Here is an 83,341-nt window from a genome sequence, read left to right on the forward strand (position 1 = left end):
TGGATGCTGATCGACATGTCCTTCGGGGTGTTCGGGGTGATCCCGCTGGCGATCCTGCGCCGCCGGATCAAGCGGCTGGAGGCCCTGACCGCGGCCGCCGGTCCGGCCGGCCGGGACGGTGCGGGCCGCCCGGAGGGTGCGGGCCGCCCGGACGGCGCGGACGGCCCGGACGGCACGGTCAGGCCGGTCCCGGTCAGCGGTTGAAGGCCGGGAAGGCGAAGCGCTGCGCGATGGCGAGGCCGTCACCCCGCGCGTCGGTGGAGTTGACCGAGTAGACCACCGTGCGGGACAGGTTCCGGGTGGCCGCCACCACCGTGTGGTAGCCGGGGCGGGAACCGGTCTTGCCCCAGACCTCCAGCCCGTTGATCGCGAAGCGCTCCAGGCCCAGGCCGATGGTCGCGGCCCCGCCGTTCTCGTCGTCCACATCCGGGACCTGGAACATCTGGTCGAGGTACGGCTGCGGGACCACCTCGCCGCGGAAGAGCGAGACCATCAGGGTCTCCAGGTCGGCGGTGGAGGAGATCAGGTCGCCGGCCGCGAAACGGTCCGTCATGTTCCACTCGGTGACGTCCGTGAGCCGGCCGTCGATCCGCTCGTACCCGCGGTTGTGCGGCCCCTGGATCCGGGGGTCGCCGTTCACCGGGAAGTAGCTGTCCCGCATGCCGAGCGGGCGGAAGATCCGGACCTCGGCCTGGTGGGCGAAGGTATCCCCGGTGACCTCCTCGACCAGCAGGCCGAGGACGACGTAGTGGATGTTGGCGTACCGCTGCACCTCGCCGGGCGTGGTGCCCGGCCCCGCGGCGATCGACCCGGCGACCACCTCCTGCGGCGTCAGCGTGTCGAAGCGGTGCTCCCACATGTCCTCGGTGGTGTCGCCGAAGGACGCGCCCGGCCGCAGGCCGCTGGTGTGGTTCAGCAGCTGGCGCACCGTCATCGGAGCGAATTCCGCCGGGAAGAGCCCCGGCAGGTAGCGCTGCACGGGCCGGTCCAGGCCGATCCGGCCCTCGGCGGCGAGCTGGAGCACCATCGAGGCGGTGACGACCTTGGAGGTGGAGCCGGCGCGGAAGCGGGCGTGCCGCACGGCGGGGGCGCCGGTCGACAGGTCACGGACGCCGGCCGTCCCCAGCCACGCGCCGTTGCCGCCGACGCGGACCTGGGCGGCGGTGGCCTCGTCGTCCGGGAGCCCGGAGATCGCGTCGCACAGGGACGCGGCGTCGGGGCCGGGCGCGAGCGTCACGCAGGACAGGGCCGGCCGCGGGGCGGCTGCCGCGACGCCGGCCGGTGCGAGGAGGGCGCCGATCCCCAGGGTCAGGGCGGCGGCGACGGCGGTGGCACGGGCGGTGGGGACGGTGCGGGCGGTACCGGGCATGCGGGTCTCCTCGGGACGACGGGTGCTTGCAACACGGGTCATCCTGCTGGCGGCGACCGCCGGGACGGATCATCGCCGAGAAGGGCACGGACCCGGTAACACCCCCCAGCACGAGGTGAGTTGTGGCCCGGGGAGAGGGTGGGGACGCCCCTTAGGGGGCGCCCTCCGGCACCGGCCGCGGGACGTCCCGCACGGCGTCCCGCACCGCGTCCCGCACGGCGGCCAGGACGTCGATCCGGTTGGTGGTGACCGAGTCCACGCCCGCCGCGGCCAGCCGGCGCATGGACCGGCGGGTGTCCGCGGTCCACGCCGAGACCAGGTAGCCCTCGGCGTGCAGCCGCCGCACCAGTTCCCCGGTGACGAGGCCGAAGCGGTAGTTGAGCCACCGGGGCCGGACCGCCGCCAGCAGGCCGGCGCGCGGCGGCACGGAAGTGGTCCAGGTCAGCGCGAGTTCGGCCGACGGGGCGGCGGCCCGCAGCGCCAGCAGGGTGGACGCCGACCCCGACCAGTACACACGGTCCTCCGCCCCGGTCTCCCGCACCGTCCCCAGGACGCGCCGCAGCGCCCCCGGTGTGCCGACCGCGCCGGGCAGGTCGAGCAGCACCCGGTGCCCCGCGGTGACCTCCAGGGCCCGCGCCAGCAGGGGCACGCCGCCGCCGGTGAGGTCCCGCAGCCCGGCGGCGGTGAGCGAGGACACCGGACGGTCGTGGCCCCACAGCCGCTCCAGGGTGTGGTCGTGCAGCAGCACCGGCACCCCGTCGCGGGTGAGGCGGACGTCCACCTCCACCGCGTCCGCGCCGCGTTCCAGTGCCGAGCGCAGCGAGGGCAGCGTGTTCTCGCGGTGGCGGTACGGGTCGCCGCGGTGGGCGACCGCGGTCAGGGGGCGAGCCACGCGGCGGTGTACGCGTCGATCTCGGCCGCGATCCGGGCCTTGCCGGCCGGGTCGAGGAAGGAGGCCTCCACGGCGTTCTTCGCCAGCTCGGCGAGACCGCGCTCGTCCAGGTCCAGCAGACGGGCGGCGACCGCGTACTCGTTGTTCAGGTCGGTGCCGAACATCGGCGGATCGTCGGAGTTGACCGTCACCAGCACCCCGGCCTTCACGAACTCCTTGATCGGGTGCTCGTCCAGGGTGCGCACCGCGCGGGTGGCGATGTTGGAGGTCGGGCACACCTCCAGGGCGATCCGGTGCTCGGCGAGGTGCTCGAGCAGGCGCGGATCGCGGGCCGAGCTGGTGCCGTGACCGATCCGCTCGGCGCCCAGCTCGCGCAGCGCGTCCCACACCGTCTCCGGGCCGGTGGTCTCGCCGGCGTGCGGGACGGAGCGCAGCCCGGCCGCGCGGGCGCGGTCGAAGTACGGCTTGAACTGCGGCCGGGGGACGCCTATCTCCGGGCCTCCGAGACCGAAGGAGATCAGGCCCTCGGGGCGGACCGCGTCGTCGGTGGCCAGCCGGACGGTCTCCTCGGCGGACTCCAGACCGGCCTCGCCGGGAATGTCGAAGCACCAGCGCAGGACCGTGCCGAAGTCGCTCTCGGCGGACCTCCGGGCGTCCTCTATGGCCTCCATGAACGCCTTCTCGTCCATGCCGCGCCGGACCGAGGAGTACGGGGTGACGGTCAGCTCGGCGTAGCGCACCTGCTGGCGGGCCATGTCGCGGGCGACCTCGTAGGTCAGCAGCCGGACGTCCTCAGGGGTGCGGACCAGGTCGACCACCGACAGGTACACCTGGATGAAGTGGGCGAAGTCCGTGAAGGTGAAGTAGTCGGCCAGCGCCTCCGGATCGGTGGGGACGCGCGAGTCCGGGTGGCGGGCGGCCAGTTCCGCGACGATCCGCGGGGAGGCCGAGCCGACGTGGTGGACGTGCAGTTCGGCCTTGGGAAGACCCGCGACGAAGGCGTGCAGGTCGCGGGGGACGCCGGCGTCGAGGGTGTGTCCGGCTGCGGGCTGGTCGGTCATGGAGGTCCTCCCTGGGTCCGCATCATCGTAGGGCCGACCGCCACGCGCACCGCCGTGGGCCATAGGATGGCGCGTCCGCGTACGGATGGCGTGCGCGGCGCAGCAGGAGGGGACAGCCACCGCATGGCCGACAACACCGCCGACAACCCGTACGCCGGGGGCACGCCCGACCCGTGGGCGAAGCCCGCGGAGAGCGCGCCGCAGCAGCCGGGGGCGGTGCCGCCGCCTCCCGCGTCCGCGCCCAGCCCGTTCGGCCCGCCGCCGCAGGCCCCGCAGGGCTTCGGCCCCGTGGTGCCGCCGCAGGTCACCCCGCAGTGGGCCGGCATGCCGCCGCAGCCGTCCAACGGCATGGGCGTCACCTCGATGGTGCTCGGCATCGTCGGCGTGGTCTTCCTGTGCTTCTGGCCGCTGGCGATCCTGCTGGGCGTGCTCGCCATCATCTTCGGCGCCGTCGGCATCCAGAAGGCGAAGCGCGGCGAGGCCACCAACCGGGGGATGGCCATGGCCGGCCTGATCTGCGGCATCTGCGCCATCGTGCTGCCGATCGTGCTGGTCGTCATCATCGGGGCCTCGCTCGGCCCCATGGCCGCGCTGTAGGACCGGCCGCCGCCTCCGGCACGGCCGGCTTCCGCATCGCCCACGAGGACTCCCCGCGCGCCGGGCGCACGGCACAGCCGCCCGCACCCGGCGCCGCGGGACCCGGCCGGCCTCAGCGGGCCAGCCGGTCCCGGGCCTCCATCAGGGCGAAGCCCAGCAGGTTGAGCCCACGCCACCGCCCGGGGTCCGGGGCGCGCTCGTCCGTGGCGGCCAGGCCTATGCCCCAGATCCGGTCGAGCGGGCTGGCCTCCACCAGGACGCGGTCGCCGGTGCCCCGCAGGAAGGCCCACAGGTCCTCGTGGGCGGCGAACTTGTGCACGCTGCCCTCGACGACGATGCCGAAGCGCTCGCGCTCCCACACCGCCTCGTCGAAACCGCGGACCAGCCGCCCCGCGTTCTTGGCCTGCGCCGGGCTGCCGGCCTCGAGTATCCGGCGTTCGGCCTCGGCGTCGCCGAAGAGGCGGGCCTTGCCGGCCATCATCCAGTGCTCCGCCGTCGCGTAGACCTCGCCGTCGACCGTGAACGGGGCCGGCCACCACTGGCTGAGGCAGCCCGCGCCGGCACTGCCGTCCTTCTGCGGGCGGTGACCCCAGAAGTACAGGAACTTGGCCCGGGCGCCGGAGCGCAGCAGGCCGGTCAGGTCCTCGACGGACCGCACCTGAGACGTTCGCATGCCCCTCACCATCGCACGAGCCACTGACACCGAGCCCTTGATTTTCATGTCCCACAGACGCCTCGTCGACAGATTCCGTCGATTAACCAAAAGGCAACAACGGAATCCCTTGTTGAGGTGCCATCGCTCTGTCAGGATCGGCACCCAGTCCCGGCCATGCCGGTAACCAGGCACCACGCCGCAACGTCCCCGACCGCCGCTCCGTACGGCCGGACGGACGTTCCAGGGCCGCCGCACCGGTGGCGGACCGCCTCCTGTCGGCATCTCCCGAAAGGGCCCACCCGAAAGGGCGCCACGCGCATGGAGCAGTACGAGCCCGACCGACCCTCCCCGGCTCCCTCCCAGGCCCGTCCCTCCCCGGCCCGGAGGGCCGCTCTCACCCGCCGCTCGCTGCTGCGCGCCTCGGCGGGCGGCGTGCTCGCGGCCGGGGGCGTCGGCGCGCTGAGCGCGTGCGGCATCCCGCCGGCCGGCAACGCCGGGGGCGCGGTCGCCGCCGACGACCACTCGGCGAAGGAGAAGACGGTCAGCTTCTCCAACTGGACCGAGTACATGGACGTCGACGAGGGCGAGACACGGCACCCCACCCTGGAGGAGTTCACCCGGCAGACCGGTGTCCGCGTGAAGTACAGCGAGGACATCAACGACAACAACGAGTTCTTCGCCAAGATCAAGCCGCAGCTGGCCGCCGGACAGGACACCGGCCGTGACCTGATCTGCGTCACCGACTGGCTGGCCGCCCGCATGATCCGCCTCGGCTGGGCGCAGAAGCTGGACCCCGCCAACCTGCCGACCGCGTACGCCAACCTCTCCGCCCAGTTCCGCTCGCCGGACTGGGATCCGGGCCGCGCCTACTCGTACCCGTGGACCGGCATCTCCACCGTCATCGCGTACAACAGGAAGGCCCTCGACGGCGTCGAGGTGAGGTCCGTGTCCGACCTGCTGGACAACCCGAAGCTCAAGGGCCGGGTCGGCATGCTGACCGAGATGCGCGACACCATGGGCATGACCCTGCTCGACATGGGCAAGGACCCCGGCGACTTCACCGACGACGACTACGACGCGGCGACCGCCCGCCTCCAGAAGGCCGTCGACAAGGGCCAGATCCGCCGCTTCACCGGCAACGACTACACCGCCGACCTCACCAGCGGCGACTTCGCCGCCTGCCTCGCCTGGGCCGGGGACGTCGTCCAGCTCAAGGCCGACAGCCCCGAGATCGACTTCGTCGTCCCGGACAGCGGCTACCTGACGTCCACGGACAACCTGCTCGTCCCGGCCGGCGCACGGCACAAGACCAACGCCGAGCGGCTGATCGACCACTACTACCAGCCGGCGATGGCGGCGCGGCTCGCCGCGTACATCAACTACGTCTGCCCGGTCGACGGCGTCAAGGAGGCGCTGGCCGAGATCGACCCGGACGCCGCCGAGAACCCGCTGATCCTCCCCGACCGGGCCATGGCCGAGAAGTCCCGGGCCTTCCGCTCCCTGAGCGACAAGGAAGAGACGGCCTACGAAGCCAAGTTCGCCAAGCTGACAGGGGCGTGAGTGACGTGACAGAGACCACCGGGAGCACCGCCTCCGCCTCCGGCGACGGCGGGGACGTCCGCCTCCGCGGCATCGGCAAGACGTACGGGGACTTCACCGCCGTCCACCCGCTCGACCTGACCGTCCCCGAGGGCTCCTTCTTCGCCCTGCTCGGCGCCTCCGGCTGCGGCAAGACCACCACCCTCCGGATGATCGCCGGCCTGGAGGAGCCCAGCACCGGCTCCGTCCACCTCGGCGAACAGGACGTCACCCGGCTGCCCCCCTACAAGCGGCCGGTGAACACCGTGTTCCAGTCCTACGCGCTCTTCCCCCACCTCGACGTCTTCGAGAACGTCGCCTTCGGCCTGCGCCGCCGCGGCGTCAGGTCGGTGAAGAACCAGGTCCGCGACATGCTCGACCTGGTCCAGCTCGGCGAGCACGCACGCCGGAAGCCGCACCAGCTCTCCGGCGGCCAGCAGCAGCGGGTCGCGGTGGCCCGCGCGCTGATCAACCACCCCAAGGTGCTTCTGCTCGACGAACCGCTCGGCGCCCTCGACCTCAAGCTGCGCCGGCGGATGCAGCTCGAACTCAAGCGGATCCAGACCGAGGTCGGCATCACCTTCATCCACGTCACGCACGACCAGGAGGAGGCCATGACCATGGCCGACACGGTCGCCGTGATGAACGCCGGCCGCGTCGAACAGCTCGGCGCACCCGCCGACCTCTACGAGAACCCGGCCACCACCTTCGTCGCCAACTTCCTGGGCACCTCCAACCTGATCGAGGCCGAGGTCGCCTCCACGGCCGGCGGCGAGATCCTGGTCGACACCCGCGGCGGCAGGCTGGGCGTCCCCGCCGGACGGTGCTCCGCCCCCAGCGGGACGGGCGCCAGGCTGCTGGTCGGCGTGCGGCCGGAGAAGACGGTGCTGGCCCTGGCGGACGAGGCCGGGCGAATACCCGACGGCCGCAACCGGGTCACCGGGGTGATCGCCGAGGCGAGCTTCCTCGGTGTCTCCACCCAGTACCTGGTCGACGGCCCCGCCGGACGGGGTCTCGCGGTGTACGCGCAGAACGTCGACCGCGATCCCCGTCTGGTGCCCGGCGCGGAGGTGGTCGTGCACTGGGACCGCGCCCACACCTTCGCCCTGGACGCCGCGCAGGACATCGAGGCCGGGGTCGAGCGGGTCGAGCCGGCCACCGCCGGGAAGGACGGGAGAGCCGAGCGGGCCGAGAGGGCCGAGCGGGCCGAGAGGGCCGAGAGGGAAGAGAAGGCCGGGAAGGACGGGCAGACCGAGAGGGCCGAGCAGGCCGGGAAGGCCGAGGACGCCTGGACCGCGGACGGCGCCGCGAAGGAGGCGGCCGGATGAGCTCCGCCACCCTCACCGGGACGCCCCCGCCACCCCCGCCGGCCACCCCCGCCGCCGCACGGCGGACGACGCCCCGGCGCCGACGGGGCCGGCTCACGCCCTACCTGCTGCTCCTGCCCGGCCTGCTCTGGCTGCTGGTGTTCTTCGCGCTGCCGGTGATCTACCAGGCGTCGACTTCCGTCCAGACCGGATCGCTGGAAGCCGGGTACGAGGTGACCTGGCGGTTCGCCACCTACACGGAAGCGCTCGCCGACTACTGGCCCCACTTCCTGCGCTCCGTCGTCTACGCGGGCACCGCCACCGTGCTCTGCCTCCTGCTCGGCTACCCGCTGGCCTACCTGATCGCCTTCCGGGCCGGGCGCTGGCGGAACCTGATCATGATCCTGGTGATCGCGCCGTTCTTCACCAGCTTCCTGATCCGCACCCTGGCCTGGAAGACGATCCTGGCCGACGGGGGCGTCGTGGTCGAGACGCTGAACACCCTGCACGTCCTCGACGTGACCGCCGGACTCGGCCTCACCGACGGGGAGCGCCTGCTCGCCACGCCGCTGGCCGTGGTCTGCGGCCTGACCTACAACTTCCTGCCGTTCATGATCCTCCCGCTCTACACCTCGCTGGAGCGGATCGACCCCCGGCTGCACGAGGCGGCCGCCGACCTCTACGCCCGCCCCGCCACCGTCTTCCGCAGGGTCACCCTGCCGCTGTCGATGCCCGGCGTGGTCGCCGGAACACTGCTCACCTTCATCCCGGCGGGCGGCGACTACGTCAACGCCGACCTGCTGGGCTCCACCGACACCCGCATGATCGGCAACGTCATCCAGGTCCAGTTCCTGCGCGTCCTGGACTACCCGACCGCCGCGGCGCTCTCCTTCATCCTGATGGCCGTGATCCTGGTGGTCGTCAGCGTCCACATCCGCCGCTCCGGGACGGAGGACCTCGTCTGATGGCCCCGCTCACCTGGTTCCGGCGCCACCTGGTCGTGATCTTCGGCCTGTTGACGCTCGGCTACCTGCTCCTGCCCAACGTCGTCGTCACGGTCTTCTCCTTCAACGACCCCGCGGGCCGCTTCAACTACGCCTGGAACGAGTTCTCCACCGACGCCTGGAGCCGGCCGTGCGGCGTCGACGGGCTCTGCGCGTCACTGGCGCTCAGCCTCCAGCTCGCCCTCTGGTCGACCCTCGCCGCCACCGTCCTCGGCACCATGACCGCCTTCGCCCTGGCCCGGTACCGGTTCCGGGCGCGCGGCGCGGTCAACTCGCTGATCTTCCTCCCGATGGCGATGCCCGAGGTCGTGATGGCCGCCTCGCTGCTCACCCTGTTCCTCAACATGGGCGCGCGGCTGGGCTTCTGGACGGTGCTGATCGCCCACATCATGTTCTGCCTCAGCTTCGTCGTCACCGCCGTCAAGGCGCGCGTGATGTCGATGGACCCGCGCCTGGAGCAGGCCGCGCAGGACCTCTACGCCGGACCGGCGCAGACCTTCCTCCGCGTCACCCTGCCCATCGCCTGGCCCGGTATCGCGGCCGGCGCGCTCCTCGCCTTCGCGCTCTCCTTCGACGACTTCATCATCACCAACTTCACCGCGGGTTCCACGGTCACCTTCCCCATGTACGTCTGGGGATCGGCGCAGCGCGGGACCCCGGTGCAGATCAACGTCGTCGGCACGGCCATGTTCCTGGTCGCCGTGCTGGTCGTCGTGGTCTCCATGGCCGTGGGCAACGGCCGAAAACGCATGAAAGCGTAAACACAACACATCCTGTGGGGAGTTGAGATTCATGGCCCCTGGAGCCATGAACCGTTGGACCAAGTCTCTCGCCGAGGCCCGGCCGGTCGCCTACTGGCTGGAGGACCCGGGGAGGCCCCGCCCCGAGCCCGCCCTCACCGCCGCCACCACCTGCGACCTGCTGGTGGTCGGCGGTGGATACAGCGGACTGTGGACCGCGCTGCTCGCCAAGGAGCGCGACCCCGGCCGCGACGTGCTGCTGCTGGAGGGCAAGGAGGTCGGCTGGGCCGCCTCGGGACGCAACGGCGGGTTCTGCGCCGCCTCCCTCACCCACGGCCTCGCCAACGGGCTCTCCCGGTGGCCGGGCGAGATCCGCCGGCTCGAGGAACTGGGCGCGCGCAACCTCGACGCCATCGAGGACACCGTCGCCCGGTACGGCCTGGACTGCGAGTTCGAGCGCACCGGGGAGATCGACCTCGCCACCGAACCGCACCAGGTCGGCGAACTGCGCGCACTGCACGGCCTGATGGAGGACCACGGACTCGCCGACGGCATCGAGCTCCTCGACGCAGAGGGCGTGCGCGCCCACGTGAACTCCCCGACCTTCCTCGCCGGCCTGTACGACCGGCGAGGCGTCGCCCTGGTCCACCCCGCCAAGCTGGCCTGGGAGCTGAAGAGGGCCTGCCGGGAACTGGGCGTACGGATCCACGAGCACAGCCCGGCGCTCTCCCTGCGGCAGCAGGGCGGCGGCGTCACCGTGACCACGCCCTACGGCTCGGTGCGGGCCGGGAAGGTGGCCCTGGCCACCAACGTCTTCCCCAGCCTGCTGCGCCGGGTACGGCCGTACACCGTGCCGGTCTACGACTACGCCCTGCTCACCGAGCCCCTGAGCGAGGAGCGTTCGGCCTCGCTCGGGTGGCGGGGCCGCCAGGGACTGGCCGACCTCGCCAACCAGTTCCACTACTTCCGGCTCACCGCCGACAACCGGATCCTGTGGGGCGGCTACGACGCCGTCTACCGTTACGGCGGGCGGGTGCGCGCCGAGTACGACAACCGCCCCGAGACCTTCGCCGCGCTCGCGGGGCAGTTCTTCACCTGCTTCCCGCAGCTGGAAGGGCTGCGTTTCACCCACGCCTGGGGCGGCGCCATCGACACCTGCTCGCGGTTCGCGCCGTTCTTCGGCACGGCGCACCGGGGGCGGGTCGGCTACTCCGTCGGCTACACGGGGCTGGGCGTGGGCGCCACCCGGTTCGGCGCGCAGGTGGTGCTGGACCTGCTGGACGGGGAGGTCACCGAGCGGACGTCGCTGGAGATGGTGCGGTCCAAGCCGCTGCCGTTCCCGCCCGAGCCGTTCGCCTGGACCGGGATCGCGCTCACCCGGTGGTCGCTGGCCCGGGCCGACGTCAACGGCGGCAGACGCAACGTCTGGCTGCGGGCGCTGGACCGGGTGGGGCTCGGGTTCGACAGCTGACCGCGCCGCCCCGCGGAACCGCCCGCCGGACAGCGGCCCTCCGCGCGCTCACCCTCACTCGAAGGGGTGAGTGCGCGGAAGTCGCGTAATGACCGGCGCGGAACCTCCTCTCTCCCTCAGGACAGTGCCGTCCGGCCGGTCGGCGGCACACCGGGAGCGAGGAGGTTCCGCGGATGAACGGGACGGCTGCGGTGAGGCGGGCGGTCGAGTGGCTGGCGTCGGTCGCGCCCGATCCGGTGGCCTGCCGGCGGGAATGGGAACAGCGCGCCGACGGCGTGGTCCTGCTGCCGGCCGGGAAGGGCTGGGACGTGCTGATACTGCCGGGCGGACTGGGGCACGCCACCCTGGCGGTGCTGCTGCGGTGCCTCGACCGGCCGGGCCCGGTGCTGGCCGGGTTCGAGGAGGGGCGGGTGGGGTTCCTGGTCCCGCCCGGGACCGCCGGGCGGTGGCTCGGCACGGGGGTGCGGGCGGTGGGGCGCGGTGCCTGGGTGGTCGTCCCGCGTCCTGGCCGGGAGCACGGGGGGAGAATGCGGTGGCTGGTCCCGCCCGACGGGACGGGGCTGCTGACGGATCCCGTGCTGCTGGAGATCGCCATGCACGAGGCGGTGGCGGGACTGACCGAGGGCTGACGACCGCGTCACGAGCCGGAGTGTTTGCCCGTGCGGAGGGCGGTGGGGGCCGTGAGGGCGGCGGCGCCGGCGGTGAGGCTGCCCACGACGTCCAGCGGCCAGTGGTACCCGTGCCGGACGAGCCCGACCCCCGTGGCCGCCACCAGCACCACGCCCGCCCCGACGGCGGCGAGCCGCGCCACCCGCCGCCGCAGCCAGGGCAGCACGAGCAGAACGGCCGCACCGTAGAAGACCACCGCCGTGGCGGTGTGCCCCGACGGGTAGAAGCCGGTGTCCGGAGCCATCGGCGGCGGACCCGGGCGGTCGATCAGTGCCTGGAGCGGGGCGACCACCAGCGGCACGGCCACCGCCGCCCCCGCGGCCGCCACGAGCGCCGCCCACCACCGCCGCAGTCCCGCCGCCCGCGCCCTGAGCGCCGCGTAGCCGGCGGCCGCCGCCAGCACCGGCAGGGCAACCTCGACGTTGCCCAGGTCGGCGAGGAAGGCCGAGACCCCGTCCCGTGCGAGCAGCGCCCGTCCCAGCCGCTCGTCGGCCCGGGCCAGCGGACCCTCCGCGGCGACCTGCCAGGTCACCACCGCGAACAGCAGGCCCAGCAGGCACAGCGCAGGGCGGAGGAACGGCGGGCGGGGTCGCGGGGGAGTGATCGGCACGCCTCCCAGGGTGCCGGACATGCCGAAGGGCCGGCACAAGGGGGGGTGTGTGCCGGCCCTTCGGAGGACCACCGGCAAGGGCGGTCCGGACCGGGCCGCCGTGCGCCCCGGGGGGTTTGGGGCGGACGGCCGTCCGGTCGGTGAGGAGAACCCCGGAGCGTCAGGTCTCCGGGTGTGCGCGATGCACGGCCGGACCGGAGGTGGGGAATCCTCGGCCCGTGGTACCCGCGGCGGACCGTGGGTACGAGGTGTCTCTCATCTGCGTCGAACCTACGGCAGACCCGGAGGGCGGGACAGGCGCCACGGCGACCCGCCATCCACCCCGCACACCTTCTTCACAGGCTCTCCCGGGGCGGAGGCACCCGCCCCGCACCCGGGGTCCCGGCGGGGTCCTGACGGCCGGGTGCGCGCTGCTCAGGCTGCGCCGAACGCCTGCTCGAGGACGTCGAGACCCTCGTTCAGCAGGTCGTCCCCGATCACCAGCGGCGGCAGGAAGCGCAGCACGTTGCCGTAGGTGCCGCAGGTGAGGACGAGCACGCCCTCCTGGTGGCAGGCCTTCGCCACGGCGGCAGCGAGCTGGGCGTCGGGCTCCTTGGTGACGCGGTCCTTGACCAGCTCGATGGCGATCATGCCGCCACGGCCGCGGACGTCGCCGATCGCGTCGAACTTCTCCGCCATCGCGTGGAGGCGGCCCTTCATGACCTCCTCGATGTGCCGGGCGCGGGCGTTGAGGTCCAGCTCCTTCATGGTCTCGATGGCGCCCAGCGCGGCGGCGCAGGCCACCGGGTTGCCGCCGTAGGTGCCGCCGAGGCCGCCGGCGTGCGCGGCGTCCATGATCTCGGCGCGGCCGGTGACCGCGGCCAGCGGCAGGCCGCCGGCGATGCCCTTGGCGGTGGTGATCAGGTCCGGGACGACGCCCTCGTCCTCGCAGGCGAACCACTGGCCGGTGCGGCAGAAGCCGGACTGGATCTCGTCCGCGACGAACACGATGCCGTGCTCGGTGGCGAACTCGCGGATCGCGGGCAGGAAGCCCTTGGCCGGCTCGATGAAGCCGCCCTCGCCGAGGACCGGCTCGATGATGATCGCGGCCACGTTCTCGGCGCCGACCTGCTTGACGATCTGGTCGACGGCCTGGGCGGCGGCCTCCGGACCGGCGTTGTCGGCGCCCGTCGGCCAGCGGTAGCCGTAGGCCACCGGCACCCGGTACACCTCGGGGGCGAACGGGCCGAAGCCGTGCTTGTACGGCATGTTCTTCGCCGTCAGCGCCATGGTGAGGTTGGTGCGGCCGTGGTAGCCGTGGTCGAAGACCACGACCGCCTGGCGCTTGGTGTACGCGCGGGCGATCTTGACCGCGTTCTCCACCGCCTCGGCGCCGGAGTTGAACAGGGCGGACTTCTTGGCGTGGTCGCCCGGGGTCAGCTCGGACAGCGCCTCGGCGACGGCGACGTAGCCCTCGTACGGGGTGACCATGAAGCAGGTGTGGGTGAAGTCGGCGAGCTGGGCGGAGGCCCGGCGGACCACGGCCTCCGCCGAGGCGCCGACCGTGGTGACGGCGATGCCGGAGCCGAAGTCGATGAACCGGTTGCCGTCGACGTCCTCGATGACGCCGCCGTCCGCGCGGGAGGCGAAGACCGGCAGGGTGGAGCCCACGCCCTGGGCCACCGCGGCGGCCCGGCGGGCCTGCAGCTCGATCGACTTCGGGCCGGGGACGGCGGTGACGACGCGGCGCTCCTGCGGCAGCGCGGATGCGGTCATGGGGGACTCCCTGAGGGTCGTGCGGACGGTCGGGGGTGTGTCGCCCGGCGGTCCCTGCCGCCGTGTCGCTGCCGGCCATGGGCCGCAGGACGGACGCTTCCCTCCTTGTTCGCAGGCTAGGGCCGGGGGAGCGGGGTGAGCATGCTCCACGGGGGAGCGTTCGGCGTGTCGCCTTGTCCGCGAAGGCGCAGTGCGGTGGAGGGCGGGCCGCTCAGGCGCCGCCGCGGGGCGCCCTGCCCCGGCCGGTGCCGCCGCCGTGCGCGGTCCCGCCCGGGTGCCGGTCCCCGCCGCCGTGCCCGGTCCGGCCGCCACCGCCACCTCCACCGCCGCCGCCATGGGCGTTGCCGTTGCCGTTGCCCGTGGCCTTGAGGGCGAGCCAGAGTTCCATCCGGACGTCCGGGTCGTCCAGCGAGCGGCCCAGGATCTCCTCCACCCGGCGCATCCGGTACCGCAGGGTGTGCCGGTGCACGCCGAGGTCGGCCGCGGCCGCGTCCCACTGGCCGTGCCGCGACAGCCAGGCGCGCAGTGAGGCGACCAGGTCGCCCCGGCCGGTGGCGTCGTGGTCGCGCAGCGCGCGGAGCTGGCCCTCGGCGAAGGCGCGCACCGCGTCGTCGGCGAGCAGCGGCAGCACCGAGCCGGCCGCCAGGTGTTCGTGCTCGACCAGCACCCGGCCCCGGCGGCGGGCCACCGCCAGCGCCTGCACCGCCTGTTTGTAGGCCGCGCCCACGCTGGTCGGCCCGGCCGGGGCCGAGACGCCGATGGCCGGGCCGACGCCCCGTTCGGCGGCGGCCTCGTGGGCGGCCGCCTGTTCGGCGCAGGCGGCCAGGGCCGCTCCACCGTCCGCGGCCAGCACCACCACGCGGTCCTGCTCGGCCTCCGGCACCACCAGGACCGGCTCGCCCGCCCAGGCGGCGGCCGCCTCCAGCGCGGTGGCCAGCTCCGCGCCCCGGCACTCGGCCACCACCACCCGGAACGGGGCGTCCAGCAGGCCGCCGTACAGGTCGCCGGCGACCGTCCGGGCGTGCTCCGCCTCCCCGGAGAGCAGCATGTGCAGCACGGCGGCGCCTATCCGCTGCTCCGCCTCGTGCAGCGAACCGGACCGCTCGGTGGTGAGGGTGAGCAGCGCGATCGCGGAGTGCACGGCGTAACGCTCGGCCGTGCCGAGAGGGGCCGCGGTGCCGACGGCCAGGGCGGAGCGGGGGAGGCGGCCGGTACCGAGGGTGTGCAGCTCGACCCGGTCCTCGCCGTGGGCGGCGGCACCGCGGCCGTCGGCCCGGTCGTCCTCCTCGGCCCTGCCGGCGATCACCGCGGTGGCGGGTGTCCGGCGGTCACGCAGCCGCTGCACGTCGGGGGTGAGGCGGGCGGCGCGGCGCTCCGCCCAGTCGGGGGCCGTCGCCACCACGGCGCCGGACGCGTCGTAGAGCGCCGCCCAGCCGTCGACCTGGGCGGCCAGGGCGGCCAGCAGACCCTCGGGGCCGTCACCGAGCGCCCGGCGGGTCAGTTCGCGCTGGGCGGCGAAGCCGGCGGTCACCGCGCGGTACTGCTCCGTGGCGATGGCCGCGGAGACCGCCTTGCTGATGGCCAGGAACGGCGTCGCGCGCGGCACCTCCAGCAGGGGCAGGCCGTGCGTGGCCGCGGCGTCCACGAGGGCCTGGGGCACCTTCTCGTAGTTCACGCCCACCCCGAAGCCGAGTCCGACGACGCCTGCGGCGGCGAGGCGGCGCACGTAGCGGTCGGCCTCCCCGGGGTCCTCGGCGTCCAGCTTCAGGGCGGTGGTGAGCAGGAGTTCACCGCCCTCCATGTAGGGGACGGGGTCCGGCAGCTCGCTCACGTGAGCCCACCGCACGGGCACGTCCAGGCGGGTGTCCTCCCCCGCGCCGAGGGTGAGGCGCAGCGCGGAGTGGTGCAGCAGCGAGGCGAGGGTGGGCGGCATCGGTGTTCCTGACGGTGACGTTTTTGGCCGGACCGGAGCGGGCCCCACGCCAATTCTGCCGCACCGTACCCCCGCGGGGTGGCCCGTCACCGCCCCGGGCCACGTCACCGCGCGCCATCGGTGCGGTCGGACGGCGGTCGCGCCGCCGCGCGCGCCGTGTCCGCGCGCGACCGGTCAGCGGGGCAGGCCGGGACCGGGTGTCCGGCGCCGGCCGAGGTAGGAGGCGACGATGCGACGCAGCTCGGCGCGCTCGGTGGCCGTGTCGAAGCCGGGGTCGTCGCTGATGAGGTGGCCGGCGTCGGTGATGGCCACGATCCAGCGTGCCGCGCGGTCGGGGTCGGTGTCGGGGGCGAAGGCGCCCGTGGCCTGCCCGTCGACCACCAGCGCGGCGACGGCCCTCCTGGCGCTCTCGTCCTTGGCGATCACGGTCGCTGCGAACTCCGGGTCGCGTCGGGCGAGCTGGATCATGGCCGCGGCCAGGCCCGGCGCGACCGGGTCGCCGAGGTCCGCGGTCAGGAGGCCGAGCACCTCGTCCAGCGCGCGTACGGGGTCGGTGCGGTCGATCCGTTCCAGACCGGCGGTGACCGTCGTGAGGTCGTCGGCGACGATCGCCAGGAACATGGTGCGCTTGTCGGCGAAGTAGTGGAACAGGGTGCCCGATCCCACGCCGGCCCGCTTGCAGATCGCGGCCGTGGTGGCGCCGTCGTAGCCGCGCTCGGCGAACACCTCGGCCGCCGCGGAGAGGATCGCGGCCCGGCGTACCGCGTGCTTCTCAGGATTGACCGTCCGCATCGGTGGTGCCTCTCTCCGCACCGGCTCGCGCCGCGTCGGCGGCCCGCTTCTTCCGGCGCTTGTACTCCTCGGCGGCGACGCCGCAGGCGATCAGGAACCCCACCACGTACTTGGCCCACGGGAACGACAGGTCCGGGAGCCGGCTCCCGATCCACTCGATGACCGGCTCGAGGTACCGCAGCGGGTTGATCCACCGCAGCCAGTGGGGCGCGGACCAGTCGGGCAGGTCGATCCACCGGTCCAGCCGGGGGAGCAGCGCGCCCAACAGCGCCCGCAGCAACGCACTCACGCCGAGGATCGCCAGAAGCGTACCGCCGGCGTTGAGGGCCACGTGCCGCGCGGCGTACAGGCCGGGCCGACGCTGCTGGAACGCGTACAGGCGTGCCGCGCGCGTCCCCGGGGGCGGTTCGAACGGGGTGAGCACCGGCTTGAGTGCTCCCTTCTCGACCAGGGCCACCCGCCACACGCGGCCCTTCCACCAGAACTGCACCCGGACCCGGGGCCCGCCCTCGCAGGTCAGGTCGATACGGCCCGCTTCGTCGGTGTGGCCTGCGGCGGCTTCCGCACCGTCGACGAGCAGGCGGGCGTGGTTGTGCTTGCCTTCGAGCCAGACCTTCACCCGGAGGTCGGAGCCGTCGTGGCGGAGGCGGTAGCGGGAGCCGGTCACCTCATTAATGTAGCGCGCACTCCATTATTGGGCCATGGTGGGGTGGGGCCATGGTGGGGTGGGGCCAAGGCGCGGAGGACGGTCAGCAGGGGCGGGGCGTGGGAAGAGCGGGCGGTCCTGCCGTACCGCCACGCTCGCCGAGAACCGGGCGAGCACCAGCCGCGCCAGGATCCGCGCGGCCTCCGCGCGGCCTCCGCGCGGCCTCCGCGTGCCCGTGGCGCGGCAGTTCGCAGACGTACCCCGGACGGGCCGCACCGGTCGCCCGGGCAGGGGGCCGGCCGTACCGTCGACCCCATGGAGAGCCCGTCTTCGCCTCTGACGACAAGGCCGCCGACCTGCGCGAACCGGCTTTCGGCCAGCGCCACCGGTGCGGGGGGCTGACGGTGTCGCCGAGTGTGCGAGGGCACGGGCCGGGCACCGGCGGGGCGGCCCCGGGAAGCGGCAGCAAGCTCGTCTCGCTCCTGGTGATCGCCTCGCTTCAGCTGATGGTCGTACTGGACATCACCATCGTCAACATCGCCCTGCCGCACATCCAGTCGGCACTCGACTTCACCACGGCGAACCTCTCCTGGGTGATCAACGCCTACACCCTCACCTTCGGTGGGCTGCTCCTGCTGGGCGGCCGATCGGGTGACATCCTCGGCCGACGGGTGATGTTCGCGTTCGGCGTGTCGCTCTTCACCCTCGCCTCGCTGCTGTGCGGCCTCGCGCAGGAGCCCTGGCAGCTTCTGGCCGCCCGCGCCCTGCAGGGCCTGGGCGGCGCCGTCGCCTCACCGACGGCGCTGGCACTCATCGCGACCATCTTCGACGAGGGACGGGAGCGCAACCGGGCGTTCGCCGTGTTCGCCGGGGTGTCCGCGGGGGGCGGCGCGATCGGACTGCTGGCGGGAGGCGTGCTCGTCGAATGGCTGACCTGGCGCTGGATCTTCTTCGTCAACGTCCCGATCGGCCTGCTCATCGTCCTCGCCACCACGCGCTACATCCGGGAGTCGGAGCGCCGGCCGGGACGGTTCGACGTGCTCGGGGCCGTCACCTCGACACTCGGCATGGTCGCGCTGGTGTACGGGTTCATCCGGGCCGGGGAGAAGAGCTGGTCCGACCCCCTCACCGTCACCGCCTTCGCCGTCGCGGTCGTACTCCTCGGGGCCTTCGTCCTTGTCGAGCGCACGTCACGGCAGCCGATCACGCCGCTGCGGCTGTTCCGCGACCGCAACCGGTCCGGCACCTTCGCGATCATGCTCTGTCTCGCGGCGGCGATGTTCGGCATGTTCTTCTTCCTCACCCTCTTCGTGCAGGACGTCATGGGCTTCAGCCCGCTCGAGGCGGGCCTGGCGTTCCTGCCGGTGAGCGCCGTCATCGCGGTCAGCGCCGCGTTGGCTTCCCAGCTGCTGCCGAGAACCGGGCCCAAGATCGTGATGGTGTCCGGGGCCGTCCTTGCCGCGGCCGGCCTGGCCTGGCTGTCCCGCCTCGAGGTCACCAGCAGCTACGCCGGCGGCGTCCTCGGACCGATGCTCGTGTTCGGCTTCGGCATGGGGTTCGAGTTCGTCTCCCTCACGCTGATGGCCGTCTCCAACGTGGCCGAGAAGGAGTCCGGCGCCGCGTCCGGGGTGCTCAACGTGACCCAACAGGTCGGAGGCTCCCTCGGCCTGTCCATCCTGGTGACCATCTTCAGCACCAGCAGTCGCCACAAGGCCGAGGACCTCGTCCGCACGTTCCTGGCCCGTGCCACGCCGGAAGAACGGCAACGGTTCCGGCAGACCGGCGCGTTGCCGCCCCAGCTGCGGGAACAGACACTGGCCGCCGGCATCACCTCGGCGTTCATCGCCGCCGCCCTGATGGCGGCGCTGGCAGCCCTGGTCGCCGTGCTCATGATCCAGACACGCGCCGCGGACCTGCAGAGGTTCCAGGGCGGGACGCCGTCCTCCTGAGGAGAAGGCGGCGCGGCCCCGGCCGTCAGGCGCGCAGGTCGGTCAGCAGGGGCGGCGCGTGCTCGCCCGCGGCGGTCGTCAGGGAGAGGACCGCGTGACCCGGCGGGACGCCGTGGGCCAGGTCGGACGCGGACCACCGTTCCCGCTCGACCTGCCGCACCGTCACCGCCCGCGCCGTCGGCGCGTGCCCCGTGATCACCCGCCGCAGCGCGTGCAGCGCCTTGCCCGCCGGAGTCTCGGCGACGATCTGCCGGTCGGTGACGTCCCGCGCCTCGGTCCACTCCTTGCCCCAGACCTCGGCGAAGTCCTGGCCGTCCCACGGGGTGAGCCCGGCCAGCGCCACCCTGCACCCCACCGACCCGAGCAGCGGCCCCCGCAGCGCCCGCGGCACGTCGTCCAGGGTGCGCAGCGTCAGCACCACGCCCGCGTTCACCGACCGCAGCCGCTGCACGGCCCGCACCGCCTCGGGAGTGACCACGCCCGCCGCCTCGTCGAGCACCAGGCAGGCGAAGAGCGACCGGTCCTGCCGTACCGCCACGCTCGCCGAGAACTGGGCGAGCACCAGCCGCGCCAGGATCCGCGCGGCCTCCACGTGCCCGTGGCGCGGCAGGTCGAGGCGGACCCGCACGGGGTGGTCGAGGGCGCGCAGGGAGAACGGCCGGGTCCGCCCCGTGGTGTCGAAGAAGCCGGAGAACGCCGGCCGGTCCAGCAGCGCGATCCGGTCGGCGAGCAGCGGCGCCGCGTCCCCGTGCCGACCCGCCTGCCGCTCCCGGGCGTCGAGCTCGCGCACCAGCGAACCGTGTGCCGGGTCCCGTGCCAGTGCCTGGCGCAACGCGGCCAGCGGCGCGGGATCGCCGTCGAGCAGCGCCCGCAGCTCCGGCACCGAGGGGAAGCGGCCGTGGACGGCGTGGAACGGACCGAGGAGCTGGGCCAGCACGGTGGCCGGCCGCCGCCCGCCCTCCGCGGGGGCCTGCGGGTCGGCGACGTCCCCGGCGAGCGCCTCGGCGAGCACCGCGGCCGCCTCGTCGGGGTCGGTGGTCCCGCCGTACAGGTCCAGGTCGTGCGGGGAGCCGGGGTCGCCGATCCGGATCACCACGTCGTAGGCGTCGGCGGGGCCCAGCCCGGCGCCGTCCGTGCCGACCACCACCACCGCGGCGCGGCCCGCTAGGGCGTGCAGGGTGAGCGACTCGGCCAGCGGGCGGACCAGCGCGGAGGTCTTGCCCGAGCCGGCCGGGCCCACCGCCACCAGCGAGGTGGCCAGCAGGTCGGGGGCGAGCGCCACCCCGGCGTCCCGGTAGGCGTAGGGGTTGCGCGGGTCGTCGGCGGCGGCGCCCACCCGCACCTGGCCGGTCAGCAGGTCGTGCCGGGCGGTGCGGACCGGCAGGTCACGGGCGCCGGACGGGTGGGGGCAGGCCGCGGCGCCGTCCCGCAGCACCGCCTCGGCGAAGGCCGCCGGCGGCAACTGCCCGGCCCGCACGCTCTGCCAGGCGCGGGTGAGACGGGCGTGGTCGATGTCCCGCATCAGTCCGGTCCGCGCGTCCGCCGCGAGCCGGTCCGCGGCGGCGACGGCCTCCGGCGACCCGGAGGCCCGCAGCTCGGGCCAGTGCGCGGGGTCCTCGTCGGCCGACCGCACCGTGGTCGCCGCGGCCGGCTCGCGGGCCGTCCAGGCCGGCGGCCCGAACCGCCGCCACAGCTCGGCCCAGCGCCCCAGCCGGGCGACCGCGAGCAGGATGATCCCGCCGACCACCGCGTAGTAGGCGTACACGGCGATCACCGCGCCGACGGAGTGCGGCTCGGCCCAGGAGTCGGGGACCATCGCCCACAGCGGCAGCAGCCACCAGCCGCCCAGGTAGCCGTTCCACAGCAGCGACCAGACCAGCCAGCCCACCAGGAACGAGATCACCGCCCCGGTCACCAGCTGCCGGGCCGGGGTCACCTCCGGCTCCTCGTCGGGCCGGGGGCGGTGCGCGAACCGCCAGATGCCCGGGGCCGCCTCGGGGCGCGACGTGCGCAGCCAGGACAGGAACGCGTTGCCGGCCGGCGCGGCCTCCACGGCGGGGGCGTGGCGCGGGCGTGGCGGATGAACGGGATGGGTCTCCGGCTTGCCGTCGATGTCCATCGGGCCCCCAGGTGCGCTGCGTGACGTCACGTGTACCGTGCCTCAATCTAGTGGGCGGGGGCCCGCCGCAGGGGCCCCGCGCGCGCAGCGCCCGCGGCGGGCGGGGGCGGGCGGCCGCGCGCCCCTGCGGAGCAGAGGCGTGCGCCTCTCTGGAGCAAAGGCACACCATGCCGCTCCACGGTGGCCAGGTCGGCCCCGTCCCCGTCCGGCCTAACGTGGACGCATGACCACCCACGCCTTCTGGGTCGCCGGCCGCGAGGCCACCGGCGACGAGACGTTCGACGTCACGAATCCCTACCGAGTCGGGGACGGCCGGACCGTCGGCACCGTCAGCGTCCCCACCGAGGCCCAGGTGGAGGAGGCCGTCGCCGCCGCCCACGCCGTGCGGGACGAGTTCGCCGCCACCCCGGCGCACGTCCGCGCCGCAGCCCTCGACCACGTGGCCCGCCGCCTCACCGAGCGCACCGAGGAGATCGCGCGGCTGATCTCCGCCGAGAACGGCAAGCCGGTCAAGTGGGCCCGCGGTGAGGTCGGCCGGGCGATCTCCGTCTTCCGGCTCGCCGCCGAGGAGGCCCGCCGCTGGAACGCGGGCGAGGCGCAGCGGCTCGACACCGACCAGGGCGGCACCGGCCGTCTCGCCCTCACCCGCCGTGTCCCGCGCGGCCCCGTGCTGGGCATCGCGCCGTTCAACTTCCCGCTCAACCTGAGCGCCCACAAGGTGGCCCCGGCCATCGCCGTCGGCGCGCCGATCATTCTCAAGCCCGCGCCGGCCACCCCGATCTCCTCCCTGGTCCTCGGCGAGATCCTCGCCGAGACCGACCTGCCGGCCGGCTCCTGGTCCGTGCTGACCGTGCCCAACGACCGGATGCCCGCGCTGGTGCAGGACGAGCGCCTGCCGGTCATCTCCTTCACCGGTTCCGGCCCCGTGGGCTGGTCCATCCGCGACAGCGTGCCCCGCAAGCACTGCACGCTGGAGCTCGGCGGCAACGCCGCCGCCGTGGTCCTCCCGGACTGGGCGGGCGACGAGGACCTCGAGTGGGCCGCCACCCGGATCGCCACCTTCTCCAACTACCAGGGCGGCCAGTCCTGCATCTCGGTGCAGCGGGTGATCGCCGACGCGGCCGTCTACGACCGCCTGGTCCCCCTGATCGTCGAGAAGGTCCGGGCCCAGGTCACCGGCGACCCGGCCGACGACGCCACCGACGTGGGCCCGCTGGTCAGCGAGGACGCGGCCCGGCGCGTCGAGGCCTGGGTCGACGAGGCCGTGAAGGCCGGCGCCGAGCTGCTCACCGGCGGCGCCCGCGACGGGGCCACTTACGCGCCGACCGTGCTGGCCGACGTGCCCGAGGGCGTCACGCTCTCCTGCGAGGAGGTCTTCGGCCCGGTGCTGACCGTGCAGCGGACCGAGGGCGAGGAGGCGGCCTTCGCCGCAGTCAACGACTCGCCCTACGGCCTCCAGGCCGGCGTCTTCACGCACGACCTCCGGACGGCGTTCCGCGCCCACCGCGCGCTCGAGGTCGGCGGCGTGATCATCGGCGACGTGCCGTCCTACCGCGCCGACCAGATGCCGTACGGCGGCGCCAAGCAGTCCGGCGTCGGCCGCGAGGGCGTCCGTTACGCGATGGACGACTACACCTACGAGCGCGTCATGGTCCTGACCGGACTGGCGCTCTAGCGGCCCGGCCGTCCACGGAGCCCGCCCCGTTTCACACGAGGGCGGGCTCCGGCGCGTGGTGCCGGGGGCCACAATGGGGGGATGACTGACAGCCCAGCTCCGCTCGCCGACCCGCATCTCGTCTTCGACCCGTCCGACGGGCCGAGGGACGTGGTGATCCTCGGCTCCACCGGGTCGATCGGCACCCAGGCCATCGACCTCGTGCTCCGCAACCCGGACCGCTTCCGGGTGACCGCGCTGTCCGCCGCCGGCGGGCGGGTCGACCTGCTCGCCGAGCAGGCGCACCGGCTGCGGGTGCGGACCGTGGCGGTGGCGCGGGCGGACAAGGCCGCGGAGCTGCGCGAGGCGCTGGCCGCGCGGTACGGCGACGAGCCGCTGCCGGAGATCCTGTCGGGCCCGGACGCCGCCACCGAGGTCGCGGCGTCCCCGTGCCACACGGTGCTCAACGGCATCACCGGCTCGATCGGCCTGGCCCCCACGCTGGCCGCCCTGGAGGCGGGGCGGACGCTGGCCCTGGCCAACAAGGAGTCCCTGATCGTGGGCGGCCCGCTGGTCAAGGCGGTCGCCAAGCCGGGGCAGATCATCCCGGTCGACTCCGAGCACGCCGCGCTCTTCCAGGCACTGGCCGCGGGCACCCGCGCCGACGTCCGCAAGCTGGTGGTGACCGCCTCCGGCGGCCCGTTCCGCGGGCGGACCAAGGCGGAGCTGGCGCACGTCACCGTCGAGGACGCGCTGGCGCACCCCACCTGGGCCATGGGCCCGGTGATCACCGTCAACTCCGCGACCCTGGTCAACAAGGGCCTGGAGGTGATCGAGGCGCACCTGCTCTACGACATCCCCTTCGACCGCATCGAGGTCGTGGTCCACCCGCAGTCGTACGTGCACTCCATGGTCGAGTTCACCGACGGGTCCACGCTGGCCCAGGCCACCCCGCCGGACATGCGGGGGCCGATCGCCATCGGCGTCGGCTGGCCCGAGCGGATCCCGGACGCGGCCCCCGCCTTCGACTGGTCGAAGGCCTCCACCTGGGAGTTCTTCCCGCTCGACGACGAGGCCTTCCCGGCCGTGAACCTCGCCCGGCACGTCGGCGAGCTCGCGGGGACGGCCCCGGCCGTGTTCAATGCCGCCAACGAGGAGTGCGTCGAGGCGTTCCTGGCGGGCCGGCTGCCGTTCACCGCCATCATGGACACCGTCGTCCGGGTGGTCGAGGAGCACGGCACGCCGAGGACGGGAACTTCCCTGACCCTGCCCGACGTCCTCGAGGCGGAGACCTGGGCGCGGGCCCGGGCGAGGGAACTGACGAGCGCGGAGGCGCGAGGGTGACGACCATCTTGTTGACCGTGCTCGGCATGGTCATCTTCTTCGTGGGACTGCTGGTCTCGATCGCGTGGCACGAGCTGGGCCACCTGTCGACCGCCAAGCTCTTCGGCGTGCGCGTCCCGCAGTACATGGTCGGCTTCGGGCCGACGATCTGGTCGCGGAAGAAGGGCGAGACCGAGTACGGGATCAAGGCCATCCCGCTCGGCGGCTACATCCGCATGATCGGCATGTTCCCGCCCGGCAAGGACGGCCGCGTCGAGGCCCGCTCCACCTCGCCCTGGCGGGGCATGATCGAGGACGCCCGCTCGGCGGCCTACGAGGAGATCCGCCCCGGCGACGAGACCCGGATGTTCTACACGCGCACGCCGTGGAAGCGCGTGATCGTGATGTTCGCCGGGCCGTTCATGAACCTGATCCTGGCGATCGCGCTGTTCTTCGTCTACCTCATGGGCTTCGGCATCCGTGAGGAGACCAACGTGGTCAGCTCCGTGCAGAAGTGCGTGATCGCCGCCAGCGAGCAGCGCGACGACTGCAAGGCCGGCGACCCCGCCGCGCCCGCGGCCGCCGCCGGGCTGCGGGCCGGCGACCGGATCCTCTCCGTGGGCGGCGTGAACACCACGGAGTGGAACGACCTCTCCGACGCCATCCGCGTCCGCGCCGGTCAGCAGGACGTCCCGATCGTCGTCGACCGCAAGGGCGAGCGGCTCACCCTGCAGGCCGACATCACCACCAACAAGGTGATCAAGAAGGACGACCGCGGCATGCCGGTCCGCGGCGAGTACGTCAACGCCGGCTTCCTCGGCTTCGCCCCCGCGAGCGGCGTGTTCCGCCAGGACTTCGGCGATTCGATCGTCTGGATGGGCGACCGGGTCGAGGACGCCTTCGACGGGCTGATCGCCCTCCCCTCCAAGATCCCCGCCCTGTGGGACGCCGCCTTCGGCGACGGACCGCGCGAGGACGACTCCCCGATGGGCGTGATCGGCGCGGCCCGGGTGGGCGGCGAGATCGTCACCCTCGACATCCCGGCCAGCCAGCAGGTCGCGGGCTTCGTCTTCGTGGTGGCCGGCTTCAACCTGTCGCTGTTCCTCTTCAACATGCTCCCGCTGCTCCCGCTGGACGGCGGGCACATCGCGGGAGCGCTCTGGGAGTCCGTACGGCGGAACGTCGCACGGGTCTTCCGGCGGCCGGACCCCGGCCCGTTCGACGTGGCCAAGCTCATGCCGGCCGCGTACGTGGTGGCCGCGGTGTTCGTCTGCTTCACGTTGCTGGTGGGCATCGCGGACGTGGTGAACCCGGTCCGTATCTCCTGACCGTCCCTCCGGCCCGGCCGTCCGGTTTTCTCAGGTCCGTCCTCCATCGTGTGGATTTGATCGGAGCGGGCGTGCCGGGCCGCCGGGCGGTGCCGTAATCTCGGATCCCGGAGCCCACCGGGGTTTCGAGCTTGTTGATACGCCTCGATCTTGACCACACCATGGGGTTGCACAGCAGATGACTGCGATTTCACTCGGCATGCCGTCCGTTCCGACCAAGGTCGCCGAACGCCGGAAGAGCCGGCAGATCCAGGTCGGAACGGTGGCGGTGGGCGGTGACGCTCCGGTCTCGGTGCAGTCCATGACGACCACCCGGACCTCCGACATCGGCGCCACCCTCCAGCAGATCGCCGAGCTGACGGCCTCCGGCTGCCAGATCGTGCGGGTGGCCTGTCCCACGCAGGACGACGCCGACGCGCTGTCGGTGATCGCGCGCAAGTCGCAGATCCCCGTCATCGCCGACATCCATTTCCAGCCGAAGTACGTCTTCGCCGCCATTGAGGCGGGCTGCGCCGCGGTGCGCGTCAACCCCGGCAACATCAAGCAGTTCGACGACAAGGTCAAGGAGATCGCCCAGGTCGCCAAGGAGCACGGCACGCCGATCCGCATCGGCGTCAACGCCGGTTCCCTCGACCAGCGGCTGCTGAAGAAGTACGGCAAGGCGACGCCCGAGGCCCTGGTCGAGTCCGCCCTGTGGGAGGCGTCCCTCTTCGAGGAGCACGACTTCCGCGACATCAAGATCTCGGTCAAGCACAACGACCCGGTCGTGATGATCGAGGCCTACCGTCAGCTCGCCGAGCAGTGCGACTACCCGCTGCACCTCGGTGTCACCGAGGCCGGCCCCGCCTTCCAGGGCACCATCAAGTCCGCCGTCGCCTTCGGCGCGCTCCTCTCGCAGGGCATCGGCGACACCATCCGCGTCTCGCTCTCCGCGCCCCCGGTCGAGGAGATCAAGGTCGGCATCAAGATCCTCGAGTCGCTCAACCTCCGCCAGCGGACCCTGGAGATCGTCTCCTGCCCGTCCTGCGGCCGCGCCCAGGTGGACGTCTACAAGCTGGCCGAGGAGGTCACCGCCGGCCTGACCGGTATGGAGGTCCCGCTCCGGGTCGCCGTCATGGGCTGTGTGGTGAACGGTCCGGGCGAGGCCCGCGAGGCCGACCTCGGCGTCGCCTCCGGCAACGGCAAGGGCCAGATCTTCGTCAAGGGCGAGGTCATCAAGACCGTGCCCGAGTCCAAGATCGTGGAGACCCTGATCGAGGAGGCCATGAAGCTGGCCGCGCAGATGGAGGCCGACGGCGTCATCTCCGGCGAGCCCTCCGTCTCGGTCGCCGGCTGACCGGATTCCCCCGCCCCGCCACGGGGCACCGGGGAGGGATCCGCGACCCTGTGGGGACCCGGCGGCAGGTCCGCCGGGAGGCCGATACAGTGGCGGAAACCAGCAGATCATATGGCGAGGCCCTCCCCGTGTTGACCCAGACGACCACCAGGGTTCTGGAACCCGACGACCTGCACGCGGCGCTCGCGGTCCTCGACCGCGAGCCGGTCGCGAACGCCTTCGTGGCCGCGCGCGTCCGGGTCGCCGGGCTGGACCCGTGGCGCCTGGGCGGCGAGATGTGGGGCTGGTACGAGGACGGCGTCCTCACCTCGCTCTGCTACGCGGGCGCCAACCTGGTCCCCATCTGCGCCACCCCCCGCGCCGTGCGGGCCTTCGCCGACCGCGCGCGCCGGGCCGGGCGGCGCTGCTCCTCCATCGTGGGCCCCGCCGAGTCGACCGCCGCGCTCTGGCGGCTCCTGGAACCGCACTGGGGCCCCGCCCGCGAGGTGCGCGCCCGCCAGCCGCTGATGGTCACCGACCGGATGCCGGACGATGTGGCGCCGGACCCGCGGGTGCGGCGCATCCGCAAGGACGAGATGGAGACCATCCTCCCGGCCTGCGTCGCCATGTTCACCGAGGAGGTCGGGGTCTCCCCGCTGGCCGGTGACGGCGGGCTCCTCTACCAGGCCCGGGTCGCCGAACTCGTCGCCACCGGGCGCTCCTTCGCCCACGTCGACGACGAGGGCAAGGTCGTCTTCAAGGCCGAGATCGGCGCCGCCACCCCGCAGGCCTGCCAGATCCAGGGCGTCTGGGTGGCCCCCGAGTACCGAGGGAAGGGCCGCGCGGCGCCCGGCATGGCCGCGGTCCTGCGGTACGCGCTGAGCGACGTGGCGCCGGTGGCCAGCCTCTACGTCAACGACTTCAACGCCCCGGCGCGCGCCACCTACCGGCGCGTCGGCTTCCGCGAGACCGGCACGTTCATGAGCGTCCTCTTCTGACGCGGGCCGCCGCCCTTTCGGCTGGGGGCCGCCGTTGGTCGGGGCCGCCGTTGGTCGGGTGCCGGGCGTCCTCGGCTGGGGCCGCCTTCGGCGGGGGCCGGGTGCCTTCGGCTTGGTGCTGCCTGGGCCAGGTGCCCGTGTCCTCGGCTGGGCGCTGCCCTCGGTCCGGTGCCCGGTGCCCTGGGTTTCGTGCCGCCTCGGCCGGTGCCGGGTGACTTGGCCTCAGTGCTGTCTTTGGTCGGGTGCCGGGTGCCGGGTGCCGGGTGCCGGGTGCGGGGTGCGGGGTGCCGGCTGCCCGGGGTTCTGGGCTTGGTGCTGCCTTCGGCCGGGTGCCCGGGGCCTTGGGGTTCGCGTCGCCTTCCGGTTTGGGTTCGGCGCCTTCGGCTTGGTGCTGCCTGGGCCAGGTGCCCGTGTCCTCGGCTGGGCGCTGCCCTCGGTCCGGTGCCCGGGGTTCTGGGCTTGTGCCCTCGGCCGGGTGCCCGGGGCCTTGGGGTTCGCGTCGCCTTCCGGTTTGGGTTCGGCGCCTTCGGCTTCGCGCCGCCTGGGCCAGGTGCCCGTGTCCTCGGCTGGGCGCTGCCCGGTGCCCGGTGACTAGGCCTCAGTGCTGTCTTCGGTCGGGTGCCGGGTGACCTGGGCTCGGTGCTGCTGCCGGCCGGGTGCTTGGTGCCGTGGGCTTGGCGCTGCCTCCGGCCGGGCGTTGGGTTCCTTGTGCTCGGTGCTGCCGTCGGGCGGGTGCTGGATCTCCTGCGGCTTCGCGCGCCCCCTCGGCCGGGTGCAGGGTGACTTGGCCTCGGTGCTGCCTTCGGCCGGGTGCCCGGGGCCTTGGGGTTCGCGTCGCCTTCCGGCTTGGGTTCCGCGCCTTCGGCTTCGCGGCGCCTCGGCCGGGGGGCGCGGCGCCTCGGGTCGGGGTGCCGGCTTCCGCCTCGGGGCATCGGACGGTTCGCTTCACCGCGTGCCGGGCGCCGGATCCCACCGCCCGGCACGGGCCCGTTACGTGCGGTCCGGATCCGGCGGATCCCTACCGGCGGTCAGCGGGTACTCTCCCGACATGCCGCACACGCCCTCCGGCCCCGTCGTCATCGCCCCCCTCGACCTGTCGGCACGGGTCGACGAGGCGCTCGCCGTGCAGGCCGAGGCGTTCGGACTCGGCGACGACGAGATCGCGGTACGCAGGCAGATCGTCCAGCGCCACATGACCCTCCCCGGTGCCCGCGCCCTCGGCGCGACCACCCCCGGCGGACGGCTCGCCGGGTTCGTCTACGGGATGCCCAACCACCGCTCCCACTGGTGGTCCACCGTGGTCGAGCCCTACCTCCGGGCGCTGGGCAACGACGCCTGGCTGGACGACTCCTTCGTGATCACCGAGCTGCACGTCCACCCCCTCCACCAGAAGCAGGGCATCGGACGCGCGCTGATCACCGCCATCACCGACGGCGCGGAGCAGCCCCGGTCGATCCTCTCCGCCATCGACCACGAGAGCCCCGCGCGCCGCCTCTACCGCACCCTGGGCTACACCGACCTGGCCCGCCGCGTGCACTTCCCCAGCGCCACCGTCCCCTACGCCGTGATGGGCGCGCCGCTGCCCCTGCGCCGCGGATAGCCGGCCCGAACACCCGTCGGGGGGCAAACCGATTTCCGCCGCCGCGCGCCGCCCGGCTAACCTCGGGGCCATCACCCTTACGCAGCAGGAGTAATAAACATGGCCCAGGTCCAGCGCATGTCCCGGTTGATGGCGAAGACCCTGCGCGACGACCCGGCCGACGCCGAGGTCCTCAGCCACAAGCTGCTCGTCCGCGCCGGTTACGTCCGCCGCACCGCCGCCGGTGTCTGGTCCTGGCTGCCGCTCGGCAAGAAGGTCCTCTCCAACGTCGAGCGGATCGTCCGCGAGGAGATGGACGCCATCGGCGCCCAGGAGGTGCTGCTGCCCGCCCTCCTGCCGCGTGAGCCCTACGACGCCACCGGCCGCTGGGACGAGTACGGCCAGGAGCTGTTCCGTCTCCAGGACCGCAAGGGCGGCGACTACCTCCTCGGCCCCACCCACGAGGAGATCTTCACGCTGCTGGTGAAGGACCAGGCGTCCTCCTACAAGGACCTGCCGGTCATCCTCTACCAGATCCAGAACAAGTTCCGCGACGAGGCCCGCCCGCGGGCCGGCGTGCTGCGCGGGCGCGAGTTCATGATGAAGGACTCGTACTCCTTCGACACCGAGGACGAGGGACTGGCCCAGTCGTACGCCCTGCACCGCGAGGCCTACCAGCGGATCTTCGCCCGTCTCGGCCTCGACTACCGCATCTGCGCCGCCACGGCCGGCGCCATGGGCGGCTCCAAGTCGGAGGAGTTCCTGGCCCCCGCCGAGGCCGGCGAGGACACCTTCGCCGACTGCCCGAACTGCGACTTCGCGGCCAACACCGAGGCGGTCTCCTACGCGCTGAAGCCGGTCGACGGCTCCGCCGTGCCCGCCCTGGAGGAGATCCCCACCCCGGACACCCCCACCATCGAGACGCTGGCCGCCTCGCTGGGCGTGCCGGCCTCCGCCACCCTGAAGAACCTGCTGGTCAAGGTCGACGGGGAGATCGTCGCGGTGGGCGTGCCGGGCGACCGCGAGGTCGACCTCGGCAAGGTCGAGGCGCACTTCGCCCCGGCCGCGGTGGAGCTGGTCACCGCCGAGGACTTCACCGGCCGGGAGGACCTGGTCCGCGGCTACGTCGGCCCCCAGGGCCTGGAGAAGGTCACGTACATCGCCGACCCGCGGGTCGCCCCCGGCACCGCGTGGATCACCGGCGCCAACAAGGCGCACACCCACGCGAAGAACGTCGTCGCCGGCCGTGACTTCGAGGTCGACGCGTACGTGGACGTCGTGGTGGTCCAGGAGGGCGACCCCTGCCCCAACTGCGGCACCGGCCTCAAGCTGGACCGTGCCATCGAGATCGGCCACATCTTCCAGCTGGGCCGCAAGTACACCGACGCGATGAAGCTGGACGTGCTGGGCCAGAACGGCAAGCCGGTCCGGGTCACCATGGGGTCCTACGGCGTCGGCGTCACCCGCGCGGTGGCGGCACTGGCCGAGCAGACCGCCGACGACAAGGGCCTGTGCTGGCCGGCCGAGGTCGCCCCCGCGGACGTCCACGTGGTCGCCGCGGGCAAGGCCGCGCAGACGGAGCTGGCGCTGGAGGTGTCCGAGCAACTCGCCGCCAAGGGGGTGCGCGTGCTGGTGGACGACCGCGCCGGTGTCTCCCCGGGCGTGAAGTTCACCGACGCGGAGCTGATCGGGGTCCCCAAGATCCTGGTCGCGGGACGCCGCACCGCGGAGGGCGTCGTCGAGCTGAAGGACCGCCGCACGGGCGAGCGCGAGGAACTCCCCGTCGCCGAGGCGATCGCCCGCCTCACGGCGTAACCCGCGGCGTGGTCCGCACCTGAAGGGCGCGGCACGGGGCCTTCTGCCGCCCGTGCCGTGCCCTTCGCCGTTGCCGCGCCCGGCCCCCGGTGACCGCCCCGGCGCCAAGGCGCCGCCGGGGCGGTCACCGCGGCTGTCACAGCCAGGTGGCGAACTCCAGCAGCCAGTCCGCGTCGCGGTCACGACCGACCCGCCGCGCCCGCAGCCCCGACTCGACCGCGCGGAACACCGTCCACCCCCGCAACCGCTCGCGGTCCACCTCCAGCGACTCCGCGAGCCGCTTCACCCGCCGTCGGGTCGTCGCCGCGCCCGAGGGCATCGCGATCAGGTCCTCGACCCGGTCCCGCACCAGCCGTGCCAGGTCGAACGCGCACTCGCCGACCACAGGGTCCGGACCGACCGCCAGCCACGGCATCCGCTCGCCGCCCAGGACCTTGCTCTGGCGGAACGTCCCGTGCAGCAGCAGCCGCTCCGGCGGATCCGCCAGAAGGTCCGCCCGCAGCCCCAGCGCGGTGTCCACCAGGCCGGCCGCCTCGTCGTCAGGGCCCGCGACGCTCGCCCGCATCGCCTCGGCCTGCCGCCCCGTGCGCTCCTCGACCGTCTCGAAGACGTGACCGGCCGGCGGCTCGACCCACAGCCGCCGCAGCGTCGCCGCGCCCTCCAGCAGCGCCTTCGCCTCCGGCAGGGTCCGCACCGAGACGTCCGGGTTCAGCCGCTCCAGGAGCAGCACGCCCTCACCCGCCGACGGCTCGGATTCCAGCAACTGCGCCGCGCCCAGCCCGTGCCAGTGCGCCAGCGCCACCCGCTCGCTGGCCGGCCGCGACCGCGGCGGAATCAGCTTGAGCACGGCCGGGGAGCCGTCCGCGCGCCGCACCAGCACCACCAGCGAGCTCCGCCCGCCCGGTACCTGCACCCGCTCCACGTCCAGGCCCAGCCGGCCCACCGCCCCGTCCACGGCGTCGGGCAGCCCGCGCAGCCAGTCGTCGGCGCCGTTCGTCTCCGCCAGTGCCCGGACCAGACGTGGCGGCGGTTCGAAAGCCATGCGCGAGTCGTTCCCCTTCTTCGCGACGGGCCCACGTGCCGGGGCCCCGGGTCACGTCATTTCCGCGAGCCCAGGGAAGGCTACGCCGCCGTCCCGCCAGCGGGCCGCCCGGACCGCCGCGTCCCGCAGCGCGTCGGCCGCCGCCCGGCGCCGTTCGCCCTCGCCGGCCCGCACCAGGTCGGCGTAGACGCCGGCCAGCCGGTCCTCCAGTTCGGCCGCCAGCCGCACCGCCGCCGCCCCGTCCGGCACCTCGAACGGCAGCGCGTACGCCGCCTCCGCGGCCGCCGGCTCCGCCCCCAGGTCGCGCACGGCCCGGAACAGGTCGTCCCGGCGGGCCCGGTGCGCCTCGAACGCCTCACGGGCCTCCGACCGCCGGTCGTCGCCGACCCGGCCGCCGACCACGCCGTAGCCGTAGACCGCCGCGTGCTCCGCCCGCAGGGCTGCCTGCGTGGCCTCCAGACTCATCCCGACCTCCTGTATCTCCTGCATCTCCCGGACCACCCGGACCTCTCGAGCTTCCCGGGCCTCCCGAGCCTCCCGGACCTCCCGGGCCACTCGGGCCTCGTCGGTCTCCCGGACCACCCGAGCTTCGCGGTCCTCGCGGTCCTCGCGGTCCTTCCGGACCGCCCTGGCCTTGTGGTCCTCCCGGGCCAGGCGGGCCTTCCGGACCACCCCGGCCCCGCGGATCTCCCGGACCGTCCGGGTCTCGCGGGTTTCCTGACCGCCTCGGTGCCTTCCGGCCCCGTCATCGCGTCAGCCGTTCCTCAGCAGGTACACGTGGACCGCCCCGGCCGCGGCGACCGAGGCCAGCAGCCGGGCCGCCTCGCCGCCGAGCCTGGCCAGGTCGCGGGTGCGGCGCGTGGACAGCTCCTGCTCGGCGTCCGCCAGCGAACCCAGCGCGCCCTTCTCGTCGGCCGGCACCGCCGGTACCGACGGCGTTGGCGACGACGGCGGGCCGGATGCCGCCCCCGAGGGCTTCCCGGCCGCCGATCGAGGCGGAGACGGAGACGGAGACGGCGAGGGTGAGGCTGCCGTCCCGGCGCGCTCCCCGCAGGCGTCCGCGTGCCGCAGCACCGCGTCCCGCAGCGGCGTCAGCCGGGCCGCCAACCCGGGATGGGCGGCCAGCACCGCGTCGTAGACGGACGCGAGTTCGGCGCTGTCCGTCACGGCGCGGGTCAGCGCCCGCTCGTCGGCCGTCGGGGTCCGCACGGCGGCGGCGCGGCCGGGGGAGGAGTCGGCGGAACAGGCGGCGAGCAGCGCGGAGGCCGCTCCCGCCGCCGAGGCGAGCAGGGTTCTGCGGCGCGGCCCGGTGCGCGGGCGCGGAGGGGTCGATGACACGGCGGGCGTCCTCGGCTGAAGGGCAGGGGCCTGGGGCGTGACGGTTCGGCGGGGGCTGCGGGCGGATGCCGCGACCGTCGGCCGCGATGCCCGACGAGCCGTCACGCCGTCAACTCCCGGTGACGAATGTGTGATCACCGTACCTGCGCCCTGGCCCCGCACGTACGACCGGTGCCGCGCCACGACGGACGGGACACCCGGTGGACGGCAACACCCCCCGCGACCGGATACCCTTTGACCTGACACACGCCCTACCCACAACAGCACACGCGGCCGAGGAGTCACCCGGATGAGCACCACCCAGAGCGAGCGGCTGCGAGAGCTGCTGGAGCCGCTCGTCACCTCGCAGGGGCTCGACCTCGAGGAGATCGAGGTGGAGGCCGTCGGCCGCAAGCGGGTGCTGCGGGTCGTGGTCGATTCCGACACCGGCGCCGACCTCGACCAGGTCGCCGATGTGAGCCGCGCGCTCTCGGCGACGCTCGACGAGACGGACGCGATGGGCGAGGCCGAGTACACGCTCGAGGTCGGCACCCCGGGTGCTGAGCGGGCCCTCACCGAGCACCGCCACTACGTGCGCGCCACCGGCCGCCTGGTCCGGTTCCAGCTCGCCGAGGGCGGTGAACTGGTCGCGCGGATCCTGGAGGTCGACGACGAGGGCCTCGACCTGGAGGTCCCGGGTGTCAAGGGCCGCAAGGCCACCACACGCAGGCTCGCCTTCCCGGACGTCGCCAAGGCGCGGGTCCAGGTGGAGTTCGGCCGCAAGAACAAGAACGAGGAGGAGGCGTAGCCGTGGACATCGACATGAGCGCCCTGCGGGGCTTGGTGCGGGAGAAGGAGATCTCCTTCGACCTGCTGGTCGAGGCGATCGAGTCGGCTCTCCTCATCGCCTACCACCGGACCGAGGGAAGCCGCCGCCGCGCGCGCGTCGTGCTCGACCGGGAGACCGGTCACGTGACCGTGTGGGCCAAGGAGGACCCGGACGAGCTCGAGGAGGGGCAGGAGCCCCGCGACTTCGACCACACCCCGTCCGACTTCGGGCGGATCGCCGCGACCACCGCCAAGCAGGTCATCCTGCAGCGGCTGCGCGACGCCGAGGACGACGCGACGCTCGGCGAGTACGCCGGGCGGGAGGGCGACATCGTCACCGGCGTCGTCCAGCAGGGCCGCGACCCCAAGAACGTCCTGGTCGACATCGGCAAGCTGGAGGCCATCCTGCCGGTGCAGGAGCAGGTCCCCGGCGAGGACTACAAGCACGGCACGCGGCTGCGGTCGTACGTCGTCCGGGTGGCCCGCGGTGTCCGCGGCCCCTCGGTGACGCTGTCGCGCACCCACCCGAACCTGGTGAAGAAGCTGTTCGCCCTGGAGGTCCCGGAGATCGCCGACGGCAGCGTCGAGATCTCCGCGATCGCCCGTGAGGCCGGCCACCGCACCAAGATCGCCGTGCGCTCCACGCGCAGCGGCCTGAACGCCAAGGGCGCCTGCATCGGCCCGATGGGCGCCCGGGTCCGCAACGTGATGAACGAACTCAACGGCGAGAAGATCGACATCGTCGACTGGTCGGACGACCCGGCCGATATGGTGGCGAACGCGCTGTCCCCCGCCCGGGTGAACAAGGTGGAGGTCGTCGACCTCGCCGCCCGGTCCGCCCGGGTCATCGTGCCGGACTACCAGCTGTCGCTGGCGATCGGCAAGGAAGGACAGAACGCCCGCCTCGCCGCCCGTCTGACCGGCTGGCGGATCGACATCCGTCCGGACACCGAGCAGGACGGCCAGGAGGCCTGACCAGGCCCGACCGGAGGCCTGACCAGGCACGACCGGAGGCCCGACCCCCGGGCCGCGGGGCGACCGGAAAACCGGTGCGACCCGCGGCACGGAATGTTTGAGCCGTGTCAACGGTTGACATCAGGACAGAGACGACCGTGCGACGTCCGCCCACTCGGGCCGGTGTCGGCGCGGGGAGGTAGACTTAGCTGTGTCTGGCCGGACGCGTACCCGAGCACGCCCCGAGTACGGCCCTGAACGCACGTGCGTGGGGTGCAGGGAGCGGGCGGCCAAGAACGAGCTGCTGCGCATCGTGGCGGTCGAGGGCGAGTGCGTCCCCGATCATCGCGGTACGCTGCCGGGCCGGGGTGCTTATCTGCACCCCGCCGTGGTCTGTCTCGACCAGGCGGTGCGCCGTAGGGCGTTCCCCCGGGCGTTCCGCGTCCAGGGAGCGTTCGACACCTCGGCGCTGCGCCGGCAGGTCGAACGGATGACCGTCGCCGATTCGGCGGCAACGTAAGAAGCGTCGCGCGGAGCAGCCGCGCGGCCCAGGTACCTCGCGAGTCTGAAAGCAGGTCGAGATTGCGATGAGCACTCGATGAGTACGCGATGAGTACGCCCATGAAGTAGCGACGGTCCGGCTTCCAACCCGGACCTCAAAGGAGCGAAGTGGCTAAGGTCCGGGTATACGAACTCGCAAAGGAGTTCGGAGTAGAGAGCAAGGTCGTCGTGGCCAAGCTCCAGGAACTCGGTGAATTCGTCCGATCGGCGTCCTCGACGATCGAGGCGCCCGTTGTGCGCAAACTGACTGACGCCTTCCAGCAGGGCGGCGGCGGCAAGTCCGCCCCGAAGCCCGGTGCGAAGAAGGCCGCCCCCAAGCCCGCCCCCGCGCCGTCCCCGGCGCAGGCGGCGCGTCCGGCTGCCCCGAAGCCGCCGGCCGCACCCAAGCCCGCCGCGGAGAAGCCCGCGGGCGGCGCGCCGACCCCTGGTCCGCGCCCGACGCCGGGTCCGCGGCCCGGCCCGAAGCCGCCGGCCGCGCCGGCTGCTCCCGCCCAGCCGGAGTTCACCGCTCCGCCTGCCGCCCCGGCCGCCCCGGCGCCGCGCCCCTCCGGCGCGCGTCCCGGCCAGGGTGCCCCGAAGCCCGGCGGCCGTCCGGCCGGCCAGGGCCAGGGTCAGGGTGGCGGCCGTCCCGGCCAGGCCCCCCGTCCGGGTGGTCAGGCTCCGCGTCCGGGCGCCCGTCCGGCCGGTCCCCGTCCGGGCAACAACCCCTTCACCTCCGGTGGCAACGCCGGCATGGCGCGTCCGCAGGCTCCCCGCCCGCAGGGCGCCCGCCCGCAGGGTCCCGGCGCTCCCGGCGCCGGCCCGCGTCCGCAGGCTCCCGGCCAGGGCGGCGGTCCCCGCCCCCAGGCTCCCGGTGGCGCCCGTCCGACCCCGGGCGGCATGCCCCGTCCGCAGGGCGGTCCCCGTCCCGGTGGCGGCCCCGGCGGCCCCGGCGGCCCGCGTCCCAACCCCGGCATGATGCCGCAGCGTCCCGCTGCGGGTCCCCGTCCCGGCGGCGGCCCCGGCGGCCGCGGTCCGGCGGGTGCCGGTCGTCCCGGCGGCGGCGGTCGTCCGGGCGGCGGCGGCTTCGCCGGCCGTCCGGCCGGTCCCGGCGGCGGCGGTCGTCCCGGTGGCGGCGGCGGCTTCGCCGGTCGTCCCGGTGGCGGCGGTCCCGGCGGCGGTGGCGGTGGCTTCGGCGGTCGTCCCGGCTTCGGCGGTCGTCCCGGCGGCCCCGGTGGCCGTGGTGGCACGCAGGGTGCGTTCGGCCGTCCCGGCGGTCCGGCGCGTCGTGGCCGCAAGTCGAAGCGGCAGCGCCGTCAGGAGTACGAGGCCATGCAGGCCCCGTCGGTCGGCGGCGTGATGCTGCCTCGCGGCAAGGGCGAGACCGTTCGCCTGTCGCGTGGTGCGTCGCTCACCGACTTCGCGGAGAAGATCAACGCCAACCCGGCGTCGCTCGTCGCGGTCATGCTGAACCTCGGCGAGATGGTCACCGCGACGCAGTCCGTCTCCGACGAGACGCTGCAGCTCCTGGCCGACGAGATGAACTACAACCTCCAGGTCGTCAGCCCCGAGGAGGAGGACCGCGAGCTGCTCGAGTCCTTCGACCTCGAGTGGGGCGAGGACGAGGGCGACGAGGAGGACCTGGTGGTCCGCCCGCCGGTCGTCACCGTCATGGGTCACGTCGACCACGGAAAGACCCGACTGCTCGACGCGATCCGCAAGACCAACGTCATCGCGGGCGAGGCCGGCGGCATCACCCAGCACATCGGTGCCTACCAGGTCGCGACCGAGGTCAACGACGAAGAGCGTCGGATCACCTTCATCGACACCCCGGGTCACGAGGCGTTCACCGCCATGCGTGCCCGTGGTGCCCGGTCGACCGACATCGCGATCCTGGTCGTCGCGGCCAACGACGGCGTCATGCCGCAGACGGTCGAGGCGCTGAACCACGCCAAGGCGGCCGACGTGCCGATCGTGGTCGCGGTCAACAAGATCGACGTCGAGGGCGCGGACCCGACCAAGGTGCGCGGCCAGCTGACCGAGTACGGTCTGGTGGCCGAGGAGTACGGCGGCGACACCATGTTCGTCGACATCTCCGCCAAGCAGGGCCTGCACATCGACAGCCTGCTCGAGGCGGTCGTCCTGACCGCCGACGCCTCGCTCGACCTGCGTGCCAACCCGCACCAGGACGCGCAGGGCATCGCGATCGAGTCCCGTCTGGACCGCGGCCGCGGTGCCGTGGCCACCGTCCTCGTCCAGCGCGGTACCCTCCGCGTCGGCGACACGATGGTCGTGGGCGACGCCTACGGCCGCGTGCGGGCGATGCTCGACGACAGCGGCGCCAACGTGGCCGAGGCGGGTCCGTCCACGCCGGTCCAGGTGCTGGGTCTGACCAACGTCCCGGGCGCCGGCGACAACTTCATCGTGGTGGACGAGGACCGTACGGCCCGTCAGATCGCGGAGAAGCGCGCCGCCCGCGAGCGGAACGCGGCGTTCGCCAAGCGCACGCGCCGTGTCTCCCTCGAGGACCTGGACAAGGTGCTCAAGGCCGGTGAGGTCCAGCAGCTCAACCTCATCATCAAGGGTGACGCGTCCGGTTCGGTCGAGGCCCTGGAGTCCTCGCTGCTCCAGCTGGACGTCGGCGAAGAGGTCGACATCCGCGTCCTGCACCGCGGCGTCGGTGCGGTCACGGAGTCCGACATCGACCTGGCGATGGGCTCCGACGCCATCGTGATCGGCTTCAACGTGCGCGCCGCGGGGCGTGCCGCGCAGATGGCCGAGCGCGAGGGTGTGGACGTCCGGTACTACTCGGTCATCTACCAGGCGATCGAGGAGATCGAGGCGGCCCTCAAGGGCATGCTCAAGCCGGAGTACGAGGAGGTCGAGCTCGGCACCGCGGAGATCCGCGAGGTCTTCCGCTCGTCCAAGCTCGGCAACATCGCCGGTGTGCTCATCCGCTCCGGCGAGGTCAAGCGGAACACCAAGGCCCGCCTGCTGCGCGACGGCAAGGTCGTCGCGGAGAACCTCAACATCGAGGGTCTGCGTCGCTTCAAGGACGACGTCACCGAGATCCGCGAAGGCTACGAGGGTGGTATCAACCTCGGAAACTTCAACGACATCAAGGTCGACGACGTCATCGCGACGTACGAGATGCGCGAGAAGCCGCGCTCGTAAGGGAACGGCTCACGGTGGCCGGCGGTACCTCGGTACCGCCGGCCACCGGCGTGTGGGCGCGGCCCGGCCACGACGGCCGGCGCCGCGCCGGCGGCTGCCCGCGGGACGTCCCGAGGGCTCCCCGGGGCAGCCGTCCGCGGTGCCCTGCGGGGCGCCGTAAATAGTCGTCGGCGGTGCCGCGAACCGGGGTACGGTTCAAGGAGCCACCGATCCCGGACCGGCGGGTCATCCGGAAACACCATGTACGTAGGGACTCTGTCCTTCGACATCCTCCTCGGCGACGTACGCTCGCTGAAGGAGAAGCGCTCCGTCGTCCGCCCCATCGTCGCCGACCTGCAACGCAAGTTCGCGGTCAGCGCCGCCGAGGTGGACCACCTGGACCTCTACCGCAGGGCCGGCATCGGCCTGGCGGTGGTCTCCGGGGACGCTTCGCACGTGGCCGACATACTGGACCGCTGCGAGCGGATGGTCGCCGGGCGCCCGGAGGTGGAACTGCTGTCCGCGAGACGGCGGTTCCACGGCGACGACGACTGATCTACACAGATACGAACAGGAACAGGAACGGGAGACGGACCAGTGGCCGACAACGCGCGGGCGAAGAGGCTGGCGGACCTCATCCGAGAGGTGGTGGCCCAGAAGCTGCAGCGTGGGATCAAGGACCCGCGGCTCGGCACGCACGTCACCATCACGGACACCCGGGTGACCGGGGACCTTCGGGAGGCGACCGTCTTCTACACGGTGTACGGCGACGACGAGGAGCGCAAGGCCGCCGCGGCCGGACTGGAGAGCGCCAAGGGCATCCTGCGCTCCGAGGTCGGCCGCGCCGCCGGGGTGAAGTTCACCCCCACCCTCACCTTCGTCGCCGACGCCCTGCCGGACACCGCCCGGACCATCGAGGACCTCCTCGACAAGGCCCGGCAGTCCGACGCCAAGGTGCGTGAGGCGTCCGCCGGAGCCGCGTACGCCGGCGAGGCGGACCCGTACCGCAAGCCGGGCGAGGACGACGACGAGACCGCGGCCGGGACGGACGAAACCGCCGAATGACGCAGCACACCACCACGCCCGACGGCCTTGTCATCGTCGACAAGCCGTCGGGCTTCACCTCGCACGACGTGGTCGCCAAGATGCGCGGGATCGCGAAGACCCGCCGCGTCGGCCACGCCGGCACCCTCGACCCGATGGCGACCGGCGTGCTGGTCCTCGGCGTCGAGCGGGCCACCAAGCTTCTCGGGCACCTGGCGCTCACCGAGAAGGAGTACCTCGGCACGATCCGGCTCGGCCAGACCACGGTCACCGACGACGCCGAGGGCGAGATCACGGCCTCCACCGACGCCTCGAAGGTCACCCGCGAGGGCATCGACGCGGGCGTCGCCGAGCTGACCGGCCGCATCATGCAGGTCCCGTCCAAGGTCAGCGCCATCAAGATCAACGGCGTGCGGTCCTACAAGCGCGCCCGCGAGGGCGAGGAGTTCGACATCCCGGCCCGCCCGGTGACGGTCTCCTCGTTCCTGGTCCACGACGTCCGCGAGGCGGTCGCCGAGGACGGCACCCCGGTGACCGACCTGGTCGTCTCCGTGGTGTGCTCCTCCGGCACCTACATCCGGGCGCTCGCCCGCGACCTGGGCGCCGGTCTGGGCGTCGGCGGCCACCTGACCGCGCTGCGGCGCACCCGGGTCGGTCCCTACCGGATCGACACGGCGCGCACGCTGGACCAGCTCCAGAAGGAACTGACCGTGATGCCGGTGGCCGACGCCGCCACCGCCGCGTTCCCGCGCTGGGACGTCGACGCGCGGCGCGCCCGGCTGCTGCTCAACGGCGTACGCCTGGAGATGCCCGACGCGTACGCCGACCGCGGCCCGGTCGCCGTCTTCGGGCCCGACGGTACCTTCCTGGCCCTGGCCGAGTCACTGAAGGGCAAGGCCAAGAGCCTGGCCGTCTTCGGCTGAGCACCGCCGGGCGCCGGCACCGCCGCACGCGGCGCCACCGTTCGCGGCATCAGTCCTGGCCACAGCACACGCGAGCCGCGTCACCGCGAGCCGCGCCGCCGCGCGTTTCACGGCCCGTCCCGGCACCGCCGGGCGGGACCGTGGAGCGGCGGCGGCACGGGGACGTTCCGTCGCCGCTCCACGGGTTTCCCCCCTCTGTTCCCCCGGGAGAACCTCTTTCCATCCGCACCCCCGTATTCACCCGTCCGGACGGGCGCTCGGAGTGAACGGAGGGAGTGGAAGGGGGCGCGTTTCCCCGCACACCCGCCCAGCTGATCATCTTCGGCCTACCGTCGGAGCGGAACGGCACGGCAGCGGGGAGGACGGGCATGGCGGGAGCGCACGCGGGGACGGAGGACGTCCGGCCGCCGGACGGCGCACGCGCCGTCCCCGAAGCGGCACTGGTCACCCTCTGCGACCTCGCCGGACGCCCGCGCGGCACCGGTTTCGCAGCCGACCACCACGGCACGGTGATCACCGCGCACGAGGTGGTGGACGGCCTGTCCCGCCTCCTGGTCCGATCGGGCGACCGCACCCTCGCCACCCCGGACGGGGCGATCACCCCGCTGCCCGCCCTGGGTCTCGCCCTGGTGCACGCCGAGGGCCTGGAGGCCGCCCCGCTTCCGGTGTCCCAGCGCGCCGCCGTCGGTCCCGGCGCCTACGTGCGGATCGTCTCCGCCGGGCTGCGCGAGGCGCGGGTGCTCGGCGTCGTCGACGCCGCCCACCGCTCCCACCTCCTGCGGGGCGTCCTGGAACTCGCCATGGGCACGGCCGGCCGGGAGGCGCTCCGCCCCGGCGGCGGTGCGGCCGGGGGACCGGTGCTGGACGCGGTCACCGGCGCGGTGCTCGGCGTCGTCGGCACCGACCTGCGGTCCTGCCCGACCGAGGACGCCCCGGACACCGGCCGGGACCCGGACCTGCTCGGCGGGCACCGCGCCGCCGGATACGTGCTGCCGCTGCGGGAGACCGCCGTCCGGCGGACCGGCGGGCCCCTCGCCGAACTGCTGGCCCGCAACGCGGCCACCGTCCCCGCCTACGGACCCGACCTCAACCTTGCCGCCGTCGTCGAACTCACCGCCACGTCGGTGGCCTCCGACGGACCGGCGCGCGGACCGGTCGACCCCGTGCCGCGGACAGCGGTGGAGCGGGAGTTCACCGCCTTCGCACAGGGCGGGGCCACCGTGCTGGGGCTCGTCGGCCCGCCCGGGGGCGGCCGGACCACGGCCCTGGCCGAGCTGGCCGCCCACCGGCACCGCGCCACCGCCGCCGCCCCCACCCTGTGGCTCCGCGGCGCCGATCTCCGGGACGGCGACACCTCGGTGGCCGACGCCGCCCGCCGCGCCCTGGACCGTGCCGGACGGATCGCCGCCGCCGCGAGATTCCCGCCGTCACGCCCCGGCGCCCCGGGCGGGCCAGGCACCCCGGGCGGAACGGGCGGGCCGGGCACCCCGGGCCCCGACGCGGCCGGGCTCGGGGACCTCTCACCGGAACGGCTGGCCCGGATCGCCCGCCAGGCCGGGCGACCCCTGCTGATCGTGCTGGACGGGCCGGAGGAGATGTCGCCGCTCCTCGCCCACCGGATGCCCGCGTGGACCGAGGGCACCGCCGACTGGCTCCTTGCCCACGGCGCCCGGATGGCCGTGGGATGCCGCTCCGAGTACTGGGAGCGGGCCGGCGCCGAGTTCCCGCCCGAACTGCTCCACGTCCCCGCCGACGACGCCGGGCGCACCGGTACCCTCCCGGCCTGCGTGCGCCTCGGCGACCTCACCGCCGAGGAGGCCCGCCACGCCCGCGAGCGGTTCGGCATCCCCGACGGCGTGCTCGGCGGCGCCGACGCCCGCCACCCGCTCACCCTGCGGCTGCTCGCCGGGGTGCGCACTGCGCTGCCCGACGCCGAGGACAGCCGCCTCACCCGGCACGAGGTGTTCTCCGCCCACCTCGACCTGGCCTGCCTGCGCGTCGCCGTCCGGCTCGCCGCCGCCGGCGGACAGCGCGGCGCCGCCATCCGGCGGCTCGCCGCCAAGGTGGCCGGGCAGGTCCACGAGGCGGCCCGCCGCAGCCTCGGCCCCGGCCAGGGCGAACTCGACCGGGAGGCGTTCGAGGCGGTCTTTCCCTGGGGCCCGGCCCCGGCCAGCCTCGGCGGCGGCACCGGCTGGGCCCGGGCCGTGCTCACCGAAGGCCTACTGGTCCCGGCGGGCGCCGGATACCGGTTCGCCGACGAGGAGTTCGCCGACTGGCTGCAAGGCCTCCACCTCGACGTCGACGAGGCACTGCGCGCACTGGTGCTGCGCCGCCGCACCGGCGAGGCGGCCGGACACCCGCTGCCGGTGCCCCGGCATCGGATCGGGCCCGTGGTGCAGGCGCTCCTGCACCTCGGCCGCGACCGCGGCTCGGCCGGGCTGGCCCGCCGCCTGGGCGCGCTGGCCGCCGCCGCGGAGACCTCCGCCGACACCTGGTGGGCCACCCGGCTGCTGTCCGGCACCCTGCTGGGCCTGCCCGACGCCGCCCCGTACACGACCCTGCTGCGGCACCTCGCCGACCGGATCGCCGCCCGTCAGCGCGACGGACGGCCCGCCCCGGAGGAGTTCGGACCGGACTTCTGGACGTCGGTGCCGCTGGACACGCGGGAGCGGTTCGGGCTGCTGCACCGCATGGTGGTCACCGCTCCCGCCGGCACCGGCAGCCGCTGGCTGGACGCGGCGGCCCGCCTGCTCGCCGAGGACCCCGCACCCGCCCAGCGGCAGCTCACCCACTGGTTCGACGACGCCCGCCCGCTGCCCGCCGCCCCGCACGCCACGGTGGCCGCCGCCGCCCAGGCACTGCTCTACGCCCACCGGCACCGCGGCCTGGACGACCTCACCGAGGCGCTGGCCGACTGCGCCCACCCCAAGTCCGCCGAACTGCTCGCGGTGCTCAGCGAGGAGGAGCCCTCCGCCCTCTGCCGCGCCGTCGACCGCTGGGCCCGCGACCCGCGCACCGCCCGCCGCGTCGCCGCCGTCACCCACGGCCGCCTCGCCGCCCGCCACGTCCGTTCCGACGCCGACCGTGACCTGCTCCGGTACGCCGCTCTCGCCCTGCTCGCCCGTCCCGAGGACGCGGCGCTGCACGGCGGGGCGCTCGCGGTGCTGGTCCGCGATCCCCGCACCCGGGGCCGTCACCTCCCGGACGCCCTGCGGCGCTTCGTGGCCGGCGACCCGCAGCTGCCCGCCGAGGCGCTGGTGCCCGCGCTGGCCACCCACCCCGAGCCGGTGCTCGACGCCTTCCGGGACCGGCTGCGGCAGCCCGGAGGCGGCGAGGCGCTGGACGCCCTCGCCGAGGTGACGGCGCCCGCCCTGGCCCGGCGGATCGCCGCCCTGATCCGGGAGGCCGTGCAAGGCTGCGGCCCGGTGCGCGGAGTGACGTCCGTCGCCGCGGCGGTCGCGGGGTACGTCGACCGGCGGCTCGACCACGGGCCCACGGTGCGCGCCGTGCTGCTGCCGCTGGTCACCGGGCTGATCGCGGACGGCCCGCCGCCCGTCAGGGCCGCCCTGGCCGCGGTGCTCGCCCGGCCCGGCACCCCCGCCTCCCGGCCGCTGCGGCAGGAACTGCTGGCCCGGCTGCCGGCGAACGAGGGCGAGCCGGTGCGGGCGGCGGTCGTGCCGGCCGCGGTCGCTCCGGCCGCCGTCGTGCCTCCCGTCACGGTGGCGGCCGCCTCCCGGGGGGCGGTCACCCGGGAAGCGGGCGGCCGCCCGGCGGAAGGGGCCGCGGCGGGCGCGCCGGCGGGCTGAAGGAAGGGCTGGAGGACGGGCTGGAGCTGGCCGCAGCAGGCCCCAGCGGGCCGCAGCAGGTTTCCGGCGGGTCGACGCAAGGGCTGAAGCGACGTTCCGGCGGGCTGACGCAAGGGCTGAGGCGGGGTTTCCGGCAAGCCCGAGCAGCGGTTTCCGGTGGGCTGGGACACCAGCTCGGGCGGACCGGAGCGAGGGCCGCGGCGGGCCGGCCCCGGACGTCCGGCGACCGCCGAAGATCACGGGCCCATGCCGATCACCCATGCCGATGCCGGTGCGCGGACCACGGCATGGCACTCTTGGAGCTGCATCACAGGCACACACGGACACGGGTTCGACGAGGAGCGGTCACAGTGCAGCGCTGGCGTGGCTTGGAGGACATCCCCCAGGACTGGGGGCGCAGCGTCGTCACCATCGGCTCCTACGACGGAGTGCACCGCGGACATCAGCTGATCATCCGGCACGCGGTGGAGCGCGCCCAGGCACTCGGCGTCCCGTCCGTGCTGGTCACCTTCGACCCGCACCCCAGCGAGGTGGTCCGCCCCGGCAGCCACCCGCCGGTGCTCGCCCCGCACGTCCGGCGCGCCGAACTGGCGGCCGACCTGGGCGTCGACGCGGTGCTGGTGCTGCCGTTCACCAAGGAGTTCTCCAAGCTCTCGCCCGCCGAGTTCGTGGTGAAGGTCCTGGTCGACAAGTTGCACGCCCGCGCCGTCGTCGAGGGCCCCAACTTCCGGTTCGGCCACAAGGCCGCCGGTGACGTCGCGTTCCTCACCGACCAGGGGCGGACCTACGACTTCGAGGTCGACGTGATCGACCTGCACGTCAGCGGGGAGGCGGGCGGCGGGGAGCCGTTCTCCTCCACCCTCACCCGGCGTCTGGTCGCCGCCGGCGACATGGCGGGCGCCCGCGAGATCCTGGGCCGCCCGCACCGCGTCGAGGGCGTCGTGGTCCGCGGCGCCCAGCGCGGTCGCGAACTCGGCTTCCCCACGGCGAACATCGACACCCTGCCGTTCAGCGCGATCCCGGCGGACGGGGTGTACGCGGGCTGGCTGAACGTCGCTGGGGAGTCCATGCCGGCCGCGATCTCCGTCGGCACCAACCCCCAGTTCGACGGCACGGAGCGCACGGTCGAGGCGTACGCGATCGACCGCGAGGGCCTCGACCTCTACGGCATGCACGCGTCCGTGGACTTCCTCGCCTTCGTCCGCGGGCAGGCCAAGTTCGCCACCCTCGACGACCTCCTCGAGGCGATGGCCCGCGACGTCGGGCGCTGCCGCGAACTCGTCGCCGCGGCGGGCTGACCCGGCCGGCCGGCCGGCCAGCCGCCCGGCCGGCCGTGACCGGCCCCGGCTCCGCGCGGGTGTGCGAAGGGCCTCACGTCGTCGTGACGTGAGGCACTTCGCACACGAGCTCCACGCCCTGTCGCGCGGACCCACTTCCGGCCGATACCCCCGCGAGGGCGTCACGTCCTGTGGCGACGCCTCCCCGCGCGGGGCACGGTACCGCGGCTCACTGCGTCGGCGGCGCGGGCGGCTGCTGCGGGTAACCCGGGTACGGCGGCTGCTGGGGCGGCACCTGACCGTACGGCTGCTGTGGCTGCTGCTGCGGGACCTGGCCGTATGGCCCGGCCGGCTGAGCCGGGTACCCGTAGTGGCCCGGCGCCCCCTGCCCCGGCATCGGCGGCGCGGCCACCGGCGGGGGGTTCCCGTCCGACGTCCACAGCCCGTGCGCCTGCTGATGCCGCACGAAGTCCTCGGCCACCAGCGCCGCCAGGTTGAAGTACGACTCCCGCACCTTCGGCCGCATCATGTCGAGGTCGACCTCCGCGCCCGCCGCCAGGTGCTCGTCGAACGGCACCACCACGACGGCACGGCAGCGGGTCTCGAAGTGGCTGACGATGTCCTCCACCTTGATCATCTTGCCGGTCTCACGGACGCCGGAGATCACCGTCAGGGAACGCTGCACCAGGTCCGCGTAGCCGTGCGCGGAGAGCCAGTCCAGCGTGGTGCTGGCACTGCTCGCCCCGTCCACCGACGGCGTGGAGATGATGATCAGCTGGTCGGCCAGGTCCAGCACACCCCGCATGGCGCTGTAGAGCAGACCCGTGCCGGAGTCGGTGAGGATGATCGGGTACTGGCGGCCCAGCACGTCGATGGCCCGCCGGTAGTCCTCGTCGTTGAAGGTGGTGGAGACCGCGGGGTCCACGTCGTTGGCAATGATCTCCAGGCCGGAGGGTGCCTGCGAGGTGAAGCGGCGGATGTCCATGTAGGAGTTGAGGTACGGGATCGCCTGCACCAGGTCGCGGATGGTCGCCCCGGTCTCACGGCGCACCCGGCGGCCGAGCGTGCCGGCGTCCGGGTTGGCGTCGATCGCGAGGATCTTGTCCTGCCGCTCGGTGGCCAGCGTGGAGCCCAGCGCGGTGGTGGTCGTCGTCTTGCCGACGCCGCCCTTGAGGCTGATCACCGCGATCCGGTAGCAGGAGAGCACCGGGGTACGGATGAGATCGAGCTTGCGCTGCCGCTCCGCCTCCTCCTTCTTGCCGCCGATCCGGAAACGCGAGGGGGCGGCCGTCGGACGGGTGCTCTTGGTGCGCTGCCTCTTGTTGTTGAGCAGCCGGTCGGACGACAGCTCCACCGCGGCCTGGTAACCCAGCGGCGCGGCACCGGGATTGACCGGCTGGCGCTGGTCGTGCTGCACCGCCTGCGGCCACGCGGCCGCGGGCATGCGGGGATCCACCGGCGGCGCAGCGGGCGGCTGGGCCGCGGCGCCCTCCTGCGGGAAGCCGTACCCGCCCTGCTGCGCCGCGGCGTCCGGGCCGCCCTGCGGCGGCACTTGACCGGGCACGGGCTGCGCCGGGGGCTGCGGGAAGCCGTACCCCTGGGCCTGCGGCTGCGGCTGCGGCTGCGGCTGCGACTGCGGCTGATGCTGCGGGTACTGCGGCTGCGGCGGCTGGGGCGCGGGCGGTGCGGCCGGGAAGCCGTAGCCCTGCGGCGGCTGCTGGCCCGGCAGGGGCTGCGCCGGGGGCTGCTGCGGGAAGCCGTAGCCCTGCGGCGCCTGCCCGCCCGGCTGCGGCGGCGGGGCGCCGAAGCCCTGCGCGGGCTGGGCGTGCGGTACGGGCTGCGCCTGCGGCGGCACGCCGGGGGCCTGCGGCACGCCCGGAGCGGCCTGCGGCTGCGGCGGCACCTGGGGGTGCGCCGGGGCCTGCGCCGCGTCCTGCGGCTGCTGGGCCGCCCACGGGCTCGGGGCCTGCGGGGCCTGCGGCTGGAACGGCGCCTGCGGCGGCGCGGGAGGCTGCGCGGGCGCCTGCGGCGGTTGCGCGGGCCACTGCCCCGCGGCCTGCGGCGCGGCCGGCTGGTACTGGGGCGGCAGCGGCGGAAGCGTGCCCGGCTGCTGTGGCGGGACCTGCGGCACCCACCCCTGCGGGGCGCCCGGCTGCCCGGAGTCCGCCCCAGTGATGTCGCCGGCCGCACCGGCCGTGGCCGCCTGTCCGGGGTACTGCGGGGGAGCCGCCGGAGCGTCAGCGCCGGTGCTCCCCTGCGCCTGGTCGGGGTAGGCCCCCGCCTGCGGCCCGTGCGGCCGCGCCGCCTCCCGTGCCTCCGGCGCGGCCGCGGGGCCGTCCGCGGTGTCCCCGGGGAGATCCGCCTCCGCCTCGGCGGGGGGAGCGGCCGGAGCCGTGGTGGCGCCCGACCCTTCCGACTCGACGTCCGCGGCACCGCTTCGGCCGCCCTCGGCACCCGATGCCTCTCCGGCCCCCTGTGCCTCTACCGCGTCACCCGGCCCGACGGCCGGCTCGGCGACGACGAAGTCACCGCCGATGTCACCGCCGAAGGCCCCACCGATGTCGCCGCCGGACGCCCCACCGACGTCACCGCCGGAGGGACCTGCGCCACCGTCGACGCCGCTCTCCGCGCCGGCGGCCGCCACGTCCCGCGCCCCCGGCACCTCACCGGCCGCGTGCACCGGTCCGGCGCCATGCTCCGCCGCCGCGCCCGCCTGCGCGCCGGACGCGGGACCCGCCCCGTCGCCGGCCTCGTCCCCGGTCAGGGCCCCGGCTCCGTGGCCTGTCGCGGACGCCCCGTCACCGGGTGCCGGGTAGCCCTCGGCGGGCTGCGTGCCCCGCTCGCCGGCGTGCTCGCCGGACACCGCCTCCACCGCCGCGGCGGCGCGCTCCTCGATCTCCTGCCGCAGCGCGGCCGCCGAGATCCGCATCGTCGCGCCGCTCTCCAACTGACCGCCGCCGAACGGCAGGTCGCCACCCGGCGCCCCGGGAACCGCGGTCGAAGGCAAGGAAGGGGCCACAGGAGCGGGAGGGACGGGAGGGACGGAAGGAGCGGGCGAGACGGCAGGGACGGCAGGAGGCGGCGGCGGGTCGGCGGGGGCCACCGGCCCCACAGGCCCTACCGGCTCCGACGGCTCCCAGGGCGCGGGCTCCTCCGCGGAGTCGGCGGCACCGCCGGCGTTCTCCCGGTACCAGGCAGGCGTGTCGTAGTCGATGGTGAACTCGCCCGTCGTCTCGACGGCGGACTCCGCGTCGGACTGGTCATCGCCCGGTGTGGTCCAACCCCCGTGGATACCATCCCGATCGCTGTTCACAATTCCTCCTGGTTGGTCGAGCGCAGGCACCCCACCCTAATCACCCCGGTCGCCGGAACGGCAGGCCCGTCGGCCGGTGGAAAACGGGGAGGGCCCGCGAAGGACCGGACGGCCCCCCGGTCGCCTCAGTCCATGCGCCGGGGCGAACCCAGCAACCCGACCTCGGCGTCCGTGGGTTGCGTCATCACGTACTGACGGTCCCGGTCCGCACACCACAGGGTGACACCGTCGGCCAGCGTCGGCAGCGAGTCCACGTCACCACGCGGAAGCGCCAACGCCCGTCCGGTTTCGGTGGCTTCGTCCGGAGACAGCCGCTGCACGCCCACCAGCCGGGCCTGACGCATCAGCCGCGGCGCCACCGGGGACAGGTACGGCAGCAGGGTCAGCACGGCCTGCCAGGGGCCCGCCACCACCCGCCCCCGCGGCGGCCGCATGCCGCAGTCCCGCACCACCAGCACCGGGCTGCCCGCCGACGCGCCCTGGGGCGGCACCCGGCCCACGTCGTACACCGACAGCCCGTTCTGCCCGCCGCCCATGGCGTGCACCATCTGCATCCACGCCTGCGGACGACCGGTCTCCACGGCCACCCGCGCACCGGTCGCGGCGGCACGCAGCGCCAGCACCTGGGTCGTCCACAGGCTGCCGATCAGCACGATGTCGTACGGGGTGGGACGGTTGAGCCCCAGGACGGCAGGCTGCCCCTCCGCGTCCACCCCGATCACCACGCCGTCGTCGCCGATCGGCAGCGTCAGCGACTCCAACTGCTCCAGGGGCACGCTGTGCCGACCGTGCCGGGGGCCCAGCAGTCCCGAACCGCGGCTGATCATCGGGTGCCTCCCAGCGGCAGAGTGGCGAGCACGCCGGGCAGCTGCTCCCGGTCCAGCCTGGCCAGACCGACGCCCGCGCGACGCGCCGCGTCCTGCAACGCCCGCCGTGCGGAGGTGAGTTCCTCGGCGCTGCGGCCGGTCACCCGCAGGTGCCCGGTCAGCGCCACCGCCTGCCCGTCACCGCGGGCCAGGGTGAGACTGAAGGTGGTGGCCAGCGCGGAAACGGCCGTCAGCTGGGCCACCAGTTGCGGCAGAGTGACGCCCCGCCCGCCCAAGGAGGGCCAGCGGCGCACCCAGTAGGCGGTGTGGCGGCGGTTGTCGCACCGCCAGTTGCGGGCCGACTCCTCGGTACGGCGCTCCCGCACCTCCGTGCGGCCCGCCTCCGCGGTCACCAGGGGATTGGCGCAGGCCGAGGTCGCCATCGCAGCGACCACTTCCTCCTCGTCCAGCACGTTCACCCGGAACCCGGCACCGGTCAGCCGGCTGGCCAGATGATCCGCGGCCCGCACGACGCACTTCTGCGCACCGGCCACCCCGCCGCCGCGCGCGGCCACCGCATCCGCGCACAGTTCCGGGTCCAGCTTGAGCGCGATCCAGGTGATCCGCACCGCAGGAGCGCCGGTACTCGCCTGGAGCGGCGCGTAGTTGGTGACGGCCACCGACTGCTGCGGCAGGTGCAGCGCCGGGGCGGGCTGGGTGTGCAGCAGGATCTGGGCGGACTCCAGCCGGATGTCGTCCACCTCGAGGGCGTCACCGACCAGCGCCAGCGGCAGCGGACGACGGCTCCGCTCGGCGCGCAGCGCGGTGGCGTCCGCCTCCACCTGGAGCACCGCCGTGAGGAAGGTGCCGTCGCCGACCAGGCCCACCGGCCGCCGGTCCCGGCCGCCGTAGGCGTAGGTCCGCAGCGCCGGCTCGCACTCGACCGCCGGGGCCAGCCCCGGCTCGGTGCCGGGCGGCACCTCCAGACCGGCCGCGCGCTTCTGCCGTGCGCGCAACTCCCGCGCCGTGGACAGCCATTCGGGCAGGGAGCGGCCACGACGGCGGACCACCGCCAGACCCAGCAGCAGCACCGCGACCACCGCGGCCACCACCAGGGCCACCGTCCCGATCACCCAGCCGACCACCAGCACGGCGGCCGCCAGCTCCACCAGCACCGCCCGGCGCAGCCCCGTCGGACCGCCGCGTCCCGCACGTGACCTGAGCTGCACCGCGCCCGGTGCGGCGTGCGTGCGGGCCGCGACCGGGGGAGGCGTCGCCACGGAACCCCGTGCCGTCCGTGACCGGTCACGGGACCGCGTTCGCGTCCCGGAAGCCATCACCCACACCCCCGCAGTGCTCGCCGTCGTGCGCCCGGCCGGACCGGTCGGACCGGCCGGCTCCGCAAATCCATTGCCCCATAGGTACCTTGAAGGCTTCGGTACCCTACCCGCTCCACCAGGCCCCTCGAGTACCAGGCCTCACGCGTACCAGGCATAGTAGGGGGCCGTCCGACACCGCGGCGGAACACGGGGAGAAGCAGGGCACCGATGGCATCCCGGAGAGACCAGCTCAACGCCTACACGTTCGCCAAGCGCCGCATGCTGGCGTCCTTCACGCATTCCGCGTCCGGAGGCTCGGAGGAGAGCGCACCGCGACCCCTGCGGGGCATCCTGCCCGGCATGATCACCGGCGTCGTCGTCATGGCCGTCTTCGGGGCCTGGGGCATGTTCAAGCCGACCGCGCCCAAGGACTGGGACCGGCCGTACGAGAAGGTGATCGTCGCCGACAAGTCGACCACCCGGTACGTCGTCCTCCGGACCGGCGGCAAGACCCAGCTGCACCCCGTGCTCAACATGGCCTCCGCCAAGCTGCTGCTCAAGGACGGCAAGGGCGATGTCATCACGGTCGACGAGAAGATCCTCGACACCCAGATCCAGCACGGTGTCACCGTGGGCATCCCCTACGCCCCCGACCGGCTCCCCGACGCCGAGGAGGCCGCGGCGGACAAGCGCTGGGTGGTCTGCGAGCGAGCGGGCGAGGGCGGTGCCGTGCAGAAGGCCGCGTTCGTCTTCGCCGCACGGGAGATGAAGCGCGTCGAGGGTTCCCAGAGGCTGAGCGGCGGCCAGCTCCTCTACGTCCAGGGCCCCGACGACGCCCGCTACGTCGTCGACGCCACGGGCACCGGGTACCGGATCGACGCGGTGGAGAAGAAGGAGCCCGAACTCTCCGCCATGCTGCGCGCCGTGGTCGGCTCGGACCGCGAGCCGCAGCGCGTCTCCCGCGAGTGGCTGGAGACCCTCCACAAGGGCGACCCGCTGGCCTTCCCCGAGATCGAGGGCCCACCGGGCCGGCCGGCCGACGCGCCCGGACAGCTGGACCAGGAGGCCAACCGGGTGGGGATGGTGCTCAAGGCGCGCGACGGTGACCGCGACCGGTACTACGTGGTGCTCCCCGGACGCGTCGCACCGGTCTCCGACTTCGTCGCCAACCTCCTCCTCGCCGACAGCGCGCTCGTGTCGGTCGGGCAGGACGGCAACGCCCTCGAGGTCAGCCCCGGCGCGCTGCAGCCGGGCGAGCCGTTCGCCGCCGACCAGAAGTGGCCCACCGCCGATCCCTCCACCGTCAACGACCCCTCGGGCGCCGGCAAGGCCCGGGACACCGTCTGCAACGTGCTGATGGGCGTCGACCGCGGCTCCGGGCGGACCACCCTGCGGACCTGGGCGGGCGACACCTTCCCCGCCGTCCTCGCCACCGGATCCACCAGCGCGTACGTCACCCCGGGCTCCGGGCAGGTGTACCAGCAGTTCCAGGGCAGTGCCACCGACGTCGGCCCCGTCTTCCTGGTCACCGACACCGGCCTGCGCTACGTCCTGCAGTCCAACGGAGACCGCACCGGCGAGGACAGCGAGATCGGCCGGTCCAAGGAGGACCGGGAGAAGCAGCAGCAGGCGGAGCAGGAGGCACAGAAGCTGCTCGGCTACGCGGACGTCGCACCGACGCCGGTGCCGGCCCCGTGGTCCGCCTACCTGCCCACCGGGCCCCGCCTGTCGACCGCCGACGCCAGGCAGCCGCAGGGCTCCTAGCGTGACCGGCACGCACGGCAGACACGGGGCGCACGGCAGGCACGGCACACACGGCAGACACGGCGCGCACGGCGCGTTCTGCACGCCCGGCACGCACGGCACGTGCCGACACACATGAGGGAAGGAACGCAGTGACCCCCAGGCCCGGGCCCACGCCCAAGGCGGCCGCGGCGCTGGCCGCGGTGGCCGTCACGCTCCCGCTCTGCCTGACCGGGGCGGCCCCGGCAGCCGCGGAACCGGTCACCGGCCAGTGCACGTTCCCGGCCGAGAACTATCCCGGGCGCCCCTGGGCGCTTCAGCGGGTGCTGCTCGACGAGCTGTGGGAGCAGTCCGAGGGCAAGGGCGTCAAGGTCGCGGTGATCGACACCGGCGTCGACATCAAGCACCCCCAGCTGCGCGACGCCGTGGACGCGAGCAGCGGGGGCAACTTCCTGCCCGCCGAGGTCGACGGCGAACCGCTCGAGCGGGGCAGCGCCAAGGGCACCGACGACCAGGTCGGCCACGGCACCAAGGTCGCCGGGATCATCGCCGCCCGGCGCTCCGACGAGACGGGGTTCGCGGGTCTCGCCCCCGAGGCGACCGTCATCCCGATCAAGCACAACGACGCCGAGGGCCACGGCAAGGTCGACGAGATGGTCAAGGCCATCGACCACGCTCGCCAGGCCGGGGCCCAGGTCATCAACATCTCCCAGGACACCGGCTCGCCCGTCGACTCGACCCCGCAGCTCAAGGGCGCCGTCGACCGCGCGCTGGCCGCGGACATCGTGGTCGTCGCCTCGGCCGGCAACGAGGGGCTGGGCGGCGAGAGCAAGAACTCCTACCCCGCCGCCTACGAGGGCGTGCTGGCGGTGGCCGCCTCCGACCGCAACGGGGAGCGCGCGCCGTTCTCCCAGTCCGGGGACTTCGTCGACGTCGCCGCACCGGGGGTCGACATGGTCTCCACGGTGCCCGGCGGCGGCCACTGCGCCGACAACGGCACGAGTTTCTCCGCGCCGTACGTCGCCGGGGTGGCGGCGCTGCTGCGGGCCAAGCACCCGGACTGGAAGCAGGAGCAGGTCGTCGCGCAGATCGAGTCGACCGCGGAGCGGACGGTCGCCGACCGTGACCGCCTGGTCGGCTGGGGCGTGGTCGACCCCGTCCGCGCCCTCACGGAGGACGACCGCCCGACGAGTTCCCCCGCCCCCGGCGGCGGCCTCGCCGGCGCGGAACCCCCGGAACCGGCGCCGCTCACCCTGGGCGAGACCCCCGACGAACGCGACGCCCGCCTCGGCTCCTACGTCGCCCTCGCCGCCGCCGCCACGGTGGCCGCCCTCACCGGCACCGCCATCGCCCTCCGCGACGCCCGCCGACGGCGGCGGGCGGTCACTCGGCCAGGCAGTTCAGCGACTTGACGGTGGCGGGCATGTAGGCGCGCATGAAGCGCTCCACGTCCCGTTCACGGTGGGGCTCCATGGGGCCTTCCGCCATCTTCAGGGCGAGGGTGAAGTTGTCCGCGCCGGCCGAGTCACGGCAACTGGTGCTGGCGATGGCACCGTCGTTCGCGACGACTGCCTGGTCTCCGATGCCTTGAACCGGATGCGGATCGAAGAGCCCGATCGTCGGGCCGCTCCGGGCGAGATTCATGAGGTTGGGCTTACCGCCACCGGCGGAGAACCACAGCTGGAATCGCTCCTTCTTGTCGACGTAGACAACGCACCACGAGGCGGATCCGGGCTCACGAAAGCTCGCACTGGTCCATTCACGAACGGCACCGGCGCCGAGAAGTGGTGCCGAGAGGTTCGGGCTGATCTTTGTGCGACAGAGAGAGTGCGGTACCTGTGCCTTCTTCGCGATGCCACAGGCCCCGAGGGTTGCCATGACCGCGATACCGCAGGTAGAGGCCATCATTCGCCTGAGCACGATTTACCGCAGAGCTCCCGTGATGCCACGGCCGTGGTTCATGCCGCCGTTTGCCGTCATGTTGACTTGGTTCCTCAACTCGTCAGGGGGGAAGCTGTCTGTCTCTCCGTGGACTCGCCACCAGACGTCGGTCAGTGCCCGGAGCTGCATTTCCCGCGACCGGTAATCGTTCTCGCGCCCCTCACGAAGCCCTTCCTCGTACCGCGTCCGCTCGTCCCTCAACCAGCTTTCCGTCGCAGCTGTCACCCCCAGCTGAACCTCCGAGCCGACGATCGGAATGTGCCCGGCCACGTCGTTGGTGATCTCCGCCCACCTCGGCGGCTCGGGCGGCGTCGAGCTCATCTGCACCGACTGCGCACGGACCTCCTCCATGAAGCCGACCGTCCGCGCCGCCTGGATCAGTGAATCCTTCGGGTGCTGCTGCTCCGGCCGGTGGATGGCCTCCACCATCGGCGTGTTCAGCCCCACGTTCAGCGTCGCGTAGCCCTGCGGGTCCCTGGACACCTGCTTCGCCACCTCGAACAGGTCGGCCTGCGTGACCGGCGCCGTGCCGTCGTCGAACGCACTCGCCACCTGGTGCACCGTGTCCCCGTGGTTGGCCAGGATCCGGCCCATGCCCTCCCGCAGCGTCGGCGGGAACCGGTCCTCCCACGTGGCCAGGTGCTGCACCGCGTGCTGGAAGACCTCCCGGTTCGCCGCCGTGTGCTCCACGTGGCCCGCCGCGCCGGTGGCGTGCGGACCGACGCCGGTCGTGGCCGCCTCCAACGCCGCGCCGAAGCCCACACACATGTCCGCGTCGGCGCGTTCCTGGTCATGGTCCGGGCGGGGCCCGTCCAGGGCCTCCGGCACGACCGTGAACCAGTCCCGCTCAGCGGCCAGGTACTTCATCCGCCCCTCGTCCCGCAGGTACTCCGCCGCCCCCTCCGGATCGCGGCTCATCAGCCCCAGGACGCCGTCCAGCGGGTCGTTGGCGAACCAGCCGTCCTCGCCGGCCACCGGGCCCACCATGTCCCAGACCTCCGGATCTCTCCGCTCCGCGGCGATCAGGTCGTCGCCCAGGTCCGAGAGGTACCCCGACCCGAACTGTCCGCCCTGCCCCATCAGGCTGACCAGCGACTGGTACCCCCGCTCGTTGGTCATCCGGTCCGCGGCGAACCGTGAGGCGTGCGACTCGAGGCCCGCCTCCCGCATGTCGGACCGCCACCGCTCGTACCAGTGCGAGTCCGTCTCCCGCGTCGCCGTCGCCAGGGTCCGCGACAGCCCGGAGGCGACGTCCGTCATACCGCGGGCCTGGGGGTCGCCCGCCGTGTGGGCCAGGTCGTTGGCCCGGCTGCCCACGGCGAGGAGGCCGTCCGCGCCCAGCCCGCTGAGGAACGTGCGGCTGAAGTGCTCGTCGTGCTGGTTGTCCCGGAAGAGCCGGCGGAGTTCGTCGAGCTCCGCCGCGCTCAGCCTCTCGCCCGTGGCCATCCGCGCCGCGAGCGCACTGCCGGCGCGGGCCTCGTACTCCTCCACGTCGTTCAGCGCGCCCGCGTTGAAGCCGCCCGCCGTGCCGTCGCCGTTGTGCTCGTCACGCGTCACCGCCCGCAGTGCGATCACGACGCCCTGGTCCGCGTCGTCCACCGCCCGCACCGCGTTGTCGATCCGCTGCTGCCACCCCTCGGCCGACCCGCACGTCTCCCCGGGCCGCGGCGGACGTTGCGCGACATCCACCGTGACGACCCCGCGCCCGGAGACCCGCAGGCCCGCCGCCTCCGCCTCCTTCCGGACGGCGGCCAGCCGACTGCGGAGATCCGAGAACTGGGTGTAGGCGTCCCGCAGCAGCGCGGCGACGGCCATGGCCTCCTTCCGCGCCGCCCGGTACTCCGCGAGCGTGACGTCGAAGACCGACCCCGCCGTCCGCGCCGCGACCCCGGTCCACCCGCCGGACGGTCCTGCCGCCGCCAGGCCGTGCACCTCCGTCAGGTAGTCACCCTCCTGCACGGCGAACTCCCGAGCCATGTCCTCCCACCGGTCGGCGGCGGCGACCAGGCTGGACAGCTCGGCGGTCATGATCTCGTGATACGTCGGCACTGCGCGCCGCTCCCTTCAGAAAGCGTCGAGCGGCGAGATCAGGCGGAGCCCCTTCTCGACCGCGACGTCCGTGCCGGCGTAGAGGCGGGCCGAACCGCGCAGGGCGGCCTTCTCCGCGCCGAGGCGGTGCATCAGCGCGGTGACCTGGTCGCTCCACGCATCGTGGGCGTCGTGCAGCGCCTTGCCGGACGCCCACCCGTCCCCGTCCGCCGCGGCCAGCGCCCTGACCGCCGCGCGCGTGTCCGCCTCCGCCGTCCGGCCGGCCCTGCGGGTGCCCGGCTCGAGCCGGGTCTCCAGCGCGCGGGCCGCCGCCTCCTTGCGGACCGGGTGCGACACCAGGTCCGGCCGTACCCCGAGCGCGGGCGCGACCCCGCCGCCCACCGGCACCGGTCCGGTTCCGAACGACTCATCCGCCGACACCGATGTGTCCCTCCGTCAACTTCCGTGCACCTTGCGTGATCGATCCGTGACGGAAGGTAGCAGCCGGCCCGGGGTGGCGGGGCCCGCGTTGCGGCCCCCGCCCGCGGCGCGGCAGGCCTCGCACCCGTGAAGCCGGGGCCTTTGTCGATCAACGTTCTGAACTGCGACTTCACCCGCAGGTGTTGCGCGTCACGGATCCGTGCGCACCGGAACCCTGGGGCGGCGGTGCGCCCTTGAGCCGGGTGGTGTAGACGTAGAGTCCCGCTGCCGCCGGGCCGTCGGCCGTGTCCTTGACGACCGCGACCTGTATCAGGGCCGTTGCACAAGGCAGTTGGGCGTGTCATGCGAAGTGACTACAGTGGTGCTGTTGCGACATGAACGCTTCACGGATCGGTCCAGAGGTCTTGAGGCGGGCGACAACAACGGGGAGATGACGCTGGTGATTCCGCTGGAGCCGGGTGCGGGTGCCGCAGACCTCAGGCGAGGTGTGGAGGCGCTCAGTTCGTTCAAGAAGCGCGTCGACGCGGTGCTCGACGAACTGAACGGATCGCCTGCCAACCCCAACCAGGTGGCGAGCCTGACGCTCACCCGTGAGTCGCTGGCGGCCGGAAGCGCCTTCGGTGAGGCGGTCGGCCTCTATTCCCAGTACGCCCGGGCGCACGAGCGGGTCAGCTCCCTGTCGCGGACCCTCGGCCTGCAGATAGAGGCACTTCAGATCGCCGTCCACGGTGCGGACATCGGCTTCGACAACCTCGAGGAAGAGTCGCGGCGCCGGTTCCACGAGATCCAGGTCGACCTCAAGCGTGAGGCGGACCGCGAGCAGGACCTCGCGCGCAATGCCAAGCGCCAGTACGGGGGTGGGTTCTGATGCCAGGACACGACGACAAGAAGTACGACGAGCTGATCAAGGACGAACTCCAGCAGGTCAAGGAGAACGCCGAGGTCATCGACCTCGTCAATGCCTTCGAGCAGGCGTTCGGTGCGGTCTTCGCCGGGGACGGGCCCCGGTTCTTCGGCCGGACGAGCTTCGAGGGTCACCGCCTCAACGACATGATCGACGTGGTGGAGCCGACCAACCCGGAGCAGATCGAGGAGGTCGGGACCTCCCTGCTGAAGGCCGGTGAGGCGATCACGGCGGCCGCCACTCTGCTCGGCAAGAACATCGAGGGCGTCGACTGGGAGGGCACGTCGGGCGAGGCCTTCCGGACGTGGAGCAACAACCTCGTCGAGAAGGCCAAGGCGCTGGCGGGCTACTCGAAGGCGGTCGGCGAGCAGATCTCGCTGGCCGGCTCCGGACTCGCCTCCGTCCGCAAGTCCATGCCGCCGCGCGACCTGCGCGAGGAGCCGAAGACGGTCTCGCAGATCCCCGCGGCCAAGCGGGTGGACAGCAACGAGGAGTACGTCGCCGCGGTCAAGGCGGAGCAGAACCGGCAGGAGGCGATCAACCAGATGATCCGCCTGTCCTCGTTCTACGCGGTGTCGGAGGAGACGCTGGCGGGTAAGGAGCCGCCGACGTTCGACCCGATGCCGAACGTCGGGGTGCCGGCGCCGTTGCCGGTCCGCGGAGTGGGGGACACTCCGGCGGCAGGACAGGGCGGTTACGGAGGCGACACGACTGTCGCGGGGGCTCGCGGCTCGGCCACCGAGGTGGCGGCGACCGCGGGACGGGTTGACGGAACGGCTGCGGGATCGGCCCCCCAGATCCGTCCGGGCGCAGATGCCTCCATGCAGATCGACAGCGTGGCCCCGGTGGTTCAGCAGGACACGACTCGACCCGTGACAGTGGTGCCTGCGCCCACCACCGGACCGTCCGTGACGAACACGGCTCCGCCGCCGTTCACCGTGGGCACGAACCCTGTGACCGTGACCGGAGGCGGTGGGCAAGGGAAGACGCCGCCCGGCGGTGCGAACTGGCGCCAGACGCCGATCTCGGCACAGGGCCAGGTCCCGCGCGCCACCACCGGAGGCACGACCGGCGGACAGACTGCCGGTCGCAACCCCATGCACCCGCTGGGCCCGACCGGTCAGCAGACGACGGCCACGGGCCGTACCGGTGGTGGCGGTATCCGCGGGGGAACGGGACCCGTGGGGCCGACCGGCCAGCAGAACGCGGGGCGTACGGGCGGCGCGGGCGCTCGTCGGGGCATGGGCCCCACGGGCCAGCCGGCAGCGACGGGCCGTGCCGTCCCCGGGGGTGGCCGGAGCCCGTTCGCGCCGATGGGCCAGACCCAGCCCGTGACCGGTCGGCAGGCCGGCGGCCGAGGCACTGGCCCGGTGGCCGGTGGTCCTCCCGCGCCCCATGGTGTCTCCGGCGGCGCCCAGCGGGCCAACCCGTCCGGCGCCCGAGCCGTACGCCCGGTGCAGAGCGGTGCCACAACGAGCGGTGGCGTGGTCGGCGGACGGGCCGCCACGCCCAACGGCCCCGGCGGGACCCGTGTGCCGCGCGGCACAGTGATCGGCGGAGACGTCGGCGTGCCCCGTGGCGCGGGCGAGCAGCCCGGCCGCCGTGGCGTCGTAGGCGCGCCTTCCACGCCTCGCACCGGAACCCCGGGGGCACGGGCGGGGCAGGGCACCGGCCGCCCTCAGGCCGCGCCCGGCGGTGTGACCGCCACCCCCAGCGGAACGGACACCCGGGGGAAGAGCCGTTTCCCCGGTGACGACCGGCGTGAGACGCCGCCCGCGGCGGGCTGACGACAAGAGCGACGCAGACAGGAGCCATGGTGCGCATCAGCAGACCCGGTAGGCCGACCGCCCGAAGCCGGTCACTCGGCAGGCGGTGGTCCGCCGCGACGGCGACGCTCGGCGCGCTGGCCGCCCTCTCAGCCGGTCCGACCCCTCAGGCGGCAGCGGCCGACTGGCAGTCGAAGCAGTGGTATCTGGACGCCATGCGCGCCGAGGAGATGTGGAAGACCAGCACCGGCGAGGGGGTGAAGGTCGCGGTCATCGACAGCGGTGTCAATCCCGCGACGGCCTCCCTCAAAGGACAGGTCCTGACCGACGAGATCCCCGCTCCGCAGAACTACGGTGCCACGGAAGACTACGACAGCCATGGCACCAGCATGGCCGAGATCATCGCCGGCACGGGGGCCGGGGGAGGACTGAAGGGCCTGGCTCCCGACGCCGAAATCATCCCGATCCGCATCGGTCTCTCCACATTGAAGGACAAGGCGGAAGCGGCCAAGGCACCCAGTGTCCTCGAGGCGATCAGGGCGGCGGCGGACAGCGACGCCAAGATCATCAGCATGTCCTTCGGCTGGGGAACGCCCACGTGGCAGGAGGACGAGGCGGTCGCCTACGCCCATTCCAAGGGCAAGCTGCTGTTCGCGGGCGTCGGCAACGACGCAATGGGCAAGGGCTTCGAGGCCGAGACCATCGGCTACCCGGCCGCATATCCCTACGTCGTCGGGGTGGCCGCCGCCGACGAAAGCGGCACGGTGGGAGACTTCTCGGAAGCGGGCCAGTACGTGGATGTCGCCGCGCCTGGACTTGAGGTCCCGAGCTGGTGCGACGCCTCCTTCCGTTCCTACTGCATGCAGGAGGGGACCAGCGCCGCAACCGCCGTGGCCTCCGCCTCCGCCGCGCTGATCTGGTCCGCCCACCCCGACTGGACCGCCAACCAGGTCATGAGCGCACTGATCGACACGGCGGGCCGGGACTGGCCCAAGGACGTGCCGAGCAAGTACCTCGGCTACGGACTGCTCCGCCCCCGTCTCGTGCTGGACGACGCGGACTACAAGCCGGCCGCCCCGGACGCCGACCCGCTCCACCGCGAGAACGCCAAGGGCAAGGCGCCCAGCCCGTCGCCCAGCCCCTCCGAGGGGAAGAAGGACGGCGCCGCCCCCGCGCACGCCCCCGGCGGCGAGGACGCGACGTCGGCGGCCGACACTGCGGACGACGGCAACGGCCTCCTGTGGCCTGTCGTCGGAGGCGCCGCGGCGGTGCTGGTGATCGGCGGCGTCGCCGTCGTGCTGCTGAGGAAGCGCCGCACCGGCTGACGGCCCACCGGCGCCGCCACCCGCATACCGACCGACCCCGAAAGCCGGCCAACCGGACGGCCATCAAGGACCGTTGACGAAAGGGACCACAGGTCATGGCATCAGATGGGCAGCTTCTCAGGGACAGCGAAGTCATCGCGCTCGAGAAGAACATCGTCGACCGCTTCGAGTCGATCAAGGGTCAGATGACCCGGCTGCAGGGCACCATCGACCAGCTCGAGGGCCACTGGCGGGGTATCGGCGCCGCGGCCTTCAACAAGAAGCAGGTCGAGATCAACGAGCACATGCGCGACATCGGCCAGCTGCTCGTGAAGTTCCTCGACAACATCAACGCGACCCGCAAGGACAAGGACAACCTCGAGGACCAGGTGCGGGCCACGATCGATTCCATCGACGTGCAGTACGGCGGCAAGCACTCCGCGCTCAACGGCTACTGAGCCGACGCACGCCCGAAGCCGAAGCCGATGCCGCCGCAGGCACCGGCACCGCACCGCAACCCACGACGACGAGCAGGAGACGGGACAGAACATGTCGATGAGCCAGGACGAACTCGCGGTCAAGTACGGCGGTCTCGACGCCATCACCACCGAGCTGGGCAACCAGGCCCGGAAGCTCGAGGAGGACCTCGGCGCGCTGAAGTCCGCGATCGCGCAGGCCGCGACGGGCTGGGAGGGCGAGGCCGCGACCACGTTCCAGCAGGCGATGGTGGAGTGGGACAGGCACAGCAACGCCATTCACCAGGCGCTGATGCAGATCGGCCAGAAGGTCAGCGCGGCCGGCGGTGACTACCGCGGCGGCGACCTCAAGGCGGCCGGGTACTTCCAGGGCTGAACACCCGGATCACGGCACGACAGAACCGGGGCGGGGCGCGCACGGAGGGCGCCCCGCCCCGGTTCCGTTCGTCGCCGGGGAGGGACCCTCAGCCCTGTCCCCGGCACATGTCCGACTGCTGTGCCTCCTTCGTGTACGCCGTGGCCAGCCGCCGCATCGCCTGGGCGTCCCCCACGTCCTTCGGCAGTACCTCGAGGGAGGTGTACAGCACCTTGTCGTCGTCCGGTGTGGCGCACCCCTTCAGCCGTGAGACCGCACCGCGCTCCGTGTACATGAGGTCGTCGTCGCCCTCGGCCGGGCCGCCGTCCTTCATGCCGGCGTTGAGCCCGAACAACTGGAAGACGCCGCCCCTGCGCTCCCGCAACTCCAGTGAGGCGACGAAGACCTGCTCGCCGTCGACGCTCACCCGGCAGCGCAAGGTGTCCTCGGCGGGCTGCTCCTCCTTCACCGCGACCTTCTCGCCGCCCGGCAGGAAGGGCTCCAGCGCGTCGGCGGGCACGGCGGTGCCGCACAGGTCACTCGGCGTCCGGTAGGCGCGCTCCTCGCCGCCCGAGCACCCGCTCGTCAGCCCTACGGCCATGGCCATGGCCGCGGCGAGGGCCGCGGCGGACAGGCCGCGGACGGTGGTCGGGACGCGCTTCGTGGTGCCTGGGCGCGGATCGGGCATGGGCTCTCTTCCTCCGAAGGACAACAGAAACAGCACAGCCACCGGAACCGGGACGGTCCCCGAAGCCCGGCCCAGGGCCGGAACCGGGCCGGGCCCCGAGGCCGGCCCAGGGCCGGACCCAGGGACCGGCCCCGCCCCGGTCCCGGGGCCCGCCCCGTCGTCAGCGATCCGTCCGCAGTTCCGCGGCGACGCTGTCGCAGTATGCGCCACCGGTGGTGAAGCCCTGCCGGACCCCCGCCCGCGCCGCTTCCGCCAGGTCCCCGGCGTCCTCGTGACCGTGTTCCTTGGCGGCCTGCTCGGCGGCCCGGCGCACGTACTCCTTGGTGTGGTCCTCGCTGGTCTCCCAGGACTCGTTGATCTGCCCGGCGGCGTCGTCCAGCTCCGACCCCTTGCCCTCGCCGAACACGGCGTCGATCAGCGCGCCGCTGGCGGCGTCCGCGGCACCGCCCACGACGGCGCCGGCGATCGGGCTGGCGATCAGCGAGGTCCCGGCCCCGACGACGGTGCCGACACCCGCCGACACCAGGTCCTTGCGCTGCTGCACGGACTCCTCGTACTTCTTGTCCGCCTCCGCGGCGTCCCCGGCGATGCCCTCCTGGCGGCCGACGGCCAGCGCGCCGCCCACCTCGCCCGCGCTGTGGGCGATCTCCTCCACCGTGCGCTCCATGTCGTCCGGCAGGTAGCGCTGCTCCACGGGCAGCGACGGGTCGAGGTGGTAGTCCATCAGGTTGGCCACGTACGCCTTCTGCGCCACGTCGACGGCCGCGTACCCCTCCGGGTTCTGGCCCACGGTGAGCAGGAACCGGCTCACCTCGTGGTGCTCCATGCGCGCGTCCTCGCCCGCCACCGGGAACAGGTTCTTGATGCGCTGCTGCGCGTCGCGGTCCTGCTCGTCGGTGCTGTCCAGGTCGACGTCCGTCATGGAACGGTTGATGTCGGGCAGGTACTCCGACGCCATCTGGCCGAAGCTGTCGGACATGAAGCCGTTGTCGGTCAGGAGCTTGGGGTTGTCCGACACCGAACCCACGACCGCCTCGAACAGCCGCGCCTGCTCGGCGTTGTGGGCGGGGGTGTCCGCCGTCGGCAGCTCGCCCGCGGGGTGACCGGTCGTCGCGGCCTCCAGCGCCAGCCCCAGGGTGTTGCGCCCGGTGTGGAGTTCGTCGCCGTCCAGCCCGTACTCCTTCGGCCACTCCCGCTCCTCGAAGAGGTACTGGAAGTTCGAGAGGGTGACCTTGCCCTTCTTGTCGTTGTTGTCGGTGTCCCGCTCGAAGGGGTTGTCCTCGTCGTTCTTGTTGATGTACTCCTGGTTGAAGAAGTTCGTCGCCGCGTCCGGGCTGTTGGACAGCGCCTTGAGGTAGCCGGTGAGCGGGTCGTCGCCGCTGTCCTCGCCCATCCGGTTGAGCCACGGGTCCATGCCCATCCGGCTCCACGCCATGTTGGCGTGCTCGCCGTTCCCGGTGAGCTGACGCTCGGTCTGCATCAGCGAGTTGCCGTAGCGGGTCAGGAAGCTGTCGTCGAAGTCCCCGGCCCGCATCAGGTTGCTCATCACCTGGAAGCCCATCGGGCCGTAACCGTCGCGGCCCACCGGCTTGTCGCCCAGGGCGATCATCTTCGTCTGCCAGTCGGACATCGAGGCCGAGTCGCTCTGCGTGGCGGCGGCCAGGGTGAGGCTCAGGTTCTTCTGCAGCTCGCCGTACTGCTCCACCCGCTCGTGGCCGATCCGGGCCCCGGCGTGCGGGTCGTTGATGCCCGCCCAGAACTCCAGCACGCCCTGCGGGCCGAGCGTGGTCGCGAAGGTCTCGGCGAACAACGGGTCGTTCGCGTGCTCCTTGAGACCCGCGTTGAGGCGGTCGAACTCCTCGGGGGACAGGTCCTCGGGCTTCTGCTTGGCCAGCTTGGCCAGTTCCTCGGCGTCCCGCACGGCGTCCGCCGCCGCGTCGCGGTCCGCGTAGCTCGCGTCGGAGAATCCCATCGCGCTCTGGTCGGCTATCGCGGTGAGCACCTTGCGGGCACTGTCGTCGCTCTCCGTGGCCTTGGAGAGTATCCCCTGCACCTCGTCCCGCAGCGCGGTGACGTCGCTCGCGTCGTGCTCGGGTGGCGTGTGGCCCTTGGCGGCCCGGTCGGGGTGGATGTTCATGGTGACGGTGAAGCCGCCCTCGCCGGTGTCCATCACCGTGAGGTTCTTCTTCAGGCCGCGGTCCAGTGCCTCGGTGAGCTGCCGCTGGTAGCTCTTGAGCTCCCCGGTGGTGTCCTTGAGGATGTTGTGGATCGTGGTCGCCTGGGTGTGGGCGTCCTGGAACTCGCCGGCGGTCTTGCCGATGAACTCCTTGGTGACCTGGCTGTTCTCGCCGGCCCAGTTGGCCTTGTTGGCCGCTCCACGCAGGCCGTCCTCGGCGTCCTTGGCCAGGGTTTCCAGGTTCTTGGCGACCAGTCTCCACTCCTCGACCGCCTCGTCGAGTGTGGCGAAGTTGGCGAAGCGGAGCGCGCTCAGGTCCATCGTCGGCCTTCCCCTGTCACTTCTTGTCGGCGTTGTCGCCGTAGTTCGGGTTGGGCTTCCCGGGCGGGCCGGACCGCTCGTCGAAGCCGGCGTCCAGAGCGGAGATGCTGCTCATCTGCCGCAGGATGTACGCCTCGTCGTTGTCGTGGATCCGGCGCGTGACCTGCATGTGGTTGCTGATGTGCGCGCAGGCGTCGAGCAGCGAGTTCAGCTGCTTGTCCCACTTCGTCGACACATGGCGCAGCCCTTCGCCCAGGGCGAAGCCCTGGGTGGTGAGGTCGCCGGCCGCGCCGTCCACCGCCTCCTTCAGCCGGGCCTTGTCCCACAGCTGGTCGTAGAGGGTGTGCGCCTCCTTGCCGATGGCGACCAGGTCCTTCTGGTGGACCTCGAGGTCACCCGCGCTCGACGGCGGCCGGGTGCTCCCGCCGCCGCCCATGTCGTCCGGCAGCCGGTTCAACTGCATGTTCCCCGAGGCGCGTTCCGCCGCCTCGGACTTCAACTGCTCCCACTCGTCCCATGCCATGAGTGTTCTCCCCCGTTTCAGCTAGGTGACGGCGCCGTGGCCATGGGCCAGACGATGAGCGTCACGAACCCCAGTGAGCAGCAGATCAGCGCGATCCGCTGCGGTCGGAACGCCCCTTCGGAGGGCTCGTTGTGCTCCGGATGGGCGTAGTTCTTCGCCTGGAACCGCCACCACATCTTCTTCTGGTCCAGAAGCCCCAGCGAGCCGGGTATCAGCGAGACCAGGAGCCCGAAGATCATCAGTCCCGTCATCAGTACGTTCCCTCCGGCATGAGGCCCGTCTGGACCAGCGGCTTGCCGCGCCTGCGCGAGACGAAGACACCCCGCCCGGCCGGCATGGGCCGCGCCCGGACACCGCCGAGCAGGTCGCCCTCGGACGGGTCACCGGCCAGCACCACGCCCTGGGCGCCCAGTTCCTTGATGCGCTGGACGAACGCCTCGTAACCCGCGCGCCCGGCGCCCGCCGTGGAGCGGGCGATGATGAACCGCACGCCCACGTCCCGGGCGAACGGCAGCAGTTCGGTCAGCCCCGCCAGCGGATTGCCCTGCGAGGTGGACACCAGGTCGTAGTCGTCGACGACCACGTACACCGTCGGCCCGCTCCACCAGCTGCGGTCCCGCAGCTGCTGTGCGGTGACGTCCGCGGTCGGCGAGCGGCGGCGCATCAGGTCCGCCAGCGCCGCCATGTGGTGGTCCATCGTGTTGGACATCGGGATGTACTCGGCCAGGTGCGAGGTCGGCGTGACGTCCAGCAGCGAGCGCCGGTTGTCGATCACGAACAGCTTGCACTCGTCACCCGAGTAGCGCTGCGTGAGCTGCCGGATCAGCAGCCGCAGCAGGTTCGACTTGCCCGACTCGCTCTCGCCGAACACCAGGAAGAACGGATCCTGGTCGAAGTCGACGAACACCGGCTCCAGATCGTTCTCGTCCAGCCCGAACGCCACACCCCGCCGCGGGAACCGGTCGCCGGCCGGCAGCTCCTCCAGGGACAGCCGGCGCGGCAGCAGCCGCACCTGGGGCGCCGGCGGCGCCGTCCAGTGCCGCGACACCTCCGAGGCCAGCGCCGCCGTCGCGTCCGCCAGGTCCGAGTCCGAGGTCAGGCCGTCGATGCGCGGCACCGCGGCCATGAAGTGCAGCTTCTGCGGCGACTGGCCCCGGCCCGGCACACCCGCCGGCACGTTCGCCGCCACCTTGCGGTCGAACTCCGAGTCCATGGTGTCGCCGAGCCGCAGCTCCAGGCGGTTCATCAGGTGGTCCTTCAGGTTGGAGCGGACCTCCATCGACCGCGAGGCGGTGAGCACCAGGTGGACGCCGTAACCGAGACCGCGCGCCGCGATGTCCAGCACCACCTGCTCCAGCGCCTCGTACTCGCCCTTGAAGTTGCCCCAGCCGTCGATCAGCAGGAAGACGTCGCCCCACGGCTGGTCCGTCACCGAGATCGTGCCGCGCGCCCGCCGGTTGCGGAACTCCGCCATCGACGGGATGCCCGCCGCCCGGAAGTACTCCTCCCGCCGGTTCAGCACGCCGTACACCTCGGCGACCGTACGCCGCACCCGCTCCGGGTCCAGCCGGGACGCCACCCCGCCCACGTGCGGCAGCCCCTCGATCGACACCATGCCGCCACCGCCGAAGTCCAGCCCGTAGAACTGCACCTCGTGCGGGGTGTGGGTGAGCGCGAACGACGACACCAGGGTGCGCAGCAGCGTCGACTTGCCGGACTGCGGACCGCCCAGGATCTGCATGTGGCCGGCCGCGCCCGAGAAGTCCACCCACAGCGGATCGCGCCGCTGCTCGTACGGCTTGTCGAGGAGGCCCACCGGCACCACCAGCCGGCCCGCGCCCTCGTAACCCGGCTGCGTCAGACCACGCCCCCGCACCGCCGTCAGCCCCGGCAGCAGACCGTCCAGCGACGGCGGGCTGTCCAGCGGCGGCAGCCACACCTGGTGCGCCGCCGGGCCCTGGGCCTCGAGCCGCTTCACGATCACGTCCAGCACCGTGTCCGCCAGCGCGTCGTCGGTCCCCGGCGCCTCGGGCTCGGCCACGCGCTGCCGCGGCACCGCCGCGTACCGCACCGGCACCTCCGCGGCGGTGAACAGCACCGGCCGCCGGTCCACCGGCAGCGGCCCGCCCGCGAGCGCCGCCTGCTGCGCCCCCGAGCGGTACACGCCCGACACGTAGGCGGCCTTGAACCGCATCATCTCGTCGGTGCCGAACTTCAGGAAACCGGAGCCCGGCACGTTCGGCAGCTCGTAGGCGTCCGGAACGCCCAGCGCCGCCCTCGACTCCGCCGCGGAGAAGGTCCGCAGACCGATCCGGTACGACAGATACGTCTCCAGGCCGCGCAGCCGCCCCTCCTCCAGACGCTGCGAGGCCAGCAGCAGGTGCACGCCCAGCGACCGGCCGATGCGGCCGATCTGCACGAACATCTCGATGAAGTCCGGCTTCGCGGTGAGCAGTTCACTGAACTCGTCGATGACCAGCACCAACGACGGGATGGGCTGCAGCGCGGCGCCGGCCGCGCGGGCCTTCTCGTAGTCGTGGATGTTGGCGTAGTTGCCCGCGTCGCGCAGCATCTCCTGGCGGCGGTTGAGCTCACCGCGGATGGAGTCGCCCATCCGGTCCACCAGCGTCAGGTCGTCCGCCAGGTTGGTGATCACGGCGGCGACGTGCGGCATCCGCGCCATGCCCGCGAAGGTCGCACCGCCCTTGAAGTCGGCGAGCACGAAGTTCAGCGTCTCCGAGGAGTGGGTGACCGCCAGTCCCAGCACCAGGGTGCGCAGCAGCTCCGACTTGCCCGAACCCGTCGCGCCCACGCACAGGCCGTGCGGGCCCATGCCCTCCTGCGCGGCCTCCTTCAGGTCCAGCATCACCGGACGGCCGTCCTCGCCGACACCGATCGGCACCCGCAGCCGCTCCGCCAGCGCCCGCGGCCGCCAGGTCCGCTTGGGATCCACCGACGCGGCGTCACCCAGGTTCAGCAGGTCGGTGAACTCCAGGTTCGCCAGCAGCGGCTCGTCGTCGTCCCCGCCCGACGCCATCCGCAGCGGCGCCAGCTGCCGGGCCAGCGCCTCGGCCGACGCGTACGACATCACGTCCGGCGTCCCCTCGTACACCGCGCCGTGCGCCGACTCCAGCCGCAGCGACGACGGCCGCACCGACATCGCCAGGTCACCCGGCACGCCCACCTGCTCGCCCGGCGCCACCTCGATCACCGTCACGCCCTGGAGCCCCTCCGGGCCGGCCAGCACCGAGTCCGGCGGCAGCGACACCCCGTCCAGCACCAGCACCAGGTGCGGTGTCTCCGGCAGCGGCGGAGCGGCGGGATGGAACCGCGGCCGGCCCGACAGACGCCCGGCCAGCAGGTCCTCCAGCGCCCGCGGATCCTGCGAGATCAGCCGGCGGCTGCCCGCGCCGTCCGGGGCGCCCGGCGCCTGGGTGTGCGGCAGCCACTTCGCCCACTCCCAGTGCCCCAGCGCCTCCCGGCCCGCCGCGACCGCCACCACCAGGTCCTCGGGCGAGTGCAGCGAGGCCAGCGAACCCGTCATCGCACGCACCAGAGCCCGTACCGACTCCGGCTCGCCGCTCACCGACACCCGGTGGAACGCCCGCAGGGACACCGCCATCGGCAGCTCCTCCAGCATGGAGTGCACCGCCACGAACCGCTGCATCGCCCCCGCGGTCAACGGCTCCAACTGGTCCACCGGACCCGTCTGCGGCGCGATCAGCGGCGAGGCCAGCTGCTGCGGACCCAGACCGATCCGCACCTGCGCGAAGTCCTCGTCGCCCGGCCGCCGTTCCCACACCCGGCTGCCCTCGGCGACCAGCGCCCACAGCTGCTCGGGGGAGGGATGCAGGTAGTACTGGGCGTCCCGCTGCGCCGTCGCGGCCTCCACCGCCCGCTGCCGGGTCTGCGTCAGATAGCCCAGGTAGTCACGCCGCAGATCGGCCAACTGCCCCTGGTTGCCCCGACGGAAGCGCACCACCATCGCCACCGACATGGCGATGGTCGAGGCGACCATCACCATGCCCATGATCTTCATGAACGGTTTGTCGCTCATGAAGAAGAAGACCACCGAGCCGCCCATGCCGAGCGTCGGCAGCAACTGCATCAGCACGCTCTCCTGATGCCCGCGCGGCAACTCCGGCGGAGGCTGCAGCACGATCTCTTCCGTGGGCACCTCGGACGGCAACGCCCTCGGCGGGCGCTTCACGACGATGTGGCTCACTGGTCACCAATCCCCTTGCCGGGCCCCGCCGTTGTCCAGGGCTCCCCGTGGTCCGGGTATGCGGGCCGCGGCGTGATCCTACTGAGTCCGCCGGGGACCGGTGAGAGGTATGGTGCCGGATGTTCGCCCCGCCCGGACGGCCAGGTCCGCCCGTCGGCGCGGACACACGTGAACGACTTCGGACATCAGGGGCGTTCAGCTGCGACCGCGAGTCCCACCGGCGCTCCACGGCCACCGTACCGCCGCGCGCTCGGGTCACACGCACCCGTCACCCGCACACCACCACCGAGGGGGAGCAGAAGGTGAGCACCACGGCCTCCGCGCCGGCCACCGGACAGGCCGGCCCCGGACCGGCGGGCCCGTCCGGAACGGGCGCCGGCTCCGGACTCGGCTTCTGCCGGGTCACCATCGTCGCGCCCGACAGCCGCATCGACGTCGCGCTGCCCGACGACATCCCGGTCGCCGACCTCTACCCGGAGATCCTCAGGCTCTCCCGGCAGAGCCCCGCCGAGGGCGCGCCCGTCGGCTACCACCTGGTCCGCCGCGACGGCACCGTCCTCGACAGCGCCCGCTCCTTCGCGGCCCAGCGGATCCTCGACGGCGAACTGCTCACCCTGCGGCCGTTCTCCGACTCGCTGCCGCCCGCCGTCTTCGACGACGTCTCCGAGGCCGTCGCCTCCGCCGTCTCCCGCGACCACACCCTGTGGAACGGCGACCTCACCCGCACCGGCGGCCTGATCGCCGGGGGAGTGCTGCCCACGCTGCTCGCCTTCGTCGCCTGGACCTCCCGCCCCGGTCACGACATGCACGGCCTGCCCGGCACCCTCGCCGCCGTCGCCGGCCTGGTCCTGGTCGCCCTGGCCTGCGTCCGCGCCCGCGTCTACGACGACCGCGCGGCCGCCCTCGCGCTCGGCCTGGGCGCGCTGCCCAACATCGGCGTGGCCGGCTCCGGCCTGCTGCCCCTGGCCGAGGGCGCCGGCATCGGCAAGCTCCAGTTCCTGCTGGCCTGCGCCGCCGCGCTGCTGGCCGCCGTGGTCCTGATGCTCTGCTCCCCCCGCGGCGACGGGCCCTTCGTGGCCTGCGTGCTCGCCGCCGCGATCGGCGTGGCCACCGCCTTCGCCGCCCTCATGGCCCGCTGGAACGCCACCGAGACGGCCGCGCTGTGCGCACCGCTCGCCGTCGGCGCCCTCGCCTTCCTGCCCGGGATGTCCCTGCGGTTCGCCCGCCTGCCCATCGGCTTCGACCCGCCGAGCACCGGCACCTCCACCGCCTACGGCCTGGAGACCGAACCGCAGGAGCCGGTCGACCTGCACCGCGTCGAGGAGCGCACCCGGCGCGGCCACGAACTCCTGGTCGGCCTGGTCGGCGGCTGCGCCCTGGTCGCCGTCGTCGCCTGCGCGGTGCTCGGCTTCTCCGACGACCTGTGGGCCCGGCTGCTCGCCCTGGCCACCGGCATCGCCCTGCTCATGCGGGCCACCCTGTTCCGCTACACGGCACAGGTGGGCGCGCTGCTCGCGGCCGGCCTCGCCTCGCTGGTGCTGCTCGGCCTCGGCCTCGCGCTCGACGCGCCCGGCACCGCGGACCCGTCCGGTCCGCAGCTGCGCACCCTCTGGCTGGTGGCCGCCGTCGCCGTGGCCACCGCGCTGATCACCGGCATCGGCATGATCGCCCCGCGCGGCGGGCCCACCCCGTTCTGGGGCCGCTTCCTGGAGATCGCCGAGTCCTTCGTCCTGCTGACCCTGGTCCCGCTGGCCCTCGCCGTCTTCGGCGTCTACGAGGCCGCCCGGGCGATGACCGGCTGACGTCCGCCGCGGAAGGCGGAACGCCGTGGGGCGGCTGCGGACCCCGCACCCGCCCCACGGCGTTCCCGCGTTCCCGCACCCGGTCCCGCGTCCCGAACGAGAACACCGCCCACGGCAGGTGCACCAGCGCGTACAGCGCCTGCCGCCGGGTCGACCCGCTCCGCGGCACCGCGCCGCACCAGGCGATGAGCCGCGGCGCGTCCCCGCGGCCCGCCGTGCGGTACGGCTCAGCCCTCGGCCGCGGGCTCCAGGTCGAACTCCCCGTCCCGTGCCCCCAGCACGAAGGCCCGCCACTCCGCCTCCGTGTACCGCAGCACCGTCTCCGGCTCCAGCGACGACCGCATCGCCACCGCGCCGCCCGGCAGACGGGCGATCTCCACCCGCTCCTCGTGTTGCTCAGTACCCGGCGCGCACTCCCACTCCACGCCGGAGATGTCGAGCGCGTACAGCTCGTCCCGCTCCCGCTCCTTGCGGGCCTTGACGTCTTCCTCTGTCTCCGCTGTCTCCGCCATGCGAAGCCCCTTCCGCAACGGGCCCGAACCGGGCCGGGTCGATCCGCGACGTACCCTAGTGCGCGCCCCACCTTCCCCGGAGGGCTTCCGCGCCCCGCGGCAGGGACCCCCCTCGCGGCCTGGTACTCTGGGCGACGGCCGTTTGCGTACGCGCCACCGGACCCGCCCGACGGCGGTCTGGAGGACGCGCCCAGCGGATCCCCGCCTCCCGAGTAACGGAAGCTCCCCCGAGACACAGACCGGGGGCACTCGGTGGCCATCAGGACATCACCAAGGAGTACGCGTGTCGCTCGACGCCGCTACGAAGAAGCAGATCATGACCGAGTTCGGCACCAAGGAAGGTGACACCGGCTCCCCCGAGGTCCAGGTCGCGCTCCTGACCCGCCGCATCTCCGACCTGACGGAGCACCTCAAGAGCCACAAGCACGACCACCACTCCCGTCGTGGTCTGCTGATCCTGGTCGGTCAGCGTCGCCGTCTGCTGCAGTACCTGGCCAAGAAGGACATCCAGCGCTTCCGTGCCCTGGTCGACCGCCTCGGCATCCGCCGTGGTGCTGCCGGCGGCGCCAAGTAAGACGCCGTGAAGGGAGCGGTTCCCGTGAAGGGGACCGCTCCCTTTGCCGTACGTGCGGAAACGTGCGAGGTGTCACCCGCACTTTGTAGTGTGGTAGCACAACGCACGACACACGACACGGTGTGATCACGGGGCCCGCACGGGGTACCCCGTACCACTGATCACCCGACGAACTGTTCACGTGAACAGTTCACCCGAACGAGGGGAAGCGCACCTCGCCGCCACCGGTCCTCGGTAGTGGCCCCCGGGGAGACAGACCCGGGTGCTTCGATCGAAGACCGGTCCGCACGGCACGGCGCGCTTCTCCGCCGAGTCCCACTGCCACACGGGCAGCCCAGGGACGAAAGACGAGGAGAAGAACACTGGTGGAGAACGAGACCCACTACGCCGAGGCCGTCATCGACAACGGTTCCTTCGGCACCCGCACCATCCGCTTCGAGACGGGCCGCCTGGCCCGTCAGGCCGCCGGCTCCGCCGTGGCCTACCTGGACGACGACACCATGGTGCTGTCGGCCACCAGCGCCTCCAAGAACCCCAAGGACCAGCTCGACTTCTTCCCCCTGACGGTGGACGTCGAGGAGCGCATGTACGCGGCCGGCAAGATCCCCGGCTCGTTCTTCCGCCGTGAGGGCCGGCCGTCCGAGGACGCCATCCTCACCTGCCGCCTCATCGACCGCCCGCTGCGCCCGTCCTTCAAGAAGGGCCTGCGCAACGAGATCCAGGTCGTCGCGACGATCATGGCGCTCAACCCCGACCACCTGTACGACGTCGTGGCGATCAACGCCGCGTCCGCGTCGACTCAGCTGGCCGGCCTGCCCTTCTCCGGCCCGATCGGCGGCGTCCGCGTCGCGCTGATCAACGGCCAGTGGGTCGCCTTCCCGACGCACACCGAGCTCGAGGACGCCGTCTTCGACATGGTGGTCGCGGGCCGCGTCCTGGAGGACGGCGACGTCGCGATCATGATGGTCGAGGCCGAGGCCACCGAGAAGACCGTCAAGCTCGTCGAGGGCGGTGCCGAGGCCCCGACCGAGGAGGTCGTCGCCGCCGGTCTCGAGGCCGCGAAGCCCTTCATCAAGGTCCTCTGCAAGGCCCAGTCGGACCTCGCCGCCAAGGCCGCCAAGCCGACCGGCGAGTTCCCGATCTTCCTGGACTACCAGGACGACGTCTTCCAGGCCCTGTCCTCCGCCGTCCGCCCCGAGCTGAGCGAGGCGCTCACCATCGCGGGCAAGCAGGACCGCGAGGCCGAGCTGGACCGCGTCAAGGGCCTCGCCGCCGAGAAGCTCCTCCCGGAGTTCGAGGGCCGCGAGAAGGAGATCTCCGCCGCGTACCGCTCGCTCACCAAGCAGCTGGTCCGCGAGCGCGTGATCAAGGAGAAGAAGCGCATCGACGGCCGCGGTGTCACCGACATCCGCACCCTGGCCGCCGAGGTCGAGGCCATCCCGCGTGTGCACGGCTCCGCCCTGTTCGAGCGCGGCGAGACCCAGATCCTGGGCGTCACCACCCTCAACATGCTCCGCATGGAGCAGCAGCTGGACACCCTCTCCCCGGTGACCCGCAAGCGCTACATGCACAACTACAACTTCCCGCCGTACTCCGTCGGCGAGACCGGCCGCGTCGGCTCCCCGAAGCGCCGCGAGATCGGCCACGGCGCCCTCGCCGAGCGCGCCATCGTGCCGGTGCTGCCGACCCGCGAGGAGTTTCCCTACGCGATCCGTCAGGTGTCCGAGGCCCTCGGCTCCAACGGCTCGACGTCCATGGGCTCCGTCTGCGCCTCCACCATGTCGCTGCTGAACGCCGGTGTGCCGCTGAAGGCCCCCGTCGCCGGTATCGCCATGGGCCTGATCTCCCAGGAGATCAACGGCGAGACGCACTACGTCGCCCTCACCGACATCCTCGGTGCGGAGGACGCCTTCGGCGACATGGACTTCAAGGTCGCCGGCACCAAGGAGTTCGTGACCGCCCTCCAGCTCGACACCAAGCTGGACGGCATCCCGGCCTCCGTCCTCGCCGCGGCCCTCAAGCAGGCCCGCGACGCCCGTCTCCACATCCTCGACGTGATGATGGAGGCCATCGACCGGCCCGACGAGATGTCCCCGAACGCCCCGCGGATCATCACCGTCAAGATCCCGGTGGACAAGATCGGTGAGGTCATCGGCCCCAAGGGCAAGATGATCAACCAGATCCAGGAGGACACCGGCGCCGAGATCACCATCGAGGACGACGGCACCATCTACATCGGTGCCTCGGACGGCCCGGCCGCCGAGGCCGCGCGCGCCACGATCAACGCCATCGCCAACCCGACGATGCCCGAGGTCGGCGAGCGTTACCTGGGCACGGTCGTCAAGACCACGACCTTCGGCGCCTTCGTCTCCCTGATGCCGGGCAAGGATGGTCTGCTGCACATCTCGCAGATCCGCAAGCTGGCCGGCGGCAAGCGCGTGGAGAACGTCGAGGACGTCCTCGGCGTGGGCCAGAAGGTCCAGGTCGAGATCGCCGAGATCGACTCCCGTGGCAAGCTCTCCCTCGTCCCCGTGGTCGAGGGCGAGGACTCCGAGCAGGCAGAGAAGGACGACAGCGAGAAGTGACCTCTCGTAGCACCACGGCGACGGCCCGCACCGGTTCCCCGGTGCGGGCCGTCGCCCGTACCCAAACCCTGATCAAGGGGCAGAACGGCAGCGGCACCGTGCGCCGTACCGTCCTCCCCGGCGGCCTGCGGGTCGTCACCGAGACCCTCCCGTCGGTGCGCTCGGCCACGTTCGGCATCTGGGCCAACGTCGGCTCCCGCGACGAGACGCCGGCGCTGGGCGGCGCCACCCACTACCTGGAGCACCTGCTCTTCAAGGGCACCTCCCGGCGCAGCGCGCTCGACATCTCGGCCGCGATCGACGCGGTCGGCGGCGAGATGAACGCGTTCACCGCCAAGGAGTACACCTGCTACTACGCCCGCGTGCTGGACACCGACCTCCCGCTCGCGATCGACGTGGTCTGCGACATGCTCACCGGCTCGCTGATCCGCCAGGAGGACGTCGACGTCGAGCGCGGCGCGATCCTCGAGGAGATCGCGATGACCGAGGACGACCCGGGCGACTGCGTGCACGACCTGTTCGCGCACACCATGCTCGGCGACACCCCCCTCGGCCGCCCCGTCCTCGGCACGGTGGACACCGTCAACGCGCTCAACGCCGACCGGATACGGCGCTTCTACAAGAAGCACTACGACCCCACCCGCCTGGTGGTCGCCGCGGCCGGCAACGTCGACCACGCCAAGGTGGTCCGCCAGGTCCGGGCCGCCTTCGAGAAGGCCGGGCTGCTGACCGACCACGACGCCGTGCCGGTCGGCCCCCGCTCCGGCAGCCGCACCCTGCGCGCGGCCGGCAAGGTCGACCTGGTGTCCCGCAAGACCGAGCAGGCCCACGTCATCCTCGGCATGCCCGGCATCGCCCGCACCGACGACCGCCGCTGGACCCTGGCGGTCCTCAACACGGCCCTCGGCGGCGGCATGTCCTCGCGCCTCTTCCAGGAGGTCCGGGAGAAGCGCGGCCTGGCCTACAGCGTCTACTCGTACACCTCGAGCTTCGCCGACTGCGGCCTCTTCGGCGTGTACGCCGGATGCCGGCCCAGCCAGGTGCCCGACGTGCTGAAGATCTGCCGCGACGAGCTCGACAAGGCGGCGGCCGACGGCCTGCCCGACGAGGAGATCGCCCGTGCCGTCGGCCAGCTCAAGGGCTCCACGGTCCTCGGCCTGGAGGACACCGGGGCAATCATGAACCGCATCGGCAAGAGCGAAGTGTGCTGGGGCGACCAGATGTCGGTCGACGACGTCCTCGCCAGCATCGACGCGGTGACGCCCGATGATGTACGAGAGGTCGCCCGGGACATCCTGGGCCGCCGTCCCTCCCTGTCGGTCATCGGCCCGCTCAAGGACAAGCAGGCCTCCCGCCTGCACCAGACCGTGGCCTGAGCCCGGTCCGAGCCCGGTCCGAGCGCGGCCCCGGGCCGCGCCCGGACCCGGCCCCACCCCGAGCGACCGAGCCCCACGGGGCCCGCGAAAGGAAGCATGAGCAACATGAGCAAGCTGCGTGTGGCGGTTCTCGGCGCCCAGGGGCGCATCGGCTCCGAGGCCGTCAAGGCGGTCGAGGCCGCCGAGGACATGGAACTGGTGGCCGCCCTCGGCCGCCACGACAGCCTGGACGTCCTGGGCTCCAGCGGCGCCCAGGTGGCCGTCGAGCTGACCACCCCCGACTCGGTGATGACCAACCTGGAGTACTGCGTCGGCCACGGCATCCACGCCGTCGTCGGCACCACCGGCTGGAACGACGAGCGCCTGGCGACCCTCGGCGGCCAGCTGGAGGCGTCCCCGTCGACGGGCGTCCTGATCGCCCCGAACTTCTCCATCGGCGCCGTCCTCACCATGAAGTTCGCGCAGATCGCCGCCCCGTACTTCGAGTCGGTCGAGGTCGTCGAGCTGCACCACCCCGACAAGGTCGACGCGCCCAGCGGCACCGCCCAGCGCACCGCCCAGCTGATCGCCGAGGCCCGCCGCGCGGCCGGCAGCGCCCCCATGCCCGACGCCACCGCCAAGGCGCTGGAGGGGGCCCGCGGCGCCGACGTCGACGGCGTCCCGGTGCACGCGGTCCGCCTGCGCGGCCTCCTGGCCCACCAGGAGGTCCTGCTCGGCGGCGAGGGCGAGACCCTCACCGTCCGCCACGACTCCCTGCACCACATCAGCTTCATGCCGGGCATCCTGCTCGGCGTGCGCCGTGTGGTGGACACGCCGGGCCTGACCTTCGGTCTCGAACACTTCCTGGACCTGGGCTGACACGGACATGCGCGCGAAGATCACCTATGCCGTCGCGGCCCTGGCCCTGATCGCCTACTTCATCCTGGCCGGCAGCCGCGGCGTCATGCTCATCAAGGTCGGCACCCCGCTCACCGTCGCGCTCGGTGCCGCCGTGCTGGTACTGCCCCTCGTGGGCCTGTGGTTCCTCTGGGCCAACACCCGGTTCGCCCAGCGGGCCAACGCCCTCGCCGCCGAACTCGACGCGGAGGGCGGCCTGCCCGTCGACGACCTCAAGCGCACGCCCAGCGGCCGTATCGACCGCGACGCGGCGGACGCCGCCTTCGCGCGCCGCAAGGCCGAGACGGAGGCCGCCCCGGAGGACTGGCGTGCCTGGTTCCGCCTCGCCGTGGCCTACCACGACGCCCGCGACACCGCACGGGCCCGCAAGGCCATGCAAAGGGCGATCCAGCTCCACGACGGCTGAACCGGCCGGCCGGCGGTACACCACGGCCCTGCGGCCCCTCGAGGGGCCGCAGGGCCGTGTGGCGTCCTGTGGCGTCGCGCGGCCGCTACTGCTCCGCGGCGGCCGCCGTCCGGTACTCGTCGGCCCACGCCTCCACGGTGTCCGAGGCCCGGTCGAACGCGGCCGGCTGGCCCAGGAAGTCCGCGTTGTGGGTGCTGAGCAGCACCACCGGCCCGTCGGCCGGGGAGGAGGCCCCACGCCCGCTCCGGGCCTCCAGCACCAGCCCCTGGCCCTGCAGGGTCCGCGGCAGCCCCATCCACCGCACGGGCTGCTGCACCACCCGCAGCGTCCCCACCCGGGACCACGCCGTGGTCCGCGTGGTGAAGTACCGGACGTGCCGCAGCCCGGCCGAACTCACCCAGACCCCGAGCCGCAGCCCGCGCAGCGCCCCGGCGATCAGCAGCAGCGCCACGCCGAACCAGACCCAGGCGCCGGTCACCGAGGCCGTCGCCGCGATGATCACGGCCGCGACCAGCACGAACGAGGCGAGCAGCAGCACCAGCGCGGCCAGCCCGACCCGGTGCGGACCCGGCCGGTAGGGCCGCCGCCACCGCTGACGGTCGTGAAACGGCAGGACGACGTCCTCCGTCTCCCCGTCGAACGCGCGGTCGGCCGTCAGAAAGGGCAGGGGCACGGCGGGTCCTCACTCGATCCACGATCCATACACACGAACGATGCCCGGTGAGGCTATCGAGCCTCCTCCGGCCCCACCACCCAGGGGCCGCCCGAACGGCGGGCCGGGCGGCGACCGAAAGCCGCGGACGGGGTCAGACCGGCGCATGCCGTCGTCGTAGAGTGTGCGACTGCCAGCCGAGGGCCCGCCCACCAGGGCCGGACCCGCCGCCCGACCCTCCGAAGGAATTCCCCACAGTGAGCGACACCCCCGCAGACGACCTCACGGCAAGCTTCCGCAGCGACGTCACCGTCGAACTGGTGAAGCACACCGCCTCGGACGCCGACGTGCTGTTCGCCGCCCGCGTCTCCACCCTGGGCGAGCAGTCCCTGGAGGAGCTCGAGAAGGAGCCCGGCCGCTCCAGGGGGCTGATCAACTACCTGATGCGGGACCGGCACGGCAGCCCCTTCGAGCACAACTCGATGACCTTCTTCGTCAGTGCCCCGATCTTCGTCATGCGCGAGTTCATGCGGCACCGCGTGGGCTGGTCCTACAACGAGGAGTCCGGCCGCTACCGGCAGCTTGAGCCGGTCTTCTACGTTCCCGGCGCGGACCGCAAGCTGGTCCAGCAGGGCCGCCCCGGCAAGTACGAGTTCGTCGAGGGCAGCGCGGAGCAGCAGGAACTGGTGACCCGCGCCATGACCGAGACCTACCAGGACGCCTACCGCGCCTACCAGGAGATGCTGGCGGCCGGTGTGGCCCGCGAGGTGGCCCGCGCCGTCCTCCCGGTCGGCCTGTTCTCCTCGATGTACGCCACCTGCAACGCCCGCTCGCTGATGCACTTCCTCGGGCTGCGCACCAAGCACGAGCTGGCCCGGGTGCCGTCGTTCCCGCAGCGGGAGATCGAGATGGTCGCGGAGCGGATGGAGCAGGAGTGGGCCAAGCTCATGCCGCTCACCTACGAAGCCTTCAACCAGAACGGCCGCGTCGCGCCCTGACCGCGCAAGCGCGGGCGCCAACGGCCTTCACGGGGGGACGAACGCCCCCTCGCCCGAAGTGTCCGGATTGCAGGACTTCGCGAAGTTCATCTAGCCTGACGATACGGGCCCGGCACTGCTTGAACCCCCGAGCAGGCAGTGCCGGGATCCCGTTCGCCTGGTTCATCCACAATGTCCGGCCCCCGACGGCGCACCAGGCCCGGTACAGCGAGTAGCGTGTTAGGCATGGCACCGACCTCCACTCCGCAGACCCCCTTCGGGAGGGTCCTTACCGCCATGGTGACTCCGTTCACGGCGGACGGCGCGCTCGACATCGACGGCGCCCAGCGGCTTGCCACCCATCTCGTGGACGCCGGCAACGACGGTCTCATCGTCAACGGCACCACCGGTGAGTCGCCGACCACCAGCGACGCGGAGAAAGCGGCCCTGCTGAGGGCCGTCCTGGAGGCCGTCGGCGACCGGGCGCACATCGTCGCCGGCGTCGGCACCAACGACACCCACCACAGCGCCGAGCTGGCCCGCACCGCCGAGCAGCTCGGAGCGCACGGCCTGCTCACCGTGACGCCGTACTACAACAAGCCCCCTCAGGAGGGCCTGTACCGGCACTTCACGGCGATCGCCGACTCCACCGGGCTCCCGGTGATGCTCTACGACATCCCGGGCCGCAGCGGCGTCCCGATCACCACGGAGACCCTGGTCCGTCTCGCCGAGCACCCCCGGATCGTCGCCAACAAGGACGCCAAGGGCGACCTCGGCGCGGCGAGCTGGGCGCTGTCCCGTTCGGGCCTGGCCTGGTACTCCGGCGACGACATCCTGAACCTGCCGCTGCTGTCGATCGGCGCGGTCGGCTTCGTGTCGGTCGTCGGCCACCTGGTCGCACCGGACCTGCGCGCGATGCTCGAGGCCCACCTCGGCGGCGACGTGCACAAGGCCGCCGAGATCCACCAGAAGCTGCTCCCGGTCTTCACGGGCGTCTTCCGCACCCAGGGCGCCATGACCACCAAGGCCGCCCTGGCGCTCCAGGGGCTGCCCGCCGGACCGCTGCGCGCTCCCCTTGTGGAGCTGAGCCCCCAGGAGCTCGACCAGCTCAAGCTCGATCTCGCCGCCGGCGGGGTACAGCTCTGAGCACCGGACTTCACAACTGAATACGCAGGGCGACAGCGCCTGCATCTTCCACACGACAACTGCTTACGCACGAACGTCACGCGCGCCACGTGCCTCCGGGCACGTGGCGCGCGTGGTGAGGAGAGTCTTTTGAGTCATCCGCACCCTGAACTCGGCCCGCCGCCCAAGCTTGCCAAGGGCGGACTGCGGGTCACCCCGCTCGGCGGCCTCGGCGAGATCGGTCGAAACATGACCGTCTTCGAGTTCGACGGCCGCCTGCTGATCGTCGACTGCGGCGTGCTCTTCCCCGAGGAGGAGCAGCCCGGCATCGACCTGATCCTTCCGGACTTCTCGTCCATCCGGGACCGCCTCGGCGACATCGAGGGCATCGTCCTGACACACGGGCACGAGGACCACATCGGCGCCGTGCCCTACCTGCTGCGCGAGCGTCCGGACATCCCGCTGATCGGTTCCAAGCTGACCCTCGCGCTGATCGAGGCCAAGCTCCAGGAACACCGGATCCGTCCGTACTCCCTGGAGGTCGCGGAGGGCAACCGGGAGCGTCTGGGCCCCTTCGACTGCGAGTTCGTCGCCGTCAACCATTCCATCCCGGACGCCCTCGCGGTCGCCATCCGCACCCCCGCGGGCATGGTCGTGCACACCGGCGACTTCAAGATGGACCAGCTCCCGCTGGACGGCCGCCTCACGGACCTGCACGCGTTCGCGCGTCTCAGCGAGGAGGGCATCGACCTCCTGCTCAGCGACTCGACGAACGCCGAGGTCCCGGGCTTCGTCCCGCCGGAGCGCGACATCTCCAACGTGCTGCGGTCCGTCTTCGCGGGCGCCCGCAAGCGCGTCATCGTGGCGAGCTTCGCCAGCCACATCCACCGCGTCCAGCAGATCCTCGACGCCGCCCACGAGTACGGCCGCCGGGTCGCCTTCGTCGGCCGCTCGATGGTCCGCAACATGGGCATCGCCAGAGACCTCGGCTACCTGCGGGTGCCGCCGGGCCTGGTCGTGGACGTGAAGACGCTGGACGACCTGCCGGACCACGAGGTGGTCCTGGTCTGCACCGGTTCGCAGGGCGAGCCGATGGCCGCGCTGTCCCGCATGGCCAACCGTGACCACCAGATCCGGATCGTCCCCGGCGACACGGTGATCCTGGCGTCCTCGCTGATCCCCGGCAACGAGAACTCGGTCTACCGGGTGATCAACGGCCTCACCCGTTGGGGTGCCAACGTCGTCCACAAGGGCAACGCCAAGGTGCACGTCTCCGGGCACGCCTCCGCCGGCGAGCTGCTGTACTTCTACAACATCTGCCGTCCGCGGAACCTGATGCCGGTGCACGGCGAGTGGCGCCACCTGCGCGCGAACGCCGAGCTGGGCGCCCTGACCGGTGTCCCGCACGACCGCATCGTGATCGCGGAGGACGGCGTCGTCGTCGACCTGATCGACGGCAAGGCCAAGATCACCGGCAAGGTGCAGGCCGGCTACGTCTATGTCGACGGTCTTTCCGTCGGCGGCGTCGGCGAGCCCGCGCTCAAGGACCGCAAGATCCTCGGCGACGAGGGCATCATCTCGGTCTTCGTGGTGGTGGACTCCTCCACCGGCAAGATCAGCGCGGGCCCGCACATCCAGGCCCGCGGCTCCGGCATCGAGGACAAGGCCTTCGGCGACGTCCTGCCCAAGCTGGTCGAGGTGCTGGAACGCCAGGCCCAGGAAGGCGTGGTCGAGCCGCACCAGATGCAGCAGCTCATCCGCCGCACGCTGGGCAAGTGGGTCTCCGACACCTACCGTCGCCGGCCCATGATCCTGCCGGTCGTGGTCGACGTCTGAGCACCGCGTACGGCCCCGGTGAACGCGTGATCCACGCGTGAGCCGGGACGTGCGGCGGGAGGGGAGCGCCTCGATTTGCACACGGGCGCTCCCCTCCAGTACGTTTACGGCTCCGCCCAGGGGGCACCCGCAACGTTCAAGACGTTCGGGGGTGCCGACCAGGAGGGCGGGAAAACCGACTCAGAACTTCTGATAAAGTCGGAACCGCCGGAAAGGAAAGCGCGAAA

General features: G+C 73.0%; 67 protein-coding genes (1 of these 67 only partly in view). 41 read left to right on the plus strand and 26 right to left on the minus strand.

Features of this window, described 5'->3' with window-relative positions; all coding sequences use genetic code 11:
• Nucleotides 1-204: the 3' portion of a hypothetical protein gene (locus GBN72_RS32165; protein ID WP_151775507.1), read on the plus strand. The gene continues 393 nt to the left of window position 1, outside the view; 204 of the gene's 597 nt are visible here — the last part of the coding sequence; its start codon lies beyond the left edge, outside the window; its stop codon occupies nucleotides 202-204.
• Here GBN72_RS32165 and GBN72_RS32170 read toward each other — a convergent pair.
• The 3 genes from GBN72_RS32170 to GBN72_RS32180 all read right to left on the minus strand — a co-directional run bounded on the left by GBN72_RS32170 (nucleotide 194) and on the right by GBN72_RS32180 (nucleotide 3,322).
• Nucleotides 194-1,369 (minus strand): serine hydrolase domain-containing protein, encoded by a 1,176-nt coding sequence (locus GBN72_RS32170; RefSeq protein ID WP_151775508.1) that lies wholly within the window; start codon nucleotides 1,367-1,369, stop codon nucleotides 194-196. The two genes, GBN72_RS32165 and GBN72_RS32170, sit on opposite strands and share 11 nt — an antisense overlap.
• Nucleotides 1,370-1,520: 151 nt before the next feature.
• Complete coding sequence (locus GBN72_RS32175; RefSeq protein ID WP_151775509.1) at nucleotides 1,521-2,261, minus strand: glycerophosphodiester phosphodiesterase; 741 nt, start codon at nucleotides 2,259-2,261, stop codon at nucleotides 1,521-1,523.
• Nucleotides 2,246-3,322, minus strand: coding sequence for an adenosine deaminase (locus GBN72_RS32180; RefSeq protein ID WP_151775510.1), 1,077 nt, complete (start codon nucleotides 3,320-3,322; stop codon nucleotides 2,246-2,248). The genes GBN72_RS32175 and GBN72_RS32180 overlap by 16 nt, the downstream gene beginning before the upstream one ends.
• Nucleotides 3,323-3,445: 123 nt before the next feature.
• Between GBN72_RS32180 and GBN72_RS32185 the strand changes: the two genes are divergently transcribed.
• Nucleotides 3,446-3,919 (plus strand): DUF4190 domain-containing protein, encoded by a 474-nt coding sequence (locus GBN72_RS32185; RefSeq protein WP_151775511.1) that lies wholly within the window; start codon nucleotides 3,446-3,448, stop codon nucleotides 3,917-3,919.
• Nucleotides 3,920-4,031: 112 nt separating this feature from the next.
• Here GBN72_RS32185 and ybiA read toward each other — a convergent pair whose 3' ends face one another.
• On the minus strand, nucleotides 4,032-4,592 hold the full coding sequence (ybiA, locus tag GBN72_RS32190; protein ID WP_246213035.1) for a riboflavin biosynthesis intermediates N-glycosidase: 561 nt from the start codon (nucleotides 4,590-4,592) through the stop codon (nucleotides 4,032-4,034).
• Nucleotides 4,593-4,892: 300 nt separating this feature from the next.
• On the opposite strand from ybiA, the gene GBN72_RS32195 reads away from it, so the two are divergent.
• The 6 genes from GBN72_RS32195 to GBN72_RS32220 all read left to right on the plus strand — a co-directional run bounded on the left by GBN72_RS32195 (nucleotide 4,893) and on the right by GBN72_RS32220 (nucleotide 11,303).
• Nucleotides 4,893-6,134, plus strand: coding sequence for a polyamine ABC transporter substrate-binding protein (locus tag GBN72_RS32195; protein WP_151775512.1), 1,242 nt, complete (start codon nucleotides 4,893-4,895; stop codon nucleotides 6,132-6,134).
• Entirely contained in the window at nucleotides 6,131-7,480 is a 1,350-nt protein-coding gene (locus tag GBN72_RS32200) for an ABC transporter ATP-binding protein (protein WP_246213036.1), read from the plus strand. Before GBN72_RS32195 ends, GBN72_RS32200 begins: the two co-directional genes overlap by 4 nt.
• A complete protein-coding gene (locus GBN72_RS32205; RefSeq protein WP_151775513.1) occupies nucleotides 7,477-8,424 on the plus strand; it encodes an ABC transporter permease in 948 nt (315 codons plus the stop codon). Before GBN72_RS32200 ends, GBN72_RS32205 begins: the two co-directional genes overlap by 4 nt.
• Nucleotides 8,424-9,224: an ABC transporter permease gene (locus GBN72_RS32210; RefSeq protein ID WP_151775514.1), complete on the plus strand. Its 801-nt coding sequence runs from the start codon at nucleotides 8,424-8,426 to the stop codon at nucleotides 9,222-9,224. The genes GBN72_RS32205 and GBN72_RS32210 overlap by 1 nt, the downstream gene beginning before the upstream one ends.
• A 31-nt stretch (nucleotides 9,225-9,255) precedes the next feature.
• Nucleotides 9,256-10,674, plus strand: coding sequence for an NAD(P)/FAD-dependent oxidoreductase (locus tag GBN72_RS32215; RefSeq protein ID WP_151775515.1), 1,419 nt, complete (start codon nucleotides 9,256-9,258; stop codon nucleotides 10,672-10,674).
• 173 nt (nucleotides 10,675-10,847) lie between these two features.
• Nucleotides 10,848-11,303 (plus strand): hypothetical protein, encoded by a 456-nt coding sequence (locus tag GBN72_RS32220; RefSeq protein WP_151775516.1) that lies wholly within the window; start codon nucleotides 10,848-10,850, stop codon nucleotides 11,301-11,303.
• Between the two features lie 8 nt (nucleotides 11,304-11,311).
• On the opposite strand, the gene GBN72_RS32225 is transcribed toward GBN72_RS32220, so the two are convergent.
• The 5 genes from GBN72_RS32225 to GBN72_RS32245 all read right to left on the minus strand — a co-directional run bounded on the left by GBN72_RS32225 (nucleotide 11,312) and on the right by GBN72_RS32245 (nucleotide 17,100).
• A complete protein-coding gene (locus GBN72_RS32225) occupies nucleotides 11,312-11,953 on the minus strand; it encodes a phosphatase PAP2 family protein (protein WP_246213037.1) in 642 nt (213 codons plus the stop codon).
• Nucleotides 11,954-12,367: 414 nt separating this feature from the next.
• Nucleotides 12,368-13,708: a 4-aminobutyrate--2-oxoglutarate transaminase gene (gabT, locus tag GBN72_RS32230; protein ID WP_151775518.1), complete on the minus strand. Its 1,341-nt coding sequence runs from the start codon at nucleotides 13,706-13,708 to the stop codon at nucleotides 12,368-12,370.
• Between the two features lie 211 nt (nucleotides 13,709-13,919).
• Nucleotides 13,920-15,641, minus strand: a complete 1,722-nt coding sequence (locus GBN72_RS32235) for a PucR family transcriptional regulator (protein WP_151775519.1) — start codon at nucleotides 15,639-15,641, stop codon at nucleotides 13,920-13,922.
• Between the two features lie 174 nt (nucleotides 15,642-15,815).
• Nucleotides 15,816-16,433, minus strand: a complete 618-nt coding sequence (locus tag GBN72_RS32240; RefSeq protein WP_151775520.1) for a TetR/AcrR family transcriptional regulator — start codon at nucleotides 16,431-16,433, stop codon at nucleotides 15,816-15,818.
• Nucleotides 16,414-17,100, minus strand: a complete 687-nt coding sequence (locus tag GBN72_RS32245; RefSeq protein ID WP_151775521.1) for a hypothetical protein — start codon at nucleotides 17,098-17,100, stop codon at nucleotides 16,414-16,416. Before GBN72_RS32245 ends, GBN72_RS32240 begins: the two co-directional genes overlap by 20 nt.
• 395 nt (nucleotides 17,101-17,495) lie before the next feature.
• Between GBN72_RS32245 and GBN72_RS32255 the strand changes: the two genes are divergently transcribed.
• Nucleotides 17,496-19,028: an MFS transporter gene (locus tag GBN72_RS32255; RefSeq protein WP_281372091.1), complete on the plus strand. Its 1,533-nt coding sequence runs from the start codon at nucleotides 17,496-17,498 to the stop codon at nucleotides 19,026-19,028.
• A gap of 25 nt (nucleotides 19,029-19,053) precedes the next feature.
• On the opposite strand, the gene GBN72_RS32260 is transcribed toward GBN72_RS32255, so the two are convergent.
• Nucleotides 19,054-21,147, minus strand: coding sequence for an ATP-binding protein (locus GBN72_RS32260; RefSeq protein WP_246213042.1), 2,094 nt, complete (start codon nucleotides 21,145-21,147; stop codon nucleotides 19,054-19,056).
• A 223-nt stretch (nucleotides 21,148-21,370) separates the two neighbouring features.
• Here GBN72_RS32260 and GBN72_RS32265 point away from each other — a divergent pair, with 223 nt between their 5' ends.
• The 7 genes from GBN72_RS32265 to GBN72_RS32295 all read left to right on the plus strand — a co-directional run bounded on the left by GBN72_RS32265 (nucleotide 21,371) and on the right by GBN72_RS32295 (nucleotide 31,159).
• Complete coding sequence (locus GBN72_RS32265; protein ID WP_151775523.1) at nucleotides 21,371-22,822, plus strand: aldehyde dehydrogenase family protein; 1,452 nt, start codon at nucleotides 21,371-21,373, stop codon at nucleotides 22,820-22,822.
• 81 nt (nucleotides 22,823-22,903) lie between these two features.
• Nucleotides 22,904-24,145: a 1-deoxy-D-xylulose-5-phosphate reductoisomerase gene (gene dxr, locus GBN72_RS32270; protein ID WP_151775524.1), complete on the plus strand. Its 1,242-nt coding sequence runs from the start codon at nucleotides 22,904-22,906 to the stop codon at nucleotides 24,143-24,145.
• Between the two features lie 26 nt (nucleotides 24,146-24,171).
• Nucleotides 24,172-25,452 (plus strand): site-2 protease family protein, encoded by a 1,281-nt coding sequence (locus tag GBN72_RS32275; RefSeq protein ID WP_164541005.1) that lies wholly within the window; start codon nucleotides 24,172-24,174, stop codon nucleotides 25,450-25,452.
• A 178-nt stretch (nucleotides 25,453-25,630) separates the two neighbouring features.
• Nucleotides 25,631-26,788 (plus strand): flavodoxin-dependent (E)-4-hydroxy-3-methylbut-2-enyl-diphosphate synthase, encoded by a 1,158-nt coding sequence (gene ispG, locus GBN72_RS32280; protein WP_151775525.1) that lies wholly within the window; start codon nucleotides 25,631-25,633, stop codon nucleotides 26,786-26,788.
• A gap of 128 nt (nucleotides 26,789-26,916) precedes the next feature.
• Complete coding sequence (locus GBN72_RS32285) at nucleotides 26,917-27,765, plus strand: GNAT family N-acetyltransferase (protein WP_151775526.1); 849 nt, start codon at nucleotides 26,917-26,919, stop codon at nucleotides 27,763-27,765.
• Nucleotides 27,766-28,813: 1,048 nt separating this feature from the next.
• The gene (locus tag GBN72_RS32290) at nucleotides 28,814-29,365 is read left to right on the plus strand and encodes a GNAT family N-acetyltransferase (RefSeq protein ID WP_151775527.1); all 552 of its coding nucleotides are present in this window, start codon (nucleotides 28,814-28,816) and stop codon (nucleotides 29,363-29,365) included.
• Between the two features lie 99 nt (nucleotides 29,366-29,464).
• Nucleotides 29,465-31,159: a proline--tRNA ligase gene (locus GBN72_RS32295; RefSeq protein ID WP_151775528.1), complete on the plus strand. Its 1,695-nt coding sequence runs from the start codon at nucleotides 29,465-29,467 to the stop codon at nucleotides 31,157-31,159.
• Nucleotides 31,160-31,295: 136 nt separating this feature from the next.
• Here GBN72_RS32295 and GBN72_RS32300 read toward each other — a convergent pair whose 3' ends face one another.
• The 3 genes from GBN72_RS32300 to GBN72_RS32315 all read right to left on the minus strand — a co-directional run bounded on the left by GBN72_RS32300 (nucleotide 31,296) and on the right by GBN72_RS32315 (nucleotide 33,539).
• Nucleotides 31,296-32,201 (minus strand): aminoglycoside phosphotransferase family protein, encoded by a 906-nt coding sequence (locus tag GBN72_RS32300; RefSeq protein WP_151775529.1) that lies wholly within the window; start codon nucleotides 32,199-32,201, stop codon nucleotides 31,296-31,298.
• 51 nt (nucleotides 32,202-32,252) lie between these two features.
• Nucleotides 32,253-32,690, minus strand: a complete 438-nt coding sequence (locus GBN72_RS32305; protein ID WP_174887241.1) for a ferritin-like domain-containing protein — start codon at nucleotides 32,688-32,690, stop codon at nucleotides 32,253-32,255.
• A 264-nt stretch (nucleotides 32,691-32,954) separates the two neighbouring features.
• Nucleotides 32,955-33,539: a hypothetical protein gene (locus tag GBN72_RS32315; protein WP_151775530.1), complete on the minus strand. Its 585-nt coding sequence runs from the start codon at nucleotides 33,537-33,539 to the stop codon at nucleotides 32,955-32,957.
• 289 nt (nucleotides 33,540-33,828) lie between these two features.
• Between GBN72_RS32315 and rimP the strand changes: the two genes are divergently transcribed.
• The 9 genes from rimP to GBN72_RS32360 all read left to right on the plus strand — a co-directional run bounded on the left by rimP (nucleotide 33,829) and on the right by GBN72_RS32360 (nucleotide 46,064).
• A complete protein-coding gene (rimP, locus tag GBN72_RS32320) occupies nucleotides 33,829-34,326 on the plus strand; it encodes a ribosome maturation factor RimP (RefSeq protein WP_151775531.1) in 498 nt (165 codons plus the stop codon).
• A 2-nt stretch (nucleotides 34,327-34,328) separates the two neighbouring features.
• Nucleotides 34,329-35,321 (plus strand): transcription termination factor NusA, encoded by a 993-nt coding sequence (nusA, locus tag GBN72_RS32325; RefSeq protein WP_151775532.1) that lies wholly within the window; start codon nucleotides 34,329-34,331, stop codon nucleotides 35,319-35,321.
• Between the two features lie 190 nt (nucleotides 35,322-35,511).
• A complete protein-coding gene (locus tag GBN72_RS32330; RefSeq protein ID WP_151775533.1) occupies nucleotides 35,512-35,820 on the plus strand; it encodes a YlxR family protein in 309 nt (102 codons plus the stop codon).
• Between the two features lie 149 nt (nucleotides 35,821-35,969).
• A complete protein-coding gene (gene infB, locus GBN72_RS32335) occupies nucleotides 35,970-39,014 on the plus strand; it encodes a translation initiation factor IF-2 (RefSeq protein ID WP_151775534.1) in 3,045 nt (1,014 codons plus the stop codon).
• 240 nt (nucleotides 39,015-39,254) lie between these two features.
• Nucleotides 39,255-39,548, plus strand: coding sequence for a DUF503 domain-containing protein (locus GBN72_RS32340; protein WP_151775535.1), 294 nt, complete (start codon nucleotides 39,255-39,257; stop codon nucleotides 39,546-39,548).
• 42 nt (nucleotides 39,549-39,590) lie between these two features.
• The gene (gene rbfA, locus GBN72_RS32345) at nucleotides 39,591-40,058 is read left to right on the plus strand and encodes a 30S ribosome-binding factor RbfA (protein WP_151775536.1); all 468 of its coding nucleotides are present in this window, start codon (nucleotides 39,591-39,593) and stop codon (nucleotides 40,056-40,058) included.
• Entirely contained in the window at nucleotides 40,055-40,960 is a 906-nt protein-coding gene (gene truB / locus GBN72_RS32350) for a tRNA pseudouridine(55) synthase TruB (protein WP_151775537.1), read from the plus strand. The genes rbfA and truB overlap by 4 nt, the downstream gene beginning before the upstream one ends.
• A 368-nt stretch (nucleotides 40,961-41,328) precedes the next feature.
• Entirely contained in the window at nucleotides 41,329-44,766 is a 3,438-nt protein-coding gene (locus tag GBN72_RS32355) for a trypsin-like peptidase domain-containing protein (RefSeq protein WP_151775538.1), read from the plus strand.
• Between the two features lie 350 nt (nucleotides 44,767-45,116).
• Nucleotides 45,117-46,064 (plus strand): bifunctional riboflavin kinase/FAD synthetase, encoded by a 948-nt coding sequence (locus tag GBN72_RS32360; RefSeq protein ID WP_151775539.1) that lies wholly within the window; start codon nucleotides 45,117-45,119, stop codon nucleotides 46,062-46,064.
• 208 nt (nucleotides 46,065-46,272) lie between these two features.
• Here the strand turns inward: GBN72_RS32360 and GBN72_RS32365 are convergent, their stop codons facing one another.
• The 3 genes from GBN72_RS32365 to eccE all read right to left on the minus strand — a co-directional run bounded on the left by GBN72_RS32365 (nucleotide 46,273) and on the right by eccE (nucleotide 51,499).
• Nucleotides 46,273-49,356: an SCO5717 family growth-regulating ATPase gene (locus GBN72_RS32365; RefSeq protein WP_151775540.1), complete on the minus strand. Its 3,084-nt coding sequence runs from the start codon at nucleotides 49,354-49,356 to the stop codon at nucleotides 46,273-46,275.
• Between the two features lie 125 nt (nucleotides 49,357-49,481).
• A complete protein-coding gene (locus GBN72_RS32370) occupies nucleotides 49,482-50,183 on the minus strand; it encodes a hypothetical protein (RefSeq protein WP_151775541.1) in 702 nt (233 codons plus the stop codon).
• Nucleotides 50,180-51,499, minus strand: a complete 1,320-nt coding sequence (gene eccE, locus GBN72_RS32375; protein ID WP_174887242.1) for a type VII secretion protein EccE — start codon at nucleotides 51,497-51,499, stop codon at nucleotides 50,180-50,182. The genes GBN72_RS32370 and eccE overlap by 4 nt, the downstream gene beginning before the upstream one ends.
• A 210-nt stretch (nucleotides 51,500-51,709) precedes the next feature.
• On the opposite strand from eccE, the gene eccB reads away from it, so the two are divergent.
• Both eccB and mycP read left to right on the plus strand, forming a co-directional pair.
• The gene (gene eccB / locus GBN72_RS32380; protein WP_151775542.1) at nucleotides 51,710-53,245 is read left to right on the plus strand and encodes a type VII secretion protein EccB; all 1,536 of its coding nucleotides are present in this window, start codon (nucleotides 51,710-51,712) and stop codon (nucleotides 53,243-53,245) included.
• A gap of 131 nt (nucleotides 53,246-53,376) precedes the next feature.
• Nucleotides 53,377-54,636, plus strand: coding sequence for a type VII secretion-associated serine protease mycosin (gene mycP / locus GBN72_RS32385; protein WP_151775543.1), 1,260 nt, complete (start codon nucleotides 53,377-53,379; stop codon nucleotides 54,634-54,636).
• On the opposite strand, the gene GBN72_RS32390 is transcribed toward mycP, so the two are convergent.
• The 3 genes from GBN72_RS32390 to GBN72_RS32400 are packed head-to-tail and all read right to left on the minus strand — an operon-like array spanning nucleotide 54,608 to nucleotide 57,634.
• Complete coding sequence (locus GBN72_RS32390; RefSeq protein WP_151775544.1) at nucleotides 54,608-55,102, minus strand: hypothetical protein; 495 nt, start codon at nucleotides 55,100-55,102, stop codon at nucleotides 54,608-54,610. The genes mycP and GBN72_RS32390 overlap by 29 nt on opposite strands.
• 45 nt (nucleotides 55,103-55,147) lie before the next feature.
• Entirely contained in the window at nucleotides 55,148-57,214 is a 2,067-nt protein-coding gene (locus tag GBN72_RS32395; RefSeq protein WP_151775545.1) for a hypothetical protein, read from the minus strand.
• 15 nt (nucleotides 57,215-57,229) lie between these two features.
• Nucleotides 57,230-57,634, minus strand: a complete 405-nt coding sequence (locus GBN72_RS32400; RefSeq protein WP_246213038.1) for a hypothetical protein — start codon at nucleotides 57,632-57,634, stop codon at nucleotides 57,230-57,232.
• A gap of 430 nt (nucleotides 57,635-58,064) precedes the next feature.
• Between GBN72_RS32400 and GBN72_RS32405 the strand changes: the two genes are divergently transcribed.
• The 5 genes from GBN72_RS32405 (at nucleotide 58,065) to GBN72_RS32425 (ending at nucleotide 62,460) form a co-directional block, all read left to right on the plus strand.
• Nucleotides 58,065-58,502 (plus strand): DUF2563 family protein, encoded by a 438-nt coding sequence (locus GBN72_RS32405; RefSeq protein WP_151775546.1) that lies wholly within the window; start codon nucleotides 58,065-58,067, stop codon nucleotides 58,500-58,502.
• On the plus strand, nucleotides 58,502-60,325 hold the full coding sequence (locus tag GBN72_RS34405; RefSeq protein ID WP_164541003.1) for a hypothetical protein: 1,824 nt from the start codon (nucleotides 58,502-58,504) through the stop codon (nucleotides 60,323-60,325). Before GBN72_RS32405 ends, GBN72_RS34405 begins: the two co-directional genes overlap by 1 nt.
• A gap of 26 nt (nucleotides 60,326-60,351) precedes the next feature.
• The gene (locus GBN72_RS32415) at nucleotides 60,352-61,629 is read left to right on the plus strand and encodes a S8 family serine peptidase (protein WP_151775547.1); all 1,278 of its coding nucleotides are present in this window, start codon (nucleotides 60,352-60,354) and stop codon (nucleotides 61,627-61,629) included.
• 95 nt (nucleotides 61,630-61,724) lie between these two features.
• A complete protein-coding gene (locus GBN72_RS32420) occupies nucleotides 61,725-62,066 on the plus strand; it encodes a WXG100 family type VII secretion target (protein ID WP_151775548.1) in 342 nt (113 codons plus the stop codon).
• A 91-nt stretch (nucleotides 62,067-62,157) separates the two neighbouring features.
• Complete coding sequence (locus GBN72_RS32425; protein WP_151775549.1) at nucleotides 62,158-62,460, plus strand: WXG100 family type VII secretion target; 303 nt, start codon at nucleotides 62,158-62,160, stop codon at nucleotides 62,458-62,460.
• Nucleotides 62,461-62,548: 88 nt separating this feature from the next.
• Here GBN72_RS32425 and GBN72_RS32430 read toward each other — a convergent pair whose 3' ends face one another.
• From GBN72_RS32430 to eccCa, 5 genes are all read right to left on the minus strand, one after another.
• Complete coding sequence (locus GBN72_RS32430) at nucleotides 62,549-63,127, minus strand: hypothetical protein (RefSeq protein WP_164540995.1); 579 nt, start codon at nucleotides 63,125-63,127, stop codon at nucleotides 62,549-62,551.
• 160 nt (nucleotides 63,128-63,287) lie between these two features.
• The gene (locus GBN72_RS32440; protein ID WP_151775551.1) at nucleotides 63,288-65,624 is read right to left on the minus strand and encodes a DUF6571 family protein; all 2,337 of its coding nucleotides are present in this window, start codon (nucleotides 65,622-65,624) and stop codon (nucleotides 63,288-63,290) included.
• A 16-nt stretch (nucleotides 65,625-65,640) separates the two neighbouring features.
• Entirely contained in the window at nucleotides 65,641-66,147 is a 507-nt protein-coding gene (locus tag GBN72_RS32445; RefSeq protein WP_151775552.1) for a hypothetical protein, read from the minus strand.
• A 17-nt stretch (nucleotides 66,148-66,164) separates the two neighbouring features.
• A complete protein-coding gene (locus GBN72_RS32450; protein ID WP_151775553.1) occupies nucleotides 66,165-66,398 on the minus strand; it encodes a hypothetical protein in 234 nt (77 codons plus the stop codon).
• Entirely contained in the window at nucleotides 66,398-70,372 is a 3,975-nt protein-coding gene (gene eccCa / locus GBN72_RS32455; protein ID WP_151775554.1) for a type VII secretion protein EccCa, read from the minus strand. The genes GBN72_RS32450 and eccCa overlap by 1 nt, the downstream gene beginning before the upstream one ends.
• Before the next feature lie 302 nt (nucleotides 70,373-70,674).
• On the opposite strand from eccCa, the gene eccD reads away from it, so the two are divergent.
• Nucleotides 70,675-72,174 (plus strand): type VII secretion integral membrane protein EccD, encoded by a 1,500-nt coding sequence (gene eccD, locus GBN72_RS32465; RefSeq protein WP_246213039.1) that lies wholly within the window; start codon nucleotides 70,675-70,677, stop codon nucleotides 72,172-72,174.
• A 227-nt stretch (nucleotides 72,175-72,401) separates the two neighbouring features.
• Here the strand turns inward: eccD and GBN72_RS32470 are convergent, their stop codons facing one another.
• The gene (locus GBN72_RS32470; RefSeq protein ID WP_151775556.1) at nucleotides 72,402-72,686 is read right to left on the minus strand and encodes a DUF397 domain-containing protein; all 285 of its coding nucleotides are present in this window, start codon (nucleotides 72,684-72,686) and stop codon (nucleotides 72,402-72,404) included.
• 283 nt (nucleotides 72,687-72,969) lie between these two features.
• Here GBN72_RS32470 and rpsO point away from each other — a divergent pair, with 283 nt between their 5' ends.
• The 5 genes from rpsO to GBN72_RS32495 all read left to right on the plus strand — a co-directional run bounded on the left by rpsO (nucleotide 72,970) and on the right by GBN72_RS32495 (nucleotide 78,524).
• Nucleotides 72,970-73,260 (plus strand): 30S ribosomal protein S15, encoded by a 291-nt coding sequence (gene rpsO, locus GBN72_RS32475; RefSeq protein WP_151775557.1) that lies wholly within the window; start codon nucleotides 72,970-72,972, stop codon nucleotides 73,258-73,260.
• A gap of 365 nt (nucleotides 73,261-73,625) precedes the next feature.
• Complete coding sequence (locus tag GBN72_RS32480) at nucleotides 73,626-75,845, plus strand: polyribonucleotide nucleotidyltransferase (RefSeq protein ID WP_151775558.1); 2,220 nt, start codon at nucleotides 73,626-73,628, stop codon at nucleotides 75,843-75,845.
• Entirely contained in the window at nucleotides 75,842-77,221 is a 1,380-nt protein-coding gene (locus GBN72_RS32485; RefSeq protein ID WP_151775559.1) for a M16 family metallopeptidase, read from the plus strand. Before GBN72_RS32480 ends, GBN72_RS32485 begins: the two co-directional genes overlap by 4 nt.
• 105 nt (nucleotides 77,222-77,326) lie before the next feature.
• Nucleotides 77,327-78,079 carry a 4-hydroxy-tetrahydrodipicolinate reductase gene (dapB, locus tag GBN72_RS32490; RefSeq protein ID WP_151775560.1) on the plus strand — a complete coding sequence of 251 codons (753 nt, stop codon included), beginning with the start codon at nucleotides 77,327-77,329 and terminating at the stop codon, nucleotides 78,077-78,079.
• A gap of 7 nt (nucleotides 78,080-78,086) precedes the next feature.
• Nucleotides 78,087-78,524, plus strand: coding sequence for a hypothetical protein (locus GBN72_RS32495; protein WP_151775561.1), 438 nt, complete (start codon nucleotides 78,087-78,089; stop codon nucleotides 78,522-78,524).
• A gap of 85 nt (nucleotides 78,525-78,609) precedes the next feature.
• Here the strand turns inward: GBN72_RS32495 and GBN72_RS32500 are convergent, their stop codons facing one another.
• Nucleotides 78,610-79,197, minus strand: a complete 588-nt coding sequence (locus tag GBN72_RS32500; protein WP_151775562.1) for an SCO5741 family PH domain-containing membrane protein — start codon at nucleotides 79,195-79,197, stop codon at nucleotides 78,610-78,612.
• Nucleotides 79,198-79,433: 236 nt separating this feature from the next.
• On the opposite strand from GBN72_RS32500, the gene thyX reads away from it, so the two are divergent.
• From thyX to GBN72_RS32515, 3 genes are all read left to right on the plus strand, one after another.
• On the plus strand, nucleotides 79,434-80,174 hold the full coding sequence (gene thyX / locus GBN72_RS32505; protein ID WP_151775563.1) for an FAD-dependent thymidylate synthase: 741 nt from the start codon (nucleotides 79,434-79,436) through the stop codon (nucleotides 80,172-80,174).
• A gap of 225 nt (nucleotides 80,175-80,399) precedes the next feature.
• A complete protein-coding gene (dapA, locus tag GBN72_RS32510) occupies nucleotides 80,400-81,299 on the plus strand; it encodes a 4-hydroxy-tetrahydrodipicolinate synthase (RefSeq protein WP_151775564.1) in 900 nt (299 codons plus the stop codon).
• 129 nt (nucleotides 81,300-81,428) lie between these two features.
• The gene (locus tag GBN72_RS32515) at nucleotides 81,429-83,114 is read left to right on the plus strand and encodes a ribonuclease J (RefSeq protein WP_151775565.1); all 1,686 of its coding nucleotides are present in this window, start codon (nucleotides 81,429-81,431) and stop codon (nucleotides 83,112-83,114) included.
• Nucleotides 83,115-83,341: the final 227 nt, after the last annotated feature.

This window comes from Streptomyces abyssomicinicus, assembly GCF_008974245.1.
In the GTDB taxonomy this organism is placed as follows: Bacteria; Actinomycetota; Actinomycetes; order Streptomycetales; family Streptomycetaceae; genus Streptomyces; species Streptomyces abyssomicinicus.

Excerpts from the sequence above, each read along its gene's own strand:
- GBN72_RS32430 (WP_164540995.1), bottom strand. The coding sequence starts at position 63,127 with ATGCCCGATCCGCGCCCAGGCACCACGAAGCGCGTCCCGACCACCGTC.
- GBN72_RS32355 (WP_151775538.1), top strand. The coding sequence starts at position 41,329 with ATGGCGGGAGCGCACGCGGGGACGGAGGACGTCCGGCCGCCGGACGGC.
- GBN72_RS32185 (WP_151775511.1), top strand. The coding sequence starts at position 3,446 with ATGGCCGACAACACCGCCGACAACCCGTACGCCGGGGGCACGCCCGAC.
- GBN72_RS32405 (WP_151775546.1), top strand. The coding sequence starts at position 58,065 with ATGACGCTGGTGATTCCGCTGGAGCCGGGTGCGGGTGCCGCAGACCTC.
- GBN72_RS32170 (WP_151775508.1), bottom strand. The coding sequence starts at position 1,369 with ATGCCCGGTACCGCCCGCACCGTCCCCACCGCCCGTGCCACCGCCGTC.
- dxr (WP_151775524.1), top strand. The coding sequence starts at position 22,904 with ATGACTGACAGCCCAGCTCCGCTCGCCGACCCGCATCTCGTCTTCGAC.
- GBN72_RS32495 (WP_151775561.1), top strand. The coding sequence starts at position 78,087 with ATGCGCGCGAAGATCACCTATGCCGTCGCGGCCCTGGCCCTGATCGCC.
- GBN72_RS32470 (WP_151775556.1), bottom strand. The coding sequence starts at position 72,686 with ATGGCGGAGACAGCGGAGACAGAGGAAGACGTCAAGGCCCGCAAGGAG.
- GBN72_RS32290 (WP_151775527.1), top strand. The coding sequence starts at position 28,814 with ATGCCGCACACGCCCTCCGGCCCCGTCGTCATCGCCCCCCTCGACCTG.
- ybiA (WP_246213035.1), bottom strand. The coding sequence starts at position 4,592 with ATGCGAACGTCTCAGGTGCGGTCCGTCGAGGACCTGACCGGCCTGCTG.
- ispG (WP_151775525.1), top strand. The coding sequence starts at position 25,631 with ATGACTGCGATTTCACTCGGCATGCCGTCCGTTCCGACCAAGGTCGCC.
- GBN72_RS32415 (WP_151775547.1), top strand. The coding sequence starts at position 60,352 with ATGGTGCGCATCAGCAGACCCGGTAGGCCGACCGCCCGAAGCCGGTCA.
- GBN72_RS32240 (WP_151775520.1), bottom strand. The coding sequence starts at position 16,433 with ATGCGGACGGTCAATCCTGAGAAGCACGCGGTACGCCGGGCCGCGATC.
- truB (WP_151775537.1), top strand. The coding sequence starts at position 40,055 with ATGACGCAGCACACCACCACGCCCGACGGCCTTGTCATCGTCGACAAG.
- GBN72_RS34405 (WP_164541003.1), top strand. The coding sequence starts at position 58,502 with ATGCCAGGACACGACGACAAGAAGTACGACGAGCTGATCAAGGACGAA.
- GBN72_RS32450 (WP_151775553.1), bottom strand. The coding sequence starts at position 66,398 with ATGACGGGACTGATGATCTTCGGGCTCCTGGTCTCGCTGATACCCGGC.
- GBN72_RS32420 (WP_151775548.1), top strand. The coding sequence starts at position 61,725 with ATGGCATCAGATGGGCAGCTTCTCAGGGACAGCGAAGTCATCGCGCTC.
- GBN72_RS32205 (WP_151775513.1), top strand. The coding sequence starts at position 7,477 with ATGAGCTCCGCCACCCTCACCGGGACGCCCCCGCCACCCCCGCCGGCC.
- GBN72_RS32220 (WP_151775516.1), top strand. The coding sequence starts at position 10,848 with ATGAACGGGACGGCTGCGGTGAGGCGGGCGGTCGAGTGGCTGGCGTCG.
- GBN72_RS32260 (WP_246213042.1), bottom strand. The coding sequence starts at position 21,147 with ATGGACATCGACGGCAAGCCGGAGACCCATCCCGTTCATCCGCCACGC.
- rimP (WP_151775531.1), top strand. The coding sequence starts at position 33,829 with ATGAGCACCACCCAGAGCGAGCGGCTGCGAGAGCTGCTGGAGCCGCTC.
- GBN72_RS32390 (WP_151775544.1), bottom strand. The coding sequence starts at position 55,102 with ATGGCAACCCTCGGGGCCTGTGGCATCGCGAAGAAGGCACAGGTACCG.
- GBN72_RS32180 (WP_151775510.1), bottom strand. The coding sequence starts at position 3,322 with ATGACCGACCAGCCCGCAGCCGGACACACCCTCGACGCCGGCGTCCCC.
- GBN72_RS32210 (WP_151775514.1), top strand. The coding sequence starts at position 8,424 with ATGGCCCCGCTCACCTGGTTCCGGCGCCACCTGGTCGTGATCTTCGGC.
- GBN72_RS32370 (WP_151775541.1), bottom strand. The coding sequence starts at position 50,183 with ATGATCAGCCGCGGTTCGGGACTGCTGGGCCCCCGGCACGGTCGGCAC.
- GBN72_RS32305 (WP_174887241.1), bottom strand. The coding sequence starts at position 32,690 with ATGCAGGAGATACAGGAGGTCGGGATGAGTCTGGAGGCCACGCAGGCA.
- GBN72_RS32445 (WP_151775552.1), bottom strand. The coding sequence starts at position 66,147 with ATGGCATGGGACGAGTGGGAGCAGTTGAAGTCCGAGGCGGCGGAACGC.
- GBN72_RS32340 (WP_151775535.1), top strand. The coding sequence starts at position 39,255 with ATGTACGTAGGGACTCTGTCCTTCGACATCCTCCTCGGCGACGTACGC.
- eccE (WP_174887242.1), bottom strand. The coding sequence starts at position 51,499 with ATGGCTTCCGGGACGCGAACGCGGTCCCGTGACCGGTCACGGACGGCA.
- GBN72_RS32300 (WP_151775529.1), bottom strand. The coding sequence starts at position 32,201 with ATGGCTTTCGAACCGCCGCCACGTCTGGTCCGGGCACTGGCGGAGACG.
- dapB (WP_151775560.1), top strand. The coding sequence starts at position 77,327 with ATGAGCAAGCTGCGTGTGGCGGTTCTCGGCGCCCAGGGGCGCATCGGC.
- GBN72_RS32235 (WP_151775519.1), bottom strand. The coding sequence starts at position 15,641 with ATGCCGCCCACCCTCGCCTCGCTGCTGCACCACTCCGCGCTGCGCCTC.
- eccB (WP_151775542.1), top strand. The coding sequence starts at position 51,710 with ATGGCATCCCGGAGAGACCAGCTCAACGCCTACACGTTCGCCAAGCGC.
- GBN72_RS32195 (WP_151775512.1), top strand. The coding sequence starts at position 4,893 with ATGGAGCAGTACGAGCCCGACCGACCCTCCCCGGCTCCCTCCCAGGCC.
- GBN72_RS32295 (WP_151775528.1), top strand. The coding sequence starts at position 29,465 with ATGGCCCAGGTCCAGCGCATGTCCCGGTTGATGGCGAAGACCCTGCGC.
- GBN72_RS32440 (WP_151775551.1), bottom strand. The coding sequence starts at position 65,624 with ATGGACCTGAGCGCGCTCCGCTTCGCCAACTTCGCCACACTCGACGAG.
- GBN72_RS32215 (WP_151775515.1), top strand. The coding sequence starts at position 9,256 with ATGGCCCCTGGAGCCATGAACCGTTGGACCAAGTCTCTCGCCGAGGCC.
- GBN72_RS32265 (WP_151775523.1), top strand. The coding sequence starts at position 21,371 with ATGACCACCCACGCCTTCTGGGTCGCCGGCCGCGAGGCCACCGGCGAC.
- GBN72_RS32425 (WP_151775549.1), top strand. The coding sequence starts at position 62,158 with ATGTCGATGAGCCAGGACGAACTCGCGGTCAAGTACGGCGGTCTCGAC.
- dapA (WP_151775564.1), top strand. The coding sequence starts at position 80,400 with ATGGCACCGACCTCCACTCCGCAGACCCCCTTCGGGAGGGTCCTTACC.
- gabT (WP_151775518.1), bottom strand. The coding sequence starts at position 13,708 with ATGACCGCATCCGCGCTGCCGCAGGAGCGCCGCGTCGTCACCGCCGTC.
- GBN72_RS32275 (WP_164541005.1), top strand. The coding sequence starts at position 24,172 with ATGGTCATCTTCTTCGTGGGACTGCTGGTCTCGATCGCGTGGCACGAG.